Genomic DNA, 115,343 nt, shown 5'->3' on the forward strand with positions numbered 1-115,343 from the left:
CGTCACCGTCGTTCTTCGTCCGCTGGAACCAGGCGTACGAGCGGGCGTCCGGTGTGTGCTCATATCCCTCATCCAGCCCGCTGAACAGTTCCTCCGGGGAGTACAGCCGACCCCGGTAGGGGTTGAACGGCAACTGAGGCACGGGCGGAAAGACGAGGCCTCCCCGCTCCTGCACGCCGACGAGTGCTTCGGCGGACATCGCGCAGCCGAGGAAGACGGCACCGTCGGACTCCGCGTGGAGCAGCGCCTTCGTACGTTCACGCAGATCGACTGACTGCACCCGCCAGCCGCTGAGGCAGCCGGTGGCTTCGACGACGTCGTCGAACTCTTCGAGGCTCTCTATCTCGTGGTCGAGCATCCCGTCAGAGTAGGCGCTCCGCATCCGAGGCGGATCAGTACGGCGGAATGGGAACGGGACCGCGGTACGCACCGGCGGTCCCGTCCTGCTTCACAGTCCTCACGACTGTGCGGCACTCACGACGTCAGAGGAAGCGCGGCGAGTTGGGCGACCGCGTAGGTGAGCGAGCCCAGTACGACGGCCAGCAAGCACAGGCGGAGTGCGACCGCTCCCCTCAGTACGCGACGGGGCGCGCCGAGCCGGACGAGGGCCGCGTTGGCGGAGGACCGGAAGGCGCGGGTTTCGGCTGCGGCAGTCAGCGCACTGGCCAGCACGCAGAAGACCACCAGCGCCGAACCGAGAATGGTGAGCGGGCCGAGGAGGCGCGCTCCGTCCTCCGGGGCCCGTGCGTACAGTTCTCCCGCTGCCAGCGCACCCGCGGCCACAGCGCACAGGACGCCCAGGGGCCGGCCGAGCCGCCTCGCTTCGCGCTGCAGGACACGGCCTGACAGCAGCCGTACGGCACCTGGCCGGCCCACCGAAAGGAGCCATCCGCAGAGCTGCGTGAGGCCGGGCCCGGCGAGGATCAGCCCCACAGCGGTCAGCAACCAGCCGCCCAGCACACCCGGTACACTGTTGGAGAGGACGCTCGACAGGGGCAGCGGCTTGGGGGACCGGCTGGCGTAGGTCTCCATCGCCAGCCCCGCCGCGATCAGCGCCGTGCCCCACGGCAGCGTCGCTGCTGCCGGCAGCGGGCCGTGAGTCGTACGGAAGGCCGGTTCGTCACGCTGCGGGATCACATCGGCCGGTGCCAGCGCGTCGCTGCCGCCTCCGGCCGCCATGACCCCGGAGGACACCGTCGCGCCTCCGGTGCCGGCGGGCGCAGTGGCTGCGGCGACCGCCGGTGCCACTCGGGGACGCGTCGCCAGCGCAGCGCCCACTCCGGCGGCCACCGGCGGCAGAGCCAGCAGTACGAGAGTCGCAGCCACGGGCAGCGGCTGTTCTGCTGCGAGGAGCCGTACAGCCGCACCGTCGAACGGCAGGGTGGCCAGCTGCCCCCGCAGATGCAGGTAGACGACCAGCGCGATGCCACTGCCCAGCAGCGCGGACAGGGCGGTCGACGCCGCGGCGAGCAGGGGGACACGGGCGGGTCCCACTCCCGCGACGTCCAAGGCGGACCGCGACCGCGAACCGGGTTCCGTACGCGCAACGGCCGCGGCGAACTGCACCGCCGCGGCGAGCGGCACGGCGCACCAGACGAGCCGTACCAGGGAAGCGCCGGAGTCCTGGGGGTGGGCCAGGGCGTAGCTCAGCGCGGCCAGCAGAAGGAAGGTCACGACAGCCGTCGCGCAGGCGACGAGCAGACGGCGCAGCAGCGTGAGGGGAGAGCCCCCGCGGACTAGACGGAGAGCGAGCACGCGGCACCCTTGGAGTCTTCGCCGTCCGAGTCGGTGCCGGACGCGGCCACCTTCTCGCCGCCTGTGCCGCCGTCCCCGTCCGTTCCGTCGCTCGCGTCCCGTCCAGGACCGGAGGAGACGAGACCGTTGAGCCGTCCGTCGACCAGCGTCAGGTTGCGGTCGACGAGTGTGGGCCCTGCCGCGTCCGCTGCGAACGGGTCGCCCGCGGTGACCTTGGGCAGCATCACTGCCGGGTCGTGGGTCGTCAGCACGACAGTGATGTTGTGCGACCGTGCGGCAGTCGTGAGGGTGCGCAGCACCTGTGCGCGTTCCACTTGGTGCAGCGGAGCCGTGGGCTCGTCGGCGAAGACGATCGCCGGTGCGGGAGCGAGCGCGCGTGCGATGGCGACGTGCTGGCGCTCGGACTGCAGCAGAGCGGAGGGACGCTTTCGCGCGCAGTCTCCGACGTCCAGCCTGTCGAGCCAATCGATCGCCGCCTTGCGCGCTGCGCGGTGGCCGGCGCCGAGCAGCAGCAGTGGCATCGCGGCGTTCTCCCAGGCGGTCAGCTCCGGGATCAGCTGCGGTTCGCTGCCGACCCATCCGAAGCGGTCCCGGCGCAGCCGTTCACGGGCGGTACGGCTGAGTGTGTGCATCGGGACGCTGTTGAACCAGATCTCCCCGGCGTTGGGCGTCAGTTGACCGGACAGGCAGCTGAGCAGTGTCGACTTGCCACTGCCGCGCGGTCCGGTGACGGAGACGATCTCACCCGCCTGAACGCCGATCGAGACGCCTTGGAGGGCGGGAGACCCGCCGTACGAGTAGTGCAGTCCGCGTGCCCAGAGCACGTCGTTGTCCGGCGGTGCTGCCACCGAGGGCACCTCCACTCATGCTGGTCCCTGCCGGTCCCTGGGTCCTCTGGACGGGTGAACGAGGGCCCGGGACGTCGGTCACAGGCACCGTAAGGAGAGCCGGGCACGCATACGGCGCCATCCGGCCGGGCACGGCGCAGATTCCACCGAACGGGCCCGCAGATGGACCAGTAGTCCGGACAGGGGCCGGACGGCGGACGCCGGACGTACGGGCAGGGCTGTCAGGGTCGGTCGGCGGGCAGATGGGTGGGGGCGAACATCCTGAGCAGGGCGGGGAGTACGACGACCGACGGTCCCGGTGCGGACAGGGCCTCCGACAGGTCCGCGCGGAGCCGTTCGGGAGAGGTGCGCACTGCCGGAACGCCGAACGACTCCGCCAGCGCAACGAAGTCGGGCCGCGCCAGGTCTGTGCCGACTGCTTCGCCGAAGGCGTCCGTCATGTACTCGCGGAGGATGCCGTAGCCGCCGTCGTCGACGATCAGCCATGTGACCGGCAGACCGTACTGGCGGGCAGTGGCCAGTTCGGCGAGGGAGTACATCGCACCGCCGTCGCCTGACACGGCGAGGACCGGAGTGGTGCGCTCCGGGTGCGCGGCAGCCGCGCCCAGCGCCGCGGGGAAGCTGTAGCCGAGGCCGCCCGCGCCCTGAGCGGAGTGCATGGCCCCGGAGCGGGGGTCGAAGGCGGACCAGGCCCAGTAGGCGAGGATCGTCATGTCCCAGAAGCTCGGAGAGCTGTCCGGGAGCGCCGCGCGTACGGATGCGAGGACGTCCTGTTCGAGTTCGAGGCCCTGTTCTGAGATGCGGGCCCGTACGCGCTGAAGAAGGGCGGAGGCCCGTGCTGCCGCCTCACCCCGGGGCCGCGGCGAGACGGCGGCGCCGAGCGCTTCGAGCGCCTGCCGTGCGTCTGCGTGGACGCCCAGCGCCGGATGGTTGGCCTCCAGTTTGCCCAGGTCGGCCTCGATGTGGATGACGCGGCCGCGGGAGGCGAAGGTGTGGTAGTTGGAGGAGAGTTCGCCCAGTCCGGAGCCGACGACGAGCAGCACATCGGCGTCCGCGAGGAAGTCGGTCGTGTACTGGTCCTCCAGCCACGAGCCCAGGGACAGCTCGTGGCCGCAGGGGAAGGCGCCCTTGCCGCCGAAGGTGGTGGCGACGGGTGCGTCCAGCTGTTCGGCGAGGGCGAGCAGCTGCGGCTGCGCTCCCGCCCGTACGACACCACCGCCCGCGAGCACCGCCGGACGGGAGGACGCGTCCAGCAGCTCGGCTGCTGCCGCGATGAGCTCGGGGCGTGCGGGCAGCGGCCGGGGGGCGCCCGCGCCGCTCACGGCGAGGGACGCGGGGGGCGGGACATCGGTCGGTGAGAGCAGCACGTCCTGGGGGATCTCGACCCACACCGGACCGCGGGGCGCCTCCAGCGCACTGGCCCACGCCTCTGCCAGGGCCGACGGGATCTGGGAGGCCGAGCGGACGGGGTGGACGGATTTGACCACGTCGCGGAACGACGCCTGCTGGTCGCGGAGTTCGTGCAGGTAGCCCTTGCGGCTGCCGCCGAGGCCGGCCCTGGGGACCTGGCTGCTGATGCCGACGACGGGTGCGGAGGCCGCGGCCGATTCCTGCAGCGCCGCGAGCGACATCAGAGCTCCCGGACCCGTGGAGACCAGCAGCGGAGTCGGGTCGCCGGTCAGACGTGCGTGGGCGTCGGCGGCGAAGCCCGCGTTGTTCTCCATCCGCAGCCCCACATAGGACATGGGGGAGCGGCGGACGGCGTCGAAGACACTGAGCGCGTGCTGCCCCGGCAGTCCGAAGACTGTGCCCGCGCCGAGAGCGGACAGGGACTCGGCGACGAGGTCGCCTCCGTTGCGGACTGCTGTGGTCATGCTGTGGATGGCGCCTTTCGTCGGGCCTGCGGCCGGCCGGTGCCGCGGACAGTGGTCTGCTTGCTCGTCCCCGTCCCGTCCCCTTACCGGACGGAGCGCTGCCGCGGCGTGCGCAGTGCGTCCTGGGGGCGTGCTCGCGGATCCGGACTCCAGGGTCAGCCGGTTTCGGCCCCGTTCGGAGTGCCGGGTCCGGCCGGGGCCTGACCGCCCGCGAGCCGGGTCCGCCAGGCGGCCAGCACCTCCGGGCCCGTGGGCCTGCTGAGCAGGCTCACCACGACGTGGGTGAGCAGCGAAGCCAACAGGCCATAGTAGATCGGCTCGTTGGCGAGGATCCCCTTCCACGCCATCACCGCGACGACAGTCACACCGCCGACGACTGTCGCGGACAGTGCACCGGTCGCGGTGCCTCGCTTCCAGACGAGTCCGCCCAGGATCGGCACCAGCAGGCCCCCCACGAGCAGGTTGTAGGCGACGGTGAGCGCTTCGACCACGTCGTTCAGCGCGATCGAGATGACGACGACTGCCGCGCCCATGACGAGGATGAAGACGCGGTTGCCGCGTACTTCGTCGTGCGCGTGGCCGTTTGCCTCTGCGCCGGTGACGTGCGTTCCGCCGTCGGCGGGCGGGCGCCCGGTCGCACCGGTCCGTGCAGCTGTCCGGCGGACGCGCGTCCAGATGTCGTTGCTGGCGACAGTGGCGCACGCGATCAGTGCTCCGGACGAGGTCGACATCACCGCGGACAGTGCCGCGGCCAGGACCAGGCCCTTCACGCCGATCGGCAGGGCGTCACCGACGATGGTGGCGAAAGCCGCGTCGGGGCTGTCGAGGTTCGGGTAGAGCGCTTTGGCCGCCGTGCCGACAGCGGCACCCGCGATCGCGTACACGAGGCAGTAGACCCCGGCCACGGTCCCGCCGTTGCGGGCGACCTTGTCGCTCCGCGCGGTGAAGACCCGCTGCCAGATGTCCTGTCCGATCAGCATGCCGAACGAGTAGACGAGCACGTGGGTGAATACCGTCTGGACGCCGATGTTCATGGGCGCGAAGTAGTCGTCGGGCAGCCGTTCGCGCATGCCGTCGATACCGCCGGCCTTGTAGACGGCGACCGGCAGCAGCAGTAGCAGCACGCCGACCGACTTCACGGCGAACTGCACCATGTCCGTGAGCGTGATCGACCACATGCCGCCGAGCGTCGAGTACGCGATGACGATGCCGCCGCCCAGCATGATCGCCAGCCACCTGTCCAGGCCGAAGATGACGTCGAAGATCGTCGCGTAGGCGATGGTCGACGTCACCGCGAGCATGAGCGTGTACGCCCACATCACCAGCCCGGAGATCACCGAGGACGATCCGCCGTAGCGCAGGTCGAGCATCTGCCCGACCGTGTAGACCCTCAGCCGGGATATGCGGGCGGAGAAGAACAGGCTCAGAGCCAGCAGGCCGAAGCCGATCGTGAACACGAGCCAGGCGCCGGAGAGTCCGTACTCGTAGCCCAGCCCGACGCCGCCGATGGTGGAGGCCCCGCCGAGCACGATGGCCGCCATCGTGCCGGAGTAGAGGGTGGGGCCGAGACGGCGTCCCGCGACGAGGAAGTCGCTCTTGGACTTGGCGCGGCGCATCCCCCACCAGCCGACCGCGAGCATGCCGGCCAGGTACGTGACGATCACTGCGTAGTCGACGGCCATACGGTGCTCCTCGGGTCGAGGTGGGGAGGGGATGAGGAGGGAGAGGGGGCGGGGGCGCTCGGCTTGAGCGGTGAGCCTAGGTGTCGTCAAGGCGGCCGTGAAGTGTACGTTTCCTCCACTGCGAAGCTTTGGAGTGTGTGAATCGTCCCGTGGGGGCTCGCTGTGGAAGAACTCATTCCGCCCACCGTGCCCGTTCCGCTGTCGGTGCTGACGGGTGATGCGGAACTCGGTCTGCGGCAGGTGGCGGGACCGGAGGATCCCCCGACACCCGTGTACGCGGTGCACACCAGCGAGATGGCGGACCCACTGCCCTATCTGCTCGGTGGGGAACTGTTGTTGAGCGCGGGAGTGCACTGCCCGGTTGTTGCCCCGGACAGTTCGACGGACGGTGCCTCAGTCCCCGGCGTGGCACACGCAGATGATCCGGCACCGCACGGACAGCACGACGGGGAACGATCAGCGGAGTCGCACTGGGAGCGCTACGTGACCCGCTCCGTCGAAGCCGGGGCGGCGGCCCTCGGGTTCGGAATCGCGCCCGTTCACGACCGGGTTCCCGCCGCGCTCGTACGCGCCTGCGACCGCCAGGGCCTGCCGCTGGTCGAAGTCCCCGAGGGCACGCCGTTCACGGCGGTCGCACGCGCTCTCTGGCAGGCGGTCACGCAGCGGCGTCACCAGGCGCTGCGGAGGCTGAGCGAGGCGCAGCGGACACTGGCCGCCGCGGCTGCCGGGCCCAACCCCGTCCCCGCGGTGCTCGGTCAGCTCGCCCAGCGGCTCGACGCGTGGGCCGTACTCCTGGATCACGGCGGCCGCGAGCTGGCGGGAGCGGGAAGCGCGCCGAACGCGGAGCTGCGTTCCGAACTGGCGGCGCTGACCGAACGGTTGCGCCCCGGACCCTCCTCCGTGGCCTCCTCGGCCGGAGACCTGCACCTGAGCGTCTACGGCCTCGGCGGACGGAAACCGCTCGCACTCGGGGTGTGCGCGCCGCACCGCGACGCCGTCGACGGCTCCATCGCCGCGGTCGCCGTCGTACTGCTCTCGTTGCTCACCGAACGGCGCGCGGCCGCCGCCGAGGAGCGGCGCGCTGCTGCTCTCGTACGGCTGATGCTGGGCGTCCCCGCTCCGGAGGCGGCCCGGCTGCTGAACGGGGAGGAGAAGTGGGCGGTGGTGCACGGGAGGCGGCGGGGCAGCGCGGCGCGGGGCCCGAGCGAGGGAGCCGGCCGCGGCGGACGTGCGGACGACCCGCTCGCGGCGGCCTCCCTCGCGGAAGCACTCGGCACCACGCTCGTCGATCTGTCGGGCGATGAACTGCGCGCGCTCCTGCCTCTGAGCGAGGAGCGTGTGCGGGACGAGGTGCGTGCTCAGCAGGGATGGGCGCTGGGCGTCAGCGCCCCCGTGGCCGCCGGGGATCTGGACCGCGGAGACGCAGGTGCGGCGCGAGCGCTGCGAAGGGCGCTCGCAGAGCGGCGTCCCGTCGTACGGGAGCGCGACGGGGCCGGCGCTGACGTCGTCTCGCTCGTCGCGCCGGAGGACGGCAGAGCACTGTCCCGTACCCGGCTCGCACCGCTCGACGGGCATCCGGAACTGGAGGACACGCTGCGCATGTGGCTCTCGCTGAACGGCAGCTGGGACCGTACGGCGGTGGCGCTGGAGGTGCACCGCAACACGGTGCGGCAGCGCGTGGCCCGGATCGGGCGGCTGCTCGGTGAGGATCTGAGCGAGCAGGACGTCCGCATGGAGCTGTGGTTCGCCCTCAAGTGGCGTTGACGCAACCCCTGTTCGACGGCGCCGGTGACGCGTCGAACTGCGGCGCACTCCGCAGCGTCAGAGCTTCGTCCAGGCCTCGGACAGTACCGACCGGAGGATCTGCTCGGCCTCGTCGAAGGTCTTCTGATCGGAGATGAGCGGCGGCGCGAGCTGCACGACCGGGTCGCCGCGGTCGTCCGCGCGGCAGTAGAGGCCCGCGTCGAAGAGCGCCTTGGAGAGGAAGCCGTAGAGCACGCGCTCCGACTCCTCCTCGGTGAACGTCTCCTTGGTCGCCTTGTCCTTGACCAGTTCGATGCCGTAGAAGAAGCCGTTGCCGCGGACGTCGCCGACGATCGGCAGGTCCAGCAGCTTGCTCAGCGTCGCCCTGAACGCGTCCTCGTTGTCGAGGACGTGCTGGTTGAGGCCTTCCCGTTCGAAGATGTCGAGGTTGGCCAGCGCCACCGCGGCAGAGACCGGGTGGCCGCCGAATGTGTAGCCGTGCAGGAAGGTGTTGTCGCCCCGCCAGAACGGCTCGGCGATGCGGTCGGAGATGACGGCCGCGCCGATCGGTGAGTACCCGGACGTCATGCCCTTGGCGCAGGTGATGATGTCCGGCACGTAGCCGAACTTCTCGCACGCGAACAGCGTTCCGAGACGTCCGAAGGCGCAGATGACCTCGTCGGAGACCAGCAGGACGTCGTACTGGTCGCAGATCTCGCGCACACGCTGGAAGTACCCGGGCGGCGGCGGGAAGCAGCCGCCGGCGTTCTGCACCGGCTCGAGGAAGACGGCGGCGACGGTCTCCGGACCCTCGAAGAGGATCTGCTGCTCGATCTGGTCCGCTGCCCAGCGGCCGAACGCCTCGGGGTCGTCGCCGTGCAGGGGTGCGCGGTAGATGTTCGTGTTGGGCACCTTGTGGGACCCGGGGACGAGCGGCTCGAACGGCGCCTTCAGCGCGGGGAGTCCGGTGATGGAAAGGGCTCCGTGCGGGGTGCCGTGGTAGGCGACGTTGCGGGAGATGACCTTGTACTTGCCGGGGTTGCCGTTGAGCTTGTGGAACTGCTTGGCGAGCTTCCAGGCGGTCTCCACGGCCTCGCCGCCGCCCGTGGTGAAGAAGATCTTGTTCAGATCGCCCGGTGCGTGGTGCGCGAGACGCTCGGCGAGTTCGACCGCCTTGGGGTGGGCGTAGGACCAGATCGGGAAGAAACCCAGGTCCTGCGCCTGCTTGTTGGCCGCCTCGGCGAGTTCGGTGCGGCCGTGGCCGGCCTGGACGACGAACAGACCCGCGAGACCGTCGAGGTAGCGCTTGCCGTTCGTGTCGTAGATGTGGGTGCCCTCGCCGCGGACGATGGTGGGGACGGGAGCGTTCTCGTACGACGACATGCGGGTGAAGTGCATCCACAGGTGGTCGTTTGCGGTCTTGGAGAGATCCTTGCTCACGGTTATCGAGTTCCCCAGGTGTAGGTCTGCTTTCGCAGCTTGAGGTAGACGAAGCTCTCGGTGGAGCGCACGCCGGGCAGCGCGCGGATCCGCTTGGTGATCATTTCGAGAAGGTGTTCGTCGTCCTGGCAGACGATCTCGACGAGCAGGTCGAACGAGCCGGCGGTGATGACGACGTAGTCGACCTCATCGATCTCGGTGAGAGCGTCGGCGACGGACTCGAGGTCGCCTTCGATGTTGATGCCGACCATCGCCTGCCGCAGGAAGCCGACGGTGAGAGGATCCGTCACGGCGACGATCTGCATGACACCCTGGTCCTGGAGCTTCTGGACCCGCTGCCGCACGGCCGCCTCGGACAGGCCGACGGCCTTGCCGATCGCGGCGTACGGACGTCGCCCGTCCTCCTGGAGCTGTTCGATGATCGCCAGCGAGACATCGTCGAGCGACCGGATGCCGTTGGATTTCTTCGCGTCTCGAGCCACGCACGACACTGTGCATGAGACCTCCTCCGCTTTGCAACCCTTAAGCAATGTAATCCGAAGCTAATGGGCCTCACAAGAACAGAATTCGTCGTACCCGGTGTGGTGGTGTATCGAAAGCGTTGTGCTGCTGGTTAGGCTTGCCATCTCACCCAATGGACAACGGAGCAGGAGGGGTGCGAAGTGACCACCGAGCTGCGTCGGCTGCGCAACTACATCGACGGGGAGTTCCGGGACGCCGCTGACGGCCGGACCACGGACGTGGTCAACCCGGCCACGGGCGAGGTGTACGCCACCGCCCCGCTTTCCGCGGCCGCTGACGTCGATGCCGCAATGGCCGCCGCGGAGAAGGCGTTTCCGGCCTGGCGCGACGCGACGCCGGCCACGCGCCAGAAGGCGATCCTCAAGATTGCGGACGCACTCGAGGCGCGCGCCGACGAACTGCTGGCCGCGGAGTGCGAGAACTGCGGAAAGCCGCTGGAGCTGACCCGGCAGGAGGAACTGCCGATGATGCTCGACCAGATCCGCTTCTTCGCAGGGGCGGCGCGGATGCTGGAGGGCAAGTCCGCGGGCGAGTACATGGAGGGGCTCACGTCCTTCGTGCGCCGCGAGCCGGTCGGCGTCTGCGCCCAGGTCGCGCCGTGGAACTACCCGGCCATGATGGCGGTCTGGAAGTTCGCGCCGGCGCTGGCGGCGGGCAACACCGTCGTGCTCAAGCCGTCGGACACGACGCCCGCCTCGACGGTCTTCATGGCCGAGGTGATGGGCGAGGTACTGCCCAAGGGCGTCTTCAACGTCATCTGCGGCGACCGCGACACCGGGCGTCTGATGGTCGAGCACGGCACACCCGCCATGGCCTCGATCACCGGTTCGGTGCGGGCCGGCATGGAGGTGGCGGGCAGCTCCGCCAAGGACCTCAAGCGGGTTCACCTGGAGCTGGGCGGCAAGGCGCCCTGCATCGTCTTCGACGACGCCGACATCGCGAGCGCCGTCGAAGGCATCAGGGACGGCGGCTTCTTCAACGCCGGGCAGGACTGCACCGCCGCGACGCGCGTCCTCGTACAGGAGGGCGTGTACGAGCAGTTCGTCTCGGCGCTCGCCAAGGCCGCCGCCGACGTCAAGACCGGCGACCTCAGCGACGAGGACTGCTTCTACGGGCCGCTGAACAACCCGGACCACCTGGCGAAGGTGACCGGCTTCATCGACCGGCTCCCCGCCCACGCCAAGGTCGAGTCGGGCGGCGAACGCGTCGGCGACAAGGGGTACTTCTACGCGCCGACAGTCGTCTCCGGACTCCGCCAGGACGACGAGATCATCCAGAACGAGGTCTTCGGCCCGGTCATCACGGTGCAGAAGTTCACCGACGAGGACCAGGCAGTGACCTGGGCCAACGGCGTCGAGTACGCGCTGGCCTCGTCGGTCTGGACGACCAACCACGGGCGCGCGATGCGGCTTTCGAAGTCGCTCGACTTCGGCTGCGTGTGGATCAACACCCACATCCCGCTCGTCGCGGAGATGCCGCACGGCGGCTTCAAGAAGTCCGGGTACGGCAAGGACCTCTCCATGTACGGGCTGGAGGACTACACGCGCGTCAAGCACGTGATGACGGCCCTCTGACCGCTGCTTCCGTGGCAGCGGGCGGGACAGCCCCGTCCGTGACGCCGAAGCCCCGTGGGCCCCGGGACGCGACCGCGTTCCGGGGCCCACGCGCGCGTTCAAGGGGTAGGGGCGCAGGGCGCTCGGGGCGGGAAGCGGAACGGGATGTTCTGCCCGGTTGGGGCTGTCTCGTTACACCGTTCGCTTGACGGGTGCTATGTGCGCGGTGGTTGGCTACGAGGGACACGTGTACGCACTCGGAAACGGAGCCCCCGTGCTGATCTTCGGCACTTCTTCCAAGATGGTTCAGCTCGCCATGCTGAACCTGCTCTGCAGTTACTGCGGCAACCCCTCGGCTCACTCCTTGCGCAAGCGGGTCACCAAGTTCTCGCTGTTCTTCATCCCGCTCTTCCCGATCATGCCGGCGAAGCACTATCTGCAGTGCACGTTCTGCGGCGGGGCGAGTGAGATAACCAAGGAGAACGCGGACCAGCTCGTCGCCCAGGGCGGCGGCCAGCCGCAGCCCCAGCAGGGCTACGGTGCGCCGCAGCAGGGCAATCCGTTCGCGGGGCAGCAGCCGTACGGCGGGCAGGCTCAGGGCGGTCCCCAGGGCGGGCAGCCGCCGCAGAACCCGTACCAGTCCTGACCCGGCCGGAGCGGGCCCGGGCGCGCAGCCGCTCCGTCCCGTCCCCGCCGTCGCTCAGTCCGGCCGTCCCGCCGTCCGCCCGTTGCGTCGTCCGGCGGTTCCGCTGTCCCGTCGTTCTGCTGCCCGGGCGTGCTCCCATGCGCACGCGGCTCAGCGGTAGGTGTGCGCGCCCGTCAGCCCTGACGCTGCCACGAGGCCAGGTAGGCGTCGATCTCTTCCTCGAGCCCGGCCTTGGCGGGCTTCTCCATGAAGGACGCCCGCACGGCGTTCTTCGCCAGCGCCGCGATGCCCGCGGCATCGAGGCTCAGCAGCCGGGCGGCGATCGCGTACTCGGTGTTGAGGTCCGTGCTGAACATGGGCGGGTCGTCGCTGTTGATCGTCACCAGGACGCCGGCCTCCACCATCTCCCGGAGCGGGTGGGCGTCCAGGTCGTGTACCGCTCGGGTGGCGACGTTCGAGGTGGGGCAGACCTCGAGCGGGATCTGCTGCTCCGCGAGGTGGTGCAGGAGCTGCGGGTCTTGCACGGCGCTCGTGCCGTGGCCGATCCGCTCCGCGCGCAGCGACTCGAGCGCGTCCCAGATCGTCTCCGGCCCGGTCGTCTCGCCCGCGTGCGGCACGCTGCGCAGGCCCGACGCGATGGCGCGGTCGAAGTAGGGCTTGAACTGCGGGCGGGGGACGCCGATCTCGGGACCGCCCAGCCCGAACGCGATCAGCCCGTCGGGCGGGGCCGCCGTGGCGATGCGGGCCGTCTCCTCGGCCGCCGGTATCCCGGCCTCGCCGGGGATGTCGAAGATCCAGCGCATCACGACCCCGAGTTCCCTCTCGGCCGCGTGCCGGGCGTCCTCGATGGCCTCCAGGAAGGCGGCGTCCGGGATTCCGCGGCTGGTGGAGCTGAAAGGGGTGACTGTCAGCTCGGCGTAGCGCACCTGCTGGCGTGCCAGGTCGCGGGCGACCTCGTAGGTGAGCAGCCGGATGTCCTCGGCGTCGCGCAGCAGGTCGACGACGGAGAGGTAGACCTCGATGAAGTGCGCGAAGTCCGTGAAGGTGAAGAACTCCCTCAGCGCGGCTGGGTCCTTGGGGACCGGGGAGTCGGGATGCCTGGCGGCCAGCTCGGCGACGATGCGCGGAGAGGCCGAGCCGACGTGGTGCACGTGCAGTTCGGCCTTGGGCAGCCCGGCGATGAAAGCGGTGAGGTCGGACAACGGGAGCCTCCAGTCGGAAGGGAGCCGGATCATCGTATGCGGGCTGTCGTGACGGGCGAATAGCATGGCGGACGGACGAGAAACCCCAGGAGGGGAACACATGGCAGACGAAACCGGACAGCCAGGGCGGTCCGGCGACGGGCAGCACAACCCGTGGGCACCTCCCGACGAGGGCGTCCGGTTCCGTAAGGACGGCGACCCCGGAGGGCCCGCCGGTGGGCACGGGTCTGCCGGCGGAGCGCGGCAGCAGCACGGCGCACAGCAGGGCAGCGGTGGGCAGGGCCCCCACAGCCGGCCGGTCGCCGAACAGCCGACGGCCACGTCGAACAGCGGCGCAGTCCCTCCGCCCCCGGTGCCTCCCGCTCCGGGGGCGGCGGCGCAGTCGGGTCAGGCCGGCGCGGGGAGCGGCACCGGGTCGCCCTACGGGGCGTCGCCGTACGGGCAGCCGCAGGGACAGTCATACGGGCAGTCGCACGGACAGCCCTACGGACAGCCGTACGGGCAGCCGCAAGGACAGCCGTACGGCCAGGTGCCCGGAGCGGCCTACGGCTACCCGTCACCGTCGCCCTACGGGTACGGCCAGGGGGCCGGAGGGTACGGCTGGCAGAACGTGCCGCTGCCCAACGGCAAGTCGGTCGGGGCCATGGTTCTCGGCATCATCAGCATGGTCGTCGTCGCGACGTGCTGGGGGAGTTTCGTCGGCATCATCACCTCGCCGATCGCGCTGTGGCTCGGTCTCTCGGCGCGGCGGGGCGTGGACAGGGGTGAGCTCGGCGGACGGGCGCAGGCCGTCGCCGGGTTCGTGATGGGGATCATCGGGACGGTGCTCTCGGTGATCATCGTCACGCTCATCGTGCTGATGTTCACGGTCTTCCGTGAGGACCTGGAGAAGTCCGACACGGATCCGGGGTCGGACGGCACGTCGATCGACGCCAGGCACATGGTGACGCTGGTGGTGGAAGACGCTGCGGATAGTAGGGCCTAAGTTCATACCGGTTGCCGATTCCGTGGCTTAATCAAATGGCAACGACGGAATCACTTGTTGAATCAGCCTCCTCCTGCCAGGATCGGCGTCCAAACATTGACGGACGCCGCATCGCACTAGGCAGGAGAGCTCGATGGTCCAGCGCTTCGACGTGTCCTCGCGCTTCGCGGAGGGAGCGCAGTTCACCGCGGGGCGGCTCCGAACCGGCAGTTCAGGGCGCACGCACGCGGTCGTCGACCCGGCGACCGGCGATGAGGTGCTCGGCTACGAGCTGGCGGAGCCAGGGGACGTCGACGAGGCGGTCGAGGCCGCGCACGGCGCCCTGCCGGAGTGGTCCGGTGCGACGCCGGCCGAGCGCTCCGACGCGATGCACCGCTGGGCAGCCGTGCTGCGGGAGCGTACGGACGACTTCGTGTTCGCGGAGTCGCTCCAGTGCGGCAAGCCGCTGAAGCTCTCCGAGGAGTTCGACGTCCCTGGCTCCTTCGACAACGTGGCCTTCTTCGCGGGCGCCGCGCGGCAGCTTCCGGGCGTCGCGGCCGGCGAGTACAGCGGCGACCACACGTCGTACGTGCGGCGCGAACCCCTTGGCGTCATCGGTTCCGTCGCCCCGTGGAACTACCCGCTGCAGATGGCCGCGTGGAAGATCCTCCCCGCCGTCGCCGCCGGCAACACCATCGTCCTCAAGCCCTCCGAACTCACCCCGCTGACCTCGCTGATGTTCGCAGAGGCGGCACGCGAGGCGGGCATCCCGGACGGCGTGATCAACATCGTCTCGGGCGCGGGAGCGGACGTGGGGGAGACCCTGGTCTCCCATCCCCGCGTCGCGATGGCGTCCTTCACCGGTTCCACCGCCGTCGGGAGGCGTGTCGCGGAGCTCGCCACCGGCAGCGTCAAGCGGCTCCACCTGGAGCTGGGCGGCAAGGCGCCGTTCGTCGTCTTCGACGACGCGGACCTGCCCGCGGCGGTGCACGGCGCGGTCGCCGGAGCGTTGATCAACTCGGGGCAGGACTGCACCGCGGCGACCCGGGCGTACGTGCAGCGCCCGCTGTACGAGGAGTTCGTCAGCGGTGTCGCGGACCTGATGAGCACTGTCCGGGTGGGCGACCCGTTCGCGCCGGACACCGACCTCGGGCCGCTGATCTCGCACGCGCACCGCGACCGGGTCGCCGGCTTCGTGGAGCGTGCGCGCTCCAGTGCCACTGTCGTGACGGGCGGCAAGGCTCCAGGCGGTGAACTGGCGAAGGGCGCGTACTACCTGCCCACCTTGATCACGGACGCGCCGCAGGACAGCGAGATCGTCCAGCAGGAGGTCTTCGGCCCCGTGCTGACGGTGCTGCCCTTCGACGGCGACGACGAGGGCATCGCACTGGCCAACGACACTCCGTACGGCCTGGCCGCCTCCGCGTGGAGCCGGGACGTGCTGCGCACGGGCCGGGCGGAGCGCGAGATCCAGGCGGGATGCGTCTGGATCAACGACCACATCCCGATCATCAGCGAGATGCCGCACGGCGGCTACAAGGCCTCCGGCCACGGCAAGGACATGTCCGCGTACTCGTTCGAGGAGTACACACAGGTCAAGCACGTCATGTACGACATAACCGGTGAGGCGCGCAAGGACTGGCACCGCACCGTCTTCGGGGACCGCTGAGCCGGCGGTCCGCCCGCCGTCCCGCCGCTCGGCATCCGCGACCGCACCGCCCCGCACGGCCGGACCCGTCCGGCCGTCCCACCGCACCGACGAACCGCACCTCTCCTTCCCTGTCCCCTCGCTGGAAGGCAGCCCGATGGACCTGGACCCGCAGCTGTACGAAGGACTGCCCGACCCTGTGCGCAAGGCGTGGGAGCGGAGCACGACGAGCGGACGCGCCGCCATGAGCCGCAGGCGCCTGCTCCGCCTGAGCGCGCTCGCCGCCGGCGGTGCGGCGCTCGCCGCGTGCGGCATCCCGCCCGCGGAGGGAAGCCGGGGCGGCAACGACCCCGAGGACACCCCCGACTACTCGAAGAAGGAGAAGGTCCTCAATTTCGCCAACTGGCCCCTCTACATCGACGTCGACGACAAGAACAAGAAGAAGCGCCCCACGCTGGACCGTTTCGAGCGGGAGAGCGGCATCAGGGTCAAGTACGTCGAGGACATCAACGACAACAACGAGTTCTACGGCAAGATCAAGCCGCAGCTCGCGGCCGGCCAGGACACCGGACGCGACCTGGTCTGCCTGACCGACTGGATGGCGGGACGCGTCATACGGCAGGGCTGGGCGCAGCGCCTCGACCCGGCGCGGCTGCCCAACGCGGTGGCCAATCTGGAGGACCGCTTCCGCACGGCCGCGCAGGACCCGGGGCGGCAGTACAGCTACCCGTGGGCCGGGACCGCCTGCGTGGTCGCGTACAACAAGAAGGCCACCGGCGGAAAGAAGGTCACCAGCGTCACGCAGCTGCTCGAGGACGAGTCGCTGAAGGGCAAGGTGTCCATGCTCAGCGAGATGACCGACACCGTCGGGCTGACGATGCTCGACTCCGGCATCGACCCGGGCAAGTTCACCGACGACGACTTCGACAAGGTCATCGCCCGCATGCAGAAGGCCGTCGACGCCAAGCAGCTGCGGCGCTTCAGCGGCAACGACTACCTGGACGAGCTCAACTCCGGTGACATCGCGGCCTGTCTCGCGTGGGCGGGCGACATCGTCCAGCTGAAGCTGGACAACCCCGACATCGAGTTCGCGCTGCCCGAGAGCGGCTACCTCTTCGGCACGGACGATCTGCTCGTCCCCGCGAAGGCCCGCCACCAGGCCAACGCCGAGGCGCTGATCAACTACTACTACCAGCCGAAGGTCGCCGCGGAGCTGGCCGCGTGGGTCAACTACATCTGTCCCGTCTCCGGGGCCAAGGCGGAGATGGAGAAGATCGACAAGGACGTCGCGGCGGACCCGCTGATCTTCCCGGACGCCGAGACGGTCAAGCGGGGGAAGAACTTCCGGCCCATGACGGCCGGCGAACACGCCCGCTACGAGAACAAGTTCGCCAAGCTCATAGGCGCCTAGGCGAGGAATCGGTCATGACGATCACGCTTTCCGGAGTCAGCAAGGTCTTCGGCGGCTTCACCGCCGTACACCCGCTGGACCTCACCATCCCCGAGGGCTCCTTCTTCGCCCTCCTCGGCGCCTCGGGCTGCGGCAAGACCACGACGCTGCGCATGATCGCCGGTCTGGAAGAGCCCACGGACGGCACCATCCGGCTCGGGGACGACGACATCACCGGGCTCCCGCCGCACAAGCGGCCCGTGAACACGGTCTTCCAGAACTACGCCCTCTTCCCGCACCTCGACGTCGCCGAGAACGTCGCGTTCGGGCTGCGCCGCCGCGGCATCAGCTCCGTGCGCAAGCAGGTCGAGGAGACGCTGGAACTCGTCGAGCTGGGCCCGCTGGCCAAGCGGAAGCCGCGGCAGCTCTCCGGCGGACAGCAGCAACGGGTCGCGCTCGCCCGCGCGTTGATCAACCGTCCCCGCGTGCTGCTGCTGGACGAACCGCTCGGCGCCCTCGACCTCAAACTGCGCCGCCAGATGCAGCTGGAGCTGAAGCGCATCCAGACAGAGGTCGGCATCACCTTCGTGCACGTCACGCACGACCAGGAGGAGGCCATGACGATGGCCGACACCGTGGCCGTCATGAACCGGGGCCGCGTCGTGCAGCTCGGCGCCCCCGACGAGCTGTACGAGAACCCCCGCTCGACGTTTGTCGCCAACTTCCTCGGCACCTCCAACCTCATCGAGGCGGAGATCCTGGCGGTCGAGGACGCCGAGCTGCGGCTGAAGGCCGTCGGCGCCGATTCCGTCCTCCGCCTGCCCGTGGAGCGCTGCGCGGTGGAGGAACCGCGGGCCGGCGGCAAGGTGCTCGTCGGAGTGCGCCCCGAGAAGATCTCCCTCACCCACGCCGCGGACGCCGAGGACTCCGACGCCGGCGGGACGATCCCCGAGGGCAGCAACGTCCTGACCGGGCGCATCCGGGACGCCGGCTACCTCGGTGTCTCCCTGCAGTACGTCGTCGACAGCCCCGTCTGCTCCGAGTTCAGCGTCTACGAGCCGAACGTCGAGCGCGACACGCGGCTCACCCGCGGTACCGAGGTCGTCCTGCACTGGCGGCCGTCGCACACCTTCGCCCTGGACGCGGCTCAGGACGCGGAGGCCGGAACCGCGGAGGAGGCGCTGTGACCGCACCGAGCGTTCCCGCCCCCGCCGGTACCGCTCCACCCCCAGATCGGCCGTCCCCGGAGACCGGCTCCTCCGGGGGCGGCCCGGGAACCCGTCCACGGAAGCGCCTCACGCCCTACTGGCTGCTGCTGCCGGCAGGGCTCTGGCTGGCCGTCTTCTTCGTAGCACCGTTCTTCTACCAGGCGTCGACGTCCGTGCAGAGCGGCTCCCTGGAGGAGGGCTTCCGCGTCACATGGGCTTTCTCCAACTACTCCGACGCGCTGGCCACTTACGGCCCGCACTTCCTGCGCTCGTTCCTGTACGCCTCCATAGCCACCCTGCTCTGCCTGCTCATCGGCTACCCCCTGGCGTACACGATCGCGTTCCGCGCGGGCCGCTGGCGGAGCCTGCTGCTGGTGATGGTGATCGCGCCGTTCTTCACCAGCTTCCTCATCCGCACCCTCGCCTGGAAGACGATCCTGTCCGACGGCGGTCCGGTGGTCGGGGTCCTGGAGTCGCTGCACGTCCTCGACGCCACCGCCCTGCTCGGCCTGACGGGGGACGACCGTCTCCTGGCGACGCCGCTGGCCGTCGTGTGCGGACTGACGTACAACTTCCTGCCGTTCATGATCCTGCCGCTCTACAGCTCCCTGGAGCGCATCGACCTCTCGCTGCACGAGGCCGCCCGCGACCTGTACGCCGAACCGGCGACCGTCTTCCGCAAGGTGACCTTTCCGCTCTCCCTGCCCGGTGTCGTGGCGGGGACGCTGCTGACGTTCATCCCCGCTTCCGGCGACTACATCAACGCGCAGCTGCTCGGGTCGCCGAACACGCAGATGGTCGGCAACGCCATCCAGAAACAGTTCCTCAACGTGCTGGACTATCCGGCCGCGGCCGCCATGTCGTTCATCCTCATGGCGATCATCCTCGTCGTCGTCACCCTCTACATGCGCAGGGCAGGAACGGAGGAACTGGTCTGATGAACGCCCGCACCCAGGGGCCCGCGCCCGTGCGCTGGCTGCGCCGCAACGCCGTCGTCCTGGCGGGACTGGCCGCGCTCGTGTACCTGCTGCTGCCGAACGTCGTGGTGATGCTGTTCTCCTTCAACAAGCCGGCAGGACGCTTCAACTACGAGTGGCGCGAGTTCTCCACCGGCGCCTGGACGGACCCCTGCGGCGTGGCGGACATGTGCGGCTCCCTCGGCCTGAGCCTGCAGATCGCCGTGCTGTCCACGCTGTTCGCCACGGCCTTCGGCACGTTCGCCGCCTTCGCGCTCGCCCGCTACCGCTTCCGCGGCAAGGGCACCGGCAACGCGCTGATCTTCCTGCCGATGGCGATGCCCGAGGTCGTGATGGGCGCCTCCCTCGGCACGCTCTTCCTCAACACGCGCGTCGACTTCGGATTCGTGACGATCCTGATCGCGCACATCATGTTCTGCCTGAGCTTCGTCGTGGTCGCCGTCAAGGCCCGCGTGATGAGCATGGACCCGCGGCTGGAGGAGGCCGCCCGCGACCTGTACGCGGGCCCGTTCCAGACCTTCCTGCGGGTCACGCTGCCGCTCGCCGCACCGGGGATCGCGGCCGGGGCGATGCTGAGCTTCGCGCTGTCCTTCGACGACTTCATCATCACGCAGTTCAACGCCGGACCGTCCACGGTCACCTTCCCGATGTTCGTCTGGGGAGCCGCGCAGCGCGGCGTCCCGGTGCAGGTGAACGTCATCGGCACGGCCATGTTCCTCATCGCGGTGGCCGTCGTGCTCGTCGGCCAGTTCACCGCGAGCCGGCGCAGGAGCAGGTCATGACGACGGCGCGGCACGGCGGCGACGGACCCGGCACCGATCGGCCCGCCGTCCGCTGCGCGGCGGCACACGCGCTGGCCGGCACCCGCCCCGTGCCGTACTGGCTGGACGACCCCGAGCACCGGCCCGAGGCGCTGCCGGCGCTCACAGGCGACGAGGAGTGCGACCTGCTCGTCGTCGGCGGGGGTTACAGCGGCCTGTGGACGGCGCTGATCGCGAAGGAGCGCGACCCGCGCCGGGACGTCGTCCTCGTCGAGGCCAAGGAGGTCGGCTGGGCGGCCTCGGGGCGCAACGGCGGTTTCTGCGACTCCTCCCTCACGCACGGCTTCGCGAACGGACTGGCGCGCTGGCCCGGGGAGTTCACCACGCTCGAACGTCTCGGACAGCGCAATCTCGACGCCATCGAACATGCCGTGCAGCGCTACGGCATCGACTGCGACTTCGAACGCACCGGCGAGATCGGCGTGGCGACCCAGCCGCACCAGGTCGCCGAGCTGCGCGAGGCCGCGGAACAGGCGAAGCGCCTCGGGCTGGACGCGGACGGCTGCGACGCGGGGGAGGAGAACGTGACCTTCCTCGACCGCGACGCCGTACGCGCCGAGGTCGACTCCCCGTCCTTCCTCGCGGGCCTGTGGTTCCGCCGCGGCGTCGCGCTGCTCAACCCGGCGAAGCTCGCCTGGGGCCTCAAACGCGCCTGCGTCGAGGCCGGCGTACGCGTCTACGAGAACACCCCGGCCCGCCAACTCGCCTCCGACGACGCCACGGTGGGTGTGCGCACCCCCTACGGACGGGTGCGGGCCAGGCACGTCGCACTGGGGACGAACGCCTTTCCGTCGCTGCTGCGGCGGGTCCGCCCGTACATCGTCCCCGTGTACGACTACGCCCTGATGACGGAGCCGATGAGCGCGGAGCAGCGCGCCTCCCTGGGCTGGCGGAACCGGCAGGGACTGGCCGACAGCGCCAACCACTTCCACTACTTCCGTCTCACCGGCGACGACCGCATCCTGTGGGGCGGCTACGACGTCCTGTACCACTACGGCAGCAAGATCGCCGCTGAGTACGACCAGCGTCCCGAGACGTTCCACAAGCTGGCCGGACACTTCTTCGACACCTTCCCGCAGCTGGCAGGGCTGCGTTTCAGCCACGCGTGGGGCGGCGTCATCGACACCTGCTCGCGCTTCTCGCCGTTCTTCGGCACGGCACACGGCGGACGCGTCAGCTATGCGGCCGGGTACACGGGGCTGGGCGTCGGGGCGACCCGGTTCGGCGCGGAGGTGATGCTCGACCTGCTCAGCGGGGAGCAGACCGAGCGCACGCAGCTGGAGTTCGTCCGCAGCAAGCCGGTGCCGTTCCCGCCGGAACCCCTCCGGTGGGCGGGCATCGCACTGACGCAGTGGTCGCTGGCGCGGGCGGACGCCCGTGGCGGCCGCCGCAACCTGTGGCTCAGGACGCTGGACTCCATGGGCATGGGCTTCGACAGCTGAACCTCGCACACGCCGGGACGCTGCCGCGGCGCGGTGCCGCCGCGTCCGTTTGTTGCGGAATGGCGGTGATGCAGTGGATGCGTCATAGAGTTCTGGGATTTTCCTACCTGTCAGTACCCGTCCTGGTTACGGTTCCTGATTGTCAGGAGCGGTCCGCGCCGAGACCGGCCGGACCGCTCACGGGGGAGAACCAGGGGGGACTCACATGTCCGCACTGCACGGCTCGTCTTCGCGTGCCCTGAGCGCCGGAGCCAATCCGACCAGCGGCAGCTTCGGGCGGATGTTCCCGGACCTGCCGCCCCGCCGCCCCACCGGGCTCGAACAGGCCAAGGAATTCGGCCTCCCCGGCGGGAAGATGGACGGCGGCCAGACCACCGAGGACCAGGAGAACCCGAACCTTCCCGCCGGCTTCACCTACCTCGGGCAGTTCATCGACCACGACCTCACCCTCGACGCCATGTCGGAACTGGGGCAGCGATCGGACCCCTCGGCGGTGACCGACTCCCGGACGCCCCGCCTCGACATGGACAACCTCTACGGCGCGGGCCCGGTCGTCAGCCAGCATCTGTACGACCCGACGTCCCACGACACGAAGCTCGCCCTCTCGGCGGACGGCGTCGACCTCGCCCGCACGGACGGCGGGGTGGCTCTCATCGGGGATCCGCGCAACGACGAGAACCTCATCCTCGCCCAACTGCACCTCGTCCTCATCAAGTTCCACAACGCCGTCGTCGACGCGCTGCGCTCCGGGCGCATCACCGACGCGGTGGGGCGCAGGCTCCCCCCGATGCCGCCGGAGGAGCCGCAGGACGAACAGCCCGGCGTGCCGCTGGACCAGCTGCTGGACGTCGAGAACTACTACAACACCGTCTTCACCAGCGCACAGCAGCTCGTGCGCTGGCACTACCAGTGGCTCGTCGTGCACGAGTTCCTCATGCGGGTCGGCGACCCCGAACTGGTGCAGGACGTGGAGAAGAACGGGCCGCGCTTCTTCAGGCCGCAGCAGTCCGTCTTCATGCCGGTGGAGTTCGCTGCCGCGGCGTTCCGCTTCGGGCATCCCACGGTGCGCTCCTCGTACCGCGTCAACGAGAACTTCACGGGCAAGATCTTCCCCGACGACCCCGAGGCGGGGACGGAGCCGCGCACCGATCTGCGGGGCGGGCCGGTGCGCCCCGAACACGCCGTCGACTGGAGGTACTTCTTCCCCGCCGGCGGCCGGCGTCTGCACCAGGACACCAAGCGCATCAACAGCGTGCTCAACAGCCAGCTGCTGGACCTCCCGGTCAGCGCGGTGCCGGGCGCGAAGAAGGGAGCGCTGGCGAGGCCGGTGGCCTCCCTCGTCGTGCGGAACCTCCTGCGCAGCGAGACGCTCGGACTCCCGTCCGGTCAGGACGTCGCCCGCAAGGTCGGCGAAACCCCGCTCACAGACCGGGAGTTGGAGAGCGAAGGCCCGAGCTACCTGTGGTACTACATCCTCAAGGAGGCCGAAGTGCGCGCGGAGGGGCTGCATCTGGGCCCCGTCGGCACCCGCATCGTCGCCGAGGTGCTCATCGGGCTGCTCGACGCCGACCCCACCTCGTACCGCTCGGCCTACCCCGGCTGGCGGCCCACCCTCGCGGACGGCTACGGGCGCTTCGGCCCCGCGGAACTCCTGCGCTTCGCCGGTGTGGTCGACGGGGACTGACCGCACCGACCGGAGGGCAGGCTCTCCCTCGCACATTCCCGTACGGATGTGTACCTCGGGCACAAGCAGGCTCGGCCACGCACGGATGCACACGGGAACGGCGGGAACTGCCGGCCGGAACGTGCCGCGCGTGACCCGCGGGCGCGCTCACCGCGGCGCGGCGCGGGTGACGCCCGCACGCGGGACGATCCGGGAGAAGTGAGCGGAGAGTCCGGCATGTTCCGCCTCTCCTCCGTGGCATGCGCGCACGGGGAGGGGGCGGAACATGACCGGTACGGCCGAAGAAGCGGGAGCCGTGGAGTGGCTGGCGTCGGCGGCGGACGATCCGCAGGCGTGCAGGGCGGAGTGGGAGAGCAGCCCGCCGGGCGTCGTGCTGCTTCCGGCGGGACGCATGTGGGACGTGCTGATGGTCGGCGGGCTCCTGGGATATCCGACGCTGGACGCGCTCACCGGCCGGCCGGAGAGACCCGGACCGGTGCTCGCCGACTTCGGTGACGCCCGGATCGGCTTCTTCGTCCCGCCGGGGACGGCCGCCCGCTGGGCGGACACGGGCGTACGGTGCGCGGGCCGCGGCACATGGATCGTCGCGCCGTGTCCCGGCAGGGCGTCCGGGGGCGCGCGCTGGCTCGTACCGCCGGACGGGTCGGGGACGCTCAACGACCCGGTGGCGCTGGAGCTCGCGATGCAGGACGCGGCCGCACGGGTCGAAGGAAGGGCACGGGGAGACGGCTGAGCGGTACGGCAGGCGAGCGGGAGCCTGCCTGACGCGGGAAACGGCCTGACGCGGGAGCCTGCCTGCCGCGGCAGACGGTCAGCTGTCCGGGCGGGCGGTCGCCGGCCCGGGCCCACCGGTGTCCGGAACGTCGCCCTCGTCGGCGGATGACGGATCGCCGTGCCGCGAGTGCCGGGGCGCCCGCACACGGCGTGCCGGCCCGCGGCGGACGGCCGCCGCAGCCGGGGCCAGCAGCACCCAGCTCAGGCACAGGCTGGCCAGCACGTCGAGCGGCCAGTGGTATCCGCGCCAGACGAGCCCGGCGCCGCACAGGACGGTGAGTACCACCGCGGCGACCGGCGCAGGCCAGGAAGGGAGCCTGCGCACCGACAGGCACAGCAGCAGCGCCGCACCTCCGTAGGCGACGGCCGCCGTGGCGGTATGGCCGGACGGGTAGTAGTTGACGCCGCCCAGCGGCCCCGGCCTGCCCAGCCACACCTTGACGAGGGAGACGGCCACGGCGGCGCCCCCCAGTGCCCCGAGTACGCACAGAGGAGCCAGCCACCGCCGCCCCCGCACGACTGCCGCCGCGTACGCGCACGCGGCGGCGAGGACGGGCAGCGCGACCTCGGGATTGCCAAGATCCGCGAAGAGTTCGCTCACCGCGGTGGGAGGGGACGAGCGCCGCAGCGCCGTACCGAGCCGTGCGTCGAGGGCCAGCAGCGGCCCGCCGACGGCGACCTGCCAGGTGACGAGCGCGAAGACAGCACAGCACAGAAGGGACGCAGCGCGGTGAACAGCCGACCGCCCCGGAACAGGGGGGAGAGTTCCGGAGCGGTCGTATCGACCGGCTTTCCGCGGGCCCCGGGGGGTGTGGGGCGGGCGGTCCCCCGATCGGTGAGGAGCGTGCGCCAGGGCACGACCGGGCTCGTCTTGGGGAGAGACGGGCTCGGGCCAGGTATCCGAAGTGGAGTTCCGGAGCACCCGGCGAATGCTGAAACCGTACGGCAGGCCGCCAAGACCGGACAGCCGGATTACGCTCCGGCCATCGGCCTCGCACAGATTCTTCACGCCGAACGCTTTCCGCACTCCGTCCGCACTGGTCCCGGGCGTCGTCAGAGGCCTGCCAGGGCGTTCTCCAGCACGTCCAGGCCCTCCGCGAGCAGGGCTTCGTCGATCACCAGAGGCGGCAGGAAACGCATGACGTTCCCGTACGTGCCGGTCGTGAGGACGAGCAGCCCGTCCTGATGGCAGGCCTTGGCGAGTGCGGCCGTCACCTGCGGGTCGGGCTCCTTGCCGCCGGGCTTGACGAGCTCGATGGCCAGCATCGCGCCGCGCCCCCTGACGTCCCCGATGACGTCGTACTGCCCGGCGAGCTTCTGCAGCCGCGGCTTCATGATCTCCTCGATGCGCCTGGCGCGGGCGGCCAGGTCCATCTCGCGCATCGTCTCGATGGCACCGAGGGCCGCGGCGCAGGCGACGGGGTTGCCGCCGTAGGTGCCGCCGAGGCCGCCGGAGTGCGCGGCGTCCATGATCTCCGAACGGCCGGTGACGGCGGCGAGGGGCATGCCGCCGGCGATGCCCTTCGCGGTGGTGATCAGGTCCGGGACGATGTTCTCGTCCTCGCAGGCGAACCACTGGCCGGTGCGGCAGAAGCCGGACTGGATCTCGTCCGCGACGAAGACGATCCCGTTGTCCTTCGCGAACTGCGCGATGCGCGGCAGGAAGCCCTTCGCCGGCTCGATGAAGCCGCCCTCGCCCAGCACCGGCTCGATCAGGATCGCCGCCACGTTCTCCGCGCCGACCTGCTTGCTGATCTGGTCGATCGCCTGAGCCGCGGCCTCCTCGGCGCAGTTCTCGGGTCCGGTCAGCCAGCGGTAGGGGTAGGCGACGGGAACGCGGTAGACCTCGGGCGCGAACGGGCCGAAACCGTGCTTGTACGGCATGTTCTTCGAGGTGAGCGCCATCGTCAGGTTCGTGCGGCCGTGGTAGCCGTGGTCGAAGACGACGATCGCCTGCCGGCGGGTGTACGTGCGCGCGATCTTGACGGCGTTCTCCACCGCCTCGGCACCGGAGTTGAACAGCGCGCTCTTCTTCGCGTGGTCCCCGGGCGTCAGCTTGGCGAGCTCCTCGCAGACCTCGACGTAGGGCTCGTACGGCGTCACCATCACACACGTGTGGGTGAAGGCCTCCAGCTGCGCGGTCGCGCGCCGCACGACGGCCTCGGCGCTGTTGCCCACGCCGGTCACGGCGATGCCGGAGCCGAAGTCGATGAAGGAGTTGCCGTCCACGTCCTCCAGTACGCCGCCGCCCGCCCGCTTCGCGAAGACGGGCATCACGGTCCCGATCCCGTCGGCCACGGAGGCCTGCTTGCGGGCCATCAGCTCCTGGGACTTCGGACCGGGAACGGACGTGACGACGCGGCGCTCCTGGGGGAGGGCCGGGCCACCGGTCATTTCCGTCATAGCGCTCTCTTTCGGGGCGAAGGGGCCTGCACGTCTCTCGCAGGCTAGAGGCACGGACGAGGCGGAGACATGCACCGGTGCGGAGAAGTCACGGTTTCGTGTTGGCCGCCACGGACATAGGCAGAGGGGCGGCCCTTGCCGGAGTCGTTGCTCGCCCGGAGTGGGGAGCGCCGCCGGGTGCGTCCTTCCGCGGCAGGAGCGGCGCGTTCGCCGTCCGCGCAGCGGTTTCGGCTTCCGGTCTGAGTCAACTCCCCTCGCCGGCGGCTAGATTGGTCACCGGGAGCGACAACGCAAGGGCCGGGCAAGGGTAGAGGCGGCACATGGACATGGAGTCTCCGCGCCGGAGGCAGGGTTCGGACGGTACGTACATCCCGGAAGGCGCCCCGGACGGCAATCCGGAAGCAGCGGCACATGCCGGTACCGAGGGTCCGGCGGCGGAGTCGCCGGCAGGGACGCTGCCCCGTCAGCAGCGGGCGCCGGGAAGGGGCGGAGCGCATCAGCCGCCGGTTCCCCAGCACGGTTCTGCCGGTCCGAGTTCCGGCACTCGGTCCGGGCCCCCGTCCGCAGCATCGCAGGCCGTGGCGACTCCGGGGGCGGGACCGTCGTTGGCGGACTGGCTCCGCACTCCGCGTCCCGACGCGGAGCCGGGCATCTGGCGCTTCGGGTACAGGCCGCTGCCGCCCCCCGACCCCGACCGCATCCCGGCACGCCAGCTGATCAGCGGTGCTGTGGTCTCGTTCCTCATCGGCTGGCTCATCTGGTCGCTGCTGTTCAACAACTACCTCGGCAACTACTGGATGTGGCCCCTGTACGTACTCACCCCGGACGAGTGGGTAGGGGAGGAGGAATTCGACGTCGCATCCCACGTGTACCTGGGGATCGTGATCGCCGGGCTCGCTGTCGTCTTCGGCCGGCTCGGACGCTGGCCCGAGGTGGCCCGGCGTGCGTGGGGGCGCGTGGCCCGCATCGCCGCACCCCGTCCGGGGGCTCGTGACACCACCGGGGAGGTCCGCCCCGTGCCTGCTCCGGCTCCCGAGCACGACCCGGTCGAATGGCCGGAACTGCGCGTCGCGGGCGCTGCCGAGGCCGCCGAACGGCTTGCCGGTGAGGTGCGGAGTGGTCGCATGAGCGATGTGGACCATGCCCGCATCCGGCGTGCGTGGGAGTCGGTGCGGGCGCAGCCGGGGCGTCTCGGCACCTTCGTCGACACCGTCCTCTCGCACGGCGCCGCGGCCTGCGCCCACCCGTCCGGCCAGCGGGGCCTGCCCCAGGGCCGAGCCGCCCGTCATGATCTGCGGCTCCGGCAGGTGCGCATCGGCACCGCACCCGACAGCGAGCGCAATCCGCACCCGTACCGCGGAGCCGGTGTGGCTCTCGAGCCGTCGCTGCTCGGTACGTCGGCTCTTGTCGTGGGGCCGCCCGCCTCCGGCAAGACGGAGCGGGTCGTGCGTCCGGTGACGGAGTCGCTGTGCCTGCAGGCACTCGCGGGGCAGGCCGCCGTCGTGGCGGTGACAGCCCGCGGGGCACGGCTGGCCCCCGACGAGTCGTTCGACGCGGTCGTACGCGTGGGAGACCCGGACTCCGTGCACGACCTCGACCTCTACGGAGGGACGAGCGACCCCGACGAAGCCGCCGGGATGCTCGCCGAGGCCCTTGTCGGGGACCTGGCCGCGACGCTCCCTGGTGGTGACAGCCGGCGGGCGGCGACGACGCTCGCCCAGCTCCTCGGCCCGTTCCAGGCAGCGCACGGCTGCTTCCCGGACGTGCAGCAGCTTCGCGAACTGCTCGACGGCTCTCCCTCCGCGCTGGACAGGCTGCGCGCCGCGCTGGAAGAGGTGGGCGCGGCCGCCCAGCTCCGTGAACTCGACGCCCACGGGCGGCAGTCGGGACGTCCGGACGACCCCCGCCCGCTGCTGGCCGACCGCATCGCCCTGCTGGACCGGCCGGCGTTCGCCGACTTCTTCCAGCCGGAGAGCGCGGGGGAGAAGCGCGCGGCCTCTCCCCGGCCCCTCTCGCTGCGCGCTCTGGAACATCCCCTGCGCGTCCGCATCGACCTCCCGGAACACGGCCACGCGGAGGCCTCGCGCATTCTCGCGCGGCTCGTCCTCGCGCAGTTCGTCGAGTGCGTGACCGCGCGGAGGGACCAATCCCTCTTCGCGGGGCTCGTGCTCGACGACGCGTCGCAGACCGTCACCCCGCAGTCCCTGCGCGGGCTGCAGCGCCTCCGCTCCGTGGAGGCGGGAGTGCTGCTGACCCTGCGCGGCCTGGACGACGTGCCGCAGCCCCTGCGCGGCTCGCTGCTCGGCGCGGTCGGTTGCCGGATGGTCTGCTCGGGCGTCACGCCGTGGGACGCGGAGCACTTCGCCGAGGTCTGGGGCAAGGAGTGGGTCGAGACCCGCGACGTCACCAACCGCCAGCTGGTCTCGGACGAGCCCTTCACCCGGGTCATGCACGCCGTTCGCAGGCTGGCCACGGGCAGGCACGTCACCGCCGAGTCCGTCACCGTGCGGAAGGTGCAGCGGGAGCGGTGGTCCGCGTCGGAGCTGGCGAACGATCTGCCGCCCGGACACGCTGTGTTGTCGCTGATGACGGTCGGTGGCGAGCGGACCCCGCCGATCCTCGCGAAGCTCGGGGAGTGATCCCCGGAATGACTTCGGGAATGACCGAAATGAGCCGGGCGCCTGTACGGTGAGCTTTGTTATGCCACCGACACTCGCCTCGCTCGTTCAGCACTCCGCACTGCGGCTGGCGGTGCTCACCGGGAAGGACCGGCTGGACACCTCCGTACGCTGGGCGCACGCGAGCGAACTGGCCGATCCCACGCCGTATCTGGAGGGTGGCGAACTCCTGCTCGTCACGGCGCTGAAGCTGGACGCCGAGGACGCGGACGCCATGCGGGAGTACGTGCGGCGGCTGGCCGGAAAGGGCGTCGTGGGCCTCGGATTCGCGGCCGGCGTGAACTACGAGAAGGTCCCCGACGCGCTCGTGGACGCCTGCCGCGAGGCGGACCTCCCGCTGCTCGAAGTGCCCCGGCGCACTCCTTTCATCGCGATCAGCAAGGCCGTCTCGGCGGCCATCGCCGCCGAGCAGTACCGCGCGGTCACCGCCGGCTTCGACGCGCAGCGGGAGATGACCAGGGCGGCGCTCTCGCAGGAGGGCCCTTCGGCTCTGCTGGCCAAGCTCGCCTCACAGGTGGCGGGTTGGGCCGCACTGTACGACGCCTCGGGGGCCATGGTCGCGACGGCGCCGAACTGGGCCCTGCGCCGCGCCGCGCGGTTCGTCGGCGACGCCGAGCGGCTGCGGGACAGACCCGCGCCCGCGAGCGCCGTCGTCAGCGGAGCCGAGGAGGGTGACGACCGGGTCGAGCTCCAGTCGATCGGCGGAGGACGCCGCGCGAGGGCCGTGCTGGCCGTCGGGACGGCGGCGCCGCTCGGCACGGCGGAGCGCTACGCCGTGCACTCCGCGGTCGCACTGCTGACGCTCACGATGGAGCGTTCGCGGGCCCTGCAGGAGGCCGAACAGCGGCTCGGCGCCGCGGTGATGAGGATGCTGCTCTCCGGCGAGCCGGACCACGCTCGCGCGGTGGCCGGGAATCTCTACGGCGGGCTTCTGGACGCGCCCATGCGCGTCCTGGTGGCGGAGCCCGCGTCCGCCGTGCGCGGACGCGGCAGTGCGACTGTCGCGGGCGCGGCGGGTTCGGGCTCGGGTTCCGGCGGGTCCGCCTCCGCCGGATCGGGCGGCTCCGGCGAGGGTGCGGCAGGCGGCCCGGGCGTCCGGCTGCCCGTCGTTGCCGTCACCGAGGACTCCCCGGTGCCGCTCCCCGCTCCGGACGGCGTCCCCTACGACTTGACCCGTCCTCTCGACCAGTTCGCGGATCTCGCGGAGACAGCCGCGTCCCGCAGCGGCGAGGCAGTGCTCGTCGTGCCGGACGGCAACCGCCTGGTGGTGCTCGCGTCCGACGGGGGATCGGCGTTCGCCGCCTGCGCGCAGTACGCGTCGTCTTTCGCCAAGGCTCTGGAGGCGTCCGGTGCGTGTGGCGGGCCGCATCACAACGGCGCCGCCGCGGAGGACGCACTCTTCGTCGGCGTCTCGGCGCCCGCCGGGCTCGCCGCTGCGGCGGTCGCCTTCAAGCAGGCCGACCAGGCGCTCTCGGTCGCCCGCCGGCGTGGCGCTCCGTTCGTCGAGCACGAGGACGTGGCCGCGGGGTCCGTCCTCCCCCTGCTCGCGGACGACGCTGTACGGGCCTTCGCCGACGGCTTGCTGCGCTCGCTGCGCGATCACGACGCGAACGGCAGGGGAGACCTGGTCGCTTCGCTCCGCGCCTGGCTCTCCCGGCACGGACAGTGGGACGCGGCGGCCGCCGATCTGGGCGTGCACCGGCACACCTTGCGCTACCGGATGCGCCGCGTCGAGGAGATCCTCGGCCGGTCGCTCGACGACCCGGACGTGCGCATGGAGCTGTGGCTCGCGCTGAAGGCCACGGGCTGACGCCGTACTGCCGTGCGTCCCCGACGGCGACCGCCCCCGAGGACCCCGGACCCCGGGTGACCGCCCGTCCCGCACCACGCCCGCCGCGTCGCCGCGCCCGCGCGTCCCCTCACCGTTCGCCTCGCGTTAACCCCCACGCGCCCCCGCGCCCCGGCATCGAACGCACCGGCACGGAGCAGAGGGTGCCGCCACCGTGCCCGTGCCAATACGGCGTGCGCCTCGTCCGAAGTCTGCCGCGCCGGACAAGAAGCGCCCCTTCCCCCAGCCCCTACCGTTGGGCAGGGGAGGGCAGCAGGTGCCCGTGGCGCCGGACGCCGGTCCGGCACCGTAGCTCTTCCCGTTCACGACATCCACACCCTTCCGGAAGGGCGGCCCCGCAGTGACGACAGCGACTTCCCCGCAAGCGTTCTGGCTCGCCGGCCGCAAGGCCACCGGCAGCGACACGCTCGATGTCACCTCCCCCTGGGACGGGCGGCTCGTGGGAAGCATCAGCCTTCCCACCGCCGACCAGGTCGAGGAGGCCGTGTCGGCCGCTGCCGCCGTAGCCGACGAGTTCTCCGCCACGCCCGCGCACGTACGGGCCGCCGCCCTCGATCACGTCGTGGAGCGCCTGAAGGAGCGGGCGGAGGAGATCGCCACGCTGATCTCCGCGGAGAACGGCAAGCCCATGAAGTGGGCGCGCGGAGAGGTCGGCCGGTGCGTGTCGGTCTTCCGCTGGGCCGCCGACGAGGCCCGCCGCTTCAACGGCGGGGAGGCCCAGCGTCTGGACTCCGACGCGGGCGGGGTCGGACGGCTCGCCTACACGCGGCGCTTCCCCTACGGTCCCGTGCTCGGCATCGCGCCCTTCAACTTCCCCCTCAACCTCTGCGCGCACAAGGTCGCGCCTGCGCTCGCCGTGGGAACACCGATCATCCTCAAGCCGGCACCCGCGACACCGCTGTCCGGTCTGCTGATCGGAGAGCTCCTCGCGGAGACCGATCTTCCTTCCGGTTCGTGGTCCGTGCTGCCCGTGCCGAACGACCGCATGCCGGAGCTGGTCCAGGACGAGCGGCTGCCGATCATCTCCTTCACCGGCTCCGCGCCGGTCGGCTGGTCGATCCTCGACTCGGCGCCCCGCAAGCGCGTCACGCTCGAACTCGGCGGCAACGGGGCGGCGATCGTGCTGGGCGACTTCGACTCCGAGGTCGACCTCGACTGGGCGGCGCAGCGCATCGCGACCTTCTCCAACTACCAGGGCGGGCAGTCCTGCATCTCGGTGCAGCGCGTCATCGCGGACGCCTCGGTCTACGACCGGCTGGTACCGAAGGTCGTCACGGCGGTCGAGGCCCTGCGCACCGGAGACCCGTCCGACCCCGCCACGGACGTGGGCCCGCTGGTCAGCGAGGACGCCGCGAAGCGGGTGGAGTCCTGGGTCGAGGAGGCGGTCTCGAAGGGGGCGAAGCTGCTGACGGGCGGCGAGCGCGACGGCGCCACCTATGCGCCGACCGTGCTGGAGAACGTCCCGGCGGATACGCAGCTCGGCTGCGAGGAAGCGTTCGGCCCGGTGATGTCGTTCACGAGGGTGGACGGCGAGGCGGAGGCCTTCGCGGCGGCCAACGACTCCCAGTACGGTCTCCAGGCAGGTCTGTTCACGCACGACATCCAGGCGGCGTTCCGGGCGCACCGCGCTCTGGAGATGGGCGGCGTGGTCGTCGGCGACGTGCCGTCCTACCGCGCCGACCAGATGCCCTACGGCGGCGCCAAGCAGTCCGGTGTGGGCCGCGAGGGCGTGCGCTTCGCGATGGAGGACTACACGTACGAGCGCGTGATGGTGCTGACCGGCCTGGAGCTCTGACGGCGGCACGTCCGGACGGACGGATGCGGAGAACGCGGATGCCGGCGGCGCGTGGGGGCGCCGCCGGCATCCGCCTGCCTGCGTTCCGTCCGCCGTGTTCCGTCCGCTCAGATCGCGGCGAGGTCCCCCGCGAAGACGACCATCTGATCGATGCGGCCGTCCCGCAGGTGCACCATGTCGGTGCCGGTGAGCAGCAGCCGTCCCGCCTCGTTGTGGTAGCTCCAGCTGTAGCGTGCCCACTCGCCGGGGGCGTCCACGACAGTCGTACGGGTCACGGTGCCGGGCCCTTCGGGATGGGCGCGGAGTTCGGTGATGAAGTTCTCCACGGCCTCGACGCCGACGCTGCGTCCCAGCGGGCCCCAGAAGACGATGTCGGACGTCACAGCACGAGCGAGCAGCTCCGTCACATAGGCCGGGCTCGAAGCGTTGAATGCGGCAAGGAAGAGATCTACAGCGTCTTCGCTGGGTTCGGCCTGCATCCCTCTGTCCTACCAGATGCCACACGCGGTGAAGACCCCGCAGCCGGCCCCGCGCGCGGGCGACGCGTCCCCGACAGCAGCGCGCGGGCACCGACGTCCGGCCCCGGCCGGTGGAAGGAGCGAGCAGTTGTTCGTCTTCGCGCACATCAGCGACACGCACGTCGGTCAGGACCGCGGTGACGGAGGCGCCCGCGCGCGGGAGCGCACGGAGCGGGTGCTCCGCTTCCTCGACGCCCTCCCCGGAGAGCTGGACGCGGTGATCCTCACCGGTGATGTCACCGACCACGGGACGCCCGGGGAGTACGAGGAGGCGGCGAAGCTCCTCAGCGGTTCGCGCCACGCTCCGCTGCACTGTCCCGGCAACCACGACGCGCGCGGCCCCTACCGCGCAGCTCTGCTCGGCGGAGACCCTGACGACGCATCACCGGTGGACCGGTTGCACGTGCTCCCGGGGGCGGTCTTCGCGATGTGCGACAGCAGCGTTCCGGGACGCGGAGAGGGCTACCTCGGCGACGCCACTCTCGCGTGGCTCGACGACGCTCTCGCCGGTGCGCCGAAGGACAGGCCCGCCTTCGTGTGCTTCCACCATCCGCCGCTGCCGCTGCACGGGCAGTACGTCGATCCGATCCGGCAGTACGGCGAGGAGCGCCTCGCCGCCGTCGTCGCACGCCACGCGCACGTCGCGGCGCTGCTGTGCGGGCACAGCCACACCCCTGCCGTGACCTCGTTCGCCGGGCTTCCGCTCGTCGCCGCTCCCGGCGTCGTCTCCAGCCTGCGGATGCCGTGGGAGGGCGAGGACCACGGGCCTCTCGACTACGCACTGCCGCCGATGCTCGCCTACCACGTCCTCGACGACGAGCGGCGGCTGACCACTCACTTCCGGGTGGTGCCCTGAAAGGCGAGGCGTGCGCGGTCGCGTGCGGATGCCCCGGGGGCCGGGTGCGCCGAGTCTGGTAGGCATCGGATGAATCGGGTATCTACGCAGACCGTCCAGGTGAGTCCAACCAGTCCGTAGAGACTGCATTTCGTCCAGGTCAGGGCTCCTGATTCCGCCCCCGTCCACCCAGATTGTGACACTGCTGTGAGAGCAGCGCGCACGGTCTGAGCGGACGCGGGGCGGCCCCGAGCAGGGGCGGACACCCCTGCTCGGGGCCTTGATCCGAATCCTTCGCATCAAGGAGTCAGACCCGTGTTCATCATCTCGTGGGCAGACGCCCACCCTCTCCCGGCCGCTGTCGGCGTCGTCGCGGCTGTGGCCGTGCTGGCGCTCGTCGTACGGGCGTTCCGCGCCCTCCCGTACCCGGCGCCCGCCGTCGCGGCGGCCGTGTGCACCGCGTACAGCGCGGACACCGCCTGGCGGTTCGCCGGTCATCACCTCGGCATGGTCGACACCGCCGAGCGCGCCGCCCTCTTCGCAGCCGGTGAGATCGCCCTGCTGGCAACGGCGTTGATGGCGCGTCACAACGTGCTCGCCACCGGCTCGCCGGGCGTGCCCGGCCTGCTGGTGTGGGCGATCACGGGCGTGCAGATCATCCCGGCCTTCGCGGAGTCCGGCGCTGTCGGCGGGACCGTACGGGCCTTCTTCGGGCCGGTGCTGGCTGCGCTGCTGTGGCATCTGGCCATGGGGCTGGAGATCCGGCACAAGCGCCCTGGGGCCGTCTCCGGCGCTCTCCTGGCCGTCGTGGGCCGGGAGTTGCGGGAACGGCTCCTCTCGCGCCTGGGGCTCGCTCAGCGCGGCCGTGACGCCGCCCAGTTGACCCGGGACCGGGCCACGGCGACCGCCGTGCGTCTCGCCTCCCGCCCGAACTTGCGCGGCTGGGGCAAGCGTCGTCTCGCGTCGGCCGTGGCCCGCGCGAAGGTCGGCACCGACGAGAACCAGAAGGCCGAGCTGCTGGCGCTGCTGCGCGCCCGCCGGGGCGCCGCGCTGCTGTCCTCCGTGGACGTGGGCGACCCCTGGGCCGCCCCCGCTCCGGCACATGTACCCGCCCTTCCCGAGTACACCGAGTACACCCCTTCCGCCGCCGGGTACACCGTGCCCTTCGCAGCCTTCCCGCCGCCGCCCGAAGACGACGACGGCCCGGACCCACTGACCGAGAAGGTACGGGCCGAGTACGCCGACCTGATCGACGCTGGCGGCCGTCCGAGCATCCGGCAGATCCGGGCCTTCGGCGTGGGCCAGCCCCGCGCGGAGCGCATCCAGGCCGAGCTGGAGCCGACGGCGGAGGTGATCCCGTGGAGCCGCTGAACCAGCCTCGCCAGATCGGCATCACGGAGGACGGGCGCCCGATCTACGCATGGCCGTCCACGCAGGTCGCCCCGGCCCCGCAGGCGCCCGTACAGCGCTCCGGAGGGGGCGCCGGGAAGTGGCTGGCCATCGGTATGGGCGGCAGTGCCCTGCTGATTGCTGTTGCCGTCTCTGCGGTCGCGGTAGCGGTCTCAGTTGTTGCCGTGACCGTCTGTCTCGTCGTCCTGCGGGGCGTCGTCCGCGACTTCCAGAAGGGAGGGCGCTGACATGACCGAGACCCTGAACGGAACGCCGCGTGTAAACGCCCCGGGTACGCCCGTGCCCGCCGTACCCGCACCGCCGGGTACACCCCGGCCGGTGTCGCTGGAGAAGGCGCCCACGGAGGTCCCTGCGCCCGCTGCTGTACCCGCCCCGGAGAAGGCCACGGGTACGCGTACCCGGGCCGCTTTCCGGGTCGCCGTACGGCACGGCTCGTACGTCCTCGGGGGCACGCGGATCACCACCCGGCGGGCGTGGGACGGGCGCACCACGGCCCGCTACGAGCGCATGATGCGCGCGGCGGAGGCCGCCGGGAACACCGAGCTGCTTCAGGCGTGGGAGCAGCGGGCGGCGGTCTTCCGCGCCGCCCGGCACACGCGCCGCATGGAGCTGCTGCGGGCGCCCGAACGCCTCGCGCGCGCCGCCGTGTTCGGCACGGTCCTGACCGGCGGCGGGCTGATCGGGCTGGGGGTCGCGCTGGCCGTCGCGACCGAGGACCCGTCCATGGTGCTCGCGCCGACCATGGCCACGGTCGAGATGATCCGCTGGATCTTCTTCATCGCGTCCGTGGTGTGGGGGCCGCTGCTGATCGCGGCGCCGCTGCTCGGGCTGCTGGCGCTGTGGAACACCGGCCGTCAGCAGCGCACCGCCCCGCAGTGGGCGCTGCCCGCCCAGCAGCGCGACGATGGCGCCCCGATCACGCCGTCCGTGGTGGTAACCGCCCTGCGTGACCTGGGCATTGCCGCCCTGCGCGGCGCCATCAAGGACATGAACGACGCGGGCGCCGGGATGCTCTCGCCCATCACCATCGCCGGGTGCGGCGTGGAGGTGGACGTGACCTTGCCGTCCGGGGTGTCCACGGAGGAGATCCAGAAGCGGCGGCGGAAGCTCGCGGAGAACCTGCACCGCCACGAGCACGAGGTGTTCGTGACGATCCCGCAGGCCGCGCGCACGGTGCGGCTGTGGATCGCCGACTCGGGCGCCCTGGACGAGCCGATCGGGCCGTCTCCGCTGGCCACAGACGAGACGCTGACGGCCAACTACCGCACCGGCAGGGCTCCGTGGGGCCTGGACCTGCGCGGTGACCTCGCGGCGCTCTCCCTGTTCCAGCGCCACCTGCTGATCACCGGCCTCTCCAACCAGGGCAAGACCGCGAGCCTCCGCGCCCTGGCGCTGTGGCTGGCGCTCGACCCCTCGGTGGAGTTCCGCATTGCCGACCTGAAGGGCGTCGGCGACTGGGGCATGTTCGCCGACCTGGCCTCGGTGCTGATCGAAGGCCCGACGGACGGCCACGTCATCGACGCCACGGCGATGCTGGAAGAGGGCGTGCGCGAGATGGAGCGCCGTCTTCTCGCCCCGGCCGGGACGACGTTCACGCCGCTGGTCCTGATCGTGGACGAAGCCCAGGTAGCGTTCATGTGCCCGGAGAAGGACCCGGCGGGCAACTACTACGGCGGGACGAAGGCAACGAGCCGGTACTTCCGGGCCGTTCGGAAGATCCAGAACCAGGGCCGGGCCGTGGACGTGCTGCTGTGGCAGGGCACGCAGGACCCGACGAACGAGAACCTGCCCAAGCTCGTCCGCGAGGGCGCGCACATCCGCGCGTCCCTCGTGGTCGGCACGGAGGAGCAGGCCGTGATGGCGCTCGGGGCGAAGGCCGTCAACGGCGGCGCCGCCCCGCACAAGCTCCGCCAGGGGCTCGACAAGGGAACGGTGGTGGTGGCCGGGGACGGCGTGAAGCTCGCCCCGGGTCAGTCGTCCATCACCATCCGGACGCACTTCATCGACATCGACCCGGCGGAGGAGATCGCGGAGCGGGCGCGCTCCCTGCGCGGCGCGGCACCGGCCGAGCCGGAAGCCGTCGAAGTCCCGGACCCGCTGGGGGACATCGCGGCCGTCCTCGGCAGCGAGCCGCGCATGCGCACGCAGGAGGTCTTGCAGCGCCTCGCGCAGCGCGACCCGGAGCAGTACCGGGGGTGGACCTTCGCCAACCTGACGGCCGTCCTGGAGGGCGCGGACGCACCGCCGAAGAAGACCGACGGCGGGCGCATGTACGTCATCCGCGCCGCCGTTCTCGAAGCACTCGCGGACCAGTGAGCAGGGAGGCGCACGGGGGCGGGGGAGAGACGCCCTGGAGCCCGTTTCCGAACACTCCGGCAGCCGCCTCCCTTGCCTCCCTGCCTCCCTGATCCCGGTGTTTCCGCAGATCAAGGACGACGCGAAGGCCAGGGAGGCGAGAAGGGAGAACTCAACTGCCTCCCTGGCGCCTCCCTGACGGCAGAAGGCCCCTGGCATCGCGCCGGGGGCCTTCCGCACGACCCGCGCGCCACCGGCCAAGGAGACGGAGCGGGATCACTTCAAGGGTAGGGCCGTGGAAGACCCCGGCGATCCAAGACGGGGGAGCAAGGGACCGCCGGGGCCGGTCTAGTTGGGGCTCATGTCGAGTTCCTGGTGGCCGCACTCGGAGCACGTGTAAACGCGCGCGCCGGGGCCACCGACACAGGCCATGGGCTTACCGCAGTGGGTCTTCACCGGGCCGCCTTCCGCAGCGCTGCCCGGTCCTCCATGGCTTCGATCTGCTCCCGCAGGAAGTCCGAGGCGTCACGCCGCTTCGCGAGCGGACGGGCGCAGGGCAGGCACGCGTACACGCCGCCACCCGGCCCGGAGCCCTGCTCGATGACGTGGACCAGCACCACGTCCCAGGAAAAGCCCCCATGCCACGAGCAGTGCCCCGGACGGGCCTCTCCGGCGCTCACAGCATCGCCGCCGTCATGGCGGGATAGCTCGGGTTCAGCAGGCGCGAGAGCGCCGCGTGCAGCAACTCCCCTTCAACCCGGGAGAGCACCAGCGGTACGTCTCCCTGGTGCGTGTCGATGCTGAACAGGGACAGGGGGATACGGATCTCCCCCGTCACCTTGTCGCGGGTGACCGCCGCACCGTCCTGCGGCGAGGCGTGCCAGCGGTTGATGGCGCTCACGGCGCGCTCCTCTCGGTCGTGGAGCGCTCACCGTAGGTACCGGCAGGGGGAGGGAAGGGGGACAGAATGTCCCCCGGTCCCCCGGTGTCCCCCTTCTCAGGGCGTGGCCACGCCGACCATGCCCGCCAGTTCCGTCGCCTCGTTGCGCAGCGCCCGGGGCGCCTTCCGCCATACCTCCGCCGTGGTGCTGCGAGCCGCCGGGGTGTAGGCCACCGTCTCGGCGCCGATCTTCTGTGCCCGCTGCATCACGTACAGCGCCGCCGTGTAGTCGCCGCGCTGGACGTGCCCGCGCGCTACCTCCACCCACAGCCGCGCCCGGCGTTCCGTGGACGGCATCACGTCGGGGTCGATCTCGTCGGCCACGGACAACGCCCGGCCGGAAGCCCGCAGATCGGTCGCCACGCTCACCTCGTGGAAGTCGACGTTCGCCCGGCCGAAGACCGTGGAGGGGTGAACGTAGCTGGCGGGCAGGGACTTCGCGGTCTGGTGCCCCGCGTCCCAGTACCGCCACGCCTCGCCTTCCCGACCGTCCCGGGCGCTGGTGACGGCCGCGTGGAGCTGCAAGGCCCCGTACACGCCGCGCCAGTCGTCGGGGGCGCTGTCCAAGTGGGGGCGCACCAGGTCGGCAGCCTCGGTGACCACGCGCAGAGCTTCGTCGGGGTAGCTGGTCTCCCGCAGGATGTTCCCCAGGTTCCAGGCCGACGCCGCTATGGCCTCGGGGGCGTCGGCCTGCTGCGCGGCTGTGAGCGCCCTGTCCGCGACCACCCAGGCCAGCTCTGGCGGCGCCACGTACGCCGTGGCCTGCCCGGTGAGCCGGTACACGTCGGAGAGCGCCACGAGGGCGGTACGGCGCGCGTCGCCGTCCAGGACAACCGCCGCGTGCTCGGCCTCGCGGATCAACTCCGGCAGCAGCGCCCCGACTTCGGTCCTGTTCCGGCCGGAGGTATGCCACAGCCGCCACGTCTGGGCGATGCGCGCCCGGAGCGCGGACGCGTCGAGTGCGTCAGCGGTCGGCGGGGTGAAGGACCGCCGCATGACGGCCGCCCAGATCTCGGGCATGGCCGGGTGGTTGAGGCGCCCGAGCGGGACCGGCTGCGCCACCTCGTCCGCCTCGCCGGTGATGGTGCTCAGGTCGGTGACCTGGAGCGCGGCGGCGAGACGCAACAGGAGCGTGTGGGACCGCAGTTCGCGATCCCCGTTCTCGATCTTCTTCAGCCAGTCCGGGCCGCGCCCGCAGAGCCCGGCGAGTACGGGGCGGGAGAGGCCCCGGGACTCACGGAGGATGCGGATGCGCTCGCCCGTGCTGAGGGAGTCGGGAAGGTCGGGCATGCTGGCCCCCTGATGGCTCGGTAGTAGCTCTGACGCTACGCCCCGACCCGCTTCCCTGGATAGCAGCATGGTCCTGTGGTACGGGTGCCCGGCTCGCCCCCGGAAGCGCTGAAGCGTCCAGGGGCGAGGGCGTGTCAGCGGCTCCCCACGGTCTCTTCGATGACGCTGGCCATGGTGGCTTCCGCGCGGCCGTCGATGTAGGCCGGGAACTGCTGGCCCTCCACGGTGAGCGTCACCGGGCCGGTCAGCTCCAGCGTGCCCCGCATGAGACCGCCGCCGCGCCCGGCCGCCGCGTTCAGCATCCGCTGCGTGTCCTGCGCGTTGAAGACGCGGTCCCCGCCGCTGGACGCCACCAGCTCCGGCCCGGCCTCGCCGACGATCGAGAGGCCCGGCGCCATGATGCCGCCGCGCTGGTACCCGCCGGGGCGGGCCATCCGCGCCGCCCAGCCGGAGCCGTAGCGCGAGCGCGCGTACCGCACGGCCGCGTAGATGTTGGCGTACGGGTCGAGCTGGCCCTTGGACTTGTACTTGCCCGCGTAGGCGTTGAACGTGGTCCTGATGACCTGGAGCAGACCCTTGGAGGGGTTGCCGTTCCGGGCGTTGATGTCCCAGTTGTTGACGGCGTTCGGGTTGCCGCCGGACTCCTTCTGGATCGCCTTCAGCACGTTGCTGAGGTTGGAGGAGCTGTAAACGCCCAGCTCCCGCAGAACCGCGCTGACGGTCTCGGACCAGCGCCCGGCTCCGCCGCCGGTGCCGATGGACGGCTTGTAGCCCCACTCGCTGCTGAAGAGCCCTGACTTGGTGCCGCGCGCGCCCTTGCCGACGATGACGCCCCGGCCGCCGCGCGATTCGACGTTCGTGCCCGCCAGGGTGCCCGCCGTGTGGCCGACGCCCGCGTTGGTGATGCCGACCGTGAAGGGAGCCTTCAGGTTGCGCTTCCAGCCCTTCGGGCCGGGCGGGAAGGCGCCGGTCGCCCACCGGCGGTTGTACGGGCTCTTGCCGTCGATGACGTTCTGGATCGCGCTCATGAAGCCGGAGCAGTCGTACCCCTTCGGCCCCACGCCTCCCCAGATGTACGGCTTGCCCTCCTGGCTCTTGGCCCACGCGAGGGCCTTCGCGACGTTGGCCCCTCCGGCGCCGTAGGTGGCGTCGTCCTTGCTGATCCAGTCCATCAGCATGTCGATAGGCGTGGTCGCGGTCCCGGCCGCGAGATCCTGCCACGGCGGGCTGCCAGGGATGACCGCGTTGATGCCGGTCTTCACCCCGGCCTTGATCCCCTTCAGGATCGGGAAGGCGACCTGCCCGAGCGCGCCCCGGGTGGCGTCGGCCAGGAAGTCCCAGCCCTTCTTCACCCAGCCGCCGATGCTCTTGGCGCCGCCTGCGAGCGCGGAGCCGATGCCCTGCGTCTTGTCGCCCAGCCAGTCGATCGCGCCGCCGATCGCGCCGCCGAGGTCGTAGCGGGTGCCGATGCCGGAGCCCTTGGTGAAGTCGGCGCCGGGCGCCGTCGTCCCGGCCATGGAGACGTTGCCCTGTCCGGGCGCGAGCCGCGCGCGGCCTGTGCTGGAGAAGGCCGCCCGCATGGCCGCCATGGCGCCGTGGCCGCCCGCGTTGCGGACCTCTTCGGCGGTCCAGATGTGCTCGCCGGGCATCGCCCGTACGGACACCGAGTCGAGCCCGGCCATGCCGCCGGTGATCTGGCCACCCTGCGCGTACTTGATCTCCTTGGCGGTGCCGAGCCGCATCTTCTTCAGGCCCACCGCGTCGGCGATCTTGTTCCAGACCTTGACGACGCCGCCGTTGTAGACCTCGCGGATCACGAAGTTGATCGGGACGGCGGCGATCTTCTTGATCGCCTTCCAGGTCTTCGAGATCCCGTCGACCATCTTGTCCCAGGTCTTGACCATGGCGTTCTTCAGCGCCGTGGTCCCGTCCTTGATCTTGTCCCAGAAGGGCGAGATCCCCTTGTCCCAGAGCCACTTCGCCCACTTGCCGACGGTCTTGAAGCCGTCGGTGATCCAGCCGACCGGGGGCTTGATCCCCTTGTTCCAGAGCCACTTCGCTCCGTCGGCGATCCAGTTGAACGCGGGCTTCAGGGCGTTGGACCAGAGCCACTTGCCCCACCGGCCGATGGTCTTCAGGCCGTTCACGAAGTGGTTGAAGACGATCTTGACCCCGGCCCAGAGCAGCTTCGCGCCGAGCTTGATCCCGTTCCAGGCTGGCTTCAGCGCGTTGTCCCAGAGCCACTTCCCCCAGCGGCCGACCATCTTCAGGCCGCCGACGATGAAGTTGAAGGCTGGGCGCAGGGCGTTGGCCCACAGCCACTTCCCGGCCGCCGCGATGCCGTTGAAGGCGGGCTTGAAGGCGAAGGTCCACAGGGCCATGACGCCGAGCCGGAGGAGTTTAAACGCCAGGTACAGCGGGGTGAAGAGGATCGTCCCGAGGATCACCACGAGCAGGCGCGCGCCGGTCCAGATGAAGCTGAAGGCGGGCTTGATCGCGTTCTTCCACAGCCACATGGCCGCATCCCCGACGGCCTTCAGCCCGATCTTGATGCCGTTGAAGGCAGGCTTCAGCGCGTTGTTCCACACCCACAGCGCGGCCGTCTTGATGCCGTCCCAGGCGAACTTCCAGGCGGTCTGGAACCAGGTGGTCTTCGTCGCGATCAGGTAGATGGCCGCGCCGACGGCGACGATCCCGGCGACGATCCACGTGATCGGGCTGGACCAGATGGCCAGATTCAGCACCCGCTGAGCGATGGCCCACGCCCGGGTCGCCCCGGTGGCGATGGCCTGCCCGGCGGCCCAGGCGGCGGTAACGGCCGTCGTGACCGCCATGACGGTCTTGAGGACCGTGAAGGCGATGATCAGGCCCTGGAGCACCGGCACCGGCGTGGCCGCGATGATCTTCAGGAACGTCGTCGTGAGCCCGAGCCCGAGGGGGCCAAGTCCCTCCAGCGCCGCAAAGAGCTGCTTCGCAGCCGCGCCCAGCGCGCGGAAGAACTCCTTCACCTGCGGGGCGTTGGCGCGGACGTACTTCAGGAAGCGCTGGAACCCGCCCTCGTTGGACCACTGGGCGAGGTCACCCGTCATGCGGCGGATGGCGTCCGACATGCCCCGGGCGTCCGGCGCGAACGCGCGGAAGAGGTTCCCGAGGACGGTCGCCACGTTCGCGCCTGCGAGGCGCAGATTGTGGAAGACCGGGACGCCGGTGGTGACCAAGAAGTCCACCATCCGCTTCAGGCCGCCGTCGTTGACCCAGCCCTTGAAGGTCCCGGCCAGCTCCTGCATCTCGGGGGCGAGCGCGTTCACGACGGGGCGCAGCTTGGGCAGCGCGTCCGTGATGCCTTCGATGGCCGTCTTCGCCACCCCGAGCGTCTTCGGCTCGGTGGCCTTGATGAAGTCCGCCCAGGCCGATTTCATGCCGGAGAGCGCGGTGTTGAAGCGCCGCTGGGCGGGAGTGAAGGCTTCCTGGGCTGCGTTGACTTCCTTCTGCGCCTCTTCGACCTTCTTGAGCTGGAGGGCATACGCGTCGGTGCCGGGCTTCAGCCGGTCGAGCGCGGCGCGCTGCGTGTCGAGGTTGGCCTTCGCCTTCTCCAGCGACTTGTTGAGGTCGGTGACGTTCTTGATCGCGCCCATCGTCGCGATCCCGAAGATCCCGACGGCGCCACCACCGGCCACGGCCATAGTCGTCAGGGCCGCGCCCGCGCTGAGCGCAGCAGCGCCCAGCGGGATCAGTGCAGCAGCCACCAGCGGCGTGATCGCGCCCCGGAGGCTCCCCAGCGTTGCCCCCGCTCCTGCGGCGGCCCCTCCGAGCGCCCCCAGGCGGACGTTCGTGGTGGTGGTCTGGCCGTCCAGCAGGGCGAGTTGGGCGCGGAGCGCGGCGAGCTGCGCGCGGGCGGCTCCGGTGTCCACGTCGGCCCGGATGGTGATGACCCGGCCGTCCAGGGCGTTCACGAAGCCCGTGATGCGGGACAGCTCGGAGGTGACGGCCGCGCCGCCGCTCATGCGGATGCTCAGGCTGGTGTCGCTGAGGCTGGCCATCTGCTGCCGCATGGCCTGGATCTGCGCGGTGTTGCCCGAGACGCCGATGTTGACGTTGGTCCCGCGCAGGGCGTTGATCTGCGTGCGGAGTTGGGCGAGCCCGGTACGGACTTCAGAGGCGTCCAGGCCCAGCTTCACCTTGGGGCGCTCCCGCTCGAAGCGCTCCACGTCCGCGCGGGCGTCGCGAATGCCCTCGTGGAACTGTGTGCCGTCCAGCTCCAGAGTCGCCTGGATCGAACCGGCGTCGAAGGTGGGCATGACGAGATCCCCTGACCTCAACGGAGCCCCGTCCGGCGGATTCCGGGGGGCTGCGTGATCGGTGTTGGGGATCGTCCTGGCGGGGCCTTGGGAACCTCCGCCTGCTGGGACCAATTCTACCGTGCGAATCGGCCCGTCTTGCGCCGCTCACCTGCGGCTTCGGGTGCTGCGAGCAGAGCCCGCGGCGGTACTGTTGGGCCGTAGTACCGCAGTGCTCTGGTACTTGCCGGCTCGGGCGTTTACACGGTCTCGGCCTCGGGCTTGGTCCGAATCTGCCGGATCAGCTCCGGCATGATCTGCGGCACGCGCCGCTGCTGCTCCTCCGTCAACTCCAGGGCGTCGAACGCCCGGTTGATCAGCTTGAACATGATCTCGGTCTGGGCTTCGGCCAGTTCCGCCCGCTTCGTGTCCAGGCCAAGGCGCCCCGCCCGCTCGATCATCGAGAACAGGCGGTCGCGCTCCCGGCCGTACTCCGCCACCCAGCCGTGGATACGGGCCGCGTGCGTGGTGTCGATGCCGGGGAACTCCCCGCCGTCGTGCTCGGTTTCGGACTCCTTGGACCAGACGAGCGCTTCAGCCTCGGTCTCCTGCACCCGGTCCCGCAGCCACTTCACGTGACCGGCCGCCCAGCGGATCTCGCGCTGCATGATCGACCAGATGTCCCCGGCGTCGTCCTGGGCGCCGTAGGACGCCTCCCAGTCGGCACGGGCAGCCTTCTGTTCGGCGATGGCCGCCCTGCGCTCAGCGGCGGCCACAGCGTTCGGAGAGGCACCCCCGTGGAGCTTGCAGCGGATCGCGCCCGGGGCGGGCCACCGGCGGCACGTCCCGCCGTTGCGGGTCTTCGCGCCGCACGGCTTCGACTCCAGGTAGTCGTTCACGCCCTCGCCCCCTTCAGGGTCCGCGTCCGGCGGGGCTGTGCGCCCCTGTGCGCCCTCGCGGGCGTCTCCAGTGTCTCCCGGGACCGCTCAGGGGCTCCCAGGGCTTCCAGCGGGCGCAGGGAGGCTGCACGGGCCGTCAGGGCGGCCTGTGAGGCGTCCAGTTCGCGGCTGCGTGCGTGGAGGGCGCGCAGCCTGGCCCGTGAGCGGACGGCGACGCCCGCCACGGAGGCGGCGGTGCCCGTGCTGGCCCCCGCGCAGATGGTGATCAGTTCGTGTGTCATGGCCGGTTCCTTGTCTCGGGTGGGTCGTGTCAGGCGGTGTCGCCGCCCGCTTCCTTCGTGATGGCGTCCTCGGCGTCCAGGACGGCGAGCGTCGCGGCGTTGAGGGGGTCTGCCGCCCAGTCGGCGGCCTCCCGCACGGCGGCGGGCACTTCGGTGCCGGGGGGCGCCCAGAGCGTCCACAGGCCACTGCGTACGGCGTCGGCGGCCTGCGGGTGGTCCAGGGGCATGGCGGGCACGTCGCGCCCGTCACGGCGCACGCGGGTCCGCCCGCCGACGCGATAAATTCCCGCCCCGGCCTCGCCAGGGATCAGCTCCCGGTAGTAGTGGTCCGCGCCGGGGTGCCGCTGGAACCAGTTGCGGTCCGCTGCGGCGGCCTGTTCCTGCGGCGTGCTCACCGTGCGCCCCTCTCGCGCTCGTGCTCGATGGCCTCGCCGACGCCGTGCGCGAGGCGGCGGGCGATCTCCGCCGTGGGATCGACCACACCAGCCGCCACCGGGCAGCCGGGCGAGTGCTGCACCTGGAAGGTCGTGCGGCCGAAGCCGCCGCTGCGCGCGGTCACTTCGGAGGCGCAGCTTCCACAGCGGTAGGCGGCGAGGACGGCCGGACCGATGGGCTTCGGGATCTTCCTCTTCATGATCGTTTCCTCTCCTTATGACACCTGATCAGACGGCGGTCAGGCTGTCTGTGCTGATCAGAGGCTTACAGGGCCTCTTCAGGGGCCCTGCTCTCACGGGCTCTCTCACGACGGGCCCCGAAAAGGGCCTTGTTGATCTTGAAATCAGGGGGTCAGCCGCCACAGCGCACAGCAGCCCTCCCAGGGGTCGCGCTGAGGCCGGGGCGTCATCTCGACGCGCCCGGCATCCCGCAGGCCACGCAGAGCGCGCAGCGTCCACCGCAGGTGATCCACGGCGCTCCCCTGGCCCTGGCACGGCGTCCGTTCCCACCGGATGACGGCGGAGAGGACGTGCGCGGTACACGGACGCCCCCACTGCTGAAGGGCAGCGGCAGCTTCCTCTTCGGTCGACTCGGGGTCCGGCTCTCCGGCGAGCACGGCCGCCCAGGCAGCTTCCAGACTCTCGGTCATGATCTTGCCTCTCGGTGTAAGGGTCGTTCATGGGTTCAGGGGCTTACCTCCCATCTCCATGGGGTCAGGCGGCCTCGGGGGTGGACTTGGCCCGTGCGATGATCACGCCGCCTTCTTCTTCGCCGCGTCATAGGCGGCGGCGGCTTCCGCGAGAGGCCGGAACTCGGCAGGGACTCCGAGGACGTACACGCACCGGCCGTCGCTCGGGCGCTGAGCGGTGAACGACGGCGGCCCGTCAAGACCGTTGGCGGCCCACTCGACGGCCAGGGTGTCGGGCACGACCAGCAGCCCCTCCTGGACATAGACCGCGTTCCCGGTGTCCAGCGCTTCGTCGGCCGCCTTCGTCATGGCGGCTTCGAACGCCGCATTCGGACGGCTGCTCTTGAACCAGTTCTCCCTCTTCGGCAGCTTCGGCATGATCTTGTTCTCCTGTCGTGTTGTGGATCTTGGGACTGGGGCTGTCACGGGGTGTCACGGGGTGTTTCGTCGTTCTCGCGAGGAGAGGTTTTTCTCTAGGGAACCGACGAAGACCCCCGTGACACCCCGTGACACTTGCCGTTTCACAACGCTCAGTAGAGCGTCAGCTACTTTCCGTTGAAGAGCATCGGATCGGGTCCGGGCTCCTCGCCGAGCAGCCGGATGCCGGTCACCAGACGCTCCCGGTCCTTGGCGCCGCCGTAGACCGTCCAGTTGCGGGTACGCACCACGCCGTTGGTCTTCTCGGCGTCACCCGAGAGGAACCAGGAGTGCTGCTGTGCCCGCGACCAGAACACCTGGTCGTTCCACGGCCGGACGCCGCGCGCTTCCGCCCACGCCTTGAACATCTCGAACACGTCGGTGCTCCGCACCGCATGGCCGGTCGCGGGCTCGAACGTCTCGTCCAGGAACCGGATCGCGTCGTTCGCCTTGGACTTCCACGCCTGCGTGTCCCGCCGCACGCGCTCCGGCACCGCCGGGGCCACCCGGCCCGCCTGGTACCAGCGCTTCGCGCCCTCCACCAGCCAGGCCAGCGCCGCTTCGTGCTGACCGTCCTCCCCGGCCTTGATGCGGTCCCGAAGGTTCGGGTCGCCCTTGCTGCCGGTGAAGGTGAACGGGAAGGTCACCAGGACCAGACGCCGCCACGTGCCGTGATCCACGGCGTCCACCTTCACGTCGTAGTTGGTGGTGACGAACAGCGTGTGCGAGGTGTCCCACGTCGTCGTGTCCTGCGCGATGTACCGGGCCGTCATGGTCTCGGTACCGATGATCTTCTTCAGGCGCTGCGCGTTCAGGTAGTCGCCCTCCGGCAGCTCCTCGATGTAGGCGAAGCGGGCGTCCTTCAACGTCATCAACTCGGTGGTGTGATCGTTGGCGTTGCCCAGCAGCGCCTTGTCCGGGACGGCCACGGCGTAGCCGCCGTCCAGCCCCTTGCCGATGGCGCCGTTGATCGCGCCGATCACGGTGGTCTTGCCGTTCTCGCCGCCTCCGGAGAGGAACAGCACCTTGTCATCCGTGCTGGTCCGGCCCGAGAGCGCCTGCCCGAACCGGACCTGAATCCAGCCGTGTTCGTCCTCCGGGAGTGCCTTCAACGCCGTGTCGAAGTCCCTGTGGCGGGCGCCCGGCATGAAGTTGGTCTTCGTCAGCCGGGTCAGGTACAGCCCGGGGTCGTGCGGCCGGAGCGCGCCGGTGCGCAGGTCGATCACGCCGTTGCCCGCGTTCAGCAGGTCGGGATGCGCATCGAACTGCGCCTGGTCGATCTCGACCAGGCCGCGCGCGACACGGCGAACGGCGTCGATCTTGCCCAGGTTGAAAAGCGTCTGGAGTTCCTTCAGCCGGTCACTGAGAGCCTTGTTGGCCGCTTTCACGGCGTCCTGCTGCTTCTCGTTGTTCCCGAGCCGGTAGGCGGCCTCCAGAGCCCGCTTGTTGTCGTCCCGGGCCGCCTGCGTCTCCCGCTTGTGCACGTCGATGACCGCCCGGCGGACTGCTTCCAACACGGTCGTGTCGGTGCAGCGCTCCCAGCGCTTGCCGGTCCAGCGGGACCACGCACTCTTGCCCCACGCGACGAACGAACCCTCCAGGTACTCCTTCGCGACGCGTGCGCCGATGTGGGCGTCCCGGATCGACCGGTTGACCTCTTCGCGGTCCTTACGCTGCTCCGCGTTCCAGATCGAATCGGTGGTCTTGTCGAAGTCGTACACCTTGATCGGGTTCTCGGACTGGCCGTTGTACTCGGCGCACTCCGCGCGATAGCCGTCCTTGTCGCCCGAGTGCTTGAGAGCGACGTGTCCCGCCACCGTCGTCAGCCAGTTATTGCCCCGGCGGTGGTCGTCCGGCGGCAGGTTCACCAGCTCGTCCAGGGTCATCCCGACGAAGTGCATGCCGCCCGCCAGGATCGTGGAGCCGTCGGCCCGCGTGATCGTGCGCGGGGTCTTGCTCTGCGCCAGCTCCGCGATCCACTCCGGCAGCAGGGCTTCCCCGGCCTCCACGGTGACCGTGTAAACGCCGACCGTCTTCGAGCCGGGAACCAGGACGTACTGGTTCGGCCCCGTCTTGAAGTCGACGGCCTCACCAAGTCCGTTGGTGTAGTCGTCCTGCGCGCCGCCCTGCTGCCCCTCGGGCAGCCTGAAGACGTGCTGGACGCCGCCACGGCCGGTCTTGTAGGTCAGGGTGTCGGCGGACCACCCGGAGGGCGCCAGAGCGGCGCACAGCGCCTCCCACGTGCCGAGTCCCGGCTTGCCGTCCGCCACGTCGATGTCCGCGACGGCCCGGCCCTTCAGGGTCTGCCCGAAGTTGAGCCGTCCCCGCTTCCCGTTCTTCGACATGTTCCACCAGGCGCGGATCTGCTGCTCGTCGGTGGTGGCGTCCTTGCTGCCGTTCTTCGAGCGGGGGTGCTTGCCGGGGCTCTTGCACGGCTTCCCGCACGTGCACTCGCCGTTGTCGACGCCGTGCAGGGGGAAGATGCCGATCCCGCGCGCCGCCAACGCCAGAGCGTTGGTCAGCAGTTCGGGGTCGGGGTCGCCCTCGGCCTTGTGGCCGTTCTGAGACGGCGTGGCCGGGGTAGCACCCTTGATGTAGCGCACCATCACGCACCCCCGCGCAGGTCGGAGGCGTTCCGGGCAATCGGCCGGCGGGGTACCGTGGTACTGCCGGGAGGAGCCGAACTACGGCTGTCGCAGGCGGTAGAATTCATCACAGCTTCTTTCGGTTATGCGGCGCCCAGGATTCGCGGTCCTACGGGCGCCGCAGCTCTTTGCGGGTGGTCTGCGCGGCGCTCACGCCGGGACCTTCTCCGGGTAGACGATGCGGGCCTTGATCCAGGCCATCAGCTCCGTCCGGGGGTAGCGGACTGCGCCGCCCTTTCCGGGGGCCAACTTGATGTAGGGCGGCCCCTCGTTACGCCACCGCATATCCGCGAGGTGCTGTACCGACCATCCGGTGATCTCGGATGTCTCGCGTGCGGTGAGCAGTTCCTTTTCCACTGCCAATCTCCTCTGCGTCGGTTGGCTTCGGAATAAGTCTCCCACCGCCCGAGGGGTGCTCCGCCGCAGGTCAGGCTCAGATCTGGAGTACCAAGCTGCCATTGGTACTGTGGTACGCCATTCCCTGAACTGCGGTGATCGTTTTGGATCTTGAATTCACGCGAGATTCCATGTGATGCAGATCACATCAGCGCTCATTAGGCACCGTTTAAACGCCTGAATTCACCGCCGCAAGGGGCTCCATAACTCACACGCGGTCGTCATCAGTTCCTCGGGCTTCCCTTTCTCGCATTCCCGCAGGTCAGCGTGTTATGACCCTCTCCGCGGTTGGAAACTTCGGTTTCACATGGAAATTCCGGTGCTCCACTAGCGGCACGAAGAGATTCCACAGCCCGAGAGGAGAAAGGGATGACGGCGAAGACGACGCTGGCGGAGATCAGCGCCACCTGGGCGCCGACTGCCAGCGTGCGCGAGGCGGCTCGCGTAGCCGGATACAGCGACTCGGCTCTGTACGCCGCGATTGCGCGCGGCGAGTGCCCGTTCCAGACGATCAAGGTTGGGGGCAAGACGCGGATCTTGACCGCCAGCCTCGTCAGGGTGCTGTCCGGCGAGCCCGACCCCACGCCCCCGGCCAGCGCGCTCCAGGCGGCCTGAGATGCCCACCCTGGACAGCCGCTGGCTGGTCTGCCGGGACGGCGACGGGCGCGTGGAGATCACCACGCACCCCGAGCACGGCCGCCGCGTGTGGGCCTGCTCCGGCTGCTTCACGGCGGGGACGGGCGAGGACAAGGCCCGCGAGCACGCGGCGCGCTGCGACACCCGCAGCCCCCTGCGCGACCACTTCATTCTGTGAACCGAAAGGAAACGATCATGACCAGCTTCATCAAGGACCGGGACGGCCGGATCACCGCTGCACCGAGCGGCGACGACTGGCGCCCCACGCGGGTCGACCTCGCGAACGCCGCCACCGAGGACGCGCTGTTCTCCGACCGGATCGGCCACGACGAGGCCGCCGGGACGGGACCCGAGCCCGGTGACCGCCTGCTCCGCTCGTACCAGACCCTCGCGGGCAACTACCTGGGCGTGTACGAGATGCAGACCGGCGAGGGCACGTTCCTGTTCTGCCGTGGCTGCCGTCTCCGCGAGGAGCACGGCTACGGCTGGGACGAGCGGACGTACGAGGCCGCCAACGAGCACGCGGCGCAGTGCAGGGTTCTGGACCGGAACTGACATGCCCCAGCGCCTGAACCAGTGGACGCCGCTCCCGCCCCGGCAGGACGACGCCCCCGTGTACGGGACGCAGCACGGCCACCGTGTGACCGTCACCGGCGACCACTGGTCGTGCTCGGGGTGCGGCAAGCAGGAGACCGCCCAGGACGCCCACCACTCCGCCCAGCAGCACGCGGCGGCCTGCGTGGCCGTCGGGCTTCACGTCGAACAGGAGAAGTGATCATGGAGACGAAGACGCAGGCGGAGACCTTCCGCTGTGCTCACACCGGGCGGAAGGTCACCGCCACCGAGTCCCGCTGGGACTGCGACGGCTGCGGCAAGGGTCGCGACGAGGAGAACGCACAGGAATTCGCCGAGCGGCACGCGCAGCTCTGCACGATTTTTCCGCTGGGCTGACCCGGCCCGGAAAGCGCTGAAGCGGCGCCCCGGCCATGGCCAAATGGGAGAGGCGCCGCTTCAACTGCTGACACCCCCAGAATACCCGCTTCCCAAGGCGCGCAGGACGATCCCCTTCCCCCGGAATCCCAATTCCCAAGAGGAGAGAATCATGATCGTTCTGCCTGAGACCGACGACGTGGTGTTCGTCGGCGGAGAAGAGAGCTGGAGCCTGTACGCGTGGCCGGTCCTCGGCTACGACGCGGCGGGGCGGGCTCTGATCGAGACCAGGAAGGGCGCCGCCCCGGTGGACGGCCCGGGGGCGCTGATCCCGCGCGCTCTGCTGGTGAAGCTTGCGGCCCTCTCCGGCTTCGATCTCGTGAACCCGGAGTACGCGGGCGTCGGGCGCTGGTACCTGAACCCCGATCTTCTGGAAGCCGAGCTGGGCGGCTGACCGCCCGAGAACGCGAAAAGACCCCCGGTCGCTCCCGGCCGGGGGTCTTTCCATTCCCAAGGAGAGGACAGCGCTTCAGCCTCCCCACCAGGATACCGCCTTGGAGAGTCCGGCAGCCCCTCCTAACTGGGCGTTTAAACACCGCCTATTCCGATATGGAATAGAGCTGTGGTACCTTTCTTCCATGCCGCACTCCCCTCGCACCGGCCCGGTCACACACCACGTGGCCGCCCGCCTCCGTGACCTCCGCGAACGCGCGGGACTGTCCACGCCCGAGCTGGCCCGAAGGCTCACCGCCTCGGGCTGGCCGACGACACAGCCGACGGTCACGAAGACGGAGATGGGTCAGCGCCGCATCGACGTGGAGGAACTGGCCGCGCTGGCGCTGGTGTTGGGCGTACGGCCCGCCGACCTTCTGCCTCCGGCTCCGCCGGACGCGCGGGAGGACGGCACCCCCAAGGAGAAGGAGAAGTGATCATGTCCAACCCGATAAAGAAGCTCCCTCCGAACGCGAAGGGGCAGGTGAGGTACCGCTTCGTCGTGGACGCGGGCACCGACCCGATCACCGGCAAGCGGCGCCAACTCACCGTCACCCGCAACACCTTGACGGAGGCCAAGAACGAGTACGGGCGCATCGTGAACGAGCGGGCCACCGGGCAGCTCGTCCTGCCGTCCAAGACCACCGTCGCCGACCTGATGACTGCATGGCTGAAGGTCTCCACGGCGGACGTGGAGGCTGCCACGAAGCGGTCGTACGAGGACGGCGCGCGGTACTCGGTGACCTTCTGCGGCCAGAAGCCTGCGCAGCAGCTCACCGAGGACGATGTGGACGCCCTGGTGGCGTGGATGCTGACCAGCGCGCGCCGCTTCGGCGGGAAGCCGGGCACGGGGCTTGGTTCCCGCACGGTCGCCCTCGCGCTGTTCTGCCTGCGGTCGGCGCTGAAGCTCGGTGTCCGGCGCGGCGTCGTGGCACGCAACGTCGCCGCCGATACGAAGATCCCCAAGGCCGCCAGGAAGGCCACCAGGGCGAGGGAGCGGGCGCGGAAGCCCTGGAACGAGGACGAGGTGCGCGTCTTCCTTGCGCACGTCGCCGGTGACCGGCTCCACGCGCCGCTGCTGCTCTCGCTGTGCGGCCTGCGTCCGGCGGAGGTCTGCGGTCTGCGCTGGTCCGCCGTGGACCTGGAGGCGGGCACGCTGTCCGTGGAATTCACCCGCACGTTGATCGCGGGCGAGGTGATCGAGAAGGACACCAAGTCGGAGGCGGGGGAGCGGGTGCTGCCTCTGCCCGCCGTCGTCGCGGCGGCACTCAAGACGTTCCGCCGTCGCCAGAAGGAAGAGAGGCTGGCCGCCGGTGAGGGCTACGAGCCGTCCGGCTTCGTGCTCGTGGACGAGCTGGGGCGCGCGGTCACGACCGAGTGGCTGCGACACAGCGCGTACCGGCTGATGCGCAGCGCGGCCGTGCGGAAGGTGCGGCTCTACGACGCGCGGCACGCCTGCCTGTCGTGGATGGCCAACAACGGCGTGCCCGACGTGGTGGTCTCCGCGTGGGCCGGTCATGCCGACCTGTCGTTCACGAAGCGGCGGTACGTGCACTCGGACCCGCAGTCGTTGGCGGCGGGGTCTGAGAAGCTGGGCGAACTGCTCGGCTAGAAGAAGATCAACAACTCCATAGCGAGCGTGATTGTTAGAGATTGTGAGAGCTGGCCTCTCCGGGCAACGGAGAAGGCCCCGATTCACAGATGGAATCAGGGTCCTGACCTTGGGTCTTGCAGTCATCCTCTGGCGCGTCCGGCGAGGCTCGGACTTGTTCTCTTCTGCATCGGGTACATACGAGCGAGTAGCACTGTCCGGTAGTGCACGGCGATCCCTGTCCCCATCCACGCGGCGAGATGAGTGAGATGACTGTCTCCGAGCGCGAAGCCCGAGAAGTAGCCGAGGCCGCACGCGAACAGGACTGGCGCAAGCCCAGCTTCGCCAAGGAAATGTTCCTGGGCCGCTTCAGGCTGGACCTGATCCACCCCCATCCCGAACCGCCGGCCGAGGACGTACGGCGCGGCGAGGACTTCCTGGCCAAGCTCCGCGACTTCTGCGAGACCTCCGTGGACGGCGCGCGGATCGAGCGCGAGGACCGCATTCCCGACGAGGTGGTCGCCGGGCTGAAGGACCTGGGCGCCCTCGGCATGAAGGTCGGCACCGAGTACGGCGGGCTCGGCCTGACGCAGGTCTACTACAACAAGGCGCTGGCGCTGGTCAGCAGCGCGAGCCCCGCCGTCGGAGCGCTCCTGTCCGCGCACCAGTCCATCGGGGTGCCGCAGCCGCTGAAGATGTTCGGCACCAAGGAGCAGAAGGACGCGTTCCTGCCCCGCTGCGCCCGCACCGACATCTCCGCCTTCCTCCTCACGGAGCCGGACGTCGGCTCGGACCCCGCGCGGCTCGCGACCACGGCCGTGCCGGACGGCGGCGACTACGTGCTCGACGGCGTGAAGCTGTGGACGACCAACGGCGTCGTCGCCGACCTCCTCGTGGTCATGGCCCGCGTCCCGAAGTCGGACGGGCACCGGGGCGGGATCACCGCATTCGTCGTGGAGGGCGACTCGGAGGGCATCACCGTCGAGAACCGCAACACCTTCATGGGTCTTCGGGGCCTGGAGAACGGCGTCACCCGCCTCCACCAGGTGCGCGTCCCCGCTGCCAACCGCATCGGCAAGGAGGGCGAAGGGCTGAAGATCGCCCTGACCACGCTGAACACGGGACGGCTCTCGCTGCCCGCCACCTGCGTGGGCGCCGGCAAGTGGTGCCTGAAGATCGCGCGCGAGTGGGGCGAGGCGCGTGTGCAGTGGGGCCGTCCCGTCGCCAGGCACGAGGCCGTGGGCAGCAAGATGTCCTTCATCGCGGCGACGACGTACGCGCTGGAGGCCGTGGTCGACCTCTGCGGTCAGATGGCCGACGAGGAGCGCAACGACATCCGCATCGAGGCCGCGCTCGCGAAGCTCTACGGCAGCGAGATGGCGTGGCAGATGGCCGACGAGCTCGTGCAGATCCGCGGCGGACGGGGCTTCGAGACGGCTGAGTCCCTCGCGGCACGGGGCGAGCGGGGCGTGCCCGCGGAGCAGCTGCTGCGGGATCTGCGGATCAACCGCATCTTCGAGGGCTCGACGGAGATCATGCATCTCCTCATCGCGCGGGAAGCGGTCGACGCACACCTGTCCGTCGCCGGTGATCTCATCGACCCGGACAAGACCTTGTCCGACAAGGGGCGAGCGGCCGTCGCCGCCGGAGGCTTCTACGCCCGCTGGCTGCCGAAGCTCGTCGCCGGCGCCGGCCAGCTCCCGGGCGCGTACGCCGACTTCGGGCAGCTCGCGGAACACCTGCGGTACGTGGAGCGCACGTCGCGCAAGCTGGCCCGCTCGACCTTCTACGCCATGTCCCGCTGGCAGGGCCGGATGGAGACCAAGCAGGGCTTCCTCGGCCGGATCGTGGACATCGGCGCCGAGCTGTTCGCCATGAGCGCCGTCTGCGTGCGGGCCGAGAAGGCGCACCGCGACGCGCTGAGCAGCTCGATCGAGGACGGCAAGGCCGCGTACCAGCTCGCGGACGCCTTCTGCAGGCAGTCGCGCGTCCGGGTCGAGGAACTGTTCGGGCGGCTGTGGCACAACACGGACGACCTGGACCGCAAGGTCGTACGCAACATCCTCGACGGCGCGTACACCTGGCTGGAGGAGGGCGTCGTCGACGCCTCGACCGAAGGCCCGTGGATCTCGGAGGCCGCCCCGGGCCCGTCGAAGAAGGAGAACGTGCACCGCCGCATCCGCTGAGGGGCGCGAGAGGCGATGCGAGGGCGGGCGCCCGGCACTGGACAACCCGGTGCCGGGCGCCCGCGCCGTCCCGGCAGGCGTGCCGGATGTGCGCGTGCTGCCACGGGCGGTGACTCCCGCGTCTCCGAGTGCCGTCAGAATGGGGCCATGACGGAATCCCTCGCCGACCCGCACCTGCGCCCCGGACCCACGGACGTGGACGTGCTGGCAGGCCCACGCGACATCGTGATCCTCGGTTCGACCGGCTCCATCGGCACGCAGGCTGTCGACGTCGTACTGAGCAATCCAGGCCGGTTCCGCGTGACCGGACTCTCCGCCGCGGGCGGCCGGGTGAAGCTCCTGGCCGGGCAGGCGCACCGGCTGCAGGTGCGCACCGTCGCGGTGGCGCGGGAGGACATGGTCGGTCAGCTGCGCGAGGCGCTGCGCGCGGAGTACGGGCGGGGGGAGCCGATCCCCGAGGTACTGGCGGGCCCCGACGCCGCCGCAGAGCTCGCCGCGAGCGACTGCCACACGGTGCTGAACGGGATCACGGGCTCCATCGGCCTCGCCCCCACCCTGGCCGCCCTGGAGGCCGGGCGGATGCTGGCGCTGGCCAACAAGGAGTCGCTGATCGTCGGCGGTCCGCTGGTCAGGTCGCTGGCCCGGCCCGGTCAGATCGTCCCGGTGGACTCCGAGCATTCGGCGCTCTTCCAGGCCCTGATGAGCGGCACCCACTCCGAGGTGCGCAAGCTGCTCGTCACCGCGTCCGGGGGCCCCTTCCGCGGGCGTTCGAAGGCGGAGCTCGCCGATGTCACGCCGCAGGAGGCCCTCGCCCACCCCACCTGGGACATGGGCCCGGTGATCACCGTCAACTCGGCGACGCTGGTCAACAAGGGACTGGAGGTCATCGAGGCCCATCTGCTCTACGACGTCCCCTTCGACCGCATCGAGGTCGTTGTCCACCCGCAGTCGGCCGTTCACTCGATGGTGGAGTACATGGACGGTTCGACCGTCGCGCAGTGCGGCCCGCCGGACATGCGCCTGCCGATCGCGCTGGGCATCGGATGGCCCCACCGCGTCCCCGACGCCGGACCGGTCTTCGACTGGTCGCGTGCGATGTCGTGGGAGTTCTTCCCGCTGGACGCCGAGGCGTTCCCGGCGGTGCCGCTCGCCTTCCGGGTGGGGCGCTCGGGCGGCACCGCGCCGGCGGTCTACAACGCCGCGAACGAGGAGTGCGTGCAAGCGTTCTTGGAAGGAAGGCTGCCGTTCTCGGGCATCGTGGATACGGTTGCCGCTGTGGTCGAGGAGCACGGGACGCCACGCGCAACCGCGTTGACGCTCGCCGATGTCCTCGACGCGGAGACCTGGGCGCGTCGGCGCGCCCGTGAACTGGCGACGGCAGCAGCGGAGGCCCGCGCATGACGACCCTCATGACGATTCTCGGCATAGTCGTCTTCATCGTCGGTCTGCTCTTCTCCATCGCCTGGCACGAACTGGGGCACCTCTCCACGGCGAAGATGTTCGGCATCCGCGTACCGCAGTACATGGTGGGCTTCGGGCCGACGATCTTCTCCCGGCGCAGGGGAGAGACGGAATACGGCGTGAAGGCGGTGCCGCTCGGCGGCTACATCCGCATGATCGGCATGTTCCCGCCTGGGGAGGACGGCGCCCTCCGCGCGCGGTCGACGTCCCCGTTCCGGGGCATGATCGAGGACGCGCGGGCCGCGGCGTTCGAGGAGCTGAAGCCCGGCGACGAGAAGCGGCTCTTCTACACGCGCGCTCCCTGGAAGCGCGTCATCGTGATGTTCGCCGGGCCCTTCATGAACCTGATCCTGGCCGTCGTCATCTTCCTCGTGGTGCTGATGTCGTTCGGCATCAACACCCAGACCACCACGGTCTCCTCCGTCTCGAAGTGCGTGATCCCCGCGTCGGCCAAGAGTGACAAGTGCCCCGCAGGCGCCAAGGACTCGCCCGCCAAGGCGGCAGGCATGCTGCCAGGCGACAAGATCGTCGCCTTCGACGGCAAGCGCGTCACCCAGTGGGAGACCCTCCAGCAGCAGATCCGCGACACCACGGGCCCCGCCACCATCACGGTCGAGAGGGACGGCGCCCGCAAGACGCTGACGGCGGATCTGATCTCGAACAAGGTGGCCAAGTCCGACGGACGCGGCAGCTACGTCGAAGGCGAGTACGTCACCGCGGGCTTCCTCGGCTTCACGCCGGCCAGCGGCGTCGTCCAGCAGTCGTTCCCGCAGTCCGTCGACCGCATGGGCGACATGATGGCCTCCGGTGTGCAGGCGCTCGTCGCACTCCCCTCCAAGGTGCCCGACCTGTGGAACGCGGCCTTCGACGGTGCGGAGCGCAAGCAGGACTCCCCGATGGGAGTCGTGGGCGCGGCCCGCGTCGGCGGTGAGGTGTTCTCGCTCGACATCCCTCCGACGCAGCGGGTGGCGACGATGCTCTTCCTCGTCGCCGGCTTCAACCTCTCGCTCTTCCTCTTCAACATGCTTCCGCTGCTGCCGCTGGACGGCGGCCACATCGCGGGCGCGCTGTGGGAGTCGGTGCGGCGGGCCTTCGCGAAGGTCTTCCGGCGCCCCGATCCGGGCCCGTTCGACGTGGCGAAGCTGATGCCCGTCGCGTACGTGGTCGCCGGGATCTTCATCTGCTTCACGCTGCTCGTCCTGGTCGCGGACGTGGTCAACCCGGTGAGACTCGCGGGGTAGTACGTCCGGCGGGCGGCCGGACGAGGACGGACACAGGAGCACCCGGGCGGCATTCGCACCCGGGTGCCCTGCTTTGGGGGAATACGTTCCGCGGATGTGCTCGTACGGGTGAAGGTGCCGTAATCTCAGGAGCTGGAGCCCGTCGATCTATCGGGACTTCTCGATCCACACCTTGGGGTTGCACGCCTGATGACAGCGACAGCGATTTCGCTCGGAATGCCGGACGTACCGACCAAACTCGTCGACCGCCGCATTAGCCGCAAGATCCAGGTCGGCCCGGTGGCCGTGGGCGGCGACGCACCGGTGTCCGTCCAGTCGATGACCACGACGCGCACCTCGGACGTGGGCGCGACGCTCCAGCAGATCGCCGAACTGACCGCCTCGGGCTGTCAGATCGTCCGCGTGGCCTGCCCGACGCAGGACGACGCGGACGCGCTCGCGACGATCGCGCGCAAGTCGCAGATCCCCGTGATCGCCGACATCCACTTCCAGCCGAAGTACGTCTTCGCCGCGATCGACGCAGGCTGCGCCGCGGTGCGCGTGAACCCCGGCAACATCAAGCAGTTCGACGACAAGGTCCGGGAGATCGCGAACGCCGCCTCCGCGGCCGGAACGCCCATCCGCATCGGCGTCAACGCCGGCTCCCTCGACAAGCGGCTGCTGCAGAAGTACGGCAAGGCGACCCCGGAGGCGCTCGTCGAGTCGGCGCTGTGGGAGTGCTCCCTCTTCGAGGAGCACGGCTTCCGCGACATCAAGATCTCGGTCAAGCACAACGACCCCGTCGTGATGATCAACGCCTACCGGCAGCTCGCCGCGCAGTGCGACTACCCGCTGCACCTGGGCGTCACCGAGGCGGGCCCGGCCTTCCAGGGCACGATCAAGTCCGCCGTCGCCTTCGGCGCGCTGCTCTCCGAGGGCATCGGCGACACCATCCGCGTCTCGCTCTCCGCGCCCCCGGCCGAGGAGTGCAAGGTCGGCATCCAGATCCTGGAGTCCCTCGGCCTCCGGCAGCGCCGCCTGGAGATCGTCTCCTGCCCGTCCTGCGGCCGCGCCCAGGTGGACGTCTACAAGCTGGCCGACGAGGTCACGGCGGGCCTGGAGGGCATGGAGGTTCCGCTGCGGGTCGCCGTCATGGGCTGCGTGGTCAACGGGCCCGGTGAGGCGCGCGAAGCGGACCTCGGCGTCGCCTCCGGCAACGGCAAGGGCCAGATCTTCGTCAAGGGCGAGGTCATCAAGACCGTCCCCGAGTCCAAGATCGTCGAGACGCTCATCGACGAGGCGATGAAGATCGCCGAGAAGATGGAGAAGGACGGCGTGGCCTCCGGCGAGCCCCAGGTCGCGATCGGCGGCTGAGGACCTCTCGTTCGGATCTCCGGGGGTCCGCGACGCCGGCTACGGCACCTTACGGGCGTGGCGCGAGGCCCCGGGAGGGGCCGGTTCCGTCCGGCAGGTGTGCCGCTCGCCCGGGGTAGGCTCGGAGAACGTCCCCTCTCCCCATCCCCGAGCCCTCGGGGCCGTCCCGGTGAGGCAGCAGACACCTTGTTGACCACCACATCCACCAGGGTCGTCGACCCCGCCGAACTCGACGACGTCCTCTCCCTGCTCGCCCGTGAGCCGGTCAACAACGCCTTCATCGCCTCCCGGGTGCACGCAGCCGGCCTCGACGCGGTGCGCCTCGGCGGCGAGATGTGGGGCTGGTACCAGCGGGGGCGTCTGAAGGCGCTCTGCTACGCCGGCGCGAACCTCGTGCCGCTGTGCGCCGGTCCCGAAGCCGTACGCGCCTTCGCCGAGCGGGCCCGGCGGCAGGGCCGGCGCTGCTCGTCCATCGTCGGCCCCGCCGAGCCGACCGCCGCTCTGTGGTCGTACCTCGAACCGCACTGGGGGCCGGCCCGCGACGTGCGCCGCCGCCAGCCGCTGATGGTGACCGAGGAGGTACCGCACGATGTGCGGCCCGATCCACTGGTGCGCCGTATCCGCAAGGACGAGATGGACCTGGTGCTGCCCGCCTGCGTGGCGATGTTCACCGAGGAGGTCGGGGTCTCCCCGCTCGCGGGGGACGGCGGTCTCGTCTACCAGTCCCGCGTCGCCGAACTCGTCGGTTCGGGCCGCTCGTTCGCCCGCGTGGAGAACGGCGAGGTCGTCTTCAAGGCGGAGATCGGCGCCGCCACCCCGCACGCCTGCCAGATCCAGGGAGTCTGGGTGGCTCCCGCGCACCGCGGCAAGGGCCTCTCGGAGAGCGGTATGGCCGCGGTCCTGCGCTACGCCCTGAACGAGGTCGCTCCGCTGGCGAGCCTCTATGTCAACGACTTCAACGAGACGGCCCGGGCGACCTACCGGAGAGTGGGCTTCCGTGAAGTGGGCGCCTTCATGAGCGTGCTGTTCTGACGCCCGTACCGGCTCGTGCACCCGGGCCGTGCTGTCCGGGCCCCGGCCGCCTGTAGCCTCCCGGCATGCTGCATTCTGCCGGGGGACCTGAGCCCCAGGACCCCCGCGGGGCCGTCATCTCTCCCCTGGACCTCGAAGCACACGTGGACGAGGCGCTGGCGGTGCAGGCGGTCGCGTTCGGGCTCGGCGACGACGAGATCGCCGTACGCCGCCACATCGTGCTGAGGCACCTGCGCACGCCGGGGGCGCGCGCCCTCGGCGCCTGGTCGGACGAGGGGCGGCTGGTGGGTTTCGTGTACGGGATGCCGAACGACCGCACGCACTGGTGGTCCTCGGTCGTCTCCGGGTACCTCCGCGCAGCGGGCCACGAGGCATGGCTGGACGACGCGTTCGTCATCACCGAACTGCACGTTCACCCGCTCTACCAGCAGCGCGGCATCGGGCGCCGCCTGATCACCCTGCTCACCGACGAGGCGGACGAACCACGCTCGCTGCTCTCCGCGATCGACACCGACAGCCCCGCCCGCGCCCTCTACCACCGGCTCGGCTACGTGGACCTCGCACGCGAGGTCCACTTCCCCAGCGCCCCCAGCCCGTACGCCGTGATGGGGGCGTGGCTGCCGCTCGGGCGGCGTTGAGGAACGCGTTTCCGTGGCGTGTGCGGCGCCGGATAGGCTCTGCCCAGTCACTTCCACCACCGCACGGAGAATTCCATGGCAGCCCGAGTCCAGCGTTTGTCCCGGTCGATGCTGAAGACACTGCGCGACGACCCGGCCGACGCCGAGACCGTCAGCCACAAGCTGCTGGTGCGCGCGGGTTACGTGCGCCGCACGGCCGCGGGCATCTGGACGTGGCTGCCCCTCGGGCTCCAGGTCCTGGAGAACGTCACGCGGGTCGTGCGCGAGGAGATGGACGCGGCGGGCGCCCAGGAGGTGCTGCTCCCGGCGCTGCTCCCCAAGGAGCCGTACGAGGTGTCTGGGCGCTACGACGAGTACGGCGACCTGCTCTTCCGCCTCAAGGACCGCAAGGGCGCGGACTACCTGCTCGGTCCCACGCACGAGGAGATCTTCACCCAGGTCGTCAAGGACCAGTGCTCGTCCTACAAGGACCTGCCCGTCACGCTGTACCAGATCCAGACGAAGTACCGGGACGAGGCCCGGCCCCGTTCGGGCATCCTCCGCGGCCGCGAGTTCACGATGAAGGACGCCTACTCCTTCGACCTCAGCGACGAGGGCCTCGCCGAGTCCTACCGGCAGCAGCGGGAGGCGTACACGCGGATCTTCGAGCGCCTCGGTCTCGACTACCGGATCGTGTCCGCCGTCAGCGGCGCCATGGGCGGTTCCGCCTCGGAGGAGTTCCTCGCCCCGGCCGCCGCCGGTGAGGACACCTATGCGCAGTGCCCGTCCTGCGGTTTCGCCGCGAACACCGAGGCCCTGTCGGTCGCCGTCGTGCCCGCGCCGTCCGCGGACCACCCGGAGACCGAGGAACTGGACACCCCGGACACCCCGACGATCGAGACGCTCGCCGAGCACCTCGGCGTCCCGGCCTCCGCAACGCTGAAGAACCTGCTGGTGAAGGTCGACGGCGAGATTGTCGCCGTGGGCGTGCCGGGCAACCGCGAAGTGGACATGGGCAAGCTCGCCGAGCATCTCGCGCCCGCCGAGGTCGAGTTGGTCACCGCGGAGGACTTCGTCGGCAGGCCCGACCTCGTCCGCGGCTACGTCGGCCCGCAGAACGGCATGGCCGGCAAGGCTTTCCGTTACCTCGCCGATCCGCGCGTCGCCCCCGGCACCGAGTGGATCACCGGCGCCAACAAGGCGGACAAGCACGCGCGGCACGTCGTGTGCGGCCGCGACTTCGAGGTGGACGACTACCTGGACGTGGTCGTCGTGGAGCCGGGCGACCCCTGCCCGTCCTGCGGTGCGGGCATCGAGCTCGGCAGGGCGATCGAAATCGGCCACATCTTCCAGCTCGGCCGCAAGTACGCCGATGCCTTCGAACTCGACGTCCTCGGCCAGAACGGCAAGCCCACCCGCGTGACGATGGGCTCGTACGGCATCGGTGTGACGCGAGCCGTCGCAGCGCTCGCCGAGCAGACAGCCGACGAGCAGGGGCTGTGCTGGCCGCGTGAGATCGCTCCGGCAGACGTCCACGTCGTCGCGGCGGGCAAGGCGATGCAGACCGAACTCGCCCTGGAGGTCGCCGAACAGCTCGGTGCCGCCGGTACGCGTGTGCTGGTCGACGACCGCACGGGCGTCTCACCGGGCGTGAAGTTCACCGACGCCGAACTGCTCGGCGTCCCCACGATCCTCATCGTGGGCCGCGGAGCGAAGGACGGCCTCGTCGAGGTGAAGGACCGCCGTACCGGGGAGCGCGAGGAGCTGCCGATCGCGGAGGCGGTCTCGCGGCTCTCCCTCGCCTGACGGCGGCGCACCGCCGCGTGGCGTCCCGGCCCGGCAGGTTTCTGCCGGGCCGTCGGCGTGCGAGCAGCGCACGGCAGCTGGGCGGCCAGGCGGACGCGGCACCGGTGCGGGGGTCACGCAGAGGCGTCCCGCGCCCTCCGCCGCTCCAGGTCGAGCGTCTGCTGAGCCGTCGCCGCCATGGCCTCGTCGACCATCTGCCCCTCGAAGGCCACGGCGCCTCTGCCCCTGCTCTGCGCCTCCCGCACGGCGGCCACCAGACGTCTGCAGCGGTCGAGTTCGGCTGCACCGGGGGAGAAGACGTCGTTGACGACGGGGACGTGCGAGGGGTGGATCGCCATCATCCCCGTGTAGCCGAGGGAGCGGTTCTGCTCCGCGAAGCGGCGCAGCCCGTCGAGGTCGTCGATCTGCGTCCACAGGCCGGCCACCGGATGGGGGGCGCCCGAGGCCCGGACGTCCAGCAGTACGCGTGAGCGCAGCGCGAGAGTCTCCAGCCCCTCCGGGCTCCACCGGTAGCCGACGGCGCGTTCGACGTCCCCTCCGGCTCCGGTGAGCGCACCGAGGTGGGCGACGCGGGAGGCCGCCGAGCCGATCTCGTACGCGTTGCGCAGCGACAGTGCGCTCTCCAGAAGCGGGACCAGGCCGATGCTGCCGGGTGCGAGGCCCTCCTCGCGTTCGCACCAGCCCAGCAGCCGGTCCGCGAACCGGACGTCTTCCTCGTCCCGCACCTTGGGCAGGACGACGCCCGCGAGACCGGGAGCTGCGACCGTGCGGAGTGCGTCGGCCGCAGCCCAGCTCTCCAGGGCGTTGACGCGCACGAACAGGGCCATGCGCCCCGCGTCTTCGGCGCGTGCGCCCCTGGCGGCCACGGCCTCGCCCACTTCGGCGCAGGCTGCCGCCTTGTCCTGCTCCGGTACGGCGTCCTCGAGGTCGAGGATCGCGGCGTCCGCTCCCGCGGCCTCGGCCTTGGCCAGCCACTCCGTCCGGTTGCCCGGCACGAACAGCAGGGAGCGCAAGGGGAGACGGCTGGTTCCTCCCTTGTCCGTACGGCCGGCCGCGCTGCTGTCAGACGACACCCTGCTGCTCCAATTCCGCCAGCCGCTCGTCGTCGAGGCCGAGCCACTGCTGGTAGACGAGGCGGTTGTCCTGGCCCAGCTCCGGGCCCGTGCGCCACACCTTTCCGGGCTGCTGCCGGAAGTGCGGGATGACGGCCTGCATCCGCACCGGGCCGAGCTGCGGATCGTCGACGGTGACGATGTCCTCGCGTTCGGCGTACACGGGGTCCTCCGCGATGTCCGCGGCGTCGAACACCCGGGAGGCCACCACCTCGCAGCGTTCGAACTCCTCCAGGCAGACGGCCGTGGGCCTCTGCGCGACCCACGCGCGCAGTGCGTCGTCCAGGCGTCCGCGCCCGGCCTGCTGCTGTTCGACCGTGGCGAACTCCTCCTCCGGCAGCCCGAGCAGACGTACGACGTTCAGCACGGACCGCAGCGTCGCCGACGTGACAGTGATCCACTCCTCGTCCATGGACCGATATGTGTTGATCACGGCCGCCGGTGCGATCGCCAGCTGGTTGCCCGAGCGCTGCGGCACTGTTCCGAGCTGATCGTGGACGATGACCTGCCACTCGACGAGCCGGAAGAGCGGTTCGAAGAGCGCGAGGTCGATCCACTCGCCGTCGAAGGCGGGGTCGTTCGCCTTGCGGTGGAGCGCCGCCAGGACCGCGTACGCGCCCATCAGCCCGTTGACCGCGTCCCCGTGGGAGAAGCCCGTGTGCACGGGTGGCCCGTCGGGGAAGCCCGTGAGGTGCACGACTCCGCTGCGGGCCTCGCCCATCTTCCCGAAGCCCGGCTGATCGGCCTGCGAGGAGGTCGCTCCGTAGCCCGAGATCTGCAGCATCACGGCCTCGGGGTTCAGACGGTGGACGCTTTCCCAGTCCAGCCCCCACTCGCGCAGCCGCCCGGGGCGGAAGGTGACGATCACGACGTCCGCCCAGGCGACGAGCCGGTGTGCGAGTTCCCGTCCCTGGTCCTGGCGGAGGTCGAGGGTGACCGACCGCTTGTTGCGCCCGGCCACCTTGAACCACAGGGGGACGCCCTCGCGCCGGGGACCCATCGAGCGGGCCGCGTCCCCCGTGCCGGGCGGCTCGACGTGGACGACGTCCGCACCCTGGTCGGCGAGCATCGAGCCGGCCAGCGGCCCGGCGACGACATGGGCGAACTCGACCACTTTCAGGCCGGTCAGCTGGCCGCTTCCGGCGCCGGCGTGGTGGTCCTTCGGCACGGCGGTCTCTCCCTTGCTCGGTCCGCTCGGACTGCGCCCGCGCCGGTCGCGGGAACGGCACGGGGCTTCAGGCTCCGGCCTCAGCGTCTCCGACGGGAGAAATGCCTGTCCAGCAAGAAAGAACCATCAATCGATGCGCTTTTCGCATGACCGATCATCCTGGGGGCGTCACGCCCAGCTGACGTCCTCCGGCAGCTGTCCGCCTTCCTCACGGAGCGCGTCGAGCGTCTCCAGGAACCGGTGCGCGGCCAGCGGCACCGTGCGCCTCGCGCGCCTCACGACGTCGAGCCGGCGGTGGACGACGGGCCCCACCAGCGGACGCGAGACGAACGGCCCGGACCCGAGGAGGGGGAGGACGAGCGCCGGCATCGCGGAGACGCCCAGCCCCGCTGCCACGAGCCCGCCGACGGTCGCCACGTTCCCGGCCTCCGCCGACGGAGCGATCCGGGCGTCGATCTGCGCGAACGCGGCGTCCGCCAGCCGCCGCACGCTGGAGTCCCGGCCGACCGCGAGGTAGGGGTGCGCCGCCAGCTCCTCCCAGGAGACCTCGTCCTGCCTGGCGAGAGCGTGCTCCGGCGGGAGGACGGCGATGAACCGGTCCCGCGCCAGCGGCCGGTGCTCCAGCTGGCCAGAGGTCTCTCCGAAGGTGGTGATCGCGAAGTCGGCGTCGCCCGCCAGTACCCGGTCCAGTACGGAGCGTTCGAGACCGTCCATGATCCGCATGGCGACCTGGGGACGCTCCCGGCGGAACCCCGAGATCACCCGCGGCAGCAGCACGGCGGCCACGGAGGGGAGGGTCGCCACCGCGACGGTTCCCGACTCCCCGAGCAGGAAACGCTGCAACTCCTTCATGCCCGCCCGGTGGGCGTTGACGATCTGGTCGGCGATGCGCAGCGCTTCCACCCCTGCCGCGGTCAACTGCACGTTCCGGGTGTCCCGTTCGAGCAGCTGAGCGCCGAGGAGCCGCTCGAGATCGGCGACAGCGCGGCTCAACGACGACTGGGAGACGTGCAGTTCGGCGGCCGCAGCGGTGAAGCTCGCCGCCCGGGCGACGGCCGCGAAGGCGGACAACTGCCGGAGGGTGGCATCCATGACCGCGGAGCATAGGTGCTTCCCTGACGAACTGATGCGCATCTCGCATAGATGAATCCCAGTTCGATGCTGGACAGCGATCCGACGCGCCTTCGACACTGCCGGGCAATGCGGCAGCACCCCCACCACGTACGCCACCGGCCGCCACGACAGAGGAGCGAGAGACCATGCTGGCAGCGCTGGGATTCACCACGATCGGGCTCTTCCTGGTGCTGACCATGACCAGGCGACTGTCCGTCCTCGTCGCCCTGGTGCTGCTGCCCGTGCTCGCGGCTGTGGCGGGGGGATTCGCCGGGGAGCTCGGCGACATGATCCTCGAAGGCCTGACGACGGTGGCACCCACCGGCATCATGATCGCCTTCGCCTACCTCTTCTTCAGCCTCATGGTCGACGCCGGCCTCTTCGACCCCCTCATCCGCGGCATCCTCCGCTTCGGCCGCCGTGACCCGCTGCGAATATGCACGGGCACGGCAGTGCTCACCATGTGCGTGGCCCTCGACGGCGACGGAGCGTCCACGTTCCTCATCACGGTCTCCGCGCTGCTGCCCGTCTACCGGCGGCTCGGCATGCGCCCCCTGGTGCTCAGCGGGATCATCTGCCTGGGGGCCGGTGTGATGAACATGATTCCCTGGGGCGGACCGACGGTACGGGCAGCGGCCGCCCTCAAGCTGGACACCTCGGAGGTCTTCCTGCCGGTGCTTCCCGCCATGGGCTGCGGCATCGCATGGGTGCTGGTCGCCTCGTACCTCATCGGCAGGCGCGAGCGGAACCGCCTGGGCGCCCTCGCAGCGCCACCCGGTGCGGGCGCGGAGAAGGCGGCGGACGGGACGGCCGGGCCGCCGCCCGGCACGGCCACCGGGTCCGGACGGCAGGCGGGCGAGCAGGGTGCGCAGCCCCGGACGACCGCCCCCGGCGCGGAGGAGGAGCCCGTCGCGCTCGCCGTCGGCGGGCGCCCCCGCACGTGGCTGACGGTCTTCAACCTGGTGCTCACGCTGACGCTGCTGGTCGCCCTGGTCCTCCAAGTCATGCCGCTGGAGGTCCTGTTCGTCATCGGCTTCGCCGTCGCGCTCCTCGTCAACCACCCCAGGTGGGAGGACCAGCAGGCGCTGCTCGACCGGCACGGCAAGAACGTCGTCCTGGTCACCACCATGATCTTCGCAGCGGGCGTCCTCACCGGCGTACTGACCGAGACCAAGATGATCGACGAGATGGCGAAGGCCCTCGTCTCGGTCGTCCCCCCGTCCCTCGGCGGGCACCTGCCGGGCGTCGTCGCCGTCACCGGAATGCCGCTGAGCCTCGCCCTGACCCCCGACGCCTACTACTTCGGCGTCCTGCCCGTGCTCTCCGAGACGGCGGGAGGATTCGGCACGGGACGGGCCGAGATCGCCAGGGCCGCCATCCTCGGCCAGATGACGACGGGCTTCCCCCTCAGCCCGCTCACGGCCTCGACGTTCATCCTGGTCGGCATGGCGGGCGTCCAGCTCGGGGAGCACCAGCGCTTCATCTTCGGATGGGCCTTCGGCACGACGGTCGTCATGACGGCCGCCGCGCTCCTCACCGGCGCCATCGGGCTCTGACGGCGGCTCCACGTCCTCCGGGGCGGCCCCGCCCGGTTCCGCGGGCAGCGGTCAGAGCCACCCGGCGAACTCCAGCAGCAGCTCCCCGTCCTCACGCTGACCGCTGCTCATGTGCCGTACGCCCGATTCGACGGCCCGGTAGAGCGCCCATCCGCGCAGCCGCTCGCGGTCCACCTCCAGGCCGTCGGCGAGCTTGTTCAGACGCCTGCGGGTAGCCGCGGCGGCGCCGGGCGAGGCGACGAGGTCGTGCAGCCTGTCCCGTACGAGCCGCGCCAGGTCGAACGTGCGCTCGCCCAGCAGCGGATCGGGACCCGCCGCCAGCCACGGAGCGCGTCCGGCGTCCGACGCCAGCACGGCCCCCTGACGGAAGTCGCCGTGCAGCAGCACCTCTTCCGGCTGGTCGGACAGCAGCGCCTCCCGCAGCTCCAGCGCCTCGTCCCGGAGCGGGCGGACGTCCTCCGGCGCGGACGAGCGGAGCAGAGCGCTGCCGGCAGCGGTGTGCTCGGCGAGCGTGGCGAGCGCGGCAGCACCGTCCGGCGCCCCGGCCCCCACGCTCCCGGCACCCATCTCGGCACCGGGGGCCACCCACAGCCTGCGCACCGCCGAAGCTGCCTCCAGCATGGCCTTCGCCTCCGGCAGCGAGCGAAGCGACGTCTCTCCGTGCAGCCGCTCCAGCAGCAGCGCGCCGTCCTCGACGTCCGAACGCAGCAGGCGGACGGCTCCTCCGCCGTCCCACAGCCGCAGGGCGGCGCACTCGCGCTCGGCGCGCTCCCGCGCACCCGCCAGATACGGAGCGAGCAGCTTCAGCGCTGCGGGGGAGCCGTCAGCCTGCCGCACGAGCACCACGAGGCTGCTCCTGCCCCCGGGCGAGACGATCCGCTCCGGCGTCAGCTCCCAGCGGTCGAGCATCAGTCCCAGCAGTGCGGAGAGCCCGTCGAGCCACTGCTCACCGGCCTTGCCCGTCTGCTCGCCGACGTGGCCGTGCTGCGAGCGGAGGGAACGCACAAGCCGCTGCGGGGGGTCGAGAGGCAGTGCAGAAGGCATACGGTGAGGTCGGCCTTTCGAAGCGGTGGTCGAAACGTTCCGTCACCGGCACCTCGACGGCTGCGGACGGTCAGAGCGGATCTGACGTCGCGCTCTCCGTCGGTGAGCCCGAGGGGGCGGCGTCCTCGCCGTCGGAGTGCTCGGTGAGACCAGGGAAGGCTACGCCGCTGCCCCGCCACCGCGCCGACCGGACCGCCGCCTCGCGCAGCGCGCCCGCGGCCTCGCGCCTGCGGGCCCCCTCGCCGGCCCGTACGAGATCCGCGTACGCGCCGGCCAGCCGGTCCTCCAGCTCCGCGGCGAGGCGTACCGCCGCCGCGCTGTCGGGCACCGCGAACGGCAGGGCGTACGCGGCGGCCGCCGCTTCCGGCTCGGCGCCCAGGTCGCGTGCCTCGCGGCGCAGCGCGTCCCGCCGCGCCCGGTGCGCGTCGTGCGCCTGACGGGCTTCGTCCCGCCGGTCCTCAGCGATGCGCCCGCCCACGACGCCGTAGCCGTAGACGGTCGCGTGTTCGGCGGCGAGCGCCGCCTGCACCGCGTCGACCAGCTTCTTCATGCGCCCTCGTCCTCCCCGTCCTGCTCGCCGGCTCCCAGCAGATACGCGTGGACGGCGCCCGCGGCGGCCACCGACGCCAGCAGGCGCGCGAGTTCGGGAGGCGCTTCGGCGAGCGCCGCGTTCCGCTCGTCCGCCGTGCGCCGCTCCGCGTCCCCCAACGCGGCCAGCGCCGCCTTCTCCTTGCGGGGTACGGCGGCGCCCTTGCCGTCACCGCCCTCGGTGCCGCCGCCCCCTGCCGCGCCGTCCTTCCCGCGCCCGGCGTCCTTCTTGCCCGCGAGGACCTCGGCGTGCCGGAGGGCCACCGCGTGCAGGGGACGGAGCTTGTCCGCGAGCCCGGAGTGCGCGTCGATCGTCGCCTCGTAGCGCGCCGCCAGCGCGCGGCTCTGCCCGGCCGCCTTCTTCCGCAGGCTCTGCTCCCTGCGGGCGGCCTGCGCATCGTCCTCGTCGGCGCCGTCCGTGCACCCCGTGGCCGCGCCCAGCGCTGCGAGGGGGCCCAGGGCGCTCAGCGTCCCGGTCAGCATCGACCGTCTGCGCGGTCCGGCTGCCGGTGACGGCGTGAGCGGCATGGGGGCACTCCTTGGACACGAGTCGGCGCTCGAACATCTGCGGTGAGCACCGCGTACGGTGATCATCGCCACGCGAGCGTACCCGCGCGCTGTCGAACGCACCGCCGGGCCGCCCCTGTTGCCCCATGCGTACCCGAACGTTCCTGACTTCCCGCGCGGATCCCCCATCTGGTCGGCGGTGCGCGCGCCAGACGTTAGGCTTGGAGCGGCGAACGCCCCCTGTCACGAGGCCCCCTACAACAGCACACGCGGCCGAGGAGTCACCCGGATGAGCACCACCCAGAGCGAGAGGCTGCGCGGGCTGCTGGAACCGCTGGTCGGCAAGAAGGGGCTGGACCTCGAAGAGGTCGAGGTGACCCCCGCGGGCAAGCGCCGCGTCCTCCGCGTCGTCGTCGACTCCGACGACGGAGTCCAGCTGGACACGTGCGCGGAGCTGAGCCGCACGCTCTCGGCGGCGCTGGACGAGACGGACGTGATGGGCGGCAGCCCGTACGTCCTGGAAGTGACCTCCCCCGGCGCGGACCGCCTCCTGACCGAGCAGCGGCACTACCGCCGCGCCTCGGGGCGGCTGGTCAAGGCCGATCTCACCGACGCCGCCGGGGGCGGCGAGGTCACCGCCCGTATCACGGCGGTGGACGACGAGGGCATCGATCTCGAGGTCCCCGGCGTGAAGGGCCGCAAGCCCACCCGCCGCAGGCTCGCCTTCGGCGACATCGCCAAGGCCCGGGTGGAGATCGAGTTCAACCGCAAGGCCGCCGAGAGCAGAGCGCAGGACGGGTCCGCGGCCGCTGACGAGGAAGGCAAGGAGGAGGCGTAGCCGTGGACATCGACATGAGTGCCCTGCGCGGGCTGGTGAGGGAGAAGGAGATCTCGCTCGATCTGCTGATCGAGGCGATTGAGTCCGCTCTCCTCATCGCCTACCACCGCACGGAGGGCAGCCGCCGTGACGCCCGCGTCGAACTGGACCGCAAGACGGGCCACGTGACGGTGTGGGCCAAGGAGAGCCCGTCGGAGCTGGAGGAGGGCGCCGAGCCGCGCGAGTTCGACGACACCCCCAGCGGCTTCGGCCGTATCGCCGCGACCACCGCCAAGCAGGTCATCCTGCAGCGGCTGCGGGACGCCGAGGAGGAGGTCACCTTCGGCGAGTACGCGGGCCGCGAGGGCGATGTCGTCGCGGGCGTCGTGCAGCAGGGCAAGGACCCCAAGAGCGTGCTCGTCGACATCGGCAAGCTGGAGGCCATCCTTCCGCCGCAGGAGCAGGTGCCCGGCGAGGACTACTCGCACGGCACCCGGCTGCGCACGTACGTGGTCCGGGTCGCCAAGGGCGTGCGCGGTCCGTCCGTGACGCTGTCGCGCACCCACCCGAACCTCGTCAAGAAGCTCTTCGAGCTGGAGGTGCCGGAGATCGCCGACGGCTCGGTCGAGATCGCCGCCATCGCCCGTGAGGCCGGTCACCGTACGAAGATCGCCGTTCGCTCCACCCGCTCCGGCCTGAACGCCAAGGGCGCCTGCATCGGCCCGATGGGCGGCCGGGTGCGCAACGTCATGGCGGAGCTCCACGGCGAGAAGATCGACATCGTCGACTGGTCGGACGACCCGGCGGATCTCGTCGCCCACGCGCTCTCCCCGGCACGTGTGAATCAAGTCGAGATCGTCGATCTCGCCGCACGCTCCGCCAGGGTGACGGTGCCCGACTACCAGTTGTCACTGGCCATCGGCAAGGAAGGCCAGAACGCCCGTCTCGCCGCCCGGCTGACCGGCTGGCGCATCGACATCCGCCCGGACACGGCGGACGCCGGCGAGCCCGTCTCCGCAGAGCCCGAATCGGCCTCCGGACACGCTGCCGAACAGGGCTGAAACCATAAGGGTGCCGCTTACCCCCGAAGGGGTGCAGCGGTGCGGGGAGGTAGACTCAAGGGTGTCTGGCCGGACGCAAGTCCGAGCATGCCCACAGCGCACTTGCGTGGGCTGTCGGAAGCGCTCGGACAAACCCGATCTGCTGCGTGTGGTGCTCACCGCGGGACGGTGCGTTCCCGATCTTCGGGGTACGCTGCCCGGCCGGGGTGCGTATCTGCATCCCACGTCTGCATGCCTCGAGCAGGCAGTGCGCCGGCGGGCGTTCAACCGGGCCTTCAGAGGTCCGGGCCCGTTCGACGTGGCGGAGCTTCGCCGGCAGGTGGAGCAGATCGAGCAGACGAAACCGTAAGACAGTCCGTTCGGAACCCTCCGTTCGGAGAGGTACCTCGCGAGTCGGAAGTAGGTCGAGATTGCGATGAGCACTCGATGAGTACGCGTGAGTACGCCCATGCATAAGTAGCGAAGGTCCGGCGGAGAGCCCCCCGGACCGTAAGGAGCGAAGTGGCTAAGGTCCGGGTATATGAGCTCGCGAAGGAGCTCGGAGTCGAGAGCAAGGTCGTCATGGCCAAGCTCAACGAACTGGGCGAGTTCGTCCGCTCGGCGTCCTCGACGATCGAGGCGCCGGTGGTTCGCAAGCTGACTGACGCATTCGACGCGGGCGGCGGTGCCGGTGGCGGCGCCGCCAAGAAGTCCGCGGCGAAGCCTGCGGCGCCGAAGAAGGCCGCCGCCAAGCCCGCCGCCCCCAAGCCGGGCGGCGCGGCCAAGACCGGCGCGGGCGCCAAGCCTGCCAAGGCACAGGCCCCCAAGCCCGGCGCACCGGCGCCGGCACCGGAAGCTCCGTCGTCCCCCGCCCGGCCCGCGGCCGGCGAGGCCGGCGGTCCTGTCACGCCCGCTGCTCCCGCCTCGGAGGCCCCCAAGCCGGGCGCCCCCAAGCCGGGGCCGGCGAAGCCGGAGTTCACCGCTCCCGCGGCGGAGGCCCCTAAGCCGGGTGCGGCGGCACCGAAGCCCGGTCAGGCTCCCAAGCCGGGCCAGCAGGCACCCCGTCCCGGTCAGGGTCAGGGCCAGAGCGGTCGGGGCCAGGGCGGCGCGCGCCCCGGCCAGGGCGCCCCGAAGCCGGGCGCGAGGCCCTCGGGTCCGCGTCCCGGTAACAACCCCTTCACGTCCGGCGGTTCGACCGGCATGGCGCGCCCGCAGGCGCCGCGCCCCGGTGGCGCCCCGAAGCCGGGTCAGCCCCCGAAGCCCGGGCAGGGCCAGGGCGGCCCGCGCCCGCAGGCTCCGGGCGGTCGTGCGACTCCGGGCAACATGCCGCGTCCGCAGGGCGGCGGCCAGGGCGGCCCGCGTCCGGGTGGCGGCGGCAACCGCCCCAACCCGGGCATGATGCCGCAGCGTCCCGCTGCCGCTCCGCGTCCCGGTCCGGGCCGCGGCGGCCCGGGCGGCGGTCCTCGTCCCGGCGGTGGCGGCGGTGGCCGTCCCGGCGGTGGCGGCGGCTTCGGCGGCCGTCCCGGCGGTGGCGGCGGTGGCCGTCCGGGCGGTGGCGGCGGCTTCGGCGGCCGTCCCGGCGGCGGTGGCCGTCCCGGTTTCGGCGGGCGTCCCGGCGGACCCGGCGGCCGTGGTGGTACGCAGGGTGCCTTCGGCCGTCCCGGCGGTCCGGCGCGGCGTGGCCGCAAGTCGAAGCGGCAGCGCCGTCAGGAGTACGAGCAGATGCAGGCGCCGTCGGTCGGCGGCGTGATGCTGCCGCGCGGCAAGGGCGAGACCGTGAGGCTCTCGCGCGGTGCCTCGCTCACCGACTTCGCGGAGAAGATCAACGCCAACCCGGCGTCGCTGGTCCAGGTGATGTTCAACCTGGGCGAGATGGTCACCGCGACGCAGTCCGTCTCCGACGAGACGCTGAGCCTGCTCGGCGAGGAGATGAACTACGTCGTCCAGATCGTCAGCCCGGAGGAGGAGGACCGCGAGCTTCTCGAGTCCTTCGACATCGAGTTCGGCGAGGACGAGGGCGGCGAGAAGGCGCTCATGCCGCGTCCGCCGGTCGTGACCGTCATGGGTCACGTCGACCACGGTAAGACGCGACTGCTGGACGCGATCCGCAAGACCAACGTCATCGCGGGCGAGGCCGGCGGCATCACCCAGCACATCGGTGCCTACCAGGCGTCGACAGAGGTGAACGACGAGGAGCGCAAGCTCACCTTCATCGACACCCCCGGTCACGAGGCGTTCACCGCCATGCGTGCCCGCGGTGCGAAGTCGACGGACATCGCGATCCTCGTGGTCGCGGCGAACGACGGCGTCATGCCGCAGACGATCGAGGCGCTGAACCACGCCAAGGCGGCCGAGGTGCCGATCGTCGTCGCGGTCAACAAGATCGACGTCGAGGGCGCCGACCCGACCAAGGTGCGCGGTCAGCTGACCGAGTACGGCCTGGTCGCCGAGGAGTACGGCGGCGACACGATGTTCGTCGACATCTCCGCCAAGCAGGGCGAGAACATCGACGCGCTGCTCGAAGCGGTCGTACTGACCGCGGACGCCGCGCTCGACCTGCGGGCCAACCCGGAGCAGGACGCACAGGGCATCGCGATCGAGGCCCACCTCGACCGCGGCCGCGGCGCCGTGGCGACGGTGCTGGTCCAGCGGGGCACCCTGCGCGTCGGCGACACGATGGTCGTGGGCGACGCCTACGGCAGGGTCCGCGCGATGCTCGACGACAAGGGCGAGAACATCAAGGAAGCGGGTCCCGCGACCCCCGTCCTGGTCCTGGGTCTGACCAACGTCCCGGGTGCCGGCGACAACTTCCTGGTGGTCGAGGAGGACCGTACGGCCCGGCAGATCGCCGAGAAGCGTGCGGCCCGCGAGCGGAACGCCGCGTTCGCCAAGCGCACCCGCAGGGTCTCCCTGGAGGACCTGGACAAGGTGCTCAAGGCGGGCGAGGTGCAGCAGCTCAACCTCATCATCAAGGGCGACGCATCCGGTTCGGTCGAGGCCCTGGAGTCCTCGCTGCTGCAGCTGGACGTCGGCGACGAGGTCGACCTGCGCATCCTGCACCGCGGCGTCGGTGCGGTCACCGAGACCGACATCGACCTGGCGACGGGTTCGGACGCCATCGTCATCGGCTTCAACGTCCGCGCCGAGGGGCGCGCGACGCAGATGGCCGAGCGCGAGGGCGTCGACGTCCGCTACTACTCGGTGATCTACCAGGTCATCGAGGAGATCGAGGCGGCCCTGAAGGGCATGCTCAAGCCGGAGTACGAAGAGGTCGAGCTCGGCACGGCGGAGATCCGCGAGGTCTTCCGCTCCTCCAAGCTCGGCAACATCGCGGGTGTCCTCATCCGCTCCGGCGAGGTCAAGCGGAACACCAAGGCCCGCCTGCTGCGCGACGGCAAGGTCATCGCGGAGAACCTCAACATCGAGGGGCTGCGGCGCTTCAAGGACGACGTCACCGAGATCCGTGACGGTTTCGAGGGTGGTATCAACCTCGGCAACTACAACGACATCAAGGTCGACGACGTCATCGCGACGTACGAGATGCGGGAGAAGCCCCGCGGCTGACGCCGCGGTCGTGCTCGACCCGCAGTGCGCGCAGAGCGCATGAGCCGGTCCGGGGCCGGTCGGCGGAGGAAACTCCGTCGATCGGCCCCGGCGGCATCTCGTACGATCACCGTGTGTATGTGGGGACTCTCTCGATCGACCTGCTGCTGGGCGACGTTCACTCGCTCAAGCAGAAGCGCTCCGTCGTCCGGCCCATCGTCGCAGAGCTGCAGCGGAAGTACGCGGTGAGCGTGGCGGAAGTGGCCGACCAGGATCTGCACCGGCGTACCAGGCTGGGCCTCGCCACGGTGTCGGGGGACGCGGGGCATGTGACGGATGTACTCGACCGGTGCGAGCGGCTCGTCGCCGCCCGGCCGGAGGTGGAACTGCTGTCGGTTCGGCGGCGCTTCCACGGAGAAGACGACGATTAGCAAGGAGACGGACCAGTGGCCGACAATGCACGGGCTAAGAGGCTGGCAGACCTCATCCGTGAGGTGGTCGCGGAAAAGCTGCACCGGGGGATCAAGGACCCGCGGCTCGGCACACATGTGACCGTCACGGACACCCGCGTCACCGGGGACCTGCGGGAGGCGACCGTCTTCTACACGGTGTACGGGGACGACGAGGACCGCAAGGCAGCCGCTGCCGGGCTGGAGAGCGCGAAGGGCGTGCTGCGTACGGCAGTCGGGGCCGCGGCAGGTGTCAAGCACACCCCGAGCCTCACGTTCGTCGCGGACGCCCTGCCCGAGAACGCCCGCACGATCGACGATCTGCTGGCTCGGGCGAAGGCCTCCGACGAGGAGGTCCGCAGGGCCTCCTCGGGCGCGGACTACGCGGGCGGGGCGGACCCGTACCGCAAGCCGGGCGAGAACGAGCAGGCCGGCGACACGAACGAGGACGAGAGCGAATGACCTGTGGCGCGTAAGAAGGACAACGGACCGGGCGGGCTTGTCGTCGTCGACAAGCCCGCCGGTTTCACGTCGCACGATGTGGTGGCGAAGCTGCGCGGAATCGGCCGCACGCGGCGGGTCGGTCACGCCGGGACGCTGGATCCGATGGCGACCGGAGTGCTCGTCATCGGCGTCGAGAAGGCGACGCGGCTGCTGGGGCACCTGGCGCTCACGGAGAAGGAGTACGTCGCGACGGTGCGGCTCGGGCAGACCACCGTGACGGACGACGCCGAGGGCGAGGTCACGGCCTCCGAAGGCGCCTCCGGCGTCGCCCGCGAGGCCGTCGACGCGGCCGTGGCCCGGCTCACGGGCGAGATCCAGCAGGTGCCGTCGAAGGTCAGCGCGGTCAAGGTGGACGGCAAGCGGTCGTATCAACGCGTCCGCGAGGGCGAGGAGTTCGAGCTGGCCGCCCGCTCGGTGACCGTCTCCTCCTTCGACGTGCACGACGTGCACGAGATGAAGGCCGAGGACGGCACGTGCGTGACCGACCTGCTGGTTTCGGTGGTGTGCTCCTCCGGGACGTATGTGCGTGCGCTGGCGCGCGACCTCGGCGGTGACCTGGGGACCGGAGGGCATCTGACGGCGCTGCGGCGCACCAGGGTCGGACCGTACCGGCTCGAGGACGCGCGCACGCTGGACGAGTTGCAGCAGGAGGTCGACGGCGGTGCGCCGCTGTCGGTGCTGCCGCTCCACGAGGCCGCGGCCGCGGCGTTCCACCGCTGGGACGTGGACGCGGAGCAGGCGCGCCTGATCGGCAACGGTGCTCAACTGCGCATGCCCGCGGGTGAGTTCGGTGCACCCGGTCAGGAGCCCGAACCCGTCGCCGTGTTCGGTCCCGACGGTTCTTTCGTGGCTCTCGTCGAGGAGCGGAAGGGACGTGCGAAGAGCCTGGCCGTCTTCGCGTAGACCGCCTCGCCCTCGCACGGGTTCGACAGAGGAAGGCTGCACTGCGCGTCTGCCCTGTGAGCTGCGTTCACTCGAATGGCCGGGCGCTCGGTGCGAGTCGGCGGCGTGGCAGGGGGCGCGTTCTCCCGACAGCCTGTCCTTACTGATCAACTCCCGTCTACCGTCAAGGAGTCGGGGGAGGGTCGGCAGCAGGTACGGGCGAGTTGGACGGTGCGCAATGGGAGCGGGAGCGGTGCTGACTGAGCCCGTGTCGGTGAGGATCTGCGATCTGGCCGGGCGCCCCCGGGGCAGCGGTTTCTTCGCAGACCACGACGGCACGGTGATCACCAGTCACGAGGCCGTCGACGGCCTCGGCCGCCTGGTCGTGCACTCCCCGGACGGCCGGAGCCATCTAGCGAAGGCCCACCAGATCACTCCGTTCCCGGAGCGCGACCTGGCGCTGATCCGGACGGAGGGCCTGAACGGAGCCCCCCTGGTCATCGGGGACGAGCGGACCCGCGCCGTGGGTGCGGCCGTGCGGCTGCGCACGGGGCAGACTCCCTCGCGGGCCTCCTCCGTCCGGTCCGGAAGTTGGACGGAGGCGCAGCTCTCCGGCAGGACGCAGGTCACCTACACCTCGACCGAGCGCGTCTACACGCTGGACGACGCGGTGGAGCTGGCTCTTCCGGAGGCGGAGGCCGTCGAACTGCACCTCAGCAGCAGGGCCTCGGGATCCCCGGTCGTCGACGCGTCGACCGGCGCGGTGCTGGGCGTGCTGGGCACCGCACTGCACACCCCCGACCGGACGGCCTGCTTCGCGGTGCCTCTCACCGACGACGAACTGTGGGAGTGCGAAGGGGAGTTGCGGGACGTCCTGATGCGCAACGCGCAGACCGTCCCCGGATTCGGTCCGGATCTGAACCCGGCGGGTGTACTGGAGCTGACGCAGGCGTCGTTGAAGCCCGTGGCCGAACGCGCCCGGCTGCACGTACGCCGGTCCCATGTCTCCGACGCGCTGGGCCGGTTCCCCGGCAGCGAGGCCTCCGTCGCCGCCCTCGTGGGGCGGCCGGGCACGGGCCGCAGCACGGAGTTGGCCGCTCTCGCGGCCCAGTGCTCGGCCGAATCGGCCCCGGCTGTGTGGCTGCGCGGTGCCGTCCTCAAGGAGGGCGACGGCAGCGTGCGCGAGGCGGTCGGGCGGGCGCTGGCGGAGGCCGCGCGCTCCGTCACCGGGGCGGGACCACGGTGCGCGAACGGCCCGCTCGACGCCGGACTTCCGACCGGTGCCGAGGGCGTGCCGAGCGCGGACGTCGTGGCACGGCTGGCCCGGGAGGTGCGGCGTCCCCTCCTCGTACTCCTGGACGCGCCCGAGGAGATGCCTGCCGCGCTCTTCCGCGAGCTGAGGCAGTGGATCACGGGCACCGCGAGCTGGCTGCGGGCGTCGGGAGCGCGCATGGTGCTCGCGTGCGGCAGCGAATTCTGGGAACAGGCAGGCGGGTTCTTCCCACACGAGATGCTTCACACCGGGCAGCCGGAAGCCGGCGCCCGGAGCGCTGCCGACGAAGTCGCGGGGCCGGAGCTGCCGCCGTGCGTGCGGCTCGGTGCCATGCCGCCCGTCATCGCGGCACAGGCCCGCGAGCGGTACGGACTGGACGGGAACGCGCTGTCGGAGGCGGACTCGGGGCATCCGCTGGCGATGCGGATGCTCGCCGAAGTGCGGGCCGCACTGGGAGTCGGCACCCGAGGGCAGAGGCACGACGCCGCCGATGCCGCTGGACCCGCCGGACCGTCCGGGACTGCCGACCCCACCGTGGCCGTGGACGCGGTCGGAGGTTCGGAAGAGGCCCAGCCCGGCATGCGTGCCGTCCCCGTACCGCCGCCGGTGCGCCGTTCCGAGCTGTTCTCGGCGCATCTCGATCTGACCGCGCTGCGGATCGCGCGCAGGCTTGCCGTCGCACAGGGCTGTACGGAACGCAGTGGTGACGTCCGGAGGCTCGCGACTCGGGCCGCGGGAGCCCTGCACGAGGCGGCACGGCGGTGCCTGGGCAGAGGCCGGGGCGGCGTGGCCCGCGCGGACCTCGCAGAGGTCTTCCCGCAGGCCGGCGGCTGGGCCTCCGCGGTGCTGACCGAGGGAGTGCTGGAACCGGCGGGAGACGGATTCCGCTTCGCTGACGAGGAGTTCGCCGACTGGCTCCAGGGGCGCCACCTCGATCTGGACGCCTCCCTGGAGACGCTCGTACACAGGGGGAATGAGGGAGCGGCAGCCGTGACCGTCCCCCGGCACCGCATCGGGCCGGTCGTGCAGGCGCTGCTGCAGTGCTCCGAAGCCGCCGGTCCGGAGGCGCTCCAGCAGCGTCTCCTGCCGTTGACCAGCGTCTGCTTCGCCTCCGGCAGGACGGAGAGCGCCTGGTGGGCGTCGCGTCTGCTGCTGGAGACAGTGCTGCGCGTGCCGGACGCTCAGCCGTACAGCCGTGTGCTGCGCGAGCTGGCCGAACGCATCGGCGGGGGCGGGCGGACCGGCGTGTTCGGCCCCTGGTTCTGGCGGGCGATCGCACTGCCCGCAGCCAGGAAGACCGAGCTGCTGCGTCTGATGCTCCCTGCCGACCCACCGCACAGCTCGGACGACGACCCCGGCCCGTGCCGCTTCATCGACGTGGTCGGCGACCTGCTGGCCGCCGAGCCCAGGGCCGTACAGCCGCTGCTGTGCGCGTGGTTCACCGACCGGCGCAGCCTGGGCTGCCGTGCAGGCTCCCGTACGGGCGCCGAGTCCGCGCCCACGGTGGCCTCCGCGGCACAGGCTCTTCTCTACGCGCACCGCACCGCCGCTCCCGGGCAATTGCTGGACCTGCTGATCGACGCGTGCCATCCGCACGCCGACGAACTGCTCGGTGAGCTCGGCCAGGAGGAGCCTGCCGAACTGTGCCGGGCAGTCGAACGCTGGGCGGGGGACGACCGCTGCCTCCGCCGCGCCGCGGCCGCGGAGTACGGGCTGCGACTTGCGGTCCGCGCGCTCCGTCCGGCTGCCGGCGAAGACCGTCCGGGCGACGGCGGCGAAGCAGCGCGACGCCGCGCTCTGCAGCGAGCAGCCATGGCACTGCTGGAGCGGCCGGGCGAGCAGTTCCTGCACGAGTCCGCGCTGGCACTGCTCCTGCGCGTCGATCAACGCTGGGAACAGCATCTGGACGCAGCGCTCGAGAGGCTCGCCGCCACCGGGGCGCCGGTGCTCTCCGAGGCGCTCACCGCGGCCCTCCGGGAGCGGCCCGAGCCGGTGCTCGCCGCCTTCCGCAGGCGCCTGTGCGAACCCGGCAGCGGCGCGCACCACCTGGTAGGGGCCCTGGCGAACGTCCGTGAACCGGGCCTGGCCCAGCCGACTGCCGACCTCGTCCGCCAGTACGCGGAGCTGCGTCCAGAGCGGGCGGGCGAGCCGCTGGCCTCCTTCGTCCGTCTCCGGCTGACCCATCGCGACGGAGGCCGAGCCGGGCTGGAGGCGCTGGTGGACGCCCTGCTGACCTCGCCCTACGGGTCGCTGCGCGCAAGCCTCGCCCGCATGCTCGCCGCGGCACCGGAGGACCCGGTACGGGACGAGCTGCTGGACGTGCTGCTCCTCGGCGAAGGCGACCTGGACGTCCTGGACGCAGCACTGGAGGGGGCCCTGGAAGCGGCGTCCCAGCAGGGTGCCGCAGAGGCAGCCGAGCGGCAGGATTCCGGGACAGCGCAGGACCCGCAGCCATGCGGAACGGCCCAGTCCCGACAGGGTCAGGGGGAGCTCGTGCGGCGCCTCGGTCTGCTGATGGCCCGCACGCCTGAGGGCGCGGCCTGCTACGACCGCCGCCTGACCGGGCTGGCGCACGAGCAACCGGACTTCGGGCGCCTCCTGCGGGCCTGGACGGCAGCGGAACCAGCCGCGTGGACGGCCGTCGCCCAAGCCGCACCGGGCGCTTGGACCGCACTGGCCGGGCCGGAAGTGCGCGGCGCGAGAGAAGCGCTGGCCGACTGCGTGTAGTCGCGGGTCCGGTGCGGGTGCCGCCCAGGGGCATGGCACCCTTGGACCGGCGAAACACATCGGCATCGGCGAGGAGCAGGACGTGCAGCGCTGGCGTGGTTTGGAGGACATCCCGGAGGGCTGGGGGCGCAGCGTCGTCACCATCGGCTCTTACGACGGGGTGCACCGGGGGCACCAGCTGATCATCGGCAGGACGGTGGCACGCGCACGCGAACTCGGCGTACCCGCTGTGGTCGTCACCTTCGATCCCCATCCGAGCGAGGTCGTACGGCCGGGCAGTCACCCGCCGCTGCTGGCTCCGCACGCCAGGCGCGCCGAACTCATGGCCGAGCTGGGTGTGGACGCGGTGCTCGTACTGCCGTTCACCGCCGAGTTCTCCCAGCTCTCTCCCGCGGACTTCGTGGTCAAGGTGCTGGTCGACAAACTGCACGCGCGCGTCGTCGTCGAGGGGCCCAACTTCCGGTTCGGGCACCGGGCGGCCGGTGACGTCGCCTTCCTCTCCGAGCTGGGTGCGACGTACGACTACGACGTCGTGGTCGTCGACCTGTACGAGCGCGGTACGGCGGGTGGAGGCGAGCCCTTCAGCTCGACGCTGGTCCGGCGGCTCGTAGGCGAGGGCGACGTGGCCGGCGCCGCAGAGGTCCTCGGACGTCCGCACCGCGTCGAGGGCGTGGTGGTGCGCGGTGCTCAGCGCGGGCGCGAACTCGGTTACCCCACCGCGAACGTGGAGACCGTGCCCCATACCGCCGTCCCGGCCGACGGGGTCTACGCGGGCTGGCTCACCGCGGACGGCGAGCGGATGCCGGCGGCCATCTCGGTCGGCACGAATCCGCAGTTCAACGGTACGGAGCGCACTGTCGAGGCGTATGCGATCGACCGCGTCGACCTCGACCTGTACGGGAAGCACGTCGCCGTCGACTTCCTCGAATACATCCGCGGGCAGGAGAAGTTCGACACCCTCGAAGCATTCCTGGAGCGCATGGCCGGCGACGTCGACCGTTGCCGCGACCTGGTCGCCCGGGCCGAGGAGGGCCCGGCGGCCACGCGTTGACCCGCTTCTCCCGCTGTCGGCTTGCCGACGGGGCGGGGCGCGAGACGCGAGCAGCGCACTCCGGGCTGGAGTCGTTGTCCGCACAGGAGGGCCGGTCCGGATCATCGGACCGGGCCATCCCGGCGTCGTCCGGCCCAGCCTCGTCAACTCACGGACTGATGATCTTCAGCTCGGACTGATGCTCACTGGCCCTGCGGCGGTGTCTGACCGGGCTGTTGCTGCTGCCAGCCACCTTGCTGCGGGTAAGGCGGCTGCTGCGGAGGTACCTGCCCCGGTTGCTGCGCGTACGGCTGCGGCGGTACCTGACCGGGCTGCTGCGCGTACGGCTGCTGAGGGGGGAACCCCTGCTGGGGGCCGGGCAGAGGCGGCGGCATCTGGGCGGGCGGGTTGTTGCCGTTGCCCTGCCAGAGGCCCTGCTCCTGCTGCTGACGCGCGAAGTCCTCGGCGATCAGAGCGGAGAGGGTGAAGTAGGCCTCCCGGGTCTTCGGCCGCATCATGTCCAGCTCCAACTCGGCACCCGCGGACAGGTGTTCGTCGAAGGGAATGGTCACGACGGCCCGGCAGCGTGTCTGGAAGTGCGACACGATGTCCTCGACCTTGATCATCTTTCCGGTCTCGCGGACGCCCGAGATCACCGTGATGCTGCGCTGCACCAGATCCCCGTAACCGTGGGCCGAGAGCCAGTCCAGCGTCGTGCTGGCGCTGCTCGCGCCGTCCACGGACGGAGTCGAGATCACGACCAACTGGTCGGCCAGATCGAGCACTCCGCGCATCGCCGAGTAGAGCAGGCCCGTGCCCGAGTCGGTGAGGATGATCGGGTACTGCTTGCCGAGGACGTCGATGACGCGGCGGTAGTCGTCGTCGTTGAAGGTCGTCGAGACCGCCGGGTCGACGTCGTTGGCGAGGATCTCCAGCCCGGACGCCGCCTGCGAGGTGAACCGGCGGACGTCCATGTAGCTGTTGATGTACGGGATCGCGGAGACGAGGTCGCGGATCGTCGCACCCGTCTCGCGGCGTACCCGGCGGCCGAGCGTTCCCGCGTCGGGGTTGGCGTCGATCGCGATGACCTTGTCCTGGCGCTCCGTCGCGAGCGTCGAACCGAGGGCGGTGGTGGTCGTCGTCTTGCCGACACCGCCCTTCAGACTGATCACCGCGATGCGGTAGCAGGACAGGACCGGGGTGCGGATCAGATCCAGCTTCCGCTGCCGCTCGGCCTCCTCCTTCTTCGAACCGAACCGGAACTTCCCGCCGAGAGCGGGGTTCTGGGAGCGCGGCTTCCTGCGGTTGTTGACCAGCCGGTCGGACGACAGCTCCACCGCGGCCGTGTAGCCCAGCGGATTCCCGCCCTGGCTCTGACGGCGCGCGTCCTCGCCCGGGACATGGCCCGCTCCCGCGCCCGGGTCGCCGACCGGCGGCTGCTGCGCGTGCGGGGCCGGACCGACGGGACCCGGCTGTCCCTGCTGCTGCCAGGCCGCGTTCTGCTGGGGTTGTACGGGCTGTTGGGGTTGTCCGGGCTGGGGGTAGCCGTATCCGGGTTGGGGCTGCTGGGTGTGGGGGGCGGCGGGGTGCTGGGCCTGCGGGGGTTGCTGGCCCGGTTGTGCCTGTTGGGGTTGTGCGGGCTGCTGGGCCTGGCCGGGTTGGGGGTAGCCGTAGCCGGGTTGGGGTGCGGGCTGCTGCTGGGGCAGCGGCTGTCCCTGCTGCTGCCAGGCCGCGCCCTGCTGCGGCTGCCCGGGCTGTTGGGGCTGTTGGGGTTGTCCGGGTTGGGGGTAGCCGTATCCGGGCTGGGTGTGAGGGGCGGCGGGGTGCTGGGCCGGCGCGGGTTGCTGGCCCGGCTGTGCCTGCTGGGGCTGCTGAGCTTGTCCGGGTTGGGGGTAGCCGTAGCCGGGTTGGGGTGCGGGCTGCTGTTGGGGCAGCGGCTGTCCCTGCTGCTGCCAGGCCGCGCCCTGCTGCGGCTGCCCGGGCTGCTGCTGCGGCACCTGCTGTCCCTGTTGCTGGCCGGGCTGGGGCTGCTGCCCCTGCTGCGGGTAGCCGTATCCCCCCTGCGGAGGCAGCGAGAGCACGGTGGTTCCGTCCGCCGGCATCGGTGCCCGCGCGGGGGGCGTGTCCGCGGGATCGGCCTCGGCTGCGGCAGGCTCGGCGCCAGCGGCGGGCTGTGCCGCCGGTGGGGTCTGCGCCTCGGGCTGGGGGTCGGCGGGCGGGAAGTCCGGGGGCAGGGGCGGCAGTTCGGCCGACTGGCCGGCCGGAGCGCCGCCACCGCCGGTGGTCGGCGGCCAGGACGGCGTCTGCGACGGAGGTTCGGACGCCTGCGCGGACGCACCGCCTTCCGGGCTGCCCGACCCCGCGGCCGGGGTCGTACCGCCGGCCTCGCCGCTCTCGTCCTGTTCCGTCGCCGTCGCCGTCGCACCGTCCGCTACGTCGCCCGACGCGTCGGTGTCGCCGCCGGAGTCGCGGTCCTCCTGCGGGCCGTCGGGGGCCGGCCCCTCCGGCTCCGCGGGCGTCTCTGCCTCTGCCGCCTGCGAGTCGCCGGGAGCACTGTCGTGGTCCGGCGCGTCCGTGTCCGCGGGCCCGTCGCCCGCCTCAGTGCTCCGCTCGGATTCGCCGGTCTCCTCATGCCCTGATCCAGGGCCCTCGGAAGAGGACGGCGACGCGGGGGCGAAGGCGTCGAAGGTACCCGAAGCCGCTATGGAGCCGGACGAGCCGGCGTCCATCCGGCCCGCCTCCGCGGGGCCAGGGGGGAGCGTGAACTCCCCCGTACTCCGCGGGTCCTGCTGCGCGGGAGGCTCGGCCAACGGCGGGAACGCGGGCGGGGGCTGGACGGACGCGTCCGAGCTCCCTCGCGGCTCGGCGGGCGGAGCGGACGGCATTCCGTGCGAGAAGTCGCCCTGCGCGGCGGGATCCTGTGCCGGAGGTGCGGGGGTGCCGGGCGCGACGGCAGGGAACTGGGGCGGTTCGGGGGCAGGCGCGACATGCTGCTCGGGAGGCGTACCCGGCAGCGGCTGAGGAGGACCGGGGACCGGCGGAGGCGGAGTCATCGGGCCGCTCGGATTGCCGCCCACACCAGGGGTGTTGGGGGCGGCGGCGCTGTCGGCGTCCTGCGTGTACCAGGCCGGAGGCGTGTAGTCGATGGTGAACTGGCCCGTCGACTCGTTGTCCTGCTCGGGCGCAGAATCAGCATCGAACCGATCGGTATCGGGCGCCGTCCTGCCCCAGCGGATCTCGTCCCGATCGCTGCTCACAATGCCTCCTGCTGTGTGGTCACACACCCCGTTTGTCGCGCACGGCCCAGCCTAATCAACATGGCATTGGGCACGGCACTGAGGCCCCGTCCGCACACCGTGCCCGGAGGCCGCCTCTGTCGATACGACCCGACTCAACCAGTCGAAGGTCTCGGTCCAGTCTCGGAGCGCAGGGTTCTGGGGTCAACTCCGCTTGTCGGAGGCCCTCTCAGGCCCGGGGATCCGCGTGCGCCCCTGCCGCCCGGTCGTGATGCCGCCGGGGCCCGGACCTCCGGCGGCGTCAACCGCGGCATCGCGCCGGCGGAGGCGGCGCCGCACTCAGTCGAGACGCCGCGCGGTGCCCAGCAGTCCGGCCTCGGCGTCGGTCGGTGTCGTCAGGGAGTAGTAGCGGTCCTTCCGCGTGCACCACAGGGTGACGCCGTCGCCCAGCGTCGAGAGGGTCTCCGTCTCCTCCCGCGGGAGACGCATCGTCCGCGACAGATGCGCGGCCTCGTCCGGAGAAACACGCTGGATGCCGACGAGCGAGGAGGTCTGCAGCAGGCGGGGGGCCGCCGGGCTCAGGTAGGGGAGCAGCGTGACGACCGACTGCCACGGCGCCGAAGTCACCCGCCCGCGCGGCGGCTTCATGCCGCAGTCGCGGATGATGATCACCGGGCTGCTCGAGGACGGGCCGAGCGAGGGGACCTGGCCGACGTCGTGCATGGTGATGCACTGCTGCTCGGCTCCGGCCGCCCGCACCAGCGACGTCCACACGTGCGCACGCCCCGTCTCGACAGCCACCCGCGCACCTGTGCCCGCCGCCCGCAGGGCCAGCACCTGCGCCGTCCACAGACCGCCGATCAGCAGCACGTCGTACGCGGTCCGCCTGCTCAGCCCGAGGACGGCGGGCTGCTTCTGCGCGTCGGTGCCGATGACGACACCGTCATCACCCAACGGCACGCCGACAGCGGCAAGTTCGTCGAGGGCGACCCTGTGCCGGAGATGGCGGGGGCCGCGCAGGCCGAACCCGGGGCGGCGGGGGTGCGGGGACTCCTGGTCGGCCTCGTCGTTGCGGCCGAAGACGGGGATCATGCCCGTGTCCGTCGCTGTGGCGACGTGACGCGGCTGCGTAGCCGGCCCGCCGTCCTGACCGAGACCGCCCTGCGGTTGCTGACGGCCAAGGCCCGCGCCGGGCATTCCGGTCTGCCGGGGCATCATCGGGGTGGACATCAGCTGGTGCCTCCGAGGGGCAGAGTGGCGAGCACGCCGGGCACCTGCTCCCGGTCCAGCGGAACGAGACCGGTCTTCGCCCGGCTCGCCGTGCGCTGCAGTTCGCGACGCGCGGTGGACAGGTCGTCCTCGCTGCGGGTGACGACCCGCACGTGACCGGCGATGGACGCCGAACGCCCGTCGCCCGGTCCGAGTGTCAGGCTGAAGACGGACGTGAACACGCGCAGCGACGTGAGTATCGACGCCAGGTGCGCCGAACTCACCGCGCTCGGGCCCACCTGCGGCCAGCGACTGATCCAGTACGTGGCATGCCAGCGGTCGTCGCAGCGCCAGCCGCGGACGGACTCCTCCGTGCGCCGCTGGAGGGTGCGGCCGTCCGGCGAAGTGGGGTTGTTCGCACGGGGGTTGAGGCAGGTGGAGGTGGCGAGCGCCTGGATGACCTCCGCCTCGTTGAGCACCGAGGCGCTGAAGCCGGCGCCTTCGAGCCGGCTCGCGAGCTGATCGGCGGCGCGCACGAGTGATCGCTGCGCGCCCCCCAGTCCGCCGCCGCGGGCCTCGACGGCCTCGGGGGTCAGCTCGGGCGTGAGCTTCAGCGCGACCCACGTCATCCGCAGCGAGGGGATGCCCGAGGCCTCCTGCAGCATCCCGTACGACCGTGCCACCACGGACTGTTCGGGCAGATGCGGGGCCGGGGCGGGCTGGGTGTGCTGGACGACCTGGACGGACTCCAGCCGGATGTCGTCCGTCGTCAGCGCGTCGTGCAGGACGTTCAGCGGCAGCGGGCGTTCGACCCGCCCCAGCCGCCCGGGCTTGAGCGGAGCGTCCCTGCCCTCGACCGCGATCAGCGCCGTCAGGAACGTGCCGTCGCCGACCATGCCGACGGCCCGGTCCTCACGCGTCACGTACGTGGACGTCTGGATCGCCGGGTCGCACTCGACGACGGGCGCGAGGCTGGGGTCGGTGCCCTGCGGGATCGGATGCTTCTCACCGCGTTTGCGTCGCCGCAGCGAACGCTTCAGCTCGTACCACTCGGACAGGGGGTGCTGCCTGCGGCGCACGAGCGCGAAGAGGGTCAGAAGACCCGCCACCACCGCGGCGGGCACCAGCAGCCACTTCTGCGAGATCCAGGCGACGACCAGAAGTCCCGCCGCGATCTCGATCAGGACCAGTTGCTGCAGCCGCACCGGGCCGAAGCTGCCCGGCTTGCTGCTCAGCCGCAGCGTCGCGGTCGTCGGTGCCGGCGATGCCGCCGGGGCCTGTTGCCCGTCGTTGCGCTGGGACGGGACGCGCCGGTCCCGGGACCGGCTGCGGGTGGCGCTCGTCATCCCCCGTACTTCCCCTTCGAGGTGTCATCTGCTCGGCTGCTGACCGCGGTCGCCGCTTCCGCGCGCGGTGCGCCCGTCGTGCTGACAACCGGAAGCGCTCCGGCTGCACGGCGTTTCCGCCCGCGTGCCTGCGTAATGCTTTCGGTGAATTCCCGCTCCGGCGATTCGCCGCCGCGGAGTCTGCGGTCGCCCCCTGCTTGCCGTCGTTCGCCGGTCGCGGTGTGCCCTGCTCCGGCCCCGGCGCCGTACGCGGCCGGACCGGCCTGCACCGCAGCGGATACCGGCCGGGTCAGGATACTCATCGCGAACGCCGTCCCGCATGCGGCCGACAGCAGAGCCCGTGAGGGCATTGTGCGGATACCGCGACCTGTGGCGCCACCCGGGCGTTTGCGTGAGCACGGTGGGGCGGCATAGTAGTGCCGCCGGGGGAGGCGGACTCGGGGACGGCGCGAAGCCGTATGCGACGGCGCGAGGCGCGGGACGTGAATTCGGCACCCCGCCAAAACACCACCACCACCGGGTATTTCACCAGCACGGGAACGGGAGAGACGGGGACCGATGGCGACGCGGCGGGACGAGCTCAGCGCCCACACCTTCGCGCGGAAGCGCACGCTTGCAGCCTTTCTGCAGCCGGAATCGAGAGTCTCGGACGAGGAGGCTCCGCGTCCGGTACGGGCGATGATGCCGAGTGCCGTCATGGGCATCGTTCTCGTGGCCGGATTCGTCGCATGGGGCGCCATCGCCCCCAGCGCGCCTCCCGGTTGGGACGACGTGGGCGAGCACATCATCGTCGACAGCGATTCCACGACGAGATACGTCGTCCTGCAGGAGAACAAGAACAGCAAGAAGCAGCTGCACCCCGTCATGAACTTCGCGTCGGCCAAGCTCGTGCTGGACAAGGGCAAGGGCGAAGTCATAGAGGTCTCGGGCAAGGACATCGACGAAAGCCCGATCGCCCGCGGCGCCACCATCGGCATTCCGTACGCCCCCGACAGGCTTCCCAGCAAGGCCGACGCCGAGGCGCCCAAGGAGTGGGCCGTCTGCGAGAAGCCCGGCGGGCGGGGAGAGCCCCAGCAGGGGGTCTTCGTGCTGGGCGGCCGCGACAAGGACAAGCTGAAGAACAAGTACCGGCTGGGCGACGGCGAAGCGCTCTACGTCGAGGACAGCAAGACCGGGGACCAGTACGTGGTCGACGGCACGGGCACGAAGATGCTTCTGCACGGGCGCATGCAGAACAACAGGGTGTTCCTGGAGGAACGCAGTCTGCTGACCAGGATTGCGATGAAGAAACCCGAGAAGCCGCAGCAGGTGTCCACCCAATGGCTGAAGACCCTGAACAACGGGGCCACGCTCGCCTTCCCCAATCTCGGTGGTGAGGTGGGGAGCCCCGCACGTTTCGAAGGGGTTGACCAACTTCCCTCCGGGGCACGCCAGATCGGCAGGGTCCTGAAGTCCACGGACACGGGAACGCCGTATCACTACGTGGTGATGAAGGACGGAGTGAAGAGGGCGAGCCCGCTCGTGGCGAAACTCGCCATGGGCGGATCGACGCTCGGTCAGCGCAAGCCGATCCCCGTCAACGACATCCAGGCCACCAACGCCGGCGCGGAGGGCGAAGAGGCCACCGGAGGCAAGGGCTGGCCGGAGGATGTACTGACTCGCGTGAACCGCAAGGCCGAAGGCATCAACTCCACCAGCCGCACCGTCTCCTGCAGCGTCTACACAGGGAAGACTTCCGGCGACAAGCAGCCGCAACTGGCCGCGTGGGCCGGGCCCGAGTACCCCGCGAACATCGTCGACGGCGCGGCCAGCGCGTACGTCAGCTCCGGATCCGGGCTGCTGTACCAGGAGTTCAGCGGCCGCGGCGGTGGCGGCGCCCGCTACCTGCTCACCGACTCGGGTCTTCGCTACGCCCTCCCCAAGGGAGGCGACGGCGCCCAGGGAGGCGGCGGAGGCCAGGAGGAGAGCCCGACGGCGCGCCTGGGCTACGAGAAGGTCAAGGAGCCTCCGGTGCCGGAGAGTTGGTCGTCGCTCCTTCCGAAGGGCCCGACGCTGGACACGGACAGCGCGTCCCAGGAGCAGGGCCTGTAATCGGCAGCCGACAGTCGGCCGTCCGAGGCATCGAGGGTCGGCGTCGTGGGTAGTACGTAACTCTCCCCGAACGGGGAGAGTTACGTCTTTCTCGGGGGCTAGCGGCCAGGGGCGCAGTTCGGCGCCCATTTCGGGCTGATTCTGCAAAGCACCGGCCACGGTGGGATAACAAGTCGGTCGCGGCGGTGTGTTGAGCAGGTGACGGTAACCCCATGCGAACGGTTGTGTCGGTGCGGCAGGATAGTGTTCTCACGGTGTCAGCTGACGGCCCGTTCTGTACGTGGCATAGGGTGACCCACCAGCCCGATCCGGGCTGCTGAGACGTTCACAGAATGAGCATGGGGGAAGGTGCGCCATGGCAGGACAGTTTCGGGTAACAGAGGACGAGCTCCGAGCTCTGTCGTCGAAGATCAGCGAGGTCAACAGCTCCGTCCAGGGTGAGGTCAAGCGCCTCGACGGTGTGATCAGCCAGATCGCCGGCGGCTGGCAGGGCCAGGCCGCCAGTGCTTACCACCGGCTGCAGCAGCAGTGGAACGAGGATGCCCGCAAGATGAACAACATCCTCAACGACATCAAGGAAGCCGTCGACTCCACGCGCAAGAACTACTCGGCGACGGAAGAGCAGCAGAACTCCGAGGTCAGCAAGATCATGTCGGACTTCGGCTGATCCAGGCCCACCAGGCCGATCAACCGGCGCCCGCGCCGTACGAGTTCATAGCTACTACTACCGAAGAATCGCTGAAGGAGGAGTCGTAAGTGTCCGGAATTCTCGTTAATTTCCAGACGGTGTCGCAGGCCTCGCAGGACGTGAGGTCCACTGCCGGCCGCATCAAGAGCCAGCTCGACGACCTTGAGGCCATGGTCAAGCGCGTCGCCAACACCTGGGAAGGCTCCGCTCAGGAGGGCTACCAGGCCAAGCAGCGTCAGTGGGACCAGACGGCGGACCACCTGCACCAGGTGCTGCTCAAGATCGCGACCGCGCTGCAGAACTCGGCTGACAACTACCAGTCCACCGAGAAGAGCAACGCGAGCGTCTGGGGCAACTGAGCAACCGGCAGCGCTCGTTCGGGAGTGGGTCGGCCACTATCGTTGGCCGGCCCGCTCCTGCAGTTGCGTCCGGGTGTACGACTGGGGCCGGGGAACGCCCCGCATTCGCCGGCCTCCCCGGGGGAGAATCACGATGGCCATTGCCGCCACTTCGAATGAACAACGCCTCAACGCAGAAGCGGTGACACCGAGGCTCCGGCGAACGCGCCGCGCCCAGCGGGTGCTCGTCGCGCTCGCGGCTCTGAGCCTGACCGCGGTCGGCTCCGTCGCACCGGTCGCCGCGGACTCCGCCGAGCCGTCCGACGGCGGCAGCCCGTCCGAGGGGCGTACTCAGGACGGCCGGATCCCGGACTTCGGCCTCGACAGCGGCGAATGCAAGTTCGGCGGCAAGAACATCAAGAGCACGCCGTGGTCGCTCCAGCGCGTCCTCCTCGACGAGTTGTGGAGCGAGGCGACTGGCGAGGGCGTCACGGTCGCCGTCATCGACACGGGCGTCGACAAGGGCAACCGTCAGATCCGTCCGGCTCTGGAGAGCAGCGGCAAGGGCTTCGTCGGGAAGTCCACCGGCGCGACGGACACCAACGGCCACGGGACACGGGTCGCCGGCATCATCGCTGCCCGAAAGGTCAAGGGCACAGGCTTCTCGGGGATCGCGCCGGAGGCGAAGATCCTCCCGCTTCAGTACACGGGTGGCGACGACCCCGAGAAGCAGGGCGACGCCAAGACGATGTCGAAGGCGATCCTCCACGCGGTCTCCAAGAGGGTCGAGATCATCAACATCAGCTCCGACACCGTCAAGAAGAACTCCGACCCTGACTTGGCTGCCGCTATCAGCAAGGCCGTCGACGCGGGCATCCTCGTCGTCGCAGCAGCCGGGAACGACGGTGCGAACGGCAAGTCGGAGAGGACCTATCCCGCGGCCTACGACGGCGTCCTCGCCGTCGCAGCCTCGGACCGCAACAACGAGCGGGCCTTCTTCTCCCAGTCGGGGGACTTCGTGGACATTGCCGCGCCCGGCGTCGGCATGGTTTCCACCGTTCCCAAGGGCGGCCAGTGCCCCGCCGACGGCACCTCGTTCTCGGCGCCGTACGTCGCGGGCGTGGCCGCGTTGATGTACGAGAAGTACCCGAAGTGGACCGCTGACCAGATCTCCGCGCGACTTGCCCAGACGGCCGACAGGCCCGGCGCCGGCCCCGACGAGCAGCTCGGCTGGGGCGTCGTTGACCCTGTCGCGGCTCTGACCGGGGACGACACCCCGCAGGACGAGCCCGTCCCCGACAAGGCGGACCAGGACCGGCACGTCACGCCGATGAAGCTGACCGTCGGCGAAAGCAAGACGGAACGCACCCAGCGGATCTCCGTCTACGTCATGACTGCCGGCACTGTGCTGACGCTCCTCATCGGCGGCACCGCGATCGCAGCCCGGGACTACCGGCGGAAGCGGTCGGACGCGCGTGCCACGGCGGACGCCGGGACGGCCGGAGGGCGGTAGCCGCAGGGGGAAGGGCGGCGGTCGCGCGGTTGATGGAGGTCCGCCTTGAGTCCAGGAGGCCGCGAACCGTTTGGTCGAGAGCGATCGAGCCCGCCCTCCTAGGCGATTGGCGAGACCTGCTGTCTGCTGGCCGAGCTGGCGGGAAGAGGTGGCAGGAGTCTCTGTGAAGCCCTCATTGGAATGAAGGGTGCGATTCGCGGGCTATGCCACAACGTTTCGAGGATTCGCGCCCCGTCACCAGACGAATCGAAGCAGGACACCGGCTCGCTTCACCGCTGCTGCGGTCCGACGACGCCAACCGAGTCGGGCGCGGTCGTCAGAAGGTTAGCTGAAGGCTATGCATGCCGGGCTCGCTCATAGCTGCCTGACCATCTCCATCGCATCCTTGAGGGACAGTCGCGGCTCCTGGCGACGCAATTCCTTCACCGCGCTGACCTCACCCTTGCTCGCCTTCACGGAGCGCACAGCGTCGGTGTCGATGCGGTCGCGAACGTCGTCGAGGGACATTGAACCGGCTCGTTGCTTCTGACGGCGAAGCCAGATGTTGATTCCCACGGCGAGGGGAACGAAGATCCATGCCACGATGTTGATCGCTGTCTCGGTGGTGCTCCCCGTGAGAGAGAGCAGAAGAACTCCCGCTACCGCCAAGGTCAGAAGAGACACAAACGAAATCAGTTCGAGCTTCTTGAGGGAACGTACGTCGGTAGTGCGACTGTTCCCGGCCTGGTTCATCAACGCGGAACCCTTCTGCATCGTCGGCGGCAGTCCATGGAGGGCGGATCCCGCCCTTGCCATACGGTACGTGGGCCGGGCCCTCGCACCACACGGAGGTGTGGAGTTCCTGTGGAGCTTCCCTCGAGCCGCTATCAAGGACCTCGGCTGCTACGAGATCGCCGTTGCCTCAAATCCCCTATGGTGCACGGCAGTAACCTCCCTGTACAGGCGACGCCAGGGAGTGCCCGGAGCCTCGGATGGCTACGCTCCTGCTCATACAATCAGCGCTGCTGCGGGAGTCGTCATCGTCGCGGGGGTTCGCTCGACTGATGTACCTCGTGCAACTCGTTCGTTCCCTTGATCACCGAGGAGAGGCTGCTTGATGGGGAACCATCTCAAGACGGATATCGGTCAACTAGACCAATTCGTACATACCTTGAACGATAGCGTCAAAGATCTCGAAGAAGCCCGTTCGGCACTGGAGCACGTTCGAGGGGATCAGATCGGCACATCCCGGCTCGACCAGGCCTGCGACGACTTCCAGAAACGCTGGAAGTATGGCTCCGAGCAGCTGAGCGAGATGATCGGCGCCATCAAAGAGGGCGTGAAGGCGAACAAGCTGAGCTATGAGGAGATGGAAACGAACCTGGCGAAGGCGCTCAAGCAGATGGAGCAGCAGGGCACTTCGGCTGGCGGGGGCAAGTGATGGTGGCTAATCCGTATCCGAACCTCGGCTGGAACCCGGTCCCAGGTATCCCCTCCGAGGTGCAGGCACTCAAGACGAAGGTCACCAAGGCGGCGTCGGTCCTTCGGAGTTGTCATACCCAGATCGAACGGCTTATCGGCGAGAGCAGCCACTGGGAAGGCGACGCGGCAGAAGCCTTTCGGGATGAACTGGACGGTGACTTGCCGAAGTACATGAAGAACGCGGCGACCTCGCTCGAGAAGGCGGCGGCCCAGCTCAAGAAGTGGGACGGCGACCTGACGTCCAACCGCGAACTGGCGAAGAAGTACGACGACGAGGCGAAGGAAGCCAAGGCCGCCCAGGGCTCGGCCAAGACGCAGCAGGACGAGGCCGGCAAGGACCCCGACCTGAAGCTCGGCGGCAAGGAGTTTCCCAGCCAGGCCGAGGCCGACGCGGCGACCGCGCGCCTGCGTGCCGCGGAGAGCCGCCTGAAGTCTGCCTCCGCCAGCCTGGAGAAGGCCAACAAGGCGTACGAGAGCGTCATTTCGAAGGCCAAGGAGCTGGAGAAGGAACACGAGCGCGAGGCCAACTCGGTCGCCGACGCCCTGGACGAGGCAGACGACGACCTCGCACCGAAGGAGCCGGGCTGGCTCAGCAAGACCCTCAGCGCCATCGGTGACGGCTTGAAGGCCGTCGGTGAGTTCCTTCTGGAGCACGCAGGAACTATCGGCGCGATCGCCGGTCTGCTGGCTCTGTTTCCCACCCCGCTTGCGCCGGTGTTCGCGGGGATTGCCGTAGTCGCCAGTGCCGCCTCCATAAGCAAGAATCTCGCGAGCGAGGACTTCCGAGATTCGCTATTGGGTGAGCACGGGTGGGGGGAGGGTCTGGCCGCTTGGGGCTCCGTCGCTGGTGATGCCCTGGGCGTAGTGCCAGGTCTGGGCGCACTCGCCAGGGGCGGGGGGGAGACCGCTATGTTGGCGGGGGCTGCCAGGGAAGGCGGGGAGGCGCTGTCTGCAGGCTCCAAGGTCGCCACGTTCGGACGGGAGACGGTCGAGGCCTTCAATTTCAAGGCGCTCGATACCGCCACCGACCCGGCCACCGGTCTTTACGACTACGGGCTCAACGGCGCCAATGTGGTGGCAAATACGGTCTCGTCCCTGGAGTCGATGGACGTGTTGCCCGACGATGGTGCGGGACACTACGGCACGGAGGTGACCAAGGCTGGCATCGCTGGTGTCGGGGCACCGGGGAACATCGGGGATCTCACCCACGGCATCACGGAACTCATGACGGGGCTGTCGCTGCGATGATCAGTGTCCGAGAAGATGTCACGATCAAGCCGCAGCCGCAGTTCTGGTACGAGCTTCCGTACGGGTACGCCCAGTTGGATGTCTATCCCTCCGCGCAGCGGATGGAAGATTTGGCACGTCAGATCCTTGCCCTTCCGGATGACGTTCGAGAGCGTGCGGATCAGGTCTTCCGGCTGTACGCCATGGTGATGTACGAGATGCAGAGGCATCGCGTACAAGGGTGCGCCCTCGGTATGCACCCGGATGAGCGAGACGGCGCGGCGACGTCCGTCCTTACTGTTTCGAGCGTTGACTCCCCTGGGGTTAACCCCAAGGCTGTACTGGCGACATTGTTGGCCTCGGGGGCCGGGCAGACAGGGGAGAGCGGGATCGTCCCCGTCGAACTGCCTTGTGGTCCGGGTTTCCTCACCCAGACCGTGCAGCGTCCCGTTCCGCCCAGCGCGACGCCTACGCAGGGGGGAGACGACGTGGACGAGACCCCGGTCTGGCGAGGCCTCCTGGCAATTCCGGACACCCGTTCGTCGGCGATCGTTGCTCTCCAGGTTGTGACGCCGTCTGTGCACCTCGCCGACAACTACCGGGGTGTGCTCGTCGGAGTCGGACGTACGGTCACGTTCACCGATCCGTCGCCGGGGCACGCCGAGCCCGAGGAGGGGTCGGTCGCCCACGCCGTGCGGAGCGACTTCGGGTGAGCACGGGGCAGCCGGTGGGCAGCGGAGGAGCGGGGCGCGTGGCGCGGCGGGGCAGCGCGCGGCAGCCGTCCCGGCCGGGGCTGCTGCTGAAGTGGGCCCTGGCGTTCGCCGCCGCCTACGGGCTCTCCCTCACAGTCCTGACCGATCATCTCGTGGTACTCGCGGTGCCGGGGCTGATCGCTCTCCTAGCGCTGAGCGTCACCGCGACGCTGCTGCTGGTCTACGAGCCCCTCCGCGGCGGGGTCCCTTACGCGACGGACGGGTCGGACCGCCGCGGCGTGGTGCGCCACCATCGCAACGTCGTGCTGAGGCGTTACGCGCTGCTCCTGGGGTGCGTCGCCGCGGTGGTGGCTGCGGTGCCGTTGAGCAAGTCCGACTACGCCGTGATGGCTGCTCCCGCGGCAGTGGTCACCTTCTTCACCGGGACGGGCTTCTGCGGGGCGCAGATGCGCACGGTGCGGCTCGCCGCCCGCGTGCTGGAGGAGTACGAGTTCACCTTCCGCAGCCCGGTGGAGAAGCTCAACCTGCGTGCGTCCGGCAAGCGTTCGCTGCGGCTCGGCGGTCGGGACGGGAGCAACGGAGGCTCCCCGGAACTGGCCGCCCATCAGCCGGTGGGCAAGCTGTGGCCGAAGAACATCGAGAACGGCGTGTGGTTCGCGGGCGACGAGATCTTCGGGGGAGTCGTGATGGTCCCCGGCTCGGGCGAGTTGATGCTGGTACAGCCGCTGAAGTGGGACGAGCTCGCCGCAGCGCGCGGTCGTGCCGGCGCCGAGCGCCTGGAGAAGGCCCGTCGTGCGGGACTCGACCGGCGATCGCTGTAGCACGCGCACGCTACGAGGCGCGCACGGTCCAGGACAGGTGGACGAGGAGAGGAACTCCGGAAGTGGGAGACAGCGGGGTTCAACTGCCGTCGGAACCGGTGGCCTTCGATGAGCCGGGTACCCGGGCCGCATGGAAGGCGACGCGTCGCCGGGTCGTGGCCAAGCTGTGGGTGTGGAGCGTGCTGTTCGTCGCGGCCCTGGTACTGAGCGGCGTGTTCGCCGAGGTGCGGTGGGGCGGCGACGACGCCCGGGACGGGAACAGCGTCGGGGGGCTCATCGGTGCGCCGGCCGTCCTGGCGTACCCGCTCGCGCTGTACACCTGCCGCGGCGCCCTGTCCCGCTTGACCAAAGCCCGCAGGATCCTGGAGGCGTACCCCTGGCAGCCGCTCCCCGCGGTGCGGAAGCTGTCCGGAACGAAGGAAGCCGGGGGCGTTCCCGTGCAGCTCTGCCTTCCCGACGGGCACGAGCGGGACGGCAAGAGCACGTACGTGGACGACGACGGATCAGCCTGGTCGGAGAGCATGTGCGCCCGCGATCCCCTTCGCTGGAACCGCTGGGACGAGTCGATGGAGCGGGGCGCCTGGTACGCCGGGGACCTCGGGCTGGGCGGAGTCCTGGCGCTGCCGGGCGGCAACGCGCTGATGACCGTGCAGCGCAGGACGCAGGTGCTCTCGATGGAACGGCGCTCGGCCGGCGCTGACTACGCCTGCATCCTCGCTGCTGCCCCGGGCCGGGACTGACCGGCGCTCTGCCGGGGGCTACGGCGAAGTCCCACCGCGTCCGCCGCCTCACTCCCGGCCGTTCTCCGGTGCCGGTTCGAGGTCGAACTCGCCGTCCCGCGCGCCGAGTACGAACGCACGCCACTCTGCCTGCGTGTAACGCAGCACTGTGCCGGGGTCCTTGGAGTTGCGCATCGCGACGGCGCCTCCCGGGAGATGGGCGATCTCGACCCGCTCCTCTTCGGGAGCGCCGGGCGCCGACTCCCAGACGGCGTCGGAGATGTCCATCGCGTACAGCTCGTCCTTCTCCTGCTGCGTCCCCATCGCCGCCTGCTCCTTCTCGTTCCCGTGCTGGTCTCTGCGTTCTGCGGCGGGCAGGGCGGCCGTCCGTCCGAACTCCGTGCGTTCTCAGCCCCCGCGCCCGTCCCTTCATCATCCCACGTGACGATCACGAGGTGTGACGGAACCAGTCGGTTCCGGTGAGGCCCGGTCCGGCCCCCGTACACGTGAGCCGGGCAGGGAACGCGTCCCTGCCCGGCTCCGATCTGCGTGTGCGAGGCAGCGTCGCCGCAAGCTCCGGCCGGCTCAGTTGTTCGCCGGCAGCCATCCCGTCTGGACGAGCTGACCGCCCCGGCGCCGCGTCTGGAAGTAGCCCCGGCCGGCGGGCAGTTGCGTGGGCGAGATGTTGCCCAGCAGGGCGCCCTCGGACCTGTCGCCCGAAAGGACGAGGCCCTGTGCGCCCAGCTCCTTCATGCGCTGCATCACCGGCTCGTACAGCGCGCGGCTGGCGCCGCCGGACGAACGGGCGATGATGACGCGCAGGCCCACGTCGCGTGCGAACGGCAGGTACTCCAGCAGCGGCATCAGCGGGTTCTGCCCCGTGGCCACCAGGTCGTAGTCGTCGATGATGACGAAGGCGTCCGGGCTGTCGTACCAGCTGCGGTTGCGCAGTTGCTCCGGCGTGACGTCCGGCCCCGGCATGCGCCGCGACATCGAGCCCGCCAGGCCCTCCAGCGTCTCCTGCAGTGCGGGCGCCGCCGCGCAGTAGCGCGACAGATGCGTCTCCGGCACTCCCTGCAGATGCGCACGCCGGTAGTCACCGACGACGATCTTCGCCTTGTCCGGCGAGTACCGCTCCGTGATCTTCTGGATGAGCAGCCGCAGCAGTGCGCTCTTCCCGGACTCGCTCTCGCCGAAGACGACGAACAACGGGTCCGTCTCGAAGTTGACGAAGACGGGCCGCAGGGAAGCCTCGTCGATGCCGAACGGGAGACCGAGCTCCGGGTAGTCCGACCCCTTGGGCAGCCGCGACGCCTCCAGCATCGTCGGCAGCAGCCGCACCGCCGGCGCGGGGTCGCCCTTCCAGTGGTCGTTCACCGCACGGATCGTCTGCTGGGTCGCGTCGGAGAGGTCCTCCAGGGTCGACGAGCCGTCGATGCGCGGCAGCGCCGTCATCAGGTGCAGCTTGTCGGGGCTGAGGCCCCGGCCGGGCAGCCCCGCCGGGACGTTCGCCGCCACCTTGCGGTCGATCTCGGACTCGGACGGGTCGCCGAGCCGCAGCTCGACGCGGTTCTGCAGCAGGTCCTTGAGCGCCGGACGCACCTCCGTGTAGCGCGACGCGGTGAGGATGAGGTGGACACCGAACCCGAGACCGCGCGTGGCGATGTCGGTGATGTCGCCCTCGAGCATCTCGTAGTCGTTCTTGAACGTCGCCCAGCCGTCGATGATGAGGAAGACGTCGCCCCATTTCTGGTCCGGCAGCTGCCCCGCGGCGCGGCGCTGGCGGAAGGTGGCGATCGAGTCGACGTTGTGGGCGCGGAAGTACTCCTCACGCTCGTTGAGGATCGCCATGACCTCGCTGACCGTGCGGCGCACCTTCTCGCCGTCCAGACGGTTCGCCACACCGCCGACGTGGTGGAGGTTCTCCATCGCCAGCAGCGAGCCGCCGCCGAAGTCCAGGCAGTAGAACTGCACTTCGGACGGGGTGTGGGTGAGCGCGAACGACGTCATCAGCGTGCGCAGCAGCGTCGACTTGCCCGACTGCGGTCCGCCGATGAAGAAGCCGTGACCGGCGGCCCCGGAGAAGTCGCGGTACAGCACGTCGCGCCGCTGCTCGAACGGCTTGTCCAGCAGCGCCACCGGCACGACGAGACGTCCGAGCGCCGTGTACTCCGGCGCCGTCAGACCGCGTTCCGGAGTGGGCGCCAGCGAGGGCAGCAGCTGGTCGATGGACGGGGCCTCCTCCAGCGGCGGCAGCCACACCTGGTGCGCCGAAGGGCCCTGCCCGACCATCTTCTGCACGATGACGTCGAGCACGGTGTCGGCGAGAGCGTCGTCGACGGTGTCGTTGTCGACGGTCTGCGGCTCCGGCGTCGCGGGCAGCGCGACGGGTGTGGCGGTGAACTCCACGGGCCGCGTCTGCGTGGACTGGCTGACCCGGGTCGGGCCCGCCGCCCGGTAGGCGCCGGAGACGTACGCCGCCTTGAACTGCACCATCGTCTCGGTGTCGTACTTGAGGTAGCCGGCGCCGGGCACGTTGGGCAGGTGGTAGGCGTCCGGAACACCGATCGCGGTGCGGGACTCCGCGGCGGAGAACGTCCGCAGACCGATCCGGTACGACAGGAACGTGTCCAGGCCGCGGAGCTTGCCCTCCTCCAGCCGCTGCGAGGCCAGCAGCATGTGCACACCCAGGGAGCGGCCGATGCGGCCGATCTGGATGAACATGTCGATGAAGTCGGGCTTCGCGGTGAGGAGCTCGCTGAACTCGTCGATGATCAGGACGAGGGAGGGCAGCGGGTCGAGCGCCGCTCCCGCCGCACGCGCCTTCTCGTAGTCCGTGATGTTCGCGTAGTTGCCCGCCTTGCGCAGCACTTCCTGCCGCCGGTTGAGCTCACCGGTGATCGCGTCGCGCATGCGGTCGACGAGCGTGAGCTCGTCGGCGAGGTTGGTGATGACCGCCGCCGTGTGCGGCATGTCGGCCATGCCCGTGAAGGTCGCGCCGCCCTTGAAGTCGGCGAGGATGAAGTTGAGCGTCTCCGAGGAGTGCGTCACCGCCAGGCCGAGCACGAGCGTACGGAGCAGCTCCGACTTGCCGGAGCCGGTGGCGCCGACGCACAGCCCGTGGGGGCCCATGCCTTCCTGCGACGCCTCCTTGATGTCCAGCATGACGGGTTCGCCCTCGCCGCCGATGCCGATCGGCACGCGGAGCCGCTCGTGCAGCGAGCGCGGCCGCCAGGTCCGGGACATGTCCACGGAACCCGCGTCGCCGATGCCCATGAGGTCGGTGAAGTCGAGGTTGGACAGCAGGGGTTCGCCCTCGTCGCCGCTGCCCATCCGGAAGGGGGAGAGCTGCCGTGCGAGCGCTTCTGCCTGCTCGTAGCTGAGCAGGTCGGGCTTGCCCGAGTACGCGGCCTCCCGGCCGACGTAGAGGTCGAGAGCCTTCTCACGTACGTGCACGGTGAGGCCGCCGGACATCTGGTCGTCCAGCGAACCGGGGGCCACCTCGATGAACGTGACGCCCTGCAGGCCCTCGGCGCCGGCGAGCTGCGAGTCCGGGGGGATCGAGCCGCCGTCGAGGACGACGACGATGTGCGGCTGGTCCGCCACGGGCGTCCCGTCGCGGTTCCAGCGCGCCCTGCCGTCGAGCTGGCTGGAGAGCGACTCCTCCAGCTGCCCGAGGTCGTCGTAGAACAGCCGGGCCTGGCCCGCCCCGTCGGACTGCGACGGATGCTGCGCGTGCGGCAGCCACTTCGTCCAGTCCCATTCCGCCATCGAACCCGGGTGGGCGACGACAGCGATCATCAGCTCTTCGGGTGAGTGGAGTGCGGAGAGCTGTCCGAGCGCCGCGCGGACATTGCCGTACACCTCGTCGGTAGTTCCGGTGACGACAACGTGGTAAAAGGCCCTCAGGCTCACCGCGATGGGGAGATCCGGAAGTGAACGGTGAATGTCCAGGAAGGACTTCATCGCTTCCGCCGTGAGCGGCTCCAGTTCGTCCTTGGGCGCTGTTTCCGGCGCCACGAGCGGAGTGCTCAACTGCTGCCAGCCGGTGCCGATTCGCACTGACGAGAAGTCGTTGTCGGACGGCCGGCGCTCCCACAGCCGTTTGCTGTCACCGGCGATCGCCCACAGCTGGTCCGGACTCGGGTGCTGATACAGCTGCGCGCTGCGTTGCGCCTCCGAGGTCTTGCGGACGTCCTTGCGGATCTGGTCGAGATAGCGGAAGTAGTCCCTCCGCGCCTGTCCCATCTGGGCGCGCCCCCCTCGCCGCGCCCTCACGACCTGTGCGATCGCCATGGCGACCGTGGAGACCGCCATCAGACCGCCGACGACCTTCATGTAAGGCTGCGAGCCCGGCATGAAGAAGAATGCGACCGAACCTCCCATGCCCATGACGGGCAGAAGATTCATCCAGATGTCGTTGTCCCCGTCGCGCGGCAGTTCGGGAGGGGATTCCAGCTTGACTTCCCCTTCGGGCACGGTCGGCGGCATGACCCGTGGCTGCCGCTTCACGATGACCACACTCACCGTTACATCAGTCCTTCACGATAATTTCGCAATTCCGCACCGACGCCCCCGCCCTCGCAACAGCTACCGGTCATGCAGACGCTGATCCTAGTAGGTGTGGGAGTCTCCGGTATCCGGGAGGACCGACTGTCCGCCGCGGACGGTAAGGTGACGCGCAATCTTCCCCAAGTGCTTCCACGGCGCGGGAGTTTGGGGCAATCCACATAGCCCGAGATGTCTTATTTCATCGTGACGCCGAGTCCGAGCAGTCAGCAAGGGGGAACAAGAAGGTGGCCACGACCGCAGCGACAGGCTTCTGCCGCGTCACGGTAGTTGCTCCCGGGGGGCGCATCGATGTGGCGCTGCCCGAGGACGTGCCCCTGTCCGACGTCTATCCGGAGATCGCCCGGCTCTCCGGAGGCAGCCCCGCCGAGGGCTCGCTCTCGGGGTATCACCTCGTGCGCCGGGACGGGCGGGTCCTCGAGTCGGGCCTGTCCCTGGCGGGCAACGGCATCCGGGACGGCGAGGTGCTGCTCCTGCGCCCCTTCGCCGACTCGCTGCCCTCCGCCGTCTTCGACGACGTGAGCGACGCCGTCGCCTCGGGTGTGCGGCGCGACCGCGCGCTGTGGAACGAGCGGCACATGCGCGCGGCCGGACTCACCGGAGGCGGCGTGCTGCTGGTGCTCATGGCCTTCGCGCTGTGGTTCGCCGATCCGGTCAAGCACGACATGCACGGGCTGCCCGGCATCATCGCCGCCGCGGCAGGAATCCTGCTGGTCGCGCTCGCATGCGTCCGTGCCCGCGTCTACGAGGACAGGGCGACGTCCATCGCCCTCGGGCTCGGCGCCATGCCGCACATCATGATCGCCGGGTCCGGCATCCTGCCCCTGGACGACGGGGAGGGGATCGGCCGGCTCCAGTTCCTGCTGGGCTGCGTCGCGGTGCTGCTCGCCTCGGCCGTACTGATCGCGATCACACCACGGGGCGACGGCCCGTTCGTGGCGTCCGCCATCGTCTCGGCGGTGGGCACCGTCTTCACCTTCATCGCCGTCATCGCCGACATCGGGGCAGTCGACGCGGCGGCGGTGGCGGCCCCCTTCTCCGTCGGGACGATCGCCTTCCTCCCCGGCCTCTCCGCGCGCTTCGCGCGGCTGCCCATAGGCTTCGAGCCCCGCGCGGGCGGCTACGAGAACTCCCGGGAGAGCGGACGCTCCGTCCAGGGCCCCGTCGACGCCGAGCGCATCGCCGCGCAGGCCCGCCGCGGCCACGAGATGCTCGTCGGCCTCGTGGGCGGCTGGTGCGCCGCAGTCGTGGGCTCGGCGGCCGTGCTGGGCTTCTCCCACAACGGCTGGGGGCAGCTCCTCGCACTCGCCACAGGCATCGCGATGCTGCTGCGCGCCCGCCTCTTCCGCTACACCTCGCAGGTCACGTGCGCGCTCGTCGCCGGCCTCGGCGCGCTCACCCTGCTGGCGCTCGGCCTCTCCCTCAACCCGCCCACGGAGCTGGTCCGCGACCTCATGACGGGCGACAGCGCCGGGCTCGACGTCCGTACGGTCTGGATCGCGGCGTCCATCGCCGTCGCCGCGGCGCTGGTCTCGGCCATCGGCCTGATCGTGCCGCGGACGGGCCTCACCCCCTTCTGGGGCCGTGTCATGGAGCTCACGGAGACGTTCGTCCTGCTGTCGCTGATCCCGCTCTGCCTCGCGGTGCTCAACGTCTACGCCGACGTCCGCGGCTCCGTCGGAGGCTGAAGCCGGGGCCGCCGTCCGCGCCGGTGCCTTCAGCGCCTCCGCCCGCCCCCGAGCAGTACGGGGGGCGGGCGGAGGCGTCCGGATGCGCTGGTAGGCTGGGCCGGCCCTCCGAGTAGCCGAAGCATCCCCTGAGACGAAGACCAGGGGCGCTCGCCGGGCAGATCCCCTGAAGGAGTACGTGTGTCGTCTCTCGATGCCGCGACCAAGAAGCAGATCATGTCCGAGTTCGCCACCAAGGAGGGTGACACCGGCTCCCCCGAGGTCCAGGTGGCGCTGCTTTCCCGCCGGATCTCGGACCTGACCGAGCACCTCAAGAGCCACAAGCACGACCACCACTCGCGCCGTGGTCTGCTGCTGCTGGTCGGCCAGCGCCGCCGCCTGCTGCAGTACCTCGCGAAGAAGGACATCCAGCGTTTCCGTGCGCTCGTGGAGCGCCTCGGCATCCGCCGTGGCGCGGCCGGCGCCCGCTGAACGTGAAGGAGGGAGCGGTTCCCGCAGCAGGGGGCCGCTCCCTTCGCCGTACCTGCGGGGTCCGGAAGGTTTGTAGGCTGGCCTCAGCACGACATGCGGCCGGCGCGACGGAAAGACGTACGGCAGGCCGTACGGAAACAGAACACATGCACGCTCACTACGCAGACTGACGCGGCAGGGGCGCCCCGCCCGTAGCCGGTCCTCGGTAGTGGCCCCCGGACACCCAGACGGTTCCGGGTGCTTCGATCGAAGACCGGCCCGCACACGGAGCGCTCCTCCGCAGCCGGTCCACCGCCACACGGGCGGTGGACGCAGACGAGGAGATATCCCTGGTGGAGAACGAGACCCACTACGCCGAAGCCGTCATCGACAACGGCGTCTTCGGTACCCGCACCATCCGATTCGAGACGGGCCGGCTGGCCAAGCAGGCCGCCGGATCCGCCGTGGCGTACCTGGACGACGACACCATGGTGCTGTCGGCCACCACCGCCTCCAAGCAGCCCAAGGACCAGCTCGACTTCTTCCCCCTGACGGTCGACGTCGAGGAGCGGATGTACTCGGCCGGCAAGATCCCCGGCTCCTTCTTCCGCCGCGAGGGCCGCCCCTCCGAGGACGCGGTCCTCACCTGCCGCCTGATCGACCGCCCGCTGCGCCCCTCCTTCAAGAAGGGCCTGCGCAACGAGATCCAGATCGTCGAGACGATCATGGCGCTGAACCCCGACCACCTCTACGACGTGGTCGCCATCAACGCCGCCTCCTGCTCCACGCAGCTGTCCGGCCTGCCCTTCTCGGGCCCCATCGGCGCCACGCGCGTCGCGCTGATCCGCGGCCAGTGGGTGGCGTTCCCGACGCACACCGAGCTCGAGGACGCCGTCTTCGACATGGTCGTCGCCGGCCGCACCCTCCCCGACGGGGACGTCGCGGTGATGATGGTCGAGGCCGAGGCCACCGAGAAGACCGTCGAGCTGGTCAAGGGCGGAGCCGAGGCGCCGACCGAGGAGGTAGTCGCCGCCGGTCTCGAGGCCGCGAAGCCCTTCATCAAGGTGCTGTGCAAGGCCCAGTCGGACCTCGCGGGCAAGGCCGCGAAGCCCGTCGGCGAGTTCCCGATCTTCCTGGACCACCAGGACGACGTGCTGGAGGCCCTCACCGCCGCCGTGCGCGACGAGCTGGCCCAGGCGCTGACGATCGCCGCCAAGCAGGAGCGCGAGGCCGAGCTGGACCGCGTGAAGGGCCTGGCGGCCGAGAAGCTGCTTCCCCAGTTCGAGGGGCGCGAGAAGGAGATCTCCGCGGCGTACCGCACGCTGACCAAGGAACTGGTCCGCGAGCGCGTCATCAAGGAGAAGAAGCGCATCGACGGCCGCGGCGTCACGGACATCCGTACGCTCGCCGCCGAGGTCGAGGCCATCCCGCGGGTGCACGGCTCGGCGCTCTTCGAGCGCGGCGAGACGCAGATCCTCGGCGTGACGACCCTGAACATGCTCCGCATGGAGCAGCAGCTGGACACCCTCTCCCCGGTGACCCGCAAGCGCTACATGCACAACTACAACTTCCCGCCCTACTCCACCGGTGAGACGGGGCGCGTCGGCTCTCCCAAGCGCCGGGAGATCGGCCACGGCGCGCTGGCCGAGCGCGCCATCGTGCCGGTCCTGCCGACCCGCGAGGAGTTCCCCTACGCCATCCGGCAGGTCTCCGAGGCGCTCGGCTCCAACGGGTCGACGTCCATGGGCTCGGTCTGCGCCTCCACCATGTCGCTGCTGAACGCGGGCGTGCCGCTCAAGGCTCCCGTCGCCGGTATCGCCATGGGCCTGATCTCCAAGGAGATCGAGGGCGAGACGCACTACGTGACCCTCACCGACATCCTCGGTGCGGAGGACGCCTATGGCGACATGGACTTCAAGGTCGCCGGCACCCGCCAGTTCGTCACGGCGCTCCAGCTCGACACCAAGCTCGACGGCATCCCGGCGTCGGTGCTCGCGGCCGCACTGAAGCAGGCCCGCGACGCGCGTCTGCACATCCTGGACGTGATGAACGAGGCCATCGACGTCCCGGACGAGATGTCCCCGAACGCGCCGCGGATCATCACCGTGAAGATCCCCGTGGACAAGATCGGCGAGGTCATCGGCCCCAAGGGCAAGATGATCAACCAGATCCAGGAGGACACGGGCGCCGACATCACGATCGAGGACGACGGCACCATCTACATCGGTGCCGCCGACGGCCCCGCGGCCGAGGCCGCCCGCACCACGATCAACGGCATCGCCAACCCGACGATGCCCGAGGTCGGCGAGCGCTACCTGGGCACGGTCGTGAAGACGACCACCTTCGGCGCGTTCGTCTCGCTCCTGCCGGGCAAGGACGGCCTGCTGCACATCTCGCAGATCCGCAAGCTCGCCGGCGGCAAGCGCGTGGAGAACGTCGAGGACGTCCTCGGCGTCGGCCAGAAGGTCCAGGTCGAGATCGCCGAGATCGACCAGCGCGGCAAGCTCTCGCTGATCCCCGTGCTGGACGAGGACGCCGAAGGCTCCGAGAAGCCCGAGGAGAGCGACGGCGCGTCCGCGGACGCCGCGGGCGACAAGTGACAGACACGCACCGCGCGACGGCCCGCCCCACCACCACGGAGGGGCGGGCCGTCGCCCGTACACCAGGGAGGGTGAAGCCGATGTCCGTCGGCGGACGCGTCGGTGGAAGCGGCGGCAGCAGCGCCGGCAGCGCGACGGGCGGAGGCGAGGTCCGCAAGACCGTGCTGCCCGGAGGGCTGCGGGTCCTGACCGAGAGAGTGCCCACCGTGCGCTCCGCCACCATCGGCATCTGGGTCCACGTCGGCTCCCGCGACGAGTCGCCCGCCCTCAACGGTGCGACGCACTACCTGGAGCACGTGCTCTTCAAGGGCACGGAGCGCCGCAGCGCGCTGGAGATCTCGGCCGCGCTGGACACGGTCGGCGGTGAGATGAACGCCTTCACCTCCAAAGAGTTCACGTGCTACTACGCGCGCGTCCTCGACGCGGACCTTCCCCTGGCCATCGACGTCGTCGGCGACATGCTGACCGGCTCCGTTCTCGATCCCGCCGAGATCGAGGCGGAACGCGGCGTCATCCTCGAAGAGATCGCGATGACCGAGGACGACCCGGGCGACTGCGTGCACGACTTGTTCGCCCACACGATGTTCGGCGACTCACCACTGGGCCGCCCCGTGCTCGGCACCGTGGAGACGGTCAACTCGCTGACCCGCGACCGCATCGCCCGCTTCTACCGCAAGCACTACGACCCGCCGCACCTGGTGGTCGCCGCCGCGGGCAACCTGGATCACGACACGGTCGTCGAGCAAGTGCGTGCCGCCTTCGACAGGGCCGGTGCCCTCAGCCGTACGGACGGGAGCACGGAACCCGTCGGGCCGCGCACCGGCACGCGGTCCGTGCGCGCTCAGGGCCGCGTCGATCTGTCCGACCGCCGTACCGAGCAGGCACATCTCGTACTGGGCATGCCGGGGGTCTCCCGGAACGACGACCGGCGCTGGGCGCTCGGCGTGCTCAGCGCGGCTCTCGGCGGGGGCATGAGCTCCCGTCTCTTCCAGGAGATCCGCGAGAAGCGCGGCCTCGCCTACAGCACGTACTCCTACACCTCCGGGTTCGCCGACTGCGGCCTCTTCGGGGTCTACGCGGGCTGCCGCCCCAGCCAGGTCTCGGACGTGCTGAAGATCTGCCGCGACGAGCTGGACCAGGCGGCCCGTCACGGCCTGCCCGACGACGAGCTCAAGCGCGCCGTCGGCCAGTTGACCGGCTCGACCGTTCTGGGCCTGGAGGACACCGGCGCGCTGATGCACAGGCTCGGAAAGAGCGAACTGTGCTGGGGCGAGCAGCTGTCGGTCGACGACATGCTCGCGAAGATCTCCGCCGTCACCCCCGACGACGTACGGGCAGTGGCACGGGACGTCCTCGACCAGCGTCCGTCGCTGGCCGTGATCGGCCCGCTCACCGACCGCCAGGCGGCGCAGTTGCACGAGGCCGTCGCCTGACGGCCCCGGCGTCATCCAGTCAGTCCCGCCGTCATCTCTGCAAGTCCGCGAAGGAAAGAACCATGAGCAAGCTGCGTGTGGCCGTCCTCGGCTCCGAGGGCCGAATGGGTTCCGAGGCCGTACGGGCCGTCGAGGCCGCCGACGACATGGAGCTGTCCGCCGCGCTCGACCGCGACGACAGCCTCGAAGCCCTCACGGGCGCCGGCACCCAGGTCGCCGTCGACCTGACCCACCCCGACGCCGTGATGGGCAATCTGGAGCACTGCGTCCGCAACGGCATCCACTGTGTCGTCGGTACCACTGGCTGGACGGACGAGCGTCTGGAGACCGTACGCGGGTGGCTCGGCGCCTCGTCCGGGACCGGTGTGCTCATCGCACCGAACTTCGGGATCGGCGCCGTGCTGACCATGCGGTTCGCACAGCAGGCCGCCCGATTTTTCGAATCGGCCGAGGTCGTCGAACTGCACCACCCCGGGAAGGCCGACGCACCCAGCGGTACGGCGGTGCGCACCGCCCAGATCATCGCCGGCGCCCGCGAGGAGGCCGGCCTGCCGGACCAGCCCGACGCCACCAGCACCGGCCTCGAAGGTGCCCGCGGCGCCGATGTGGACGGTGTGCCTGTGCACGCCGTGCGGCTGCGCGGACTCGTCGCGCACCAGGAGGTGCTGTTCGGCGGCGAGGGCGAGACGCTCACCATCCGGCACGACTCGCTGCACCGCAGCTCCTTCATGCCGGGTGTGCTGCTCGGCGTGCGGCGCGTGGTCTCCACGCCTGGACTCACGTTCGGGCTGGAGCACTTCCTCGACCTGGACCGATGACGAGCGTGCGCGCCGGACTCGGTTACTTCGCGCTCGCCGCGCTGCTGGTCTTCTACTTCGTGCTGGCCGGAAGCCGGGGGGTGCTGCTGATCCAGCAAGGCACCCCGGTGACCGTCGTGTTCGGGCTCGCGGTGCTCGTCCTGCCTGTGATCGGCATCTGGTTCCTCTGGCACACCACACGGTTCGCCCGGAGCGCCGGGCGCCTGGCCCGCGAGCTGGAGGCCGAGGGCGGCCTGCCCGTCGACGAACTGCGGCGCACACCCTCGGGCCGGATCGACAGGGATTCGGCGGACGCGGTGTTCGCGAAGCGTCAGACCGAGGTCGAGCAGTCGCCGGACGACTGGCGGTGCTGGTTCCGTCTCGCCGTCGCCTACCGCGACGCCCGTGACACACCACGCGCCCGCAAGGCCATGCGGCACGCCATCGTCCTGCACGACGGGTCCGAAGCCTCCGCCACTGCTGCTCAGCGGCGCGGCACACCTCAGGACGGAAGCCACGGCAGCGCCGACGAGGACGCCGGAAGCGACCAGGGCTGAGCGCCGCCGGCCGCGTCGCGCTACCGGGCCGCTCCGGGACGGGACTCGGCGGCCCAGCTCTCGATGACGTCCGCGGCACGGTCGAAGGCTTCCGGCCTCGCGAGGAAGTCGGCGTTGTGATCGGTCAGCAGGGGACGAAGCGGCTCGTCGTCACCCTGACGTACGACGGCGAGGGCCTGCCCCTGCACAGTCCGGGGCAGTCCGAGCCACTTGACGGGCTGCTGCACGGTGCGGACGGCCGCCACCCGGCGCCAGCTCAGCGACACCGTGTTCAGCAGCCTCACCTGGCGCATTCCGTAGGCGCTCACCCAGATCCCCACGCGCAGCAGCCGCAGCGCCAGAGCGATCACCAGCAGACCTGCGCCGAGGCACACGGCCATGCCGGACCACGCTCCGGCCAGCGCGATGATCAACGCTGAGAACAGCAGGTAGGAAGCGAGCAACAGCAGCAGCGCCGCCCCGCCGACCCGCCAGGGGCCGGGCCGGTAGGGACGGCGCCAGTGCTCGCGTGCGTCGTGCGGCAGCGGGGTCTGAGCCGCGTGGTCGCTGTCCGCTTGGCCATCGGCCGTCAGAAAGGGCAGTGGCACAGCTGATCCTCGCTCGCGATGGACTCGTTCGGGTGGTGCGCGAGGACATTAGCGAGCTATGCGGAACCCGGCCAGCCCGGCAGGTCGACGCGGCGCGTCGAACGTATGCGGGTGCGGGTGTGTCAGCGGCCCTCAGCCGCTGCGGGGCCACCCCGCTGCGACTGCTCGTCGGGGTCGAGAGCCGGAACGCCCAGGAGGAGGGAGCCGGCCAGCCCCGCGACCACGGTCAGGCCGAACAGCGCACTTCCTGCCCGCTGGGCGAGGCTGCGCTCGGCGCGAGGCGGCGGCGTGACATTGCTGCGGAACCGGTCGGCGTCGGCGATGAACGCGAACGGAACTGATTCTCCGCGGCGGGGCATGGGCAGGGGGCTCCTGTCTTGAGGTCGTGTGTTTGGCTGCGATGTGAAGAACGTCCGGGAGGGCGGAGAAGTGCCACGAGGCCCGGGATCGTCAGTGAAAAATACCAAGCGCCCTTGTGACTTCGTGCACCGGGGTGCCTTATCTCAAAAGGAAGATCTATTTGTCCTGACGAAAGGTTCTTATCGGGGCGAAACGCCTTCCTGATCCGTCCCGGGGGCGAGTCCACGTCCGCCGCCCTGCGTCATGTGGCCCCACCTCTCCACCCGGGAAGCGCGCGGCCCGGGCTGTCGGTGGGGCGCCGTAGGCTGGGCGCGCTCCGTTGCACTACCGGAAGGACCCGCCAGTGACCGAGACCCCCGTAGGGACCGCCGCCCCCAGCTTCCGCAGCGAAATGACCGTCGAACTGGTCAAGCACAGCGCCGCGGACACCGACGTGCTCTGGGCCGCCAGGGTCTCGACCGGAGGCGAGAATTCCCTCGAGGAGCTGCACAAGGATCCCGAGCGCTCCAAGGGGCTGATCAACTTCCTGATGAGGGACCGGCACGGCAGTCCTTTCGAGCACAACTCGATGACCTTCTTCATCAGCGCCCCCCTGTTCGTCTTCCGGGAGTTCCACCGCCACCGCGTCGGCTGGTCCTACAACGAGGAGTCCGGCCGGTACCGTGAGCTGCAGCCGGTCTTCTACACGCCTGACGCCGCGCGCAAGCTCGTCCAGCAGGGCCGCCCCGGCAAGTACGAGTTCGTGGAGGGCACCCCGGAGCAGCACAGCCTGACCGCCACGGCGATGGAGGAGTCCTACCGCCAGGCGTACGAGACCTACCAGCGTCTGCTCGAGGCCGGCGTCGCCCGCGAGGTCGCGCGGGCCGTCCTCCCGGTCGGGCTCTACTCCTCGATGTACGCCACCTGCAACGCCCGGTCGCTCATGCACTTCCTCGGCCTGCGCACCCAGCACGAGCAGGCGAAGGTGCCCTCCTTCCCCCAGCGTGAGATCGAGATGGTGGGCGAGTTGATGGAGGAGCAGTGGGCGAAGCTGATGCCGCTGACGCACGCGGCCTTCAATGCCAACGGCCGCGTCGCGCCGTAACTGTCTGGATTGCGGGGATTCGCGAAGTACGCCTACGCTGAAAACGAGGCTCGGTACTGCCTGAACCCCCGAGCAGGCAGTGCCGGGTCTCCCTCATGGTGAGGCCCGTCACGTCGCGGATGACCAGGACGATGGCCCCGAGGGCCCCCGCCGGGCCTGGCTGCGAGTAGCGTGGACCCCATGGCTCCGACCTCCACACCGCACACGCCCTTCGGGCGGGTCCTGACCGCGATGGTCTCGCCGTTCACCGCTGACGGTGCTCTCGACCTCGACGGAGCGCAGCGACTCGCCGTCCATCTGGTCGACGCAGGCAACGACGGTCTGATCGTCAACGGCACCACCGGCGAATCCCCGACCACCAGCGATGTCGAGAAAGCCCAGCTCGTCCGGGCGGTGGTCGAGGCGGTCGGAGACCGCGCCCATGTCGTCGCCGGAGCCGGCACGAACGACACGGCCCACAGCCTAGAGCTGGCCCGCGACGCGGCCAAGGCCGGTGCCCACGGCCTCCTCGCGGTGACGCCCTACTACAGCAAGCCGCCGCAGGAAGGCCTCTTCCGGCACTTCACCGCGATCGCCGACGCCACGGACCTGCCGGTGATGCTGTACGACATCCCCGGCCGCTCCGGTGTGCCCATCAACACGGAGACGATCGTCCGGCTCGCGGAGCACCCGCGCATCGTCGCGAACAAGGACGCCAAGGGCGACCTGGGCCGCGCGAGCTGGGCGATCGCCACCAGCGGCCTCGCCTGGTACAGCGGCGACGACATGCTGAACCTGCCGCTGCTGTCCGTCGGCGCCGTCGGGTATGTATCCGTCGTCGGCCATCTCGTCACCCCCGAGCTGCGCTCCATGCTGGAGGCGCACCTGAGCGGGGACGTCACGAAGGCCACGGAGATCCACCAGAAGCTCCTGCCCGTCTTCACGGGCATGTTCCGCACGCAGGGCGTCATCACGACGAAGGCCGCCCTCGCACTCCGCGGGCTGCCCGCCGGCCCGCTGCGGATGCCTCTCGTCGAACTCTCCCCCGAGGAGACCCAGCAGCTCAGGCATGACCTCGCCCACGGCGGCGTAGAAATCTGAACACCGACGCGACGACAGCACGACGGGCGTAGCCCGCAAAACGACGACATGATCAGAACGACCGAATACGCATAACGAAGCATTCACGGATATCGCGCGCGCCACGTGTCCCAGGGGGTTCCCCGAGCCGGGGGCCAGAGGGTCCCCATGCCGGAGGCCAGGGGGAGCGTGGCGCGCGTCTGGTGAGGAGAGTCTTTTGAGTCATCCGCATCCCGAGCTCGGCTCGCCGCCGAAGCTCGCCGAAGGCGGCCTGCGGGTCACACCGCTCGGCGGTCTCGGCGAGATCGGCCGCAACATGACGGTCATTGAATTCGGCGGCCGCCTGCTGATCATCGACTGCGGTGTGCTCTTCCCCGAGGAGGAGCAGCCCGGGATCGACCTGATCCTTCCGGATTTCAGTTCGATCCGGGACCGCCTCGACGACATCGACGGCATCGTGCTCACGCACGGCCACGAAGACCACATCGGCGGCGTCCCCTTCCTGCTGCGCGAGAAGGCCGACATCCCGCTCATCGGCTCCAAGCTGACCCTCGCCCTCATCGAGGCCAAGCTTCAGGAGCACCGCATCCGGCCGTACACCCTGGAGGTCGAGGAAGGCCACCGGGAGCGCATCGGCCCCTTCGACTGCGAGTTCGTCTCGGTCAACCACTCCATCCCGGACGCCCTCGCCGTGGCCGTGCGCACACCCGCCGGAATGCTCGTGCACACCGGCGACTTCAAGATGGACCAGCTTCCGCTCGACGGCCGCCTCACGGACCTCCGTGCCTTCGCCCGCCTCGGCGAGGAAGGCATCGACCTTCTGCTGTCCGACTCGACGAACGCGGAAGTGCCGGGCTTCGTCCCGCCGGAGCGTGAGATCTCGGGCGTCCTGCGGCAGGTCTTCGCGAGCGCGCAGAAACGCATCATCGTCGCGAGCTTCGCGAGCCACGTGCACCGGATCCAGCAGATCCTGGACGCCGCACACGAGTACGGGCGCCGCGTCGCGTTCGTCGGACGCTCGATGGTGCGCAACATGGGCATCGCACGCGACCTGGGCTACCTCAACGTCCCTGCCGGCCTCGTCGTCGACGTGAAGACGCTGGACGACCTGCCGGACGACGAAGTGGTGCTGGTGTGCACCGGGTCGCAAGGCGAACCGATGGCGGCACTGTCCCGCATGGCCAACCGCGACCACCAGATCCGCATCGTGCCGGGCGACACGGTGATCCTGGCCTCGTCGCTCATCCCCGGTAACGAGAACGCGGTCTACCGGGTCATCAACGGCCTGACGCGGTGGGGCGCGAACGTCGTCCACAAGGGCAACGCGAAGGTCCACGTCTCAGGCCACGCCTCCGCGGGCGAACTGCTGTACTTCTACAACATCTGCCAGCCGCGGAACCTGATGCCTGTACACGGCGAATGGCGCCACCTGCGCGCCAACGCGGAGCTCGGGGCCCAGACCGGCGTCCCCCGCGACCGTGTCGTCATCGCCGAAGACGGCGTCGTCGTCGACCTGTTGGACGGCAAGGCCAAGATCTCCGGCAAGGTGCACGCGGGTTACGTGTACGTCGACGGCCTCTCCGTCGGCGACGTGACGGAGTCCTCGCTCAAGGACCGCCGCATCCTCGGCGACGAGGGCATCATCTCGGTGTTCGTCGTGGTGGACAGCAGCACCGGCAAGATCGTCGGCGGCCCGCACATCCAGTCGCGCGGATCGGGCATCGACGACGCGGACTTCGAGCAAGTCGTCCCGAAGATCGACGAAGCCCTGGCCAAGTCGGCCCAGGACGGCATCGCGGAGGCGCACCAACTCCAGCAGCTGGTGCGCCGTACCGTCGGCAAGTGGGTCTCCGACACCTACCGCCGGCGCCCGAT

General features: G+C 70.4%; 99 protein-coding genes (2 of these 99 only partly in view). 62 read left to right on the forward strand and 37 right to left on the reverse strand.

Annotation, left to right across the window (positions count from 1 at the left end):
• From H181DRAFT_RS15440 to H181DRAFT_RS15460, 5 genes are all read right to left on the reverse strand, one after another.
• Nucleotides 1–358, reverse strand: partial view of an LOG family protein gene (locus tag H181DRAFT_RS15440; protein ID WP_254666850.1) — the 5' portion only. Its footprint begins 752 nt before the window's first position; 358 of the gene's 1,110 nt are visible here — the first part of the coding sequence; the start codon lies at nucleotides 356–358; the stop codon falls past the left edge of the window.
• A gap of 116 nt (nucleotides 359–474) precedes the next feature.
• Nucleotides 475–1,755 carry a hypothetical protein gene (locus tag H181DRAFT_RS15445; RefSeq protein WP_074467880.1) on the reverse strand — a complete coding sequence of 427 codons (1,281 nt, stop codon included), beginning with the start codon at nucleotides 1,753–1,755 and terminating at the stop codon, nucleotides 475–477.
• Complete coding sequence (locus H181DRAFT_RS15450) at nucleotides 1,737–2,603, reverse strand: ABC transporter ATP-binding protein (protein WP_074467891.1); 867 nt, start codon at nucleotides 2,601–2,603, stop codon at nucleotides 1,737–1,739. The genes H181DRAFT_RS15445 and H181DRAFT_RS15450 overlap by 19 nt, the downstream gene beginning before the upstream one ends.
• 221 nt (nucleotides 2,604–2,824) lie before the next feature.
• Nucleotides 2,825–4,477, reverse strand: coding sequence for a thiamine pyrophosphate-binding protein (locus H181DRAFT_RS15455; RefSeq protein ID WP_045865005.1), 1,653 nt, complete (start codon nucleotides 4,475–4,477; stop codon nucleotides 2,825–2,827).
• 155 nt (nucleotides 4,478–4,632) lie between these two features.
• On the reverse strand, nucleotides 4,633–6,159 hold the full coding sequence (locus tag H181DRAFT_RS15460) for a sodium:solute symporter family protein (RefSeq protein ID WP_045865006.1): 1,527 nt from the start codon (nucleotides 6,157–6,159) through the stop codon (nucleotides 4,633–4,635).
• Between the two features lie 405 nt (nucleotides 6,160–6,564).
• Here H181DRAFT_RS15460 and H181DRAFT_RS15465 point away from each other — a divergent pair, with 405 nt between their 5' ends.
• Nucleotides 6,565–7,923 carry a PucR family transcriptional regulator gene (locus H181DRAFT_RS15465; protein WP_254666851.1) on the forward strand — a complete coding sequence of 453 codons (1,359 nt, stop codon included), beginning with the start codon at nucleotides 6,565–6,567 and terminating at the stop codon, nucleotides 7,921–7,923.
• 57 nt (nucleotides 7,924–7,980) lie between these two features.
• On the opposite strand, the gene H181DRAFT_RS15470 is transcribed toward H181DRAFT_RS15465, so the two are convergent.
• Both H181DRAFT_RS15470 and H181DRAFT_RS15475 read right to left on the reverse strand, forming a co-directional pair.
• The gene (locus tag H181DRAFT_RS15470) at nucleotides 7,981–9,360 is read right to left on the reverse strand and encodes an aspartate aminotransferase family protein (protein WP_074467881.1); all 1,380 of its coding nucleotides are present in this window, start codon (nucleotides 9,358–9,360) and stop codon (nucleotides 7,981–7,983) included.
• Nucleotides 9,345–9,833 carry an Lrp/AsnC family transcriptional regulator gene (locus tag H181DRAFT_RS15475; RefSeq protein WP_045865009.1) on the reverse strand — a complete coding sequence of 163 codons (489 nt, stop codon included), beginning with the start codon at nucleotides 9,831–9,833 and terminating at the stop codon, nucleotides 9,345–9,347. The genes H181DRAFT_RS15470 and H181DRAFT_RS15475 overlap by 16 nt, the downstream gene beginning before the upstream one ends.
• 171 nt (nucleotides 9,834–10,004) lie before the next feature.
• Here H181DRAFT_RS15475 and H181DRAFT_RS15480 point away from each other — a divergent pair, with 171 nt between their 5' ends.
• Entirely contained in the window at nucleotides 10,005–11,438 is a 1,434-nt protein-coding gene (locus H181DRAFT_RS15480; RefSeq protein ID WP_045865010.1) for a gamma-aminobutyraldehyde dehydrogenase, read from the forward strand.
• 253 nt (nucleotides 11,439–11,691) lie between these two features.
• Nucleotides 11,692–12,063, forward strand: coding sequence for a zinc ribbon domain-containing protein (locus tag H181DRAFT_RS15485; protein ID WP_045865011.1), 372 nt, complete (start codon nucleotides 11,692–11,694; stop codon nucleotides 12,061–12,063).
• A 173-nt stretch (nucleotides 12,064–12,236) separates the two neighbouring features.
• Here the strand turns inward: H181DRAFT_RS15485 and H181DRAFT_RS15490 are convergent, their stop codons facing one another.
• On the reverse strand, nucleotides 12,237–13,265 hold the full coding sequence (locus tag H181DRAFT_RS15490; protein ID WP_045865012.1) for an adenosine deaminase: 1,029 nt from the start codon (nucleotides 13,263–13,265) through the stop codon (nucleotides 12,237–12,239).
• Nucleotides 13,266–13,365: 100 nt separating this feature from the next.
• On the opposite strand from H181DRAFT_RS15490, the gene H181DRAFT_RS30175 reads away from it, so the two are divergent.
• The 9 genes from H181DRAFT_RS30175 to H181DRAFT_RS15535 all read left to right on the forward strand — a co-directional run bounded on the left by H181DRAFT_RS30175 (nucleotide 13,366) and on the right by H181DRAFT_RS15535 (nucleotide 24,132).
• Complete coding sequence (locus H181DRAFT_RS30175) at nucleotides 13,366–14,250, forward strand: DUF4190 domain-containing protein (protein WP_078895758.1); 885 nt, start codon at nucleotides 13,366–13,368, stop codon at nucleotides 14,248–14,250.
• A 133-nt stretch (nucleotides 14,251–14,383) separates the two neighbouring features.
• The gene (locus H181DRAFT_RS15500; protein ID WP_045865014.1) at nucleotides 14,384–15,898 is read left to right on the forward strand and encodes a gamma-aminobutyraldehyde dehydrogenase; all 1,515 of its coding nucleotides are present in this window, start codon (nucleotides 14,384–14,386) and stop codon (nucleotides 15,896–15,898) included.
• A gap of 136 nt (nucleotides 15,899–16,034) precedes the next feature.
• Nucleotides 16,035–17,288 (forward strand): polyamine ABC transporter substrate-binding protein, encoded by a 1,254-nt coding sequence (locus H181DRAFT_RS15505; RefSeq protein ID WP_045865015.1) that lies wholly within the window; start codon nucleotides 16,035–16,037, stop codon nucleotides 17,286–17,288.
• A 14-nt stretch (nucleotides 17,289–17,302) separates the two neighbouring features.
• Complete coding sequence (locus H181DRAFT_RS15510; RefSeq protein ID WP_045865016.1) at nucleotides 17,303–18,454, forward strand: ABC transporter ATP-binding protein; 1,152 nt, start codon at nucleotides 17,303–17,305, stop codon at nucleotides 18,452–18,454.
• The gene (locus H181DRAFT_RS15515; protein ID WP_045865017.1) at nucleotides 18,451–19,413 is read left to right on the forward strand and encodes an ABC transporter permease; all 963 of its coding nucleotides are present in this window, start codon (nucleotides 18,451–18,453) and stop codon (nucleotides 19,411–19,413) included. Before H181DRAFT_RS15510 ends, H181DRAFT_RS15515 begins: the two co-directional genes overlap by 4 nt.
• Nucleotides 19,413–20,234, forward strand: a complete 822-nt coding sequence (locus H181DRAFT_RS15520) for an ABC transporter permease (RefSeq protein ID WP_045865018.1) — start codon at nucleotides 19,413–19,415, stop codon at nucleotides 20,232–20,234. Before H181DRAFT_RS15515 ends, H181DRAFT_RS15520 begins: the two co-directional genes overlap by 1 nt.
• On the forward strand, nucleotides 20,231–21,715 hold the full coding sequence (locus tag H181DRAFT_RS15525) for an NAD(P)/FAD-dependent oxidoreductase (protein ID WP_078895759.1): 1,485 nt from the start codon (nucleotides 20,231–20,233) through the stop codon (nucleotides 21,713–21,715). Before H181DRAFT_RS15520 ends, H181DRAFT_RS15525 begins: the two co-directional genes overlap by 4 nt.
• A 205-nt stretch (nucleotides 21,716–21,920) precedes the next feature.
• Complete coding sequence (locus H181DRAFT_RS15530; protein WP_045865019.1) at nucleotides 21,921–23,399, forward strand: peroxidase family protein; 1,479 nt, start codon at nucleotides 21,921–21,923, stop codon at nucleotides 23,397–23,399.
• 265 nt (nucleotides 23,400–23,664) lie between these two features.
• Nucleotides 23,665–24,132, forward strand: a complete 468-nt coding sequence (locus H181DRAFT_RS15535) for a hypothetical protein (RefSeq protein WP_045865020.1) — start codon at nucleotides 23,665–23,667, stop codon at nucleotides 24,130–24,132.
• A gap of 78 nt (nucleotides 24,133–24,210) precedes the next feature.
• On the opposite strand, the gene H181DRAFT_RS28465 is transcribed toward H181DRAFT_RS15535, so the two are convergent.
• Both H181DRAFT_RS28465 and gabT read right to left on the reverse strand, forming a co-directional pair.
• On the reverse strand, nucleotides 24,211–24,774 hold the full coding sequence (locus tag H181DRAFT_RS28465; RefSeq protein WP_074467882.1) for a phosphatase PAP2 family protein: 564 nt from the start codon (nucleotides 24,772–24,774) through the stop codon (nucleotides 24,211–24,213).
• Between the two features lie 452 nt (nucleotides 24,775–25,226).
• Nucleotides 25,227–26,576: a 4-aminobutyrate--2-oxoglutarate transaminase gene (gene gabT / locus H181DRAFT_RS15545; RefSeq protein WP_045865021.1), complete on the reverse strand. Its 1,350-nt coding sequence runs from the start codon at nucleotides 26,574–26,576 to the stop codon at nucleotides 25,227–25,229.
• A 320-nt stretch (nucleotides 26,577–26,896) separates the two neighbouring features.
• Between gabT and H181DRAFT_RS15550 the strand changes: the two genes are divergently transcribed.
• The 3 genes from H181DRAFT_RS15550 (at nucleotide 26,897) to H181DRAFT_RS15560 (ending at nucleotide 32,898) form a co-directional block, all read left to right on the forward strand.
• A complete protein-coding gene (locus H181DRAFT_RS15550) occupies nucleotides 26,897–29,215 on the forward strand; it encodes a type IV secretory system conjugative DNA transfer family protein (RefSeq protein ID WP_074467883.1) in 2,319 nt (772 codons plus the stop codon).
• Between the two features lie 61 nt (nucleotides 29,216–29,276).
• Nucleotides 29,277–31,064, forward strand: a complete 1,788-nt coding sequence (locus H181DRAFT_RS15555) for a PucR family transcriptional regulator (protein ID WP_045865022.1) — start codon at nucleotides 29,277–29,279, stop codon at nucleotides 31,062–31,064.
• A gap of 379 nt (nucleotides 31,065–31,443) precedes the next feature.
• On the forward strand, nucleotides 31,444–32,898 hold the full coding sequence (locus H181DRAFT_RS15560) for an aldehyde dehydrogenase family protein (RefSeq protein WP_045865023.1): 1,455 nt from the start codon (nucleotides 31,444–31,446) through the stop codon (nucleotides 32,896–32,898).
• 107 nt (nucleotides 32,899–33,005) lie between these two features.
• On the opposite strand, the gene H181DRAFT_RS15565 is transcribed toward H181DRAFT_RS15560, so the two are convergent.
• Entirely contained in the window at nucleotides 33,006–33,377 is a 372-nt protein-coding gene (locus tag H181DRAFT_RS15565; protein ID WP_045865024.1) for a nuclear transport factor 2 family protein, read from the reverse strand.
• Nucleotides 33,378–33,504: 127 nt separating this feature from the next.
• Here H181DRAFT_RS15565 and H181DRAFT_RS15570 point away from each other — a divergent pair, with 127 nt between their 5' ends.
• The 4 genes from H181DRAFT_RS15570 (at nucleotide 33,505) to H181DRAFT_RS15585 (ending at nucleotide 37,977) form a co-directional block, all read left to right on the forward strand.
• Complete coding sequence (locus H181DRAFT_RS15570) at nucleotides 33,505–34,272, forward strand: metallophosphoesterase (protein ID WP_045865025.1); 768 nt, start codon at nucleotides 33,505–33,507, stop codon at nucleotides 34,270–34,272.
• Nucleotides 34,273–34,566: 294 nt separating this feature from the next.
• Nucleotides 34,567–35,622 carry a hypothetical protein gene (locus H181DRAFT_RS15575; RefSeq protein ID WP_052708596.1) on the forward strand — a complete coding sequence of 352 codons (1,056 nt, stop codon included), beginning with the start codon at nucleotides 34,567–34,569 and terminating at the stop codon, nucleotides 35,620–35,622.
• Nucleotides 35,610–35,888 carry a hypothetical protein gene (locus H181DRAFT_RS15580; RefSeq protein ID WP_045865026.1) on the forward strand — a complete coding sequence of 93 codons (279 nt, stop codon included), beginning with the start codon at nucleotides 35,610–35,612 and terminating at the stop codon, nucleotides 35,886–35,888. Before H181DRAFT_RS15575 ends, H181DRAFT_RS15580 begins: the two co-directional genes overlap by 13 nt.
• Before the next feature lies 1 nt (nucleotide 35,889).
• The gene (locus tag H181DRAFT_RS15585) at nucleotides 35,890–37,977 is read left to right on the forward strand and encodes a cell division protein FtsK (protein ID WP_045865027.1); all 2,088 of its coding nucleotides are present in this window, start codon (nucleotides 35,890–35,892) and stop codon (nucleotides 37,975–37,977) included.
• Nucleotides 37,978–38,408: 431 nt separating this feature from the next.
• On the opposite strand, the gene H181DRAFT_RS28470 is transcribed toward H181DRAFT_RS15585, so the two are convergent.
• The 12 genes from H181DRAFT_RS28470 to H181DRAFT_RS15640 all read right to left on the reverse strand — a co-directional run bounded on the left by H181DRAFT_RS28470 (nucleotide 38,409) and on the right by H181DRAFT_RS15640 (nucleotide 50,185).
• Complete coding sequence (locus tag H181DRAFT_RS28470; protein ID WP_078895760.1) at nucleotides 38,409–38,636, reverse strand: hypothetical protein; 228 nt, start codon at nucleotides 38,634–38,636, stop codon at nucleotides 38,409–38,411.
• On the reverse strand, nucleotides 38,633–38,857 hold the full coding sequence (locus H181DRAFT_RS15590) for a hypothetical protein (RefSeq protein WP_045865028.1): 225 nt from the start codon (nucleotides 38,855–38,857) through the stop codon (nucleotides 38,633–38,635). Before H181DRAFT_RS15590 ends, H181DRAFT_RS28470 begins: the two co-directional genes overlap by 4 nt.
• Before the next feature lie 96 nt (nucleotides 38,858–38,953).
• On the reverse strand, nucleotides 38,954–40,186 hold the full coding sequence (locus H181DRAFT_RS15595) for a helix-turn-helix domain-containing protein (RefSeq protein ID WP_045865029.1): 1,233 nt from the start codon (nucleotides 40,184–40,186) through the stop codon (nucleotides 38,954–38,956).
• Nucleotides 40,187–40,320: 134 nt separating this feature from the next.
• Complete coding sequence (locus tag H181DRAFT_RS15600; RefSeq protein ID WP_052708597.1) at nucleotides 40,321–44,484, reverse strand: transglycosylase SLT domain-containing protein; 4,164 nt, start codon at nucleotides 44,482–44,484, stop codon at nucleotides 40,321–40,323.
• A 239-nt stretch (nucleotides 44,485–44,723) separates the two neighbouring features.
• Nucleotides 44,724–45,362, reverse strand: coding sequence for an HGGxSTG domain-containing protein (locus H181DRAFT_RS15605; protein WP_045865030.1), 639 nt, complete (start codon nucleotides 45,360–45,362; stop codon nucleotides 44,724–44,726).
• Nucleotides 45,359–45,643 carry a hypothetical protein gene (locus tag H181DRAFT_RS15610; protein ID WP_045865031.1) on the reverse strand — a complete coding sequence of 95 codons (285 nt, stop codon included), beginning with the start codon at nucleotides 45,641–45,643 and terminating at the stop codon, nucleotides 45,359–45,361. The genes H181DRAFT_RS15605 and H181DRAFT_RS15610 overlap by 4 nt, the downstream gene beginning before the upstream one ends.
• Before the next feature lie 29 nt (nucleotides 45,644–45,672).
• Nucleotides 45,673–46,038, reverse strand: coding sequence for a hypothetical protein (locus H181DRAFT_RS15615; protein WP_045865032.1), 366 nt, complete (start codon nucleotides 46,036–46,038; stop codon nucleotides 45,673–45,675).
• The gene (locus H181DRAFT_RS15620) at nucleotides 46,035–46,277 is read right to left on the reverse strand and encodes a hypothetical protein (RefSeq protein WP_045865033.1); all 243 of its coding nucleotides are present in this window, start codon (nucleotides 46,275–46,277) and stop codon (nucleotides 46,035–46,037) included. The genes H181DRAFT_RS15615 and H181DRAFT_RS15620 overlap by 4 nt, the downstream gene beginning before the upstream one ends.
• Before the next feature lie 144 nt (nucleotides 46,278–46,421).
• Complete coding sequence (locus tag H181DRAFT_RS15625) at nucleotides 46,422–46,727, reverse strand: hypothetical protein (protein WP_045865034.1); 306 nt, start codon at nucleotides 46,725–46,727, stop codon at nucleotides 46,422–46,424.
• Nucleotides 46,728–46,829: 102 nt separating this feature from the next.
• Nucleotides 46,830–47,144, reverse strand: coding sequence for a hypothetical protein (locus H181DRAFT_RS15630; protein ID WP_045865035.1), 315 nt, complete (start codon nucleotides 47,142–47,144; stop codon nucleotides 46,830–46,832).
• A gap of 167 nt (nucleotides 47,145–47,311) precedes the next feature.
• Nucleotides 47,312–49,789: a phage/plasmid primase, P4 family gene (locus H181DRAFT_RS15635; protein WP_045865036.1), complete on the reverse strand. Its 2,478-nt coding sequence runs from the start codon at nucleotides 49,787–49,789 to the stop codon at nucleotides 47,312–47,314.
• Between the two features lie 189 nt (nucleotides 49,790–49,978).
• Nucleotides 49,979–50,185, reverse strand: coding sequence for a helix-turn-helix transcriptional regulator (locus H181DRAFT_RS15640; RefSeq protein ID WP_052708598.1), 207 nt, complete (start codon nucleotides 50,183–50,185; stop codon nucleotides 49,979–49,981).
• A gap of 408 nt (nucleotides 50,186–50,593) precedes the next feature.
• Here H181DRAFT_RS15640 and H181DRAFT_RS15645 point away from each other — a divergent pair, with 408 nt between their 5' ends.
• From H181DRAFT_RS15645 to H181DRAFT_RS15710, 15 genes are all read left to right on the forward strand, one after another.
• Nucleotides 50,594–50,839: a helix-turn-helix domain-containing protein gene (locus H181DRAFT_RS15645; protein ID WP_045865038.1), complete on the forward strand. Its 246-nt coding sequence runs from the start codon at nucleotides 50,594–50,596 to the stop codon at nucleotides 50,837–50,839.
• 1 nt (nucleotide 50,840) lies between these two features.
• A complete protein-coding gene (locus H181DRAFT_RS15650) occupies nucleotides 50,841–51,038 on the forward strand; it encodes a hypothetical protein (RefSeq protein ID WP_045865039.1) in 198 nt (65 codons plus the stop codon).
• 17 nt (nucleotides 51,039–51,055) lie between these two features.
• Nucleotides 51,056–51,415 (forward strand): hypothetical protein, encoded by a 360-nt coding sequence (locus H181DRAFT_RS15655; RefSeq protein WP_045865040.1) that lies wholly within the window; start codon nucleotides 51,056–51,058, stop codon nucleotides 51,413–51,415.
• A 1-nt stretch (nucleotide 51,416) separates the two neighbouring features.
• Nucleotides 51,417–51,635, forward strand: coding sequence for a hypothetical protein (locus H181DRAFT_RS15660; protein ID WP_045865041.1), 219 nt, complete (start codon nucleotides 51,417–51,419; stop codon nucleotides 51,633–51,635).
• A 2-nt stretch (nucleotides 51,636–51,637) separates the two neighbouring features.
• The gene (locus tag H181DRAFT_RS29470) at nucleotides 51,638–51,811 is read left to right on the forward strand and encodes a hypothetical protein (protein WP_158715443.1); all 174 of its coding nucleotides are present in this window, start codon (nucleotides 51,638–51,640) and stop codon (nucleotides 51,809–51,811) included.
• 151 nt (nucleotides 51,812–51,962) lie between these two features.
• Nucleotides 51,963–52,244 carry a hypothetical protein gene (locus tag H181DRAFT_RS15665; RefSeq protein ID WP_045865042.1) on the forward strand — a complete coding sequence of 94 codons (282 nt, stop codon included), beginning with the start codon at nucleotides 51,963–51,965 and terminating at the stop codon, nucleotides 52,242–52,244.
• 184 nt (nucleotides 52,245–52,428) lie between these two features.
• On the forward strand, nucleotides 52,429–52,719 hold the full coding sequence (locus H181DRAFT_RS15670; RefSeq protein ID WP_052708599.1) for a helix-turn-helix domain-containing protein: 291 nt from the start codon (nucleotides 52,429–52,431) through the stop codon (nucleotides 52,717–52,719).
• Nucleotides 52,720–52,721: 2 nt separating this feature from the next.
• The gene (locus H181DRAFT_RS15675; protein WP_045865043.1) at nucleotides 52,722–53,894 is read left to right on the forward strand and encodes a site-specific integrase; all 1,173 of its coding nucleotides are present in this window, start codon (nucleotides 52,722–52,724) and stop codon (nucleotides 53,892–53,894) included.
• 248 nt (nucleotides 53,895–54,142) lie between these two features.
• Nucleotides 54,143–56,059, forward strand: a complete 1,917-nt coding sequence (locus H181DRAFT_RS15680) for an acyl-CoA dehydrogenase family protein (protein WP_045865044.1) — start codon at nucleotides 54,143–54,145, stop codon at nucleotides 56,057–56,059.
• Nucleotides 56,060–56,206: 147 nt separating this feature from the next.
• The gene (gene dxr, locus H181DRAFT_RS15685) at nucleotides 56,207–57,460 is read left to right on the forward strand and encodes a 1-deoxy-D-xylulose-5-phosphate reductoisomerase (protein WP_045865045.1); all 1,254 of its coding nucleotides are present in this window, start codon (nucleotides 56,207–56,209) and stop codon (nucleotides 57,458–57,460) included.
• The gene (locus H181DRAFT_RS15690; protein WP_045865046.1) at nucleotides 57,457–58,761 is read left to right on the forward strand and encodes a M50 family metallopeptidase; all 1,305 of its coding nucleotides are present in this window, start codon (nucleotides 57,457–57,459) and stop codon (nucleotides 58,759–58,761) included. The genes dxr and H181DRAFT_RS15690 overlap by 4 nt, the downstream gene beginning before the upstream one ends.
• A 189-nt stretch (nucleotides 58,762–58,950) precedes the next feature.
• On the forward strand, nucleotides 58,951–60,114 hold the full coding sequence (gene ispG, locus H181DRAFT_RS15695) for a flavodoxin-dependent (E)-4-hydroxy-3-methylbut-2-enyl-diphosphate synthase (protein WP_045865047.1): 1,164 nt from the start codon (nucleotides 58,951–58,953) through the stop codon (nucleotides 60,112–60,114).
• Nucleotides 60,115–60,300: 186 nt separating this feature from the next.
• Nucleotides 60,301–61,146, forward strand: coding sequence for a GNAT family N-acetyltransferase (locus H181DRAFT_RS15700; protein ID WP_045865048.1), 846 nt, complete (start codon nucleotides 60,301–60,303; stop codon nucleotides 61,144–61,146).
• 65 nt (nucleotides 61,147–61,211) lie between these two features.
• The gene (locus H181DRAFT_RS15705; RefSeq protein ID WP_045865049.1) at nucleotides 61,212–61,784 is read left to right on the forward strand and encodes a GNAT family N-acetyltransferase; all 573 of its coding nucleotides are present in this window, start codon (nucleotides 61,212–61,214) and stop codon (nucleotides 61,782–61,784) included.
• Between the two features lie 75 nt (nucleotides 61,785–61,859).
• Nucleotides 61,860–63,569: a proline--tRNA ligase gene (locus H181DRAFT_RS15710; RefSeq protein WP_045865050.1), complete on the forward strand. Its 1,710-nt coding sequence runs from the start codon at nucleotides 61,860–61,862 to the stop codon at nucleotides 63,567–63,569.
• 113 nt (nucleotides 63,570–63,682) lie between these two features.
• Here H181DRAFT_RS15710 and H181DRAFT_RS15715 read toward each other — a convergent pair whose 3' ends face one another.
• From H181DRAFT_RS15715 to H181DRAFT_RS15725, 3 genes are all read right to left on the reverse strand, one after another.
• Nucleotides 63,683–64,642: an HpcH/HpaI aldolase/citrate lyase family protein gene (locus H181DRAFT_RS15715; RefSeq protein WP_045865051.1), complete on the reverse strand. Its 960-nt coding sequence runs from the start codon at nucleotides 64,640–64,642 to the stop codon at nucleotides 63,683–63,685.
• The gene (locus H181DRAFT_RS15720) at nucleotides 64,632–65,849 is read right to left on the reverse strand and encodes a CaiB/BaiF CoA transferase family protein (RefSeq protein WP_045865052.1); all 1,218 of its coding nucleotides are present in this window, start codon (nucleotides 65,847–65,849) and stop codon (nucleotides 64,632–64,634) included. Before H181DRAFT_RS15720 ends, H181DRAFT_RS15715 begins: the two co-directional genes overlap by 11 nt.
• A 168-nt stretch (nucleotides 65,850–66,017) precedes the next feature.
• A complete protein-coding gene (locus tag H181DRAFT_RS15725; RefSeq protein ID WP_045865053.1) occupies nucleotides 66,018–66,941 on the reverse strand; it encodes a LysR family transcriptional regulator in 924 nt (307 codons plus the stop codon).
• Nucleotides 66,942–67,108: 167 nt separating this feature from the next.
• Between H181DRAFT_RS15725 and H181DRAFT_RS15730 the strand changes: the two genes are divergently transcribed.
• On the forward strand, nucleotides 67,109–68,518 hold the full coding sequence (locus tag H181DRAFT_RS15730) for a CitMHS family transporter (protein ID WP_045865054.1): 1,410 nt from the start codon (nucleotides 67,109–67,111) through the stop codon (nucleotides 68,516–68,518).
• Nucleotides 68,519–68,569: 51 nt separating this feature from the next.
• Here H181DRAFT_RS15730 and H181DRAFT_RS15735 read toward each other — a convergent pair whose 3' ends face one another.
• From H181DRAFT_RS15735 to H181DRAFT_RS15745, 3 genes are all read right to left on the reverse strand, one after another.
• Nucleotides 68,570–69,562, reverse strand: a complete 993-nt coding sequence (locus tag H181DRAFT_RS15735; protein ID WP_045865055.1) for an aminoglycoside phosphotransferase family protein — start codon at nucleotides 69,560–69,562, stop codon at nucleotides 68,570–68,572.
• 70 nt (nucleotides 69,563–69,632) lie between these two features.
• The gene (locus H181DRAFT_RS15740) at nucleotides 69,633–70,112 is read right to left on the reverse strand and encodes a ferritin-like domain-containing protein (RefSeq protein ID WP_045865056.1); all 480 of its coding nucleotides are present in this window, start codon (nucleotides 70,110–70,112) and stop codon (nucleotides 69,633–69,635) included.
• Entirely contained in the window at nucleotides 70,109–70,678 is a 570-nt protein-coding gene (locus H181DRAFT_RS15745) for a hypothetical protein (RefSeq protein ID WP_045865057.1), read from the reverse strand. Before H181DRAFT_RS15745 ends, H181DRAFT_RS15740 begins: the two co-directional genes overlap by 4 nt.
• A 268-nt stretch (nucleotides 70,679–70,946) precedes the next feature.
• Here H181DRAFT_RS15745 and rimP point away from each other — a divergent pair, with 268 nt between their 5' ends.
• The 9 genes from rimP (at nucleotide 70,947) to H181DRAFT_RS15790 (ending at nucleotide 82,943) form a co-directional block, all read left to right on the forward strand.
• A complete protein-coding gene (rimP, locus tag H181DRAFT_RS15750) occupies nucleotides 70,947–71,495 on the forward strand; it encodes a ribosome maturation factor RimP (protein WP_045865058.1) in 549 nt (182 codons plus the stop codon).
• A gap of 2 nt (nucleotides 71,496–71,497) precedes the next feature.
• Entirely contained in the window at nucleotides 71,498–72,535 is a 1,038-nt protein-coding gene (nusA, locus tag H181DRAFT_RS15755) for a transcription termination factor NusA (RefSeq protein WP_045865059.1), read from the forward strand.
• A gap of 61 nt (nucleotides 72,536–72,596) precedes the next feature.
• Nucleotides 72,597–72,884, forward strand: a complete 288-nt coding sequence (locus H181DRAFT_RS15760) for a YlxR family protein (RefSeq protein WP_074467893.1) — start codon at nucleotides 72,597–72,599, stop codon at nucleotides 72,882–72,884.
• Nucleotides 72,885–73,036: 152 nt separating this feature from the next.
• On the forward strand, nucleotides 73,037–76,078 hold the full coding sequence (infB, locus tag H181DRAFT_RS15765) for a translation initiation factor IF-2 (protein WP_045865061.1): 3,042 nt from the start codon (nucleotides 73,037–73,039) through the stop codon (nucleotides 76,076–76,078).
• A gap of 113 nt (nucleotides 76,079–76,191) precedes the next feature.
• Nucleotides 76,192–76,488, forward strand: a complete 297-nt coding sequence (locus tag H181DRAFT_RS15770) for a DUF503 domain-containing protein (protein WP_045865062.1) — start codon at nucleotides 76,192–76,194, stop codon at nucleotides 76,486–76,488.
• Between the two features lie 15 nt (nucleotides 76,489–76,503).
• On the forward strand, nucleotides 76,504–76,968 hold the full coding sequence (gene rbfA / locus H181DRAFT_RS15775) for a 30S ribosome-binding factor RbfA (RefSeq protein WP_045865063.1): 465 nt from the start codon (nucleotides 76,504–76,506) through the stop codon (nucleotides 76,966–76,968).
• Between the two features lie 3 nt (nucleotides 76,969–76,971).
• The gene (gene truB / locus H181DRAFT_RS15780) at nucleotides 76,972–77,913 is read left to right on the forward strand and encodes a tRNA pseudouridine(55) synthase TruB (protein WP_045865064.1); all 942 of its coding nucleotides are present in this window, start codon (nucleotides 76,972–76,974) and stop codon (nucleotides 77,911–77,913) included.
• 232 nt (nucleotides 77,914–78,145) lie between these two features.
• On the forward strand, nucleotides 78,146–81,892 hold the full coding sequence (locus H181DRAFT_RS15785; protein ID WP_158715444.1) for a S1 family peptidase: 3,747 nt from the start codon (nucleotides 78,146–78,148) through the stop codon (nucleotides 81,890–81,892).
• Nucleotides 81,893–81,974: 82 nt separating this feature from the next.
• Nucleotides 81,975–82,943, forward strand: coding sequence for a bifunctional riboflavin kinase/FAD synthetase (locus tag H181DRAFT_RS15790; RefSeq protein WP_074467885.1), 969 nt, complete (start codon nucleotides 81,975–81,977; stop codon nucleotides 82,941–82,943).
• 182 nt (nucleotides 82,944–83,125) lie between these two features.
• On the opposite strand, the gene H181DRAFT_RS15795 is transcribed toward H181DRAFT_RS15790, so the two are convergent.
• The 3 genes from H181DRAFT_RS15795 to eccE all read right to left on the reverse strand — a co-directional run bounded on the left by H181DRAFT_RS15795 (nucleotide 83,126) and on the right by eccE (nucleotide 88,713).
• Nucleotides 83,126–86,179: an SCO5717 family growth-regulating ATPase gene (locus H181DRAFT_RS15795; RefSeq protein ID WP_074467886.1), complete on the reverse strand. Its 3,054-nt coding sequence runs from the start codon at nucleotides 86,177–86,179 to the stop codon at nucleotides 83,126–83,128.
• A 318-nt stretch (nucleotides 86,180–86,497) separates the two neighbouring features.
• Nucleotides 86,498–87,250: a hypothetical protein gene (locus H181DRAFT_RS15800; protein ID WP_254666863.1), complete on the reverse strand. Its 753-nt coding sequence runs from the start codon at nucleotides 87,248–87,250 to the stop codon at nucleotides 86,498–86,500.
• A gap of 137 nt (nucleotides 87,251–87,387) precedes the next feature.
• Complete coding sequence (gene eccE, locus H181DRAFT_RS15805; RefSeq protein WP_045865069.1) at nucleotides 87,388–88,713, reverse strand: type VII secretion protein EccE; 1,326 nt, start codon at nucleotides 88,711–88,713, stop codon at nucleotides 87,388–87,390.
• A gap of 558 nt (nucleotides 88,714–89,271) precedes the next feature.
• On the opposite strand from eccE, the gene eccB reads away from it, so the two are divergent.
• From eccB to mycP, 4 genes are all read left to right on the forward strand, one after another.
• Nucleotides 89,272–90,804 carry a type VII secretion protein EccB gene (gene eccB, locus H181DRAFT_RS15810; protein ID WP_045865070.1) on the forward strand — a complete coding sequence of 511 codons (1,533 nt, stop codon included), beginning with the start codon at nucleotides 89,272–89,274 and terminating at the stop codon, nucleotides 90,802–90,804.
• Nucleotides 90,805–91,159: 355 nt separating this feature from the next.
• On the forward strand, nucleotides 91,160–91,471 hold the full coding sequence (locus H181DRAFT_RS15815; protein WP_045865071.1) for a WXG100 family type VII secretion target: 312 nt from the start codon (nucleotides 91,160–91,162) through the stop codon (nucleotides 91,469–91,471).
• A gap of 89 nt (nucleotides 91,472–91,560) precedes the next feature.
• The gene (locus H181DRAFT_RS15820; RefSeq protein ID WP_045865072.1) at nucleotides 91,561–91,851 is read left to right on the forward strand and encodes a WXG100 family type VII secretion target; all 291 of its coding nucleotides are present in this window, start codon (nucleotides 91,561–91,563) and stop codon (nucleotides 91,849–91,851) included.
• 181 nt (nucleotides 91,852–92,032) lie between these two features.
• On the forward strand, nucleotides 92,033–93,343 hold the full coding sequence (gene mycP, locus H181DRAFT_RS15825; RefSeq protein WP_045865073.1) for a type VII secretion-associated serine protease mycosin: 1,311 nt from the start codon (nucleotides 92,033–92,035) through the stop codon (nucleotides 93,341–93,343).
• A gap of 354 nt (nucleotides 93,344–93,697) precedes the next feature.
• Here mycP and H181DRAFT_RS15830 read toward each other — a convergent pair whose 3' ends face one another.
• Complete coding sequence (locus tag H181DRAFT_RS15830) at nucleotides 93,698–94,096, reverse strand: hypothetical protein (protein WP_045865074.1); 399 nt, start codon at nucleotides 94,094–94,096, stop codon at nucleotides 93,698–93,700.
• Nucleotides 94,097–94,439: 343 nt separating this feature from the next.
• Between H181DRAFT_RS15830 and H181DRAFT_RS15835 the strand changes: the two genes are divergently transcribed.
• From H181DRAFT_RS15835 to H181DRAFT_RS15855, 5 genes are all read left to right on the forward strand, one after another.
• The gene (locus H181DRAFT_RS15835; RefSeq protein ID WP_045865075.1) at nucleotides 94,440–94,763 is read left to right on the forward strand and encodes a hypothetical protein; all 324 of its coding nucleotides are present in this window, start codon (nucleotides 94,440–94,442) and stop codon (nucleotides 94,761–94,763) included.
• A complete protein-coding gene (locus H181DRAFT_RS15840) occupies nucleotides 94,763–96,052 on the forward strand; it encodes a WXG100 family type VII secretion target (RefSeq protein ID WP_074467887.1) in 1,290 nt (429 codons plus the stop codon). Before H181DRAFT_RS15835 ends, H181DRAFT_RS15840 begins: the two co-directional genes overlap by 1 nt.
• Nucleotides 96,053–96,597: 545 nt before the next feature.
• Complete coding sequence (locus H181DRAFT_RS29475) at nucleotides 96,598–96,744, forward strand: hypothetical protein (protein WP_158715445.1); 147 nt, start codon at nucleotides 96,598–96,600, stop codon at nucleotides 96,742–96,744.
• A gap of 38 nt (nucleotides 96,745–96,782) precedes the next feature.
• Nucleotides 96,783–97,565 (forward strand): hypothetical protein, encoded by a 783-nt coding sequence (locus tag H181DRAFT_RS15850; RefSeq protein WP_052708600.1) that lies wholly within the window; start codon nucleotides 96,783–96,785, stop codon nucleotides 97,563–97,565.
• A 62-nt stretch (nucleotides 97,566–97,627) separates the two neighbouring features.
• On the forward strand, nucleotides 97,628–98,305 hold the full coding sequence (locus tag H181DRAFT_RS15855) for a hypothetical protein (protein WP_045865077.1): 678 nt from the start codon (nucleotides 97,628–97,630) through the stop codon (nucleotides 98,303–98,305).
• 48 nt (nucleotides 98,306–98,353) lie between these two features.
• Here the strand turns inward: H181DRAFT_RS15855 and H181DRAFT_RS15860 are convergent, their stop codons facing one another.
• Both H181DRAFT_RS15860 and H181DRAFT_RS15865 read right to left on the reverse strand, forming a co-directional pair.
• Nucleotides 98,354–98,608, reverse strand: coding sequence for a DUF397 domain-containing protein (locus H181DRAFT_RS15860; RefSeq protein WP_045865078.1), 255 nt, complete (start codon nucleotides 98,606–98,608; stop codon nucleotides 98,354–98,356).
• Between the two features lie 261 nt (nucleotides 98,609–98,869).
• Nucleotides 98,870–102,811: a type VII secretion protein EccC gene (locus H181DRAFT_RS15865; protein ID WP_045865079.1), complete on the reverse strand. Its 3,942-nt coding sequence runs from the start codon at nucleotides 102,809–102,811 to the stop codon at nucleotides 98,870–98,872.
• A 269-nt stretch (nucleotides 102,812–103,080) separates the two neighbouring features.
• Here H181DRAFT_RS15865 and eccD point away from each other — a divergent pair, with 269 nt between their 5' ends.
• The 6 genes from eccD (at nucleotide 103,081) to H181DRAFT_RS15895 (ending at nucleotide 110,378) form a co-directional block, all read left to right on the forward strand.
• Nucleotides 103,081–104,541 (forward strand): type VII secretion integral membrane protein EccD, encoded by a 1,461-nt coding sequence (eccD, locus tag H181DRAFT_RS15870; protein ID WP_045865080.1) that lies wholly within the window; start codon nucleotides 103,081–103,083, stop codon nucleotides 104,539–104,541.
• A gap of 180 nt (nucleotides 104,542–104,721) precedes the next feature.
• Nucleotides 104,722–105,012, forward strand: coding sequence for a 30S ribosomal protein S15 (rpsO, locus tag H181DRAFT_RS15875; RefSeq protein WP_074467888.1), 291 nt, complete (start codon nucleotides 104,722–104,724; stop codon nucleotides 105,010–105,012).
• A 332-nt stretch (nucleotides 105,013–105,344) separates the two neighbouring features.
• The gene (locus tag H181DRAFT_RS15880; RefSeq protein WP_045865081.1) at nucleotides 105,345–107,591 is read left to right on the forward strand and encodes a polyribonucleotide nucleotidyltransferase; all 2,247 of its coding nucleotides are present in this window, start codon (nucleotides 105,345–105,347) and stop codon (nucleotides 107,589–107,591) included.
• Nucleotides 107,588–109,024 carry a M16 family metallopeptidase gene (locus H181DRAFT_RS15885; RefSeq protein WP_045865082.1) on the forward strand — a complete coding sequence of 479 codons (1,437 nt, stop codon included), beginning with the start codon at nucleotides 107,588–107,590 and terminating at the stop codon, nucleotides 109,022–109,024. The genes H181DRAFT_RS15880 and H181DRAFT_RS15885 overlap by 4 nt, the downstream gene beginning before the upstream one ends.
• Nucleotides 109,025–109,086: 62 nt before the next feature.
• The gene (gene dapB, locus H181DRAFT_RS15890) at nucleotides 109,087–109,842 is read left to right on the forward strand and encodes a 4-hydroxy-tetrahydrodipicolinate reductase (RefSeq protein WP_045865083.1); all 756 of its coding nucleotides are present in this window, start codon (nucleotides 109,087–109,089) and stop codon (nucleotides 109,840–109,842) included.
• Nucleotides 109,843–109,847: 5 nt separating this feature from the next.
• Nucleotides 109,848–110,378, forward strand: coding sequence for a hypothetical protein (locus tag H181DRAFT_RS15895; RefSeq protein ID WP_254666864.1), 531 nt, complete (start codon nucleotides 109,848–109,850; stop codon nucleotides 110,376–110,378).
• Between the two features lie 20 nt (nucleotides 110,379–110,398).
• Here the strand turns inward: H181DRAFT_RS15895 and H181DRAFT_RS15900 are convergent, their stop codons facing one another.
• Together H181DRAFT_RS15900 and H181DRAFT_RS15905 are read right to left on the reverse strand one after the other, a co-directional pair.
• Entirely contained in the window at nucleotides 110,399–110,965 is a 567-nt protein-coding gene (locus tag H181DRAFT_RS15900; protein ID WP_045865084.1) for a hypothetical protein, read from the reverse strand.
• Between the two features lie 122 nt (nucleotides 110,966–111,087).
• Complete coding sequence (locus H181DRAFT_RS15905) at nucleotides 111,088–111,324, reverse strand: hypothetical protein (protein WP_045865085.1); 237 nt, start codon at nucleotides 111,322–111,324, stop codon at nucleotides 111,088–111,090.
• 344 nt (nucleotides 111,325–111,668) lie between these two features.
• Between H181DRAFT_RS15905 and thyX the strand changes: the two genes are divergently transcribed.
• The 3 genes from thyX to H181DRAFT_RS15920 form a co-directional block, all read left to right on the forward strand.
• Nucleotides 111,669–112,409, forward strand: a complete 741-nt coding sequence (thyX, locus tag H181DRAFT_RS15910) for an FAD-dependent thymidylate synthase (protein ID WP_045865086.1) — start codon at nucleotides 111,669–111,671, stop codon at nucleotides 112,407–112,409.
• Nucleotides 112,410–112,589: 180 nt separating this feature from the next.
• Nucleotides 112,590–113,489 (forward strand): 4-hydroxy-tetrahydrodipicolinate synthase, encoded by a 900-nt coding sequence (gene dapA / locus H181DRAFT_RS15915; RefSeq protein ID WP_045865087.1) that lies wholly within the window; start codon nucleotides 112,590–112,592, stop codon nucleotides 113,487–113,489.
• Between the two features lie 196 nt (nucleotides 113,490–113,685).
• Nucleotides 113,686–115,343, forward strand: the 5' portion of a protein-coding gene (locus tag H181DRAFT_RS15920) for a ribonuclease J (protein WP_045865088.1). It continues 28 nt past the right edge of the window; only the first 1,658 of its 1,686 coding nucleotides appear in the window; it begins with the start codon at nucleotides 113,686–113,688; its stop codon lies off the right edge, out of view.

The organism is Streptomyces sp. WMMB 714 (genome assembly GCF_900090125.1).
Classification (GTDB): domain Bacteria; phylum Actinomycetota; class Actinomycetes; order Streptomycetales; family Streptomycetaceae; genus Streptomyces; species Streptomyces daqingensis.

Bases quoted from the DNA above. Each gene is read 5' to 3' on its own strand.
- H181DRAFT_RS15455 (WP_045865005.1), bottom strand. From the start codon at position 4,477: ATGACCACAGCAGTCCGCAACGGAGGCGACCTCGTCGCCGAGTCCCTG.
- H181DRAFT_RS15460 (WP_045865006.1), bottom strand. From the start codon at position 6,159: ATGGCCGTCGACTACGCAGTGATCGTCACGTACCTGGCCGGCATGCTC.
- H181DRAFT_RS30175 (WP_078895758.1), top strand. From the start codon at position 13,366: ATGGCAGACGAAACCGGACAGCCAGGGCGGTCCGGCGACGGGCAGCAC.
- H181DRAFT_RS15500 (WP_045865014.1), top strand. From the start codon at position 14,384: ATGGTCCAGCGCTTCGACGTGTCCTCGCGCTTCGCGGAGGGAGCGCAG.
- H181DRAFT_RS15505 (WP_045865015.1), top strand. From the start codon at position 16,035: ATGGACCTGGACCCGCAGCTGTACGAAGGACTGCCCGACCCTGTGCGC.
- H181DRAFT_RS15510 (WP_045865016.1), top strand. From the start codon at position 17,303: ATGACGATCACGCTTTCCGGAGTCAGCAAGGTCTTCGGCGGCTTCACC.
- H181DRAFT_RS15520 (WP_045865018.1), top strand. From the start codon at position 19,413: ATGAACGCCCGCACCCAGGGGCCCGCGCCCGTGCGCTGGCTGCGCCGC.
- H181DRAFT_RS15525 (WP_078895759.1), top strand. From the start codon at position 20,231: ATGACGACGGCGCGGCACGGCGGCGACGGACCCGGCACCGATCGGCCC.
- H181DRAFT_RS15530 (WP_045865019.1), top strand. From the start codon at position 21,921: ATGTCCGCACTGCACGGCTCGTCTTCGCGTGCCCTGAGCGCCGGAGCC.
- H181DRAFT_RS15535 (WP_045865020.1), top strand. From the start codon at position 23,665: ATGACCGGTACGGCCGAAGAAGCGGGAGCCGTGGAGTGGCTGGCGTCG.
- gabT (WP_045865021.1), bottom strand. From the start codon at position 26,576: ATGACGGAAATGACCGGTGGCCCGGCCCTCCCCCAGGAGCGCCGCGTC.
- H181DRAFT_RS15550 (WP_074467883.1), top strand. From the start codon at position 26,897: ATGGACATGGAGTCTCCGCGCCGGAGGCAGGGTTCGGACGGTACGTAC.
- H181DRAFT_RS15555 (WP_045865022.1), top strand. From the start codon at position 29,277: ATGCCACCGACACTCGCCTCGCTCGTTCAGCACTCCGCACTGCGGCTG.
- H181DRAFT_RS15565 (WP_045865024.1), bottom strand. From the start codon at position 33,377: ATGCAGGCCGAACCCAGCGAAGACGCTGTAGATCTCTTCCTTGCCGCA.
- H181DRAFT_RS15585 (WP_045865027.1), top strand. From the start codon at position 35,890: ATGACCGAGACCCTGAACGGAACGCCGCGTGTAAACGCCCCGGGTACG.
- H181DRAFT_RS15595 (WP_045865029.1), bottom strand. From the start codon at position 40,186: ATGCCCGACCTTCCCGACTCCCTCAGCACGGGCGAGCGCATCCGCATC.
- H181DRAFT_RS15600 (WP_052708597.1), bottom strand. From the start codon at position 44,484: ATGCCCACCTTCGACGCCGGTTCGATCCAGGCGACTCTGGAGCTGGAC.
- H181DRAFT_RS15610 (WP_045865031.1), bottom strand. From the start codon at position 45,643: ATGACACACGAACTGATCACCATCTGCGCGGGGGCCAGCACGGGCACC.
- H181DRAFT_RS15620 (WP_045865033.1), bottom strand. From the start codon at position 46,277: ATGAAGAGGAAGATCCCGAAGCCCATCGGTCCGGCCGTCCTCGCCGCC.
- H181DRAFT_RS15625 (WP_045865034.1), bottom strand. From the start codon at position 46,727: ATGACCGAGAGTCTGGAAGCTGCCTGGGCGGCCGTGCTCGCCGGAGAG.
- H181DRAFT_RS15630 (WP_045865035.1), bottom strand. From the start codon at position 47,144: ATGCCGAAGCTGCCGAAGAGGGAGAACTGGTTCAAGAGCAGCCGTCCG.
- H181DRAFT_RS15635 (WP_045865036.1), bottom strand. From the start codon at position 49,789: ATGGTGCGCTACATCAAGGGTGCTACCCCGGCCACGCCGTCTCAGAAC.
- H181DRAFT_RS15645 (WP_045865038.1), top strand. From the start codon at position 50,594: ATGACGGCGAAGACGACGCTGGCGGAGATCAGCGCCACCTGGGCGCCG.
- H181DRAFT_RS15650 (WP_045865039.1), top strand. From the start codon at position 50,841: ATGCCCACCCTGGACAGCCGCTGGCTGGTCTGCCGGGACGGCGACGGG.
- H181DRAFT_RS15655 (WP_045865040.1), top strand. From the start codon at position 51,056: ATGACCAGCTTCATCAAGGACCGGGACGGCCGGATCACCGCTGCACCG.
- H181DRAFT_RS15660 (WP_045865041.1), top strand. From the start codon at position 51,417: ATGCCCCAGCGCCTGAACCAGTGGACGCCGCTCCCGCCCCGGCAGGAC.
- H181DRAFT_RS29470 (WP_158715443.1), top strand. From the start codon at position 51,638: ATGGAGACGAAGACGCAGGCGGAGACCTTCCGCTGTGCTCACACCGGG.
- H181DRAFT_RS15665 (WP_045865042.1), top strand. From the start codon at position 51,963: ATGATCGTTCTGCCTGAGACCGACGACGTGGTGTTCGTCGGCGGAGAA.
- H181DRAFT_RS15670 (WP_052708599.1), top strand. From the start codon at position 52,429: ATGCCGCACTCCCCTCGCACCGGCCCGGTCACACACCACGTGGCCGCC.
- H181DRAFT_RS15675 (WP_045865043.1), top strand. From the start codon at position 52,722: ATGTCCAACCCGATAAAGAAGCTCCCTCCGAACGCGAAGGGGCAGGTG.
- H181DRAFT_RS15680 (WP_045865044.1), top strand. From the start codon at position 54,143: ATGACTGTCTCCGAGCGCGAAGCCCGAGAAGTAGCCGAGGCCGCACGC.
- dxr (WP_045865045.1), top strand. From the start codon at position 56,207: ATGACGGAATCCCTCGCCGACCCGCACCTGCGCCCCGGACCCACGGAC.
- H181DRAFT_RS15690 (WP_045865046.1), top strand. From the start codon at position 57,457: ATGACGACCCTCATGACGATTCTCGGCATAGTCGTCTTCATCGTCGGT.
- ispG (WP_045865047.1), top strand. From the start codon at position 58,951: ATGACAGCGACAGCGATTTCGCTCGGAATGCCGGACGTACCGACCAAA.
- H181DRAFT_RS15705 (WP_045865049.1), top strand. From the start codon at position 61,212: ATGCTGCATTCTGCCGGGGGACCTGAGCCCCAGGACCCCCGCGGGGCC.
- H181DRAFT_RS15710 (WP_045865050.1), top strand. From the start codon at position 61,860: ATGGCAGCCCGAGTCCAGCGTTTGTCCCGGTCGATGCTGAAGACACTG.
- H181DRAFT_RS15725 (WP_045865053.1), bottom strand. From the start codon at position 66,941: ATGGATGCCACCCTCCGGCAGTTGTCCGCCTTCGCGGCCGTCGCCCGG.
- H181DRAFT_RS15730 (WP_045865054.1), top strand. From the start codon at position 67,109: ATGCTGGCAGCGCTGGGATTCACCACGATCGGGCTCTTCCTGGTGCTG.
- H181DRAFT_RS15735 (WP_045865055.1), bottom strand. From the start codon at position 69,562: ATGCCTTCTGCACTGCCTCTCGACCCCCCGCAGCGGCTTGTGCGTTCC.
- H181DRAFT_RS15740 (WP_045865056.1), bottom strand. From the start codon at position 70,112: ATGAAGAAGCTGGTCGACGCGGTGCAGGCGGCGCTCGCCGCCGAACAC.
- H181DRAFT_RS15745 (WP_045865057.1), bottom strand. From the start codon at position 70,678: ATGCCGCTCACGCCGTCACCGGCAGCCGGACCGCGCAGACGGTCGATG.
- rimP (WP_045865058.1), top strand. From the start codon at position 70,947: ATGAGCACCACCCAGAGCGAGAGGCTGCGCGGGCTGCTGGAACCGCTG.
- H181DRAFT_RS15800 (WP_254666863.1), bottom strand. From the start codon at position 87,250: ATGATCCCCGTCTTCGGCCGCAACGACGAGGCCGACCAGGAGTCCCCG.
- eccE (WP_045865069.1), bottom strand. From the start codon at position 88,713: ATGACGAGCGCCACCCGCAGCCGGTCCCGGGACCGGCGCGTCCCGTCC.
- eccB (WP_045865070.1), top strand. From the start codon at position 89,272: ATGGCGACGCGGCGGGACGAGCTCAGCGCCCACACCTTCGCGCGGAAG.
- H181DRAFT_RS15815 (WP_045865071.1), top strand. From the start codon at position 91,160: ATGGCAGGACAGTTTCGGGTAACAGAGGACGAGCTCCGAGCTCTGTCG.
- H181DRAFT_RS15830 (WP_045865074.1), bottom strand. From the start codon at position 94,096: ATGCAGAAGGGTTCCGCGTTGATGAACCAGGCCGGGAACAGTCGCACT.
- H181DRAFT_RS15835 (WP_045865075.1), top strand. From the start codon at position 94,440: ATGGGGAACCATCTCAAGACGGATATCGGTCAACTAGACCAATTCGTA.
- H181DRAFT_RS15840 (WP_074467887.1), top strand. From the start codon at position 94,763: ATGGTGGCTAATCCGTATCCGAACCTCGGCTGGAACCCGGTCCCAGGT.
- H181DRAFT_RS15860 (WP_045865078.1), bottom strand. From the start codon at position 98,608: ATGGGGACGCAGCAGGAGAAGGACGAGCTGTACGCGATGGACATCTCC.
- dapB (WP_045865083.1), top strand. From the start codon at position 109,087: ATGAGCAAGCTGCGTGTGGCCGTCCTCGGCTCCGAGGGCCGAATGGGT.
- H181DRAFT_RS15905 (WP_045865085.1), bottom strand. From the start codon at position 111,324: ATGCCCCGCCGCGGAGAATCAGTTCCGTTCGCGTTCATCGCCGACGCC.
- dapA (WP_045865087.1), top strand. From the start codon at position 112,590: ATGGCTCCGACCTCCACACCGCACACGCCCTTCGGGCGGGTCCTGACC.